The sequence below is a fragment of the Rhizobium sp. 42MFCr.1 genome (genome assembly GCF_000377185.1).
Classification (GTDB): Bacteria; Pseudomonadota; Alphaproteobacteria; order Rhizobiales; family Rhizobiaceae; genus Rhizobium; species Rhizobium altiplani.
The window spans coordinates 1-115343 of the sequence record NZ_KB897823.1 but is presented as its reverse complement, the minus strand read 5'-3'; the positions used below and the strand labels follow the sequence as shown (position 1 = coordinate 115343).

The following is a 115343-nucleotide window of genomic DNA, read 5'->3' as shown; positions in this document are numbered from 1 at the left end:
CCAACCACGAGCCCAAGACGCTGCGCCAACATATGCGCATCGGCAGGCGCTCGAACTTCAACGTTGTTGTCGAAATAGAGGTAAACATCCCGCCCCTTTTGGGACGGGGAAAGCGGCGCGGTAACCCATTCCGCGTAAATGGGCTCTTCGCCGCGGGCCCATGCAGTAACCCGCTCCGCCCAGGTTTTCAAAGCGTCATCGTCATTGCCGCTGACATAGAGTTCTTGGGACCCATAAAGGCGGCAATAGACAAAGTCGGCCGTACGTCCAGCCAGACAGCCAATGCGAACAGCCCCAAGTTTCGTCATCGTAAGAAACGACAAGAGGAAGCTCTTGTTCCTGCACGCCCATCCACTTTCCGGGCCTGCGAAAAATGCGCATCACGAATAACCGAGAACCACGACTGATGACCCTAATGTCCAATAATGCGACCTAGCATTCGATCCTGGACATTTTCTGGTCCGACTATTAACGCGGCGATTGAAGTTGCGCGTTCCCGCTCGGCGTAGTTATTGATGTATCCCTCTAGCAGGATGACAGGACCCAGCATCTTAATCGTGATGGCAGAGCTATCCAGATCGGGGTCGGCGGACATTGCCGCTTCAACGGATGCAATAGTCGCAGCCGAACTATGACCGCTCGTGCAATGCTGTTCATGGCTAAAACTGTCTGATCCGAACTTCATCGACTTTTCTCCTTCTGTTCCCTTAAGAAACAGTCGAAGGATCATTAAGTTCGGGCGTTGGACTTAGGTCTGAATGAGAGGCGACGACCCATCGCTCACCCAAGCTGGACGCTGGATCACGGGCATCTTGTCGTGTTCGAGGAACGGAGTGCGGGCACCGTTGAACGTCACCGCATCGTTCGAAATGGCATAAGGCCAGTTACTTGATCAATTGCTTCTCACACGGATAGAGCCGTCTACTGGTCATTGAGAAATGATTGAGCCGCGGGACGAGCACAGTCTATTAGCTGGCCTTTTTCATCTCGCTCTGATCATCGGGCACGATATGCAGACCGGCTTCGTGAGCCGCCTCCACGAAGGCACAGCGCGCCGTCTCAGCATCGACATAGCATTCGATGGCTTCCACCGACCGCCAGAGCGCGCTGTGGAATGCTTTTCCATTTGCAGGCCACTTCCCGCCCACAAGCATTTGAGCCAATTCTTGGACCGTCTCGGCATGACGATAGTTGCCTGTGCCGCCGATTTCCACTGTCAGGGGCCTGATGAAAACGGGAAGAACAGCGTCCATTGATGAACTCCTTGCCAGGTGCAGCGTCAGCAAATGGTGGAGTGGTTCGCATTCGTCTAGGTAAGTCGAGAAATTTATTCCTGCGGTAATGAAAGGATGACCTGAGTTAAAGACCTGCAAGAGTCATATTATTGATTATTTCAATGCCTTATCTCGAATACTTCCACTGACTACGCAAGCAGGCTTCCACGTCGGCTCAGTGGCGTCGATAAACTGAAGGCTAGATGGCCGGCCGAACCCTCAATGGGGAAGACTAGCCTTCGCTCAGCCGACATTGATCGCGGAGATCGAGTTTCGCCGATTGTCTGGAGATGCCAATCTCCGCCATGCATTGGAGCCGTGAGATCCAGGACAATGTTGCTGTCCATGGCCGAGAAAATACAGGCTAAAACAGGCAGGGCGCTCGACCCTTGCGGGGAGCGCCCTGCCAAACCCGGACGACCGCAGCCGGCAGAAATCTGCTCGGCAAGGATCATCGAAACGGGTAGTGAGGCGTTATTTGGTGTGCGCCGGTTCTTTTTCAAGCTCTTCCGTCCGTTCGAGTTCAAAGAAGTAGATTCGGGATTCGCCTCTTCTCGTCATGGACTATTGCCGCACTCTCGGCGCCGGCAAACCGCATGATCCTCAGGCAAGCCACCCGACCGCTCGCCTGAAGACCGCGCCGCAGATAGGAGAACAGGATCCGCGCGGCGCCCGAGCGCCCGAGCTTGTGGAAACGAAGTGCCAGGCGAAGCGGTATCCGTGCTGGATCGATGGCAATCAGGCGCCGCTTGCGCGTCCCAAACAGTAATGCGTCCGCACGCGCTTTGCGCCAATGCCGACATTGCGCATATCGGGTAAATCATCGTGGTTGCCGGCCCGCGAATTTCGACGATCGCAAAAGCTTGCTTCATTCTTAAAGGGCACAGCCCTCGGCCCCGCCTTTATCGCCTTGATCTGTGGAGACGACCGTCCGTGCGTGCCATCAGTAGTAAGGCGAGAAACACGCCTGTCGTGGGCCATAATAGGGCTGGAACGTGTTGTCATAACTCCTGTAGGATCGATAACGCGCATAACACCAGCGCATATGCGCATTGCCACCGTAATACGCTCTGCGATAATATCGAGGCGTATAATAAGACGGGCCGTAGTAACCCGGATCGTAGTAGTCAGGCGCGTAATAGTTCGGCTGCGCCAGCAATCCGCCGACTATTGCGCCTGCCGCGAGACCGCCGAGCGCCCAGCCCCACCCCCCGTTGCCATGATGGTGATAGTATCCGCCGTTGTAGTAACCGCCGTGGCCGCCATGATAGTCCACCGGCTGCGCCCGCGGGGAATCGATCTTCGGGGCGACGATGGTGGGGAATGCCATGGCCGGCGGGACGCTCGCCAACGCCGTCGCAAGCGACACGGCAACGAATGCTAGCCTTTTCATCGGCTTCCCTTCCGTCAACTTTGCAGTCCACCATTATACCGCGGAAAGGACGATGTCGCACTTGATTTCCAGTGGGCGGTCAACGGTCCAGAAGGGCTGTCTTTTACCTCACTGCTCCTATGATCGCTCAAGGCCAGCTTGGCCAGAACCCTGTAATCCAAAGCGGCCCGCGATCGCGAGAGAAGCGCAGGCGTTGCCTTCGAAGAGCTAAGCTTGTCCCTCTCTGGCATAGGAGATTTCGTCCTGTACAGGATGCTGGGTGTCCAGTTGCGCCCTGTTAGAGCCGCACCTCTCAAAGATACCACGTCGCGACTGTCATCAGGTTAGCTGCGTCATCACCTTCCAGCCGGGACAGCCCAGAGTAACAAACCCATCGATCTGCAGTATGCCGGCATCGGCATCGACGATATATCCTTGTCACCATACGCCAGGCGGGCCAATGACAGGCGATCCGTCACCGCAGTTCAATATTGACAGCCTTCGGGCCTTTTCCTCTGTTATCCGGTTCCGTGTCGAATGAGACTTTCTGCCCCTCGCGGATGGTCTGGATCCCAGACGCCTGAAGAGCCGAGATGTGCAGGAACACATCGCTGCCGCCCCCCTCGGGACTGATAAAACCGAACCCCTTGTCTTCGTTGAAGAATTTCACCGTGCCCGTTGCCATTATAACCTCCAGACTAAGAATACGATCAACATGGAGCCGACGTGCAGCCTACGCAAGCGGAAATATGGGCCTCATCCGCTGGTCCAGAGGCTGCTCTCTGCCAGGATATTTCGCCCGACCTATGACTGCCGAAGGCCCCCTCGCCGCTTCATTGTTGTCGACCGATCGGAAGAGGTTTACGTTTGCGACGATATCGGGACGTGACTTACTGTGTTTTGCGTTGTGGACCAGGCGCGGTCTCTCGGCAATCCCGCGCATCGTTGGCCCACGACGCAGCTTCAGATTGACCGGCGTCTCGTTTCCAGTTGGAGGCAACTCATGGGTCAGATGATGAAGGCTGCTGTCGTTCGACAGTTCCGCACACCCCTGGTGATCGAAGATGTGCCAGTGCCATCTCCGCATCCGGGGCAGATACTCGTCAAATACGAGGCGACTGGCGTGTGCCATACCGACCTCCATGCAGCCAATGGGGATTGGCCGGTGAAGCCGAGTCCACCATTCATACCGGGGCACGAGGGCGTTGGCTATGTTTCGGCAGTCGGCGCCGGTGTCACGAGAGTGAAGGAGGGCGACCGTGTTGGCGTGCCCTGGCTACACAGCGCGTGCGGCTACTGCCCGCAGTGCCGAACCGGTTGGGAAACACTCTGCGCCTCGCAGTCGAACACCGGATACTCCGTTAATGGCACCTTCGCCGAGTATGGGCTCGCTGATCCTGAGTTCGTCGGCACACTGCCTGACCATTTGGAGTTCGGCCCCGCTGCCCCGGTTCTTTGCGCGGGCGTCACTGTCTACAAGGGATTGAAAGAGACAGAGGTGCGCCCAGGCGAATGGGTTGCCATTTCGGGCGTGGGAGGCTTGGGTCACATGGCCGTCCAGTATGCCAAGGCGATGGGCATGCATGTCGTCGCCGCCGACATCTTCGAAGAGAAACTGGCTTTGGCAAAACAGCTCGGGGCGGACGTCACGATCAACTGCAAGGCTGGCGACGCCGTCGAGCAGGTTAGGAAGGCGACCAATGGCGGTGTACATGGGGCTCTCGTTACGGCGGTCTCCCCCGCCGCCATGGAGCAGGCCTTTGGCTTCCTGCGATCGCGTGGGACGATGGCACTCGTCGGCCTGCCACCGGGGATGATATCGCTGCCTGTGTTCGAAACAGTCCTGAAACGCATAACAGTTCGGGGATCGATCGTCGGTACGCGCCAGGATCTGGAGGAATCGCTGCAATTCGCGGCCGAAGGAAAAGTCATACCTCATTTCTCCTGGGAGGGTCTCGAGAGCATCAATGACATTTTCCACCGTATGGAAGCGGGAAAGATCGACGGTCGCATCGTCATGAGATTGTAACGCTTGTACCAGCCAACCGGCGGTTCCGATTTTGGACAACAGGGTTCGCAAGGCGGCATTGCGATCGGAAATCTTGCGGGGGGATCCGCTCAGTTGCGAAACGACCTTAGGTAGCTCAGAACCGTGCCGCTGCGGGAGGTTTTCACTCCGACAGCCGGTTCGAGGCATAGCAGAGCCAATGACCTTTGACCCACGGAAAGGTATCGCCATGAACAAGGGCTTGTTGTCTGATGCGCGTGACGGACTATCCAGAAGAGATCTTCTGCTGGTGGCGGGAACCGCCGCCGCGACGATCGCCAGTTACAGCAATGGCGCCAAGTCCGCGTCCCAGCCGGATGCATTCTCAATCAAAGACGTGAAACAAGGCGAGGATATTTTTACCTACATCTCCAGAATGAAGGGCAGTTTTGAACCGACCATATACCAGCAGATTATCGGTGCTGCCAATGAGTTCAAGGAGGGAGATCAAGCCATCGGCGTTGGCGCCGACAACGATGCGACGCGACGATATGCACGCATTCTGTTGACGAATACCAAGCTCGCAGACCTCTACGCGAGGCCATTATTTCAGGATGATCTGCAACAACTCATCTGGCAGACCACCGACCAGGCCCAGTACGAAAAGGTCAAGGACTGGACCATGGGCGAATTGAAGGAATTTCTTCTCGCCGAGCCAGAGGACGAGATTAGGGGTGTCATGAATGGCCTGACCAGCGACACCATCGGCTGCGTGCCGAAATTGATGAACAATGAAGAGCTCGTTTCCGTCAGCCGAAAGATCTTTAACGCAATGCCTGGCACCAAGCTTGGCGCGAAGGGATACATGGGCGCACGCATCCAGCCCAATTCACCGACGGACCATCCCGACGACATAATCTGGCAGGTCTTCGACGCATTTTCGTATGCCACGGGCGACATCGTCATCGGCACCAATCCTGTTGACAGTACGGTCAACAGCGTCGCCACGGTCGAACGTGCGCTCAAGGACATTGTCGACACCTTCAAGCTGCAGGATGTGATCCCGTGGTGCGTCCTCTCGCACATCGATGTCCAGGCCGAGGTAGGCGACAGCTTCCCCAAAACCGTCGCGACGATGTTCCAGAGCCTTGCGGGAACTGACGATTGCAACAAGATCTTCGACATCACGATCGACAAGATCCTGAAATATGCGCGGGCGAAGAAGGGGCAGCGATATGGCCTCTACTTTGAAACCGGACAGGGCTCGGAATTTACCAACGGGGCGGCGAACGGCGTCGACATGATGGTTCTTGAGTCACGAAAATACGGCTTCAGCAGGGCTGTAGGATTGGAGCTTGCCAAGGTGCAGCCCAAGGGCGCCTGGCTTCACGTCAATGATGTCGCCGGTTTCATCGGGCCGGAGGTTTTCAAAAGCCGAGACCAACTCGTGAGATGCTGTCTCGAAGACTTGGTCATGGGCAAGCTCCATGGCCTTACCATCGGTCTGGACATTTGTACGACATTGCACATGACAGTGAGCCTTGATGACCTGGATTGGTGCCAGGATCAGATTATGCCGGCCAATCCCGCTTATCTGATCGCGCTGCCAACGAAGAACGACCCGATGTTGAGCTACCTCACCACATCGTTTCAGGATCACGTGCGCTTGCGCGAAAAGTTCGGCTTTAAGGTCAACGATGCGATTTGGGACTTCTACAAGCGGCTCGGCGTGGTGGGTAAGGACAACCGCTACACGGCGAATTATGGAAATCCCCTTTGGGTGTACTTCCAATATCGCCTGGCCAAGGGCGACAAAAGATCGCGTGAGCAGGTCTATGCGGAAGGCCGGCAGAAGATGCGGGAGATTGAGAAGCGAGGGGTCGACATTGCCACAGGGCATGGAAGGAACAGATGGGATCTCAATCATACGCTTTCGACCAAGGTCAAAGGCTTGTACGAGGATGCGAAGCAGTCCCTCTGGACCGAATTCACGCCCGAGTTTATCGCCGGCATTCCCGATGCCGTTTCAGTGCACACACAGTCCAGGGATCGCAATGACTACATAGCCCATCCCATGAGCGGCGAGATGTTGAACGCGGAAGGATTGCGGGACGTCGAAAGACTGAGAGATGCCTGGGGAGAGGATATCCCTCAAGGTCAGATCGTCATTTCCGACGGACTAAATGCAAAGGCTATCATGGATGATGGACATCTTGCACCGTATCTCGAGGAGATGCGCCGGCTGCTGGCCACAGCTGGCGTCGCAATGAGCAACAAGAACATTGTTGTTACCAGCGGAAGGGTGAGAGCCGGATACAGGATCGGGGAGGTACTTTTCGCAAGGGCAAATCCCAACAGCTTCCGAGGCATTCTTCACATCATCGGCGAGCGACCAGGGACGATGCATCACGCCTATTCCGTCTACATTACTGTCGCCAAGGGCAAGCGATGGTCCGAAAAGGATATCGATCACGACATCACCAAGCTTGTCAGCAATGTCGCGGACACGGCCCTGCCGCCCAACGAAGCCGCCAGAGAAACACTGACCATCATCAGGGAAATCGTCGGACGGAATGTAAACGGCAGCCGTCGCTACGGGGAATAGAAAGGCCGCGTACGGGTGCTCCTCTCCCCGTTATCAGGACCGCAGGTCCAGACCCGATCAGTCGATCCTCCGGCCCACGCGCACCAGGTGTTCGTCCGGATCGGACACGGCAAATTCGAACATGCCCCATGGCTGCTTGACTGGTGGATAAAGAAGCCTGCCTTTTAGCCGGGCCGCCAGTTCTTCGACATCGTCAGCGTAGAAGTAGATGCCGAACGGGCTCTTGCCGGGAACGAGCCAGTCCTCGGCAGCTTTCGTCAGGTGGATTTCGGCGCCTCCGTCGTCAGTCAATATCACGTAATCCACGTAGTCCTCAGAATCCGGATCGCGACGGAAGCCCAGCAGGCCGTAAAAGTCTTCGCTCGCAGCGAGATTGTTGCAAGGTATAACGGCGACGACCCTTCGCTTCTCGGACATATGTAGGCTCCAGCTTGTTGTGACGGATATCCGAATAGCACCGGAGGCCCTTTTGGGAAAAGATCGAAGCTAGCTCCAATGGGCGGTAATGGACATAAGCGCGCCGACTGCCATTTTATGGATCGCTTCACCAATTTTCCTCCGGTGAACCAAATAAGAACGTGCGCGAAACAAAGGACGGTCACAGGATACCATCCCACGCGGCGCCTTAGACCACCGGGAGCTCCGCCTCTCCACCGCCTCTCTGGCACGCAGAGTGTAACCAGCTTTTACTTCACCAGGTTGCGCGCAATCTGCACAAGCGCACCATCACTGGCATCCGACGTCCCTGTTTGACTTCCAGCCTCAAGCCAACAGACGTTCATAATTGCCAGAATATCGTCATCCGATTGATCCACACCAGCCGCGTCGAAGTCTCTCCGGATGATGGCAAGGATATCGTTGCGGTTGACGTCCGCTGCCCCTCTGGCAAGCTCATCCGAGTATGCTTTCGCGTTTTCGTCGGCGAGCGCCAGTTTTTCCGCCGCCCAGATACCAACAAGCTTGTTGCGCCTCACCATTCTCATCACATCTATCCGAAGGCTAGCCATCGAAAACCCTCCGTTGCGTGTCTGCCTGCATCATATCCTTGTCTGCGATCCCGACAAAGACGATGAATGGAACTGGCCCTTGAATAATACGCTGCGTGCTCGGCGAACTTTCTCTGGACGCAGCGCCAGCTGAGGGCTGGAATGGCGTGGCATTTTCTCGATTTTAGTCGGAACAAGGGGCAGCGTTGCTTGTTTGATGGCGGCTTCTTTCGTTGCCGTTTCCTTAATGTCCAAACGCTCTCTTCGCCCCGTTTGTGCTCAGGCGGGGCCTTTTTGCCTGACCAGCATGATCCGATGCCAGAGGTTTTGATTACACTCGCGGTCACCGTCGCCGCTTATCGTTATACCGATGGCCCGAAGTTACAACAGTCGCTCCTTGGGTCGGCGGTACGGATGACTATCTAAACCTGATCCATCAGCGTTTCTGCCTGAACAGGAGTGCGTAATCCGCACACTGTGAACCCGTGGCAGCCTAACGCAAACAATTGTCTTCGGGCAGCAAGATTTCGACCGGCCGAAAACGGTACTGGTTTTGCGCGGAGACGAAGTAATTGAGTGTCAATGCACGGCAATGCGACCGGAGGGCTGGGATCTGGTTGCATTGCCGGTTGTACTGCGGCCGGATGGGTCCTTCCGTTCAATCAAAGCGCAACTTGCAAAAGTGCCCCCGTGCAGAACGGCTGACGGTCGAAGATGCGACCAATCTGCTACGCGCACCGAGGAGACCGGGAAGTCTCGCCATCGCGCCCGCCCGCAAAAACGCCTCTGGAGGAGGAACTGATGTCAGCGAGAACGCTGCGGGAAGAATTCGAGCACCTGTCACGCTTCGTGTGGGTGTCGTGGAACAACAGCGGTCGCGAGCAGGCTCTGCTCGTGGCCCGCAGCTTCGCCGCCGACTTCCCCTTGGTCGGCACGGCCGAAGACTTCATGCGCCGCGCCGAAGCAATGCGACAGGAGCCCGGCAGGCTGACCCAAAGCTCGACGCAACCGCCCTCCACTCTTTCCGCCATCTGCGCGAAAGCAACGGAATAGCTGGGCCATTGCGCAAGCAGATCAGATGGCGACGTCGGCGCCATGCGACGAACGGCACGTCACAAGGGCCGACTGGCAAGTCGCGCGTATGTCACCGGGATAAATGAGCCTGACAGGAACGTGAGGTTCGGTCCGAGTTTGCGTATAAAAAGAAGAGCATCATGGTGTTGCTTCGACTGTCGGGATTTGGACAGGAGCGCGCCGAAATTCAAGCGGGCTCTTGCCTGTCCAACGGCGGCAAGCGTGACTGAAGGAGCTCGGATGGTGAAACCCCAACAACCAGGCAATCTGGGACGCCTGAAGATCGTCTTCGAGGTAACGCATCGCAAGCTCACGGCGCATTTGATCCAGGACCTCACTAAAGCTTAGGCCCTCGGCCGCCAGTTTACGAGCAAATGTCCTCTCACTCAAACCAAGTCGTTTTGCCACGGTTCCTATGGACGCCTCGGCATGCGGCAACAGTGGCGCAATATTGTTTTCCACGATCGTTCGGAACCGGCTGGTATTGGCCATGCGGGTTGTCATCGCCTCGTCGCACATCTTCAGTATCAGTTCGTTGAGAAATGGGTCGTCTCCAACGACCGGGAGCTCTAGCGTTCCGGCGTTGAAAATGATTTCATCCGTTTCTGCTCCGAATTCGACCTCACATCCAAATACTCGCCGGATATAGGTCAGGTCGCCAGTTCTATGGTGAACAAATCTCACCTTGTGCGGCGAAAGATCCCGTCCGACGAGTTTGCGGCAGAGGCGCACAAGGGCAAATAACAGCAACTCCATGTTGTGCTGGTCGCGATGCCTCTGCACCCCCGTGTAGGAGACTTCGACAGAACATGCGGGCTTCTCCTTAAGCCGCACGACGAGTGCCTCGTTTCCAAGGCGGACATATCTTCCAAGGCGCGTGAAAGCGTCATTCAGATCGTGTGACGAGGCCATCACGTAGTAAAGCATCCCCATTTCACGCAAGTCGCATTCCTTGGCCAAGGCAAGACCCATCCAAGCATTCTTCGAAACATGAGCGACCAACTGCAGGAAATGCATTTGCGCGGTGACATGAATTCGCCGGCGCTCTGCGATCGCTGCGCTTGAAAGGCCAGACCGCGACAGCAAAGGCGCAACCTCAATTCCAGCACGTTCCAGATGCTGAACTGCCAGGCGCGTGGCCAGTCCCCATGAAGTTGGTCCATTGATCAGGTTTTGAATGTCAGGTTCGCGTTGCCCGGCCATGAGCGGTGTCCCCCCCGAAGCTGCAATACTGCCATTGTTTGTACTTGTTCGCAAACTTCAACCGGTGGCATTTCCTTTCTCTCGCACCTGAGAGATGTGGCAGCTGCCGCAAATTAATGTCAGCACATCACAAGCCGAGCGATTCTCAACGCAATATAACCGCCGACAACGGGTAAATGTCGATCGCACGATTGAAACGCCGCCTCACAGTCGAGGGGTACCGGTTTCGTGCGCTTCTCGTGGGTTGGATTGATACGATGCATCTAGCAGTCCATCAGTTTTCCCGGCGGACCAAGTGGGGGGTATGGTCACCGCCGGGATGTCGCCGCCGCTCGTGTCGTCATCGCAACGTCCACGGTGAGGCGTTCTGGGAGGAACGCGCAGACCGAGTGGCGGCGGCTCCGGCGCAGCCCCCCAAATCGACCGCGAAGCGCCTGACAGCATCCATTTTCTTCCGCAAACAAACGGCAAAGTGCGATTACGCGACCGCCTGCGCGACAGTAATTTTAACGAGCGACCCGCACATGTCATCAGGATGAGTACCGGCAGATGCTAGGGGCGATCCGTGAGCGCAACGTCGAACTTGCCGATGAACTTGCGCATGCGCATACCCCTCAATTCCAGCAGAATTTCATCAACTTCATGCGCGAGAACTACACGACCGACGTGACACTGGGGCCGCTCAAAGCTGCTGAGTGATCACGACGATCTCAAGCATAGCGACTATGGGACCGGGTCATAATATGACGCATCCGCCGGCATCATGTGCTTGGAGCCCACAAGCCCCAAGAGCTTGTCAGCACCGCCCTACGTCATGGCGTGACCTGTTTGCCATAGAGCCTGCTTGCCCGCAGCAGACGCTGCGAATAGGGATGCTCGACCGCACCTTGGCGCAAGCGCTCGATCTCGACTTGTTCAACGATTTCGCCAGCTTCCATGATTGCGACCGTGCTGCACATGTGGGAGACGACGGCCAGGTCATGGCTGACGAGCAGATAGGTCAGGCCGCGATCTTTCCGCAGATCGTCCAGAAGATTGAGAATTTCCGCCTGGACTGAGACATCAAGCGCCGAGGTCGGCTCGTCGAGAAGCAGAACGGCCGGGTCAAGAACCAAGGCGCGGGCGATCGCAACACGCTGGCGTTGCCCACCAGAGAGCTGATGTGGGAACCTGTAGCTGAGTGACGGGTCGAGCCCAACCGAGCGGAGAACTGCATCGACATCAATTGAATTGGTAGCAAGCCCCTGATTGCGGAGCGGCTCCTTGATCTGTGAGCGGATCGTCTTGCGGGGATGGAGTGATCCGTAGGGATCCTGAAACACCATCTGGACGCGCCGGAAAAATGGCCGGTCGCGCCGGCGGTCCAGCGTTTCGCCGTCCAGTCTGATCCGTCCCTCGTATTGTGGATTGAGGCCGGACAAGGCACGCAGCACCGTTGATTTTCCACAGCCAGATTCGCCAACGAGCCCAAACGCGGCGCCCTTTCCAACAGCAAGGCTGAGATTTTTGACGACCGGCCTTAGGCTGGCGCCGAAGCGGACTGTGAGGTTGCTGATTTCAATCACCGCGGCAACTCCAGCACGTTGTCATTTAACCAGGCCGGGTCACGCTTCAGGATCGGCAAGCGGGTGGGCGGGTTTTCGATCGAGGGCAGCGACGCAAGCAGACCCTGTGTATAGGGATGTTTTGCGGATTCCAGTTCGCGGGCCTTGAGGACCTCAACGACCCTGCCGGCATACATGATTAGGACACGGTCGCAGAAGTTTCGAACGAGGTTCAAATCGTGGCTGATGAAAATCAGACCGAGGTTACGGCGCGCAACGAGCTCATCCAGCAATGCCAGGATTTCAAGCCGCACCGTGACATCAAGCGCCGAGGTTGGCTCATCTGCGATTAAGACTTCGGGCTCGGCGATCAGCATCATGGCGATCATCACGCGCTGGCCCATGCCGCCCGATATTTCGTGCGGATAGAGGCGAGCCACCTTCTCAACATCTCGGATCTTGACCGCATCCAGCATCGCGAGCATCTGCTCGAAGGCCTGTTTCGCCGTGGCTTTGGGATAGTGAAAGCGATAGGTTTCGGCGATCTGCTCGCCCACCCGCATGACGGGGTTCAACGAAAATTTCGGGTCTTGCAAGATCAACCCGATCCGCCGTCCTCTGATCGTCATCATCGCGCGCTCGTCGGCCTTGAGCAGATCCACGCCTTGAAAAGTCATCTGCTGAGCGCTGACGATTGCGGTCGGTGGCAACAGTTTCATTATCGCGCGACCAACCGTGGACTTTCCCGATCCAGACTCACCAACGATGCCGAGTTTTTCCTGTCCGAGTGAAAAGGTGACGCCGCGCACGGCCCTCACGGTTCCGTGGCCGAAGGCGATCTCGAGATTGCGAATATCGATAAGTGACGTACTCATTGCGAACCCCTCGGATCAAGAACGTCGCGAAGCGCGTCGCCGACGAGGTTGAACGCAAGGCTGACGAGGGCGATTGCAATGCCGGGTGCTGCAATGACCCATGGGCTGTCGAGCATGAATTCGCGGCCGGTCGCCGCCATCGCCCCCCACTCGGGCCAGGGGGGCTGCGCGCCAAGGCCAAGAAAGCCGAGGCCGGCTGCCGTAATGATGATGCCCGCCATATTCAGTGTCACGCGCACAATGACGGAGGGAATGCACATCGGCAGGATGTGACGGGTGATGATCGTTGCAGGCGTTGCTCCCTGGAGCCGCACGGCGGCGATGAAGTCGGCCTTTCGCAGGCTGAGCGTTTCTGCGCGCGCAAGGCGTGCAATCGGTGGCCAGGCCGTGAGCGAGATCGCGATGATGGCATTGGTAATGCCCGGACCAAGTGCTGCTGCAAACCCGAGCGCCAGCACCAACCCCGGAAATGACAGGAAGATGTCGGTGATGCGCATCAGCACTTCATCGACAATTCCGCCGAAATAGCCCGAGCAGGTACCGATTAAAAGTCCCATTGGAGCGACGATGACGGAGACGAGAATAATGATATAGAGCGTCGTGCGGGCGCCGTAGACAATACGGGCGAAGACATCCCGGCCGAAATTGTCGGTCCCGAGCCAGTGCTCCGCGGATGGTGGCGAAAGGCGTCCGGCCATGTCCTGGACGATCGGATCGTAAGCCGTCAGGAGTGGCGCGGCGAGCGCAACAAGGATCAAAAGGACAATGATTGCCAACCCTGCCAGGCCGAGCGGGTGAAGGCGAAACTTCAGCCAGCCCTGATGGAATTGCTGCGCGCTCGATTGAAACCAGCCCTGGGGTTCGGGCGCGCACAGCCATTTGCGAAAGCGGCCGCCGTCGATGCGGTCGGCTTGTTCTGTGGACATCGTCATCGGCGTCACCGTGTTCTCGGATCAAGGATGCGGTAAAGCACATCCGAAATGATGTTGATCGTCAGGAAGACGGCGCCGATCGTCAGCACTGCTCCCATCACGACATTCATGTCATTCATCTGAAGCCCGCGCGTCAGATACTGGCCAAGTCCCGGCCATCCGAAAACGGTCTCTATGAGCACTGCGCCTTCCAGAAGGCCCCCGAACGTCAACGCCATGATCGTCAATAGCTGCACGCGAATGTTCCTGAAGGCGTGGCGCCAGACAACCTTGCGCCGCCCGAGCCCCTTTGCCCTGGCCGTCACAATGTATTCCTGACTGAGCTGCTCGAGCATGAAGCTGCGCGACATGCGGCTGATATAGGCCACGGAATAGTAGCCAAGGATGGCGCCGGGAAGGATGATGTGGCCAAGCGCACTCTGGAACACGTCCCACTGCCCCTCAACCGCAGAGTCGATCAACAGAAAGCCGGTTACAGGTGTGACGAGCCCCTCATAGAATACGTCGACGCGTCCCGATGCGCCGACAAGCTGAAGCTTTGCATAAAAGACAAAGAGCGCCATCAGGCCGGTCCAGAAGATCGGAATGGAATGACCGGCCAGCGCAACGATCCGTGCAACGTGATCAATGACGGTGCCGCGCCTGACGGCAGCGGTGATGCCGAGTGGTACACCGACGAGTGCTCCGACGATCATGGCGATGACTGCAAGCTCGATTGTCGCAGGGAAGATCGCCAATAGGTCGGTGAGGATCGGCTGTCCGGTCGTTGCCGATGTTCCAAGGTCGCCCGTCGCGACCCTTCCGACATAGCTCAGGAATTGCACGAGGATCGGCTGCCCCAGTCCCAGCTCGTTGTAGACACGGTCATAGACCTCCTTGCTGACCTCCGGCCCGGTGATGGCAAGCACCGGGTCGGCGGGAAGCAACCGCCCCATCGAAAAGGTAAGAAAGAGCAGGCCGAGCAGCGTGGTCACGATCGCCACCACGCGCCCTGCCAATCGTCTTAGAATGATTGCGAGTGGATGCGGCGCAGCATAGGCCACTTCTTCTTCGCTGAAAGTGGTGTCGGAATCTCGCTTGGATACTAGATCGGCATTCGCCACGACACCTTACTCCTTGGTTACGTCGTGCCAGCGCGTCGACCATGTCGTGTGGCCGTGGTAACCCTTGACTGCGGCACGCATGACATAAGGGTCCGTCCGCTGGAAGAAGATGACGAGCGGGGCATCCATTCCGGAATAAACGCTATCCATCTTCTTGAAGATTTCCGTGCGTTTGCCGCTATCACGTTCCTTCATCGACTGATCGACGAGCGTGTTAAGTTCGTCCACCTTCATTCCGGCCCGCCATAGATAGTAACTTCCAAGACGTGCCTCATCGCTGTTGTCCGGATTGTAGGCGTACTGGGTGGCAACAGCGAAGGGGTCGGGAAGACGGGCTCCCGAGTTTCCGAGCAGGACTTCGTATTTCCGCTCCCTGAACGCTGGCGTGAATTCGCCAGGCACGAGATCAAGGTCAAGTCCGGCGACGCGCGCACTCGCCTGCAGCGCCTCGGCAAACGGCAAGGTTGCCGCTCCGGACGGATTGAGGACCTTCTTCAATCCATTGGGATACCCTGCCTCTGCAAGCAGTTGCTTGGCTTTGGCAGGATCGTAGTCATAGCGGGAAGCCGCCTCGTCGGGAGCGCCCATCATCCCACGCGGGATCATCGACTGCCACGGGAAGCCCGTGTAGCGCATGATGTTTCCGGAAATCGCCTTCCAGTCGAACGCATGTTGGAAGGCCTCGCGAACCTTGGGCTTTTGAAGATCCGGATCCTTCTGATTGAGGGCAATGTAATAGAAGCCGAGGCCAGGAACGTTGTCGATCACCATCTCCTTGTTCGTGGACAAGGCATCGAGATCGCCGCTTGCCAGATATTGTCCGACATCGACGTCGCCTGCTTCAAGCTGCAGCCTGAGATTCCCGGATTCAGGAATGTGTCGGGCAACCACCCGCGCCATGGCCGGGGCACCACCCCAATAGGCCTTCTGCGCGTTGAAGATCGCAACATCGTTTGGACGCCATTGGGCAAGCGCAAACGGCCCGCTTCCCGCCGAGTTGGCCGACAGCCAAGCGCCCCCAAGGTCGCCGTTCGCCTCGTGCGACAGCACCGTCTTCTTGTCGACGATGCCGATCGACGATCCGGCAAGGGAATAGAGTACCAGATCGGTATTGACGGGTCGTGGAAGTTCAATCTCGAGCGTGCGCTCGTCCTTGGCTCGTACAAGCTTCTCGACGTTGTCAGGCGTAAAGCCCCATAGCGCGATATCGGTCGAACCGACCTGACCCATCTTGATGACGCGTTGGATCGACCAGGCAGCATCTTCTGCCGTGACAGGATTGCCGCTTTGGAAGACAGCATCCTCGCGCAATGTCAGGCTGATGACCTTGCCGTCGTCCGACACGCTCCATTTCGTCGCGAGCATCGGCTTTAACGTCTTCAGATCGTCCGGCGACAACTGCACGAGGTTATCGTAGAGGTTGGAGATCAGTTCGGAGACTGTCCGCGCATTGTTCTGCGCCGGATCAAGCGTTCTGATGCCGGTCAGATTGGTACCGATCACCAGCATGTTCGGCGGGGATGCCGCAAGTGAAGGTTGCGCGACAATCAATGCGCTGGCCATTGCAGCCATTGCCAACAGGTTCCTCAGCATTTCAAGACCTCCCAATCTTGGGGCGTCAAATCGCCCTGGCTTAACAGATGAATGTCGAACTCAGCCCGCCGCCCTCGTGTCGACCGGCGCTTCCCCATACCGCTGGATGTCACCGGCAGCCTCCCAGGCACGAAGCAGGCGAAACAGTTCTTCTCGATCGCTCTCGTCCAGCATCGGCAATCCCGGCACGCGAACCGGACCGACGTTCAGGCCGGAATGGGTGACCGCCTCCTTGACGACCGTCACATTCGCACCGTTGCGGTATTTCGTGCGCATGCGTTCGAACGGCTCAAGCTTGTTGAGAATGGCGCGAGCCCCGTCGTAATCGCCGCTGGCAAGCGCTTCGTGCACCGCAAGCGAGAGCTTTGGCGCAACGTTGACAAGTCCGGAGGTAAAGCCCCGTGCGCCGGCGGCGGTAAACGACAGAGCCCAGCTTTCAGCGAGGCCGCAGACAAAGAGTGCGCCTGCAGGATCGGAGGCTGAAATCGCCCGCGAAAGCAGCATTAGATCCGGTGTTGCGAACTTGATGCCGGCGATGTTTTCATGGCGGGCAAGGCGGACCATGTCTTCGACATTAAAACCGTCGGCTCGCACATAGGCAATCATTGGCAGGGGCGAAGCATCCGCCAGCTTGCAGAAATAGTCGATTTGCGCCGATGGTGCCGCAAAGGGATCGACGGGCTGATGCGCCATGACGGCAGATGCGCCGATCGCAGCTGCGTCCCTTGCCATTCGGACTGCCTCGCGCAGTGATCTGCCGATCGCGGCCGTCACCGGCGCCTTGCCATCGACACCTGTGACCGCAGCCTCGTGTACGCTGCGGATCTCCTCCACGGTCAAGGCATAGAACTCGCCGGTGTTTCCAGCCGCGACGATGTTGTGGATGCCAGCCATCGCCACCCGGCGATAAATATTTGCAGTCGAACGGGGTTCGACCTCACCGTTTTTGTCATAGGCCGTCACGGGAACGCCGGACACGCCCGTCAGGGCCTGGCGCATGGTTGCGATACTCATCTTCTCTCCCCTACCTGTCGATCAACTCGCGAAGCGGATAGGCGCCAGGCGCTCGCCATCAACATCAAGAGCAATGGCGGTACCGGCCTCGTAACAGCCACTGCGGTCGGTCGGCTCATCAATTGACGCCCTGGAACATTCGAGCGCGCGCGTTCAGGATGTGGCGCTTCATCGCGTCGTGGGCCTCGGCTTCGTTCCGCGCAAGGATCGCCGCCACGATCACCGCGTGCTCATCCTGGACGCTGCGTATCTGCGCAGGCGTGCGCTTGAGACTAAGACTTCGCGTCACGGAATGACCGACAGCAAAATGTGGCCTGAACCACTCGCGGACCGTGATGTGGAACTGGTTTCCGGTGGCAATGGCGATCGCGTCATGCAGCGCCTCATCCTCATCGGCCCCAAGCTCGCCGTTGCGCAAGCATTCCTCGATTGCCTGCAGTGCGGCCATGATCCGCTCCTTATCCTCCGGCTGCCAGTTGCGGGCGGCAAGCTCGGCTGCCTCCGCTTCGAGACCTGCGCGAAATTCGAAGAAGCGCTGAACGTCGGCGAGCGATCCGACCGGCACCATCTTCAGCATCGATGAGTCCGGCCGCTGTCGGACATAGGAGCCGGAACCCTTGCGTGAGACGACAAGACCATCGGTCCTCAATCGTTCAAGTGCTTCGCGCACGACCGGCCTCGAAGCACCGAACATGGCGGCAAGCTTCGATTCCGGCGGCAACCGTTCGTTCACCGGAAAGTTTCCGTCTGCGATCATCCCGACGATCTTCTCGTAGATGATGTCGCTGAAGCGGGTTGCACCCTTGCTAGGCTCCATGGCGGCGGAAAGTTTCGTCATCGTCCCTTTTCTTTCCTCCAGACCGCAAATTCCGCAGCGGTGCCCTCGTTGGGCGGATAGAGACCAAATATCCCCTGCCCGGCGCGCACCCGTTCCTCGACAAAATCCTCGAAAACGGTTTGCTCGAAAGCCTCGTTGGCGACCTCTTCTGCCATCGCTGCAGGGATGACGACCACGCCTTCATTGTCGCCAACCATGAGATCGCCGGGATAGACGGGAACATCACCGCAGCCAATCGGCTGATTGATATCGAGGGCATGGTGGCGCACCAGGTTCGTCGGCGCCGAGGGTGCTGCGTGATAGGCTGCAAACGGCAGGGAGGCGATGTCCGGCGTGTCGCGGAAACCCCCATCGGTAACAACGCCTGCCGCACCGCGCTTGAAGAGACGCGTAATCAGGATTCCACCGGCGGAAGCGGCCGAATGATCCTTGCGGCTATCGATAACAAGCACGGCGCCTTGCGGGCATTCTTCGATGGCGCGGCGCTGCGGGTGATTCAAATCGCTAAAGACGCCGAGATGATCGATGTCTTCCCGCGCAGGAATGTAGCGCAGCGTGAAGGCAGGCCCGACCAGGCGAGGCGCTTGCGGATTGATCTTGTGAATGCCGCGGATGAAGACATTCCTCAAGCCGCGCTTCATCAACACCGTCGTCAGCGTTGCCGTCGAGACTGCTCCCAATTTTGTTCGCACAGCATCTGACAGATTCATGTCCCCATGCCTTCCTGGACGGTCGTTTAGAGGTGAAAACAGGCGTTTCCTCACCACCATCGCTACATAATCTGTAATTATCTGTCAACTCTTGTAATTATTTGAAACCTTGCCTATCGTCAGCAGCAGCGCCAGGGAGAGCGCTTTGAGGCAGGACGGGAGCTCGTCCTGCCGTCCGCCTTTTGGGCAATGTGGGAGGAAGTGATGCGGAATCAGTCTGCGCGACATCGTCGGGCGCGCGATCCCTGGAGAGCATGCCGGAGTTTGCCACCTTGACGGACATGCCGAGGGATCAGACGGGAAAGCGCTGCATGCTTGTCGAGGTCACGAAGGAGACAAGGACTGCAGCGCCGCTGTTCGGCGTCGGACAATCCTCAGAGCGCGCCTCGATCAGCGACAGCGGGATCGCTCGCTGCATCTTCGCTGCATCTAACAGACATCTGAGGCACTGGAGTTTCTTACAATGAAGATTACCGGGATCAGAACCTTTCTCATGCATGCCGGCCAGCCCGATCCGTCCAAATGGGCTTCTGATGAACGGTCAGGCGATGGCGCCTCCAGGCTGCCAGGCACAAGAAACTGGCTGTTTTTGAAAATCGACACGGACGAAGGCATAACAGGTATCGGCGAATGCTCCGGATGGCCGCGTGTCATCGAGACCGCGATCCACGATCTTGCGCCGCTCCTCATCGGCGAGGACCCGGCCCATATCGAGCGGCTATGGCAGAAGATGCATGTCGCCATGATGGGTCACGGCATGTTGGGAACGGTTGGCGCCGGCGCCATGACCGGCATAGACATGGCACTGTGGGACATCAAGGGAAAGTCGCTCGGTGTGCCAGTCTGGATGCTGCTTGGCGGCAAGGTTCGTGACCGGATTCCGATCTACTCCCATGCAAACACGCCCGAGCGGGCACTTGCCGTCAAGGAACGCGGGATAAAGGCGATCAAATGCGGCGGGGTTGCGGACCCGGTGCGCAAGGTTGCCGCATTGCGCGAAGCAGTCGGCAACGAGATCGACATTGCAATCGATCTTCATGGCCCGCCCTGGCTAACACCGGCCGATGCCTGCCGGCTGGTCAGGGCGCTTGAGCCTTACGAACTCTTCTGGGTCGAGGATCCGATCGCACCGGAAAACATCGATGGCTACCGACGCATTCGCGATGCCGCCCACGTTCCCTTGGCAGCCGGCGAACGTTCGGCGACGATTTTTGGAGAGCGCGAACTGATCGAAAACGAACTGGTCGACATCATCCAGCCCGATACCGGGCGGGCCGGTGGCATTACGCAGATGAAGAAGATCGCGGCCATGGCCGAGGCCCATCACATCCAGATGGCCCCGCATTCAGGCTCGCTCGGTCCTGTCGCCGAATACGCTGCGTTGCACGTGCTGGCGGCTATTCCGAACGCCCTCATCCTCGAACGCATCGATGACGATTGGGACGGTCGAAAGCTGACGATTTTGCCCCATCCACAACAGGTCGGCGGATCGATTGCCGTCCCGGACGCGCCGGGTCTTGGTTGTGATATCGATGAAGCATTCGTGGCGCGCTTTCCAAGCGGCGGGAATGTCTCCGTGCCGGTGCCCGAGAGTGCCGGCTCCTACAATCCCGGAACTTATAACGAGCATCTTTACGTCCAGACGCGCCTGTCGCGTCACCGCTATTTCAATCGCTAGAAGGAAAGAGAAATGAAGATCGACCGCATGCGGGTGTTCATGACCCGCGACAAGGACCGTCCCCGCGTCATCGTCGCACTCGACACCGACGACGGTCTGACGGGCTGGGGCGAATGCTACAACCACGGTCCCGACAAGGCGCTACCTCCCCTCCTCGACTACCTCTATGGCTTTCTGTCCGGTCAGGATCCAACGCGTGTCGACTATCTGGTCAATCTGTTGATCCAGCAAAGCCGGTTCCCACCGGGCGCCCTTGGGTTGGCTGCGATCTCGGCGCTTGATCACTGCCTTTGGGACCTCGCCGCAAAGGCCGCCAACCTTCCCGTCTACAAGCTGCTTGGCGGTGAAGTTCGCGATCGTGTCAAGGTCTATGCCGGCGTCTACACCGCACCCGATGCACCAGCTGCGCGCGATGAGTTCGATCGGCTGAATGAAGAATGGGGCTTTACCGCATTCAAGCTCAGCCCTTGGCGCATCGACATGCACGCACATCGCTGGGGCAATGTGGTCAAGGCGTCGGCGGATTATTTCCGCTCTCTGCGGGAGACCGTGCGGGACGAGTACGAGATCGCATTTGACGCACATGCAAAGATCTTCGAGCCTGTCGCCGCACGCCAGCTCGGCAATGCGCTTGCTCCCTACGATCCGCTGTTTTACGAGGAGCCCCTTCGCCCCGAAAACATCGAGGCCTGGGGCGATCTCAAGCAGGGGCTGAACTGCGTGCTCGCAACAGGTGAATCGTTGTACAATCGAAACGAGTTCCTGCGCCTTCTGCAGGTCAAGGGCGCCGACCTGATCCAACCCGACATCTGCGTGGTCGGCGGCATCAGCGAGATGCGGCGCATTGCAACACTTGCCGAAGCGCATTTCGTCGGCGTGGCGCCCCACAATCCCATGGGACCACTCGCCACGGCCGTGAATGTTCACTTCTCCGCCGCCGCACAGAATTTTCGTATTCTGGAGTATCGGCTGCCTAAGGGGCAGGCGTATGTCTACGGCGGCCTTGATATTGAGAGCCGACAGGGCGAAACGCGTTACGTCATCGATCCCTATTTGCCCAAGGACGGCTATCTCGAGCTGAGGCCGGACAGGCCAGGCTGGGGCGTTGAGATGGACGAAGAAGCAATGGTTCATGAAGGCTATGTGCACTGGCAACGCCGCGTTCCCAAACGGCCGGATGGCTCTTACGCTTTTGCGTAGGTGCTCATCGAGCGCCGACCAGCCTTGAAGGGCAGACTGTCAACAGCATCGGCGGCATTTGACGCCGCCGATGAAAGCGGTCAGCCTACCGATAGTGGATTGGTTGTGTAAAGTTTGAGTTGGCCGTCGTCGATTGCAGCGACTGAATGATGCTGATTAACGCCCCCGTTCGGGAACATGTCTACATGGATGCGGTTATCCGCGAAGCAATGCCAGACTTGAAAGGAAAGAAAAGCAACGCACCCCACGTGTCAGGAGAACCGATGCTCCTTTCCGTTGACGGGGGACGCGAAGAGGGTCTCGCCGACCGAAATTTGTCGGTCGCCGTCCGTGCGTACGACGAGCACCTGCAATTCCGGTACATCAAGATGGATGACCGTATCTGCGCCGAGCCGCTCGATATGACGCACTTTGCCTTGCCATTTTCCTTCCGTGGATGAGAGCGCGATATGTTCGGGCCGAATACCATAAATCCGGCAGCCTTCCCGCGCGGCAATCTCCGCCTCAAACAGGTTCATCTTCGGCGAGCCGATAAAGCCCGCGACAAATGGAGTGGCCGGATTGTTGTAGAGCGCCATCGGTGTCCCGACCTGCTCGATGGCCCCGCCGTTCAAAACGACGATCTTGTCGGCCATTGTCATCGCCTCCACCTGATCGTGCGTGACGTAGATCATAGTGGCGCCGAGCTTGGCATGAAGCTCGGTCAGTTCGATGCGCATCTGCGAGCGGAGCGACGCGTCGAGATTTGACAGGGGTTCGTCGAACAGGAAGACTTTCGGGTTGCGGACGATGGCACGGCCGATCGCGACGCGTTGGCGCTGGCCGCCGGAGAGCGCCTTTGGCTTGCGGTCGAGCAGATGCGAGAGCTGCAAGATATCGGCAGTCTGCTTCACCCGTTGGGCGATTTCCGCCTTGGGCCGCCTGGCAAGCGAGAGGCCGAAGCCGATGTTTTCTGCGACCGTCAGATGCGGATAAAGCGCGTAGGATTGAAACACCATAGCAATGCCGCGCTTGGAGGGTTCGGCATCTGTGACATCCTTGCTGTCGATGAAGACCTTGCCCGATGTCTGGGTCTCCAGTCCGGAAATGATGCGCAGCAACGTCGACTTCCCGCAACCGGACGGACCGACAAAGACGCAGAATTCGCCGGCATCGACAGTGAGATCAACTCCCTTCATCACCTCCAGGCTGCCAAAGCTCTTGCGGACTTTTTCGAGAACAACGCTTGTCATGGCTTATCCCTTGACTGCACCGGCGGTCATGCCTGCAACGATCTGCCGGTTGAAGAAAATGAAGACGATCAGGGGTGGAATGGTCACGAGAAGGATGTTCATGAACAGCAGATTGAACTGCGTCTGGAACTGTCCCTGAAAGTTATAGAGCGTCAGCTGCACCGTGACGTTTTCGCGGCCCGGCAGATAATAGAGCGGGTTGGTGAAATCGTTGAAGATGGCGATTGACTGGACGACGATGACCGTAACGGTGACCGGCTTCAGCAGCGGCAGGATGACGCGAAAGAAGATCTGTAACGGTTTTGCACCGTCAATGATTGCGGCCTCGTCGAGATCCCGAGGAATGGTTGCGATGAAACTGCGAAACAGCAAAACCGTGAAGCCAAGGCCATAGGCAAGCTGGATCAGAACCATGCCAGATAGTGTCTTGAAGAGACCAAGCATCTGCAACACCCAGATGGTCGGGACAACGGCCGGGGGAATCATCAGGCCGGCTAGCACGCAGCCGTAGATGACCGCGTTCCAGCGTGACGGGCGGCGCTGCAGCACATAGCCGACCATGGCGCCGAAGAGCACCAGCAATGTGACGGCGGCCACAGTGATGACGGTCGAATTGAAATAGGCAAGCAGCAGCATGTAGTTGCGGGTCTGGACGACCTCCATGAAGTTCTGCCAGAGCTGCCACTCGGCCGGCCAGCTGAATTTCAGCGTTGCCGCATCCTGCTTCGTCTTGGCGGCCGTGATGAAGATAAACATGAATGGCAGCACGAAGATCACGCCGCAAGCAGCCAAGGCCGCAATCCCGGTATAGATCTGGCGGCGGCTCATAGATCCACCTCCTTGCGATTGAACCAGGCCGTCAGCGGCAGGACGATCAGCCCGATGAGGAGGAAGAGGATCACGTTACCGGCAGTCGAGAGACCGTAGAAACCCGCCTGATATTGCTTGTAGATGACGCTTGCCAGCACATCCGACGAAAAGCCCGGACCGCCGCGCGTCATCGCCCAAACAAGATCGAAGCTTCTTAGCCCGCCGATGAGGGAGAGTGTCACGACGGTGACGGTGGCGGGTCTGACCAGCGGCACGGTGACACGAAAGAACATCTGGCGGCCAGTCGCCCCATCAATGCGGGCGGCCTCATAATAGTCCGGGCTGATTGAGGCCAGACCTGCGATATAGATGACCGTTGCAAGCCCGATCCCTTTCCAGAGGTCGACGAAGATGATGGAGTAAAGCGCAAGCGCGGGGTCGGTCAGCCAGCCGGGACCATGGATGCCGATCGCAGCAAGTGCCACATTGATCAGCCCGCGTGTCGGATGCATGAGCACCGAGAAGGTGATGCCGACGCCAATCGTCGAGACGAGAACCGGAAAGAAAATCACGGTACGCAGCAGACCTTGTCCCCAAAGCCCGGAGGTCAGCAATACGGCGAGCAGCAGACCGAGAACGGTTTTCGTGCCCGAGGTCAGGACAGCATAAATGATCGTGTTGACGAGGCCCTGTATCAAAAAGGGCTCGCGAAAAAACTGCCGGTAATTTTCCAGCCCGATGAACTGTGTCGTGAACAGGTCCCAGCGCGTGAGGCTGAACCAGAAGGACGCTATCGTCGGGGCCAGAAACAGAACAGTGAAGACCACTGCCGCTGGCAGCACAAACCAGTAGGGATAGGCGGACTTTCGTGTTGTCATACGGACACCTTGAAGCGTCCCCCATCCAGGTTGACCTGGATGGGGCATCGGCTGGGAGGTTACCAGTTCGGCAGGCCAAGCTGCTTGGCCTGCTTCTCGACATCCTGGTCGTAGAGCGCAGCCGCGTCCTTGGCGGAGCGGATGCCGGTTCCGACTTCAACCGTAATCTGCTCTAGTGCCGGTCCCTTGACGGGTGAGAGGAACTCGAGTGCCGGGCCGTTGCGGCCCTCAGTGTCAAAATATGGGAGCATGTCGGAAACAGCCGGCGGAATATCTTTCGGGAGCTCGCACCCCTTTACGAGATACGGACCCGACGGGACGGCCTTTGCCATCAGGTCGCAGGATTCCTTGGAGCCAACGAAATCGAGGAATTTCTTGGCTTCCTCGACATTTTCAGATTTGGCAGAAACATAGAGCGCTGAAGGCATCCAGACCGTCAGGCCATTCTTTCCAGCATCCATGCCCGGTTGAGCGAAGAAGCCGAGATCTTTCAGATTGTCCGGAAAATTCTGCTGGACATTGCCGATACCGAAAGTGAGGTTCGGATAGTGCGCGGCCTCACCCGTCGCGACCATGCGCATGCCGTCGTCAAATGTCGCAGCACCGAAGTCGGCATTGAGGTACCCTCCCTTGGCCACTTCCTCCAGGTGTTCGAAGCCATGCAGTGCCGCAGGCGTATTGGCATACTTGACCTTGTTGGCAGTGTAGTCGTCGGCGAAATTCGGGAACTCGGCCTGAACATTATAGAAATCGGCAAGCACGAAGAGCTGCGACGTCCAGGTCGTGCCGTAGGTCTGGGCGACCGCCACCTTTCCGGCCGCCTTGATCTTCTCATTGTTGCTCATGAACTCCGCCCAGGTCTTCGGCGGGGTGAGGCCGAGATCGGCGTAGATCTTCTTGTTATAGAATATGCCGCCACCCATGGCCGGACCGAAGGGAATGCCGCGGACATGGCCGTCCGGGCCGCTAACAACCTTCTTGAACGTGTCAAGAATACCAGCTTCCGAGGGAAGGTCGGCAAGGTCGGCTATCGTTTCCTGCGGCTTCAAAGCCTGGAAAAGCGAACCGCTATTATACTGGAAGATATCCGCCATCTCGCCGGTCGCGAGCCGGGTCTTGATGATGTTGTCGCCTTCGGAGCCGCCCGCGCGCTGCTCGACGTCGAAGCTGACGTCAGGATGCTTTTCCGTATAGGCCTTTGAAACCGCATCGAACGAGGCAATGGATTCCGGATTGGTATCGATCAGCACACTGAGGGTCACATCCGCATGTGCCACTCCAGCGGCAAGAGCCATGATGCTGGCTGCAAGGATGCTGCACTTCGTCATTCGCATAGTCATTTCCTCCTCTTGAAGACCGGAATGCGTAAGCTGATTGCCCGCAGATCGAAGACCTGCAGGCAAATTGCATCAGTTGGAAAACGTAATCTTATGCTCCCCCGCGCCGAGCCTGATTTCCTTGCCGTGCTCTACATTGGCGCCATTGGCCTGCAGCGACTTGCGCTCGCTTTTCCCCTCGAGACGCGCAGTGACACCTTCCGGCAGCACCAGGCGGCATGTGACGAAACCTTCCTCCAGGGTCCATCCAGCCTCGATTCGACCAAAGCGCGTATCATGCCATGCCGAAACCGGCGAGAGAGCAGGCAAGATTGCGGGATCGAAGAGAACTTCCTCGAAACCGGGCTTGTCTTCCAGCGGCTTGATCCCGGCAACGTCTTCGAAGAGCCATTGGCAGACCGCGCCATAGGCATAGTGGTTATAGCTGTTCATGTCAGGATCATAGATCGTACCATCTTCGGAAAGTGCATCCCATCGCTCCCAGATCGAAGTCGCGCCGCGGTCGACCTGATAGAGCCATCCGGGAACCTTCCGGTTCAGGAACATCTTCTCGGCAAGATCCACCATACCAAGTCGGGTCAGCGCCGGCAGCAGGGCGGGTGTGCCGATAAAGCCTGTACCGATGACCCCATCCGTTTCCTCCGCCACCCTACGGAAGTAGCCTTGCGCGGCTTCCTCGTATTCCGGGGGAACGAGGCCATAGAGGAAGGCCAGGGCCCACGAGGTCTGGTCATTATGGGCAATGCGGCCGGAGGGTGCGAAGAACTCGTGTCTGAATGCTGTCTTAATCTCCTGAGCGCGCTTCTCGAGCCGAGCAGCTTCGACGGTCTCACCGAGAACACGGGCGATCTTTGCCGTCAGTTGCGTTGAAATGAAGTGGTATAGGGTAGCTGCGCAATCATCTGCTATGGTCGGGCGGGGCTTTCTGTTATCCCCGACCGGCTGAAGCCAGTCGCCGAAGGTGAAGCCGTGCGCGCCCCAGACGGCGGGCGGCCGGATGATCGGCCCATCAGAGATGCCCCAGAGATAATCGAGCCAGCGCAACATTGCGGGGAAGCACTCTTCCAAGGCAGCGCTGTCACCGTAATGCAGGTAAAGCTGCCAGGGAATGATGACGATCGCATCGCCCCAGCCGGTCGATCCCGCCCAGTCACCGCGGCCATCGATTGGGTGGAGCCGCGTCGGATCAGGCGAAAAATGCGACACTGCCCCATTGGCCCGTTGATCGTGGATGACATCGCGCAGGTATTTCTTGAGGAAGGAGTGGCTGTCGGCAAGCCAGCAGGCCGTTCCGGCGAAAACCTGCGCATCACCGGTCCAGCCGAGACGCTCGTCGCGCTGCGGGCAATCGGTCGGCACTTCGATGAAATTCGAGCGCTGCGACCAGATCGTGTTTTCGACCAATCGGTTGACGCTCGCAACACCTGAGGTAAACCCGCCGGCAGTCAGGGGTACCGAGGTTATCGGCACCATCGTGATGGCGGTGAGTTCGGCCTCACCTGTCACAGTGATGCGCGCGTAACGGAAGCCGAAGAAGGTGAAGAGCGGCGCATAATCCTCCTCGCCTTGCCCGGAAAGCGTATACGAGACTTCAGCACGCGCACTGCGATAATTGCGATTGTCGAAGAAGCGATCGGGGCCGAGCACTTCGGAATGCTCGACGCGCACCTTTGCTCCGGCGACACCCCTAAGGCGCAGCCGGACATAGGCGCCGGCATTCTGTCCGAAATCAAAGACAGTGCGGCCATCGGCCTCCGTCCAGCTGTCGGTCGGTGAAAGAGCGTCCAATTCCTTGACCGCACCAGTCTCATGCGGGACGAGCAAGGCCCTGTCGAAGGAGAGCACATCGACGCCATGGCTATCCTTTGGACGAATGCGGGCGTCATAATCCTCGCCATAGTAGATGCCGTTGCGAACAACGGGTGTGAAGCCGCTCTTCCAGCTATCGTCGGTTTTCACGAGTAGCTCGCCGCCGGCGCGCAGTTCTGCGATCGCCCCCGTCCGGTCGCCCCAGCAATTGAGTATCGGGTTGGATGCCCACATCAGCTGGCTGCGATACCAGCCGTCGCCAAGCCAGATTTCGATGCGATTGTTGCCGGGTTGCAGGAGCTTAGCGACATCGTAGGCCTGATAGGCAATCCGGTCGTCGTAGCAGGTCCAGCCGGGGGTCAAGAGATCGGTGCCCACGCGTTTTCCATTGAGGAAGGCGCGGTAGAGACCGAGGGCCGAGAGGCTAAGAACTGCTTCGGCCGGAACCACATCGAGCGAGAATTCACGCGCGACGAATGTGCCCTGTGTTGCCTGGCCACCGTCGCAGGCGGGTCCGATCATCGACGCTGTAAAATGGAAAACAGAACCGGCAAGGCCGTCTTCCCCGGCAAGGCCGTGGGCCGAAACAGTCTTCATCTAGAACCTCCCCCAATCGCCAATTCCTCCGGCGATTGCTTTGTGTGTATCGTTCTATGTATATCATTCTACACTATCGATTGCCGCGCAAGAGCTTTTGTGTCTATAATTTTCGGAACACCGGGGAATGAGGCGATTTGGAATGAAAAATCAGGCCGTTAACGCGACAAGAGACAGGGTCACTATCCGTGACGTGGCCCACGATGCCGGTGTCTCCGTCGCTGCGGTCTCGAAAGTTCTGCGTAATGCTTACGGCGTCAGCGAGGTCTTGCGAACCAAGGTCGAGATCTCGATCGAAAAATTGAACTACCGACCTTCTGTCGCAGCGCGAGCCATGCGTGGCCGCACGCAGACGGTTGGCGTCCTGGTGATCGAGTTGTCGAACCCGTTCCTTGCGGGTGTCATCGAGGAGGCCAATGCCACGCTGGCGAAAAGCAGCTTCAAGGCACTGATCGGCATCGGCCGTTCCACGAGCCCGATCGAAGCTTCCATGATCGAATCGATGATCGACAACCGCATGGATGGCGTTCTGATCATCGCTCCCAGGATATCGAGCAAGGTGCTGGAGCGCTATGCGCGCCAGATCCCGATCGTCGTCATCGCGCACCATGAGCCGCATGCGCAGACCTATGACACGGTCAATTCCGACGATCGACGGGGCGCCTGCCTCGCCGTGGAGGCAGCGTTGCGGTCCGGCTACACCGACATCGCGATGCTCGGCTATGACCTTGCCGATTCACCGCCCACCATCGTCGCCCTCCAGCGCGAGAAGGGCTATCTTGACGGCATGAAGGCTGCGGGCCTGGAGGCCCGCATCATCCGTCTGCCGCTTGTCGGATCCGACCGCCGGGCCGCTATCAATGATTTTCTGGCCCTGAATGACCGTCCCCGCGCGGTTTTCGTCTGGTCCGATCTCGATGCTGTACCACTCATCAATGCCGCGCGCATGAGTGGCATACGTGTCCCAGAAGATCTTGCAATTGTCGGCTACGACAATTCGCCGATGGCGGCCATACCGCTCATCGGCCTGACAAGTGTCGACCAGAACGCCGCTGAACTCGGCAGGACCGCGAGCGAAGCGCTGCTTAGCCGAATAGAAGGACGCAAGGACGCTCGCCACGTCCTGATCGAACCCCGTATCGAATGGCGCGGCAGCACGTGAATGGCTCCCAGGAATAGTTTGGGATCTCGTTCAATTGGTGCCCAGGCTCCGCTAGCGGCTGCAGCAACCACTGCGATTTTCGTTGGCGCTGAGACGGATCTCAGGACGGACTGGGAATCGGCGGCAAATCTGGCGCCTCCAATCCGGAAAACGGATCGCGCCATGCATCGATCTCATCGAGACGGTCGGCCCATCGCTTTATTGCGGGATACCGATCAATCGGGAGGCGCGCGGCGTCGTTGAACGGCAAGAATGTCGCCATCCGAAAATCTGCAAAGGAAATCGTCTCGCCGACCAACCACGATCGATCAGCAAGCTGGCTTTCGAGAATGCCGGCGGCCTTGTGGAATTGTCCAAGACCCTCTTCAATCATCCTCTCGTCACAGGTTCCGATGCCGTAACGCAACTTCGTGCCTCGCTCCCAATGCACAACGTCACAGGCCTTGACGAAATTCTCCTTCGCCCAGCTGATCCAGCGTATCATTTCCGGCTCATGATCGTCGGTTCTCCAGAAATTCGAGCCGACACGACGGGAAAAACAGCACGCGATCGCATCGGTCTCCCAAAGTGTGCGACCGCTATGCTCCAAGATAGGCAACAGAAGGTTTGGGTTGAGTGAAGAAAATCGCTCCGACTGCCCCGGGGCCATTGGTGCGGCAAACTCGAATTCCACGTCCATCTTTAAGAACCGCGCCACGGCGACAGCGAGTCGCGGATTGGGGTTTCTGCTGAAATAAATCTTCATTAGGTCTTTGCCTCCACCGTCTTCATAGCAAAAGACGAACGACGACCGAGCCTTTCGACATGGCGATGAAAATTCTGCTGGGCCCGCGACATAGCTATCCCACAGAAGGGTAGTGACGGCGCGAAGCACGTTTTCTCCTCCGCCCGCCCTGGGGAGCCAATGGCACAAGGGTTTTGTCCTCGTCCGGCGAGGCGCGGCCAGATTAGATTTAGCGCGTTAGGCCTATCGCGCGCGCTGTAGGCACTTTAAGAAAAGAACCATATTATACCTTGCAGAGTATATTTAAGGGCATTATATGAAGACTAAGCAAGAGCGATTCACGCTCTTCGTTGAGCGGCTGGCCGGCGCGGAGGCAGCAGGAACACATGATGAGGCGTTTGAACTTATCCGCGAGACCCTCGACGGCGTTGAAGACCAGTTTTCCGGCATTGCCTCCAACCCGTCAGCTTTTCAGACGGATGGACGAATGTACCCTCCACAAGCTGACAACGCCCGGAAAGTACCGGGCCATCCAGGCACCATCCGGTATCGATCCAGAGCACACAACACGATCATCGGAGCAAATGGCGCTATTCGGATTGAAACAATAGGGTTTCAAAAAACTGTAGTCCTCGAAAAGCTGGGCGCGAATGGAGAAGGATTGGGAATATGACAGCAACTAGCCTTTTGACTGATACAGTCGCTCACCTCCAAGAGCTTGGGTTCGCCGTTGAAACTGACGCTCCTGATGAATCGAATGGCGAGACATTTCTGGACATCACAAGGAACGATTTCTCCACGCAAATCTCCTTCCGCCCGCATGCTGGACTAGGGCTATTCATTTCCGACGATGCGTACGGACAGAGACCTGATGAGGTGTACCGAAACGCGGAAAAGGCTGCCAATCGGGTCGATCAGTTATTCAGACAATTCGAAAAGTCGGGATCTATTGGATACCTCACTCTCGTGGACATGCGGAAGCTCAACAACCTGTCGCAGGTAGAGCTCGCTGAGGCTCTTTCGATCAAGCAACCGTCGGTCAACAGAATCGAGAAGCGGGAAAACATCAAGTTCGAAACCCTGGCGAAGCATGTGGCCGCGATGGGTGGCCGCCTTGAGATGCGCGTTGTTTTCGACGAAATGGAAGCCCGGCTAGAGATTCCATCTTCCCAGGTAGGATGATGCCAATGCAGGCTCCAACTTTAAATCTAGTCGTCCTCAGGGCAAGCGACCCTGGTTCTCTGGCTTCGTTTTACCAAACTCTTGGTTTTCAGTTCCGAAAGGAGAAGCACGGTTCAGGCCCCGAACATCTCGCGTCGAAGACAGGTGGCTCGGTCTTTGAAATCTATCCCAAAGGCACCGAGAGCTTAGAGCAGCGGATTGGCTAATTTGTACATTTGCGGTTATAGAGCCCCCTGTTTGTGAAGACCAACATCTGAGAGCATAGCATGACAAGCCAACATGCGGGCCGCGCAGGCGCTACATACGCCGCGCCGGACGGCCAGCCCGGAAGCGATCCGGTCGCCGCGGCACATTCGGTACCGATGGTAGCCTTCCAGGGCGCCGGGAAGCGTTACGGGCCCGCGGGCGAAGGTGGTTTCACCGCCGTCGAAAGCGTCGATCTGACAGTTGAACGCGGCGCCATCACCGGGATAATCGGTCGCTCTGGCGCCGGCAAATCGACGCTCATCCGCATGGTCAACGGGCTCGAGAGCGTGACGTCGGGCAAGGTGCTCGTCGATGGTGTCGACGTCGGCGCGCTTGGTGAGGACGGTCTCCGCGGCCTGCGCCGCCAGATCGGCATGATTTTCCAGCATTTCAATCTACTGTCGTCGCGCACCGCCTTCGACAATGTGGCGCTGCCGCTGGAAATTGCGGGCGTCGACAAGAAGGCGATCCGTGCCAAGGTCGGGCCGCTGCTCGACCTCGTCGGCCTCGGCGACAAGGCCGGCAGCTATCCTTCCGAACTTTCGGGCGGCCAGAAGCAGCGCGTCGGCATTGCCCGCGCGCTGGCGACGGACCCCAAGCTGCTGCTCTCCGATGAGGCCACCTCGGCGCTCGACCCGGAGACAACGCAGTCGATCCTCGAGCTCCTGAAGCGGATCAATGCCGATCTCGGTCTCACCGTTCTCCTGATCACCCACGAGATGGAGGTGGTGAAAACCATCGCCAGCCACGTGGCTGTCATCGACGCCGGCCGCATCGTCGAATCCGGCCGTACCTTCGACGTCTATACCAACCCGCAGCACGAGACGACGCGCACGCTGCTCGCCTCGGCCTTGAAACTGCCGAACTGGCTGCGCTCCGCCGTCAAGCCGCAGCCATCGGCCGGCGACCGTGCGCTCGTCCGGCTGGTGTTCTTCGGCGACACGGCCTTTCAACCTCTGACCGGCCGGCTTGTCGCCGAGCTCGGCTCCGACGTCAATATTCTCGCTGGCGCGATCGAGGAGATATCGGGCGAGCCCTTTGGCTCACTTGTCGTTTCCTATTCGGCGGAGCCGGATGTCGTCGCGCGGGCTAACCGCTTCTATGCCGAAACGGGCCTTACCACGGAGGTGCTCGGCTATGTCGCCTGATATGATTTTCGGCCTCCTCTCCAAGGCGCTGATGCAGACCCTGCAAATGGTCCTCGTTGCCGGCATCGTCGGCTCGATCATCGGCCTGCCGATCGGTGTCTTTCTCGCCACATCTGGCAAAGGTGAGCTGTTTCCGGCACCGAAAACCAATCGCGTGCTTGGGCTCGTCGTCAACGCCGCTCGCTCGACGCCGTTTATCATCCTGGTCGTTGCCATCGTGCCGCTGACGCGCCTTTTGACGGGTACCTCTATCGGCACTTGGGCAGCGATCGTGCCGCTGACCATCGCCACCATTCCGTTTTTCGCGCGCCTCGTTGAATCTGCCATCCGCGAGGTCGACAAGGGCCTGATCGAGGCCGCCCGCGCCATGGGAGCGACGCCATCCCAGATCGTCTACAAAGTGCTGCTTCCAGAGGCGCGACCCAGCATCCTGATGGCGCTGACGATGACCATCGTCAGTCTGATCGGCTACTCGGCCATGGTCGGGGCCGTCGGCGGCGGAGGCCTGGGCGACCTCGGCATCCGCTTTGGCTACCAGCGCTTCAATCCCGAGATGATGGTCCTCGTCGTCGCGGTGCTGATCGTGCTGGTGCAGGTCGTGCAAAGCGCCGGCGACGGGCTCGCCCGCCGCTTCGACAAGCGTAACCGGAAGACCTGATCATTTACTCGCATACCCAATAACATACCAAGGAGTCTCCCATGAAAAAGTTCATCATCGCCGCCGCGATTGCGGCCTTTGCAGCCGGCTCGGCCTTCGCCGAGGATATCAAGGTTGGCGTCACGCCAGGCGAGCACGCCCAGATCATGGAAAAGGTCGCCGAAGTCGCCAAGACCAAGGGTCTGAATATCGAGATCGTCGAGTTCTCCGACTATGTCGTGCCGAACCAGGCGCTGGCCGACGGCGACATCCAGGCCAACTCGTTCCAGCACCAGCCCTATCTCGACAACCAGATTGCCGACCGTAAGTTCGATCTCGTCAGCATCGGCACGACCATCACCACGCCGATGGGTGTCTACTCCAAGAAGGTGAAGAGCCTCGACGAACTGAAGGACGGCGCTACCGTTGCCATCCCGAACGACCCGACCAACGGCGGTCGTGCGCTTCTGGTTCTGGCCAGCAAGGGCCTGATCAAGTTCAAGGACAACCCGGGCATCAAGGTGACGGTTGCCGATATCGTCGAGAACCCGAAGAACATCGAGTTCGCCGAAATCGATGCCGCCCAGCTGCCGCGTTCGCTTGAAGACGTTGATGCCGCCGTCATCAACACCAACTACGCCATGGAAGCCGGCCTGCATCCCAAGACCGACGCCATCGCCATCGAAGGCGAAAAGTCACCCTATGCCAACGTCATCGTCGTTCGCGCCGCCGACAAGGACGCGCCCTGGGCCAAGACACTGGTCGAGTCCTACCATGATGAAAGCATCCGCAAGTTCATCAACGAGCAGTTCAAGGGCGCCCTGATCGCGTCCTGGTAAAATCCCACTTTATCGGGCCAATACAGTGAAACGGTTCGGCTCCGCCGGGCCGTTTTTTCGTTGATCAGGGGCATTTTGTCTTCGCCAAATCGGACGGCGTTCACCGAAGGCTGCGTTACCGTGACGAAGATCGATGTTGGGCGGTAAAGCCCGATCAGATTGAAGAAAGCCGCCATCGCCGACATTACAGGCTGTCTTGAAGATGATGCCTACCGCCCGATAATCGGGCTCACTCTACCGCTGGACCAAACGGCGCAAGCTCATATCGCTCTGGAGCGGGGAACTGTCGTTGGGACGATCATCATCAAACTGGTCGAGGGCGATACGTCTGACCGGCAACCGAGCCGCAGGCCTGGCTGAGTCGTTGAATGGGTTTGTCCGCGATAACGGGCATTGCGAGCGGAAGAATACCGCTGGCCCCACTCCTGCCGGTTCCTTCTCATCGGACCTTCGAAACCTTGGAGCGGTCCCATAGTTGCCGATTTGCTAGCCGGGGGGATCGCCTCCCACCCCGACTGGTTATCGGGTCGATCTACGCTAAAGCTCAGGTATCGTGAGGCAGATCGCAGGTCACGCCCAGAATGTCCGGAAAACCACCTACTTAACAATGTCGTCTTTCACAGTTTATTAAGACACTTGTACTGAAGCTTCGGCGGGATTGGCAGCGGATTCTTGTGCAATGGTGAATGGAGCAGTTTTCTTCCTTGTGGTGAATTTCATCATCGCAATCTGCTTTGCGCTGGTGTTCGCCGTCGTGGCGGTGCGAAGCCAGTCGCGCCAGGCTGCGCTATGGTTCTCGGCAGGTTTTGCTGTCGCCTCTCTTTCTGCCATCAGTGAACTCTTCGTTGCGTATACAGATTTGTCGAAGCTCTTCGCAGTTTTGGCATTTGCAACTGTGCTTGGTGGCATGATCCTGCTGCGCTTTGGTATTGGCGAGCTTTACGGCGTGCGGATCGCGCCATTCTGGGCGATATCTTTTTTCACCCTTTGCATCTTACTTGATCTGTTTATCTATGGCCTGCCGCGTAGCACGCTCAGGCACGCCTTATCTTATCAAACACCTTTTGCGCTGGTCATTCTTACCAGCGCTGCTGCGGTCTTCGCGTCACGGCGCCGCGCAAGGATCGATCGGGTCCTCGGCTATCTGCTTACCGCAACCGGTCTACATTTCTTTGCAAAGGCTGGTCTGGCAGTGACCGCCGGTGCCGGGGTGGCGGCAACTGACTATATTCGTACAAACTACGCATTGATTTCACAGGGATCGACTGCCGTATTGATCGTGGCAGTTGGTCTGACACTGCTTTCGGTCCTCGTCCTCGATATCATGGCCGACGAACGCAGCAATTCCGAAAGGGACGTACTTTCGGATCTTGCCAACCGCCGCGGTTTCGAGAACGGTGTCGCCGCTGCCCGCCTTGTCGCCCCCGCCGTCCGGCATTCCGTCATAACCTGCGATATCGATCGCTTCAAAAGCATCAACGACACGTTCGGTCACCATGCCGGAGACAAGGTGATCCGCGCCTTTGCTGACCTCCTGAAATCCGGCGCCGCGCCGAATTTCATCGTCGGGCGCATTGGCGGCGAGGAGTTTGCGGTGTTCATGCCGAACACAACGGTGGAAACGGCCATGCTGTTTGCCAGCTCTGTACGACGCGGAGCGACGGGGATCACTGTGGAGGGGTTGCCTCCAACACTGACGGTTAGCGCGAGCTTCGGTGTTGCCGAAATTCCCGTCGGAGAAAGCCTTGACGACGCGATGCGCCGGGCCGACATGGCACTTTACGAAGCAAAGCGAGCCGGGAGAAATTGCGTTAGGCAGGCCCGACAAACCCGCTCCGGGTCGCCGGATATCAGGCTGGTGACATGAGAACAGGCCTTCGGGATGGACTCGTTCTCCGTCTTACCTGAAATGCCTGCTTTTCTGGCCTGCCTGAGATCATACCGCAAAGCCTCCAATCTGTTTTCACGCTGCCATAGCGTTATAATCCATACTGTCTAGATCGGCGATAAGGCCGGGACCCATCGGCTTCCATCCAAGTACTTGTTGCGTCGTTTTGCTGGAAGCAGGAAAGTCCAGTCCAGCAAATATCGCCATCCAGCCGAAATGATCGGCGGCTTCCGTCGGTGCGACCGATACGACAGGAAGTTTCAGGCCACGGCCGAGCGCCTTCGCGATCTCGCGGGTCTCGATCCCTTCTTCTCCGACCGCGTGATACCGAGCTCCGGCTTCGGCTCTCTCGACAACCAGGCGATAAAGCAATGCCACATCGCGCAGATGACCCGCCGGGAACCGATTGAGACCCTCGCCCACATAAGCACAGACGCCTTTCGCCCTGGCAATTTCGATAAGTGGCGAGATAAGGCCCTGCTTGATCGTATTGTGTACCTGCGGAAGTCGCACGACCGACACATTGACGCCCGCATCAAGCAGGGCATTCCCGGCGAGTTCGGATGCAACACGCGGGTTGGGATGAGCCGTGTTGCAGATATTCTCGCTTGCAGGTTTGCCGAGCTCGGCATTGCCCAGTCCCGTGCCGGAGGTGATTACAAGAGGGCGTTTCGACCCCTTGAGCGCCTCGCCGAGCGCACGAATTGCGCGGCCGTCTTTCTGGCAATTGTCGACAAAGCGCGAAAAATCATGGTCGAAAGCTGTATGTATGACACCATCCGCTTTTTCCGCACCTGCCCGAAGTGTATCGGGTTCCTCGAGCGTGCCGCGATGAACTTCAACGCCCGCGGCTTCGAGTGCCTTTGCGCCGGCATCTGAACGTGTCATGCCGATAACATGATGCCCTGCGTTTTGGAGTTCAGGTAAGATGGCCGAGCCGATGAAGCCGGTCGCCCCGGTAAGGAAAATTCGCATGGGATGTCTCCGTATTGCTGGAGACGCTACTATCCGGCTATTATTTATGCTGTTAAAGTAGTGATCTTATCCTATTATAATGGCTAACAGGAACCATGAGCACTGAAAAGAATCCGCTTGGCGTGTTCCTCAGGGACCGCCGTTCGCGACTTGACCCGGCGACATTCGGCTTTTCGGGGCGGAGGCGCACGCCGGGTTTGCGTCGGGAAGAGGTCGCGCAACGGGCCAACATCAGCCCGACATGGTATACCTGGTTGGAGCAAGGCCGTGGTGGCGCCCCATCGGCAGATGTTCTTAACCGCATCGCGAGCGGCTTGATGCTCACTGAACCGGAGCGGGAACATCTCTTCATGCTTGGTCTCGGCCGCCCGCCCGAGGTTTGCTACCGTGTCGCTGGGGGCGTCAGTCCCCGCCTCCAGCGGCTGATCGATACGCTCGACGCAAGCCCCGCCCTCGTGCGGACCGCCGCGTGGGACATCGTTGCCTGGAACCGGGCTGCCACTATCGTGTTGACCGACTACGACAGGCTCGCTCCGGACGAGCGAAACATACTGCGTCTATTGTTCTGCAATCCGACGATCAGGACCTTTCAGCACGACTGGGAGGCGATGGCACGATTTGTGGTCGGTGCGTTCCGAGCGGACGCTGCGCGCGCCGGGGCCACGTCGGAGATTGCGGATTTGGTCGACGAGCTTTGCCGGGCGAGTCCGGATTTCGACAGGCTCTGGCGTGAAAACGAAGTCATCTCTCATGGAGAAGGAACCAAGCGACTGAAGCATCCGGACCTGGGTGACATCGAGTTGGAGTATTCGGGGTTTGCGGTCGATGGGAGACCGGATCTGAACCTGGTCGTTTACAATCCTATTGATCCAGCCGTAGCCGAACAGATTCGGCGACAGGTTAGAGAAAAGCAACGCACCCGCGCGGCCAACGGGTAAGCTCTCCTGAAGTTGCTGGGCGCGTCTGAAAGAGCAAGACGAACGGCAAGCACCACGGCGGATCACTCGAAGAGACCTGATCACAATCTCTAAAGACGCCTCTTCGCAAGGGCGGCCGAAAGAAGCCAATCGGCAAGGCCGAGACAGCGAAGCACGGGTTAGCGCTTGCCAGCAGTAGGGGATTCTTTCCTGTTGGGCGAGCCAGATGTCAGGCCGCCATTCGCCGCTTGTCGAAGCTGCCTTGACGCGCGCCGCACCGAGACCCAAAAGCACGACGTCTTGGTTCACGCGCACGCGATCGCCTCCGGTGCAGCCAAGGTGCTCAAAGTCACCCGTCGGCTAGTACGCTCGCGCTGAAGGCGAAGGCTGTGTGGCGCTGCTTGTGTTAACGGTTGCCGCCGTCCGCATGTCGGGGATTGAGCATTCACGGGAAAGCCCTGCCCGGTCTTTTACGCGGCTTCCATTTGAAGCTTTGCCCGCCTCGCGCTTCACGCCCGCGCCGCGGTTGCTTCGCCCAGCTCCTGAGTGCGAGCGGCCGCCCTCAGAGTCGGCATGCCACTGCCTCAAGTTTTAGCTATTTCCAAAGATATCCCTTCACTCTTTGCGCAACTTCCACTTGAGGCCGCACCTGGAATTCGCTTCTCCTAAAGCATGCCGACACACCGCTCATTTCCGCCACCGCGATATCAGACGAAGAAGCAGGCTCCACCACTGTTCACCATGCAGGCATTCTACATGGCGATTATCGTGGCTGGACTGGCTGGCTACGTCGGCACAGACCTACTGGCGTCCTCGACGCGGTATGCGGCTTTCTCGAGTGCTTGCAACATTAAAGGGAACATTAGCATAGACACTGGTGAGCGGATCTATCACGTCCCCGGTCAGGAGTACTACGGCGAGACCAGGATATCCTGGCGCTACGGCGAGCGATGGTTCTGTAGCGAAGCAGAGGCGCAAGCTGCTGGATGGCGAAGGGCAATGCGCTAAGCACTGGCAATGCGGCTACCTCTTAGCACCAGCCGATAGCATCCGTTGTGTTGCATCGTCGAGCGCATGGCTTGTTTGGACGCCATCCTGTTTCAAGCCGTACGCGGTATTGGCGCATCCGGACAGGGCGAGTAAGGCAATGCAGATTGCAATGGTCGACTTCATACCGTTTGCTCCACGTTGAACCTCTGGCGTAGATGAGGCAGCAATTGGCGATTTCAATTGCGAACGCAGCGGTGCCAGTGGCGCCAGCTCTTGGACCAATCATCGATTTCGTGGCAGCAGGCCACGTATAAAGGCTTCCCCTATTGACCGCGGCGCCTTGAATTGGTGGCTCCCAAGCCGCCTTCTGGCTACTCCACCGGGTGCACCGTCATGACTCACGGCCAGTCCTTCTTGTAGGTTGCTCCGAAGATGGCAAGCGCTACCACGAAGGTGCGAAAGAGCTTCGCGTCGGCTTCTCGATGCTAACAAGCTCGGTATCTTGCCTGCTACTAGCAGCCCGCGATCGACACAGATAACGGCATCTGACCAACGGCTAATTCGCGATGATTCCCACGATAACGGTTCCCCAGGTCGTGAGCAGGATATGGCCGATGGGTACAGCCGGTGTGTATCCGAGAACCGCAACGGTACTTCCCGATCGATCCTGGACGGCCGCCATGCCGGCAGTCATCGTCTGCGCGCCGGCCAGCCCCCCGAGTAGCAGGATGGGGTTCATGCGAAGCACGTAGCGGCCGAAATAGAGCCCTACAATCATCGGGGCAATGGTGACGATCATGCCGCCAAACAGAAGCCCCACACCCGCTTCGGCGATTGCAGCAACAAACAGCGGTCCAGCATGCAGCCCCGTCATTGCGACGAACGCGGCAAGGCCGAGCGCAGTCATCAGCGATACAGCAGCATCTGGAATCCGCCCGAAGAGGGGGAAGCGCGTGCGCAGATGCCCAACCAGCAGGCCCGCCAGCAGCGTGCCCACACTCGTGCTCAACGAAATCCGCATGTCGCCGATCGGAAAGGTGACGAGGATGCCGACAAGTCCACCAAAGAATATCGCAAGACCGAGAACGAAGAAATCCGTCGTCGTTATCGGTGCGATGACGACACCGATCTGTTTTTCCGCATGCGACACCGTCGCCTCGGGCCCGACCAGGCGCAAAATGTCGCCTCGCTCAAGGCGGATCCCCGGCCCTACGGGGATCGCCGCGCCGCCACGGCTGATGGCACGCAGATATAGACCACGTGTCCACCCCTCCTTGGCAATGTCATCGAGCTTTCGGCCCGCCAGCTCACGGTTGGTCAACAGCACGTCTGCGGCTAGTATCGGGACATCAAGAAGTTCACGATCCTCGACCTCTTCGGCGCGTGGGCCAAGCACGGCCACGAGTGCCTCCCTCGGCCCCGAGACGGCCACGACATCGCCGGCAGCAATCACCATCTGCGTCTCCGCCTCGATGATCGTGCTCCCCCGTCGCAGGCGCAGGACAAAGAGCCTGTGCTCGGGAAATTTCGCCTCTGCGGCCGTCAATGTTAGACCAGCGATCGGTGCCGCGTCCGCGATCCGATACGCGCGGATTTCGAAGCGATGCCAGGCAGATGCCACGCCGGGCGTCTTGCGGGATATGCCGAGTTCCTGCTCGAGCTTAAGTGCCTCTGCACGCAAATCGATGCGCATCAGCCTCGGGCCGACGACGCTGCAGAACAGGATCACTCCAACGGCGCCGAATACATAGCACACCGCATCCGCGACAGCGATATGTGCCACCAACCTCGCGCGATCGGCTTCCGTCAGTGCCAGCCCATTGATCGCCTCGGTTGCCGTGCCCATGGCAGGGCTTTCGGTCAGCGCGCCCGAAACGAGACCCGCCGCGAAGCCCGGATCAAGACCAAGACCCTTGGCAACAGCCACCGCCGTCAGCAACCCGGTCACACATACAACGACGGCAAGCAACACCGGCTTGAGACCGTCTCGTTTCAAGGCTTGCATGAACTGAGGTCCGACGGAATAGCCAATACCGAAGAGAAACAGAAGGAACAGGAAAGATTTTGCCATGGCGGCAATCGGGACATCGGCGAATTGACCTATCAGGATGCCCGCAAAAAGGGAGCCTGTGACGGGTCCAAGTGTAAAACCTCCGAATTTGATGCCCCCGACCAAATATCCGATGCTGATCGCAAGAAACACTGCGAGTTCCGGATACTTGACAAGGAATTGCGCGACCCAAGACATGACCAGACTGCCCCCTCTCCCCTTCTCCAGGCCAGATATGATCGCCAACTGTCCGCACGCCAGAAGTCAGCGGTGCCTCGCTACGGCATGCCGTAGCGAGGCGGCATTATGGAGCGCGAAGCCAGCGCTCGTGAAGCAATGACTCAGCGCTTTGCGCCTGCAGCCTTCGGTTTGAGCAATTTTAGCCCCCTGGCTCTCTCGTAACCGTGAATCTCTTTCACATCCAATTTGCGCATGAAATCGATGGTCTCCTGCGTCAGCACTTGACCCGGCACCATGATCGGAAACCCGGGCGGATAGGGTATGACGAAATTGGCCGAAATCATTTCCGGTCCCTCCCGCAGTCTGCGATCGCACTCAGCACCGAGCAGCGGGACATACTCGCAACGCGCCGCGTCGTAGGCATTAAAGAAAGCAGTCCGCATGTCGCCTTCGGGTGTTGCTTTACCCGCATCACCGCGGAAGGTTTCGTGGAAATGGCTGAAATTGGGCAGGTCCGGCACGTCAGTCATCAGGGATTTGACCCGCGCATCAAAGGCGGCTCTTTCTGCCTGTCCACCGTCGGCGAGGCGCTTCTCAATGCCAAGGCAAATCTCGACGAGAACGCGGATCAGGTGGGCCACGTCGCTACGCGTGTTGTTGATGTTCGACTGGAGTAGCACGCTATTGCGCGACGTCTTGTTGAGCTGGATGCCGTACTCGCTCGCCAGCAATCCCTTGAATTGCGTTCCGTCGAAACCAGCGGTTCCGCAGACAAGCGTCATGCGCGTCGGATCAAGATAGAACTCGTCCTCTTGCATCGCTTTGACCGCGGTGGCCCAGTTCGAACCTGGCGCGAGATAGTCCTGGAAGCCCGACTGGCGGTACGCGGCTGGTATCATCTCATCGGCACCGAGCACACGGAAGTATTTCGAGATCAGCTGATGCTCATTGATTGCCCGACGGATCTTCAACGCAATTTCGATTGCGTTCATCACCAGGCCATAGCCTTCAAGTTCCATCTGTCGACGTGCGACGTCGAGGCTCGCGATCAGTTGCTGGTTGGGGCTGGTTGATGCATGCGTGAAGACTGCCTCGTGGAACTGAGCTTCAACCGTATGAAAGTCCACATCCTTGACGAGGAGCATGGAGCCCTGCCGGATCGCCGACATCGACTTATGCGTCGAGTTCGTCTGATAGACGCGAAGGCGTACAAGCCGCGGATCGGGGATGAGCCGGGTGGCAAGAAGTGTCTCGTCGGAAGGGTTATCTCCGAGATTGGCGCTTTGCTTCTCATAGGCACTGATGGAGGCGGGATCGCGCAACCATTCCTCGATGTCGGAGGCGGCTCCCATGGCGGTTCGAGGTCGCAGGAAGGGAGAGAACCGGGCAAATCCCGACCACGCCTCGTCCCAGAGGAAGATCAGATCCGGCTTTATGGCAAGGCATTCCTCCATCACCCGCCTGACATTGTACATGTGCCCATCGAAGGTGCAGTTGGTCAGGTCAAGCAGCTTTAGGCGATTGAGCCGCCCCTCCGCTTTCAACGCCAGCAATGCACGTTTGATGGTGGCGAGTGGCACTGCCCCGTACATCGAGTATTCCGTCATCGGGAAAGCCTCGACGTAGTATGGCTGCGCACCCGTTAGAACCATGCCGTAGTGATGCGATTTGTGGCAGTTGCGGTCGACCACCGCGATGTCGCCCGGGGCCAGCAGCGCCTGGACGGCCATCTTGTTGGAGGTGGACGTGCCGTTGGTAACGAAAAAGACGTGGTCGGCACCGAATGCGCGGGCAGCCATTTCCTGCGATCGCTTGATGTTGCCGGTAGGCTCCAAAAGGCTGTCGAGGCCACCCGTTGTCGCGCTGCTTTCCGCCAGGAACAGGTTGAGGCCATAAAATTCGCCCATGTCGCGGATCCAGTCCGACTTGAAGACAGACTTGCCGCGAGCAATGGGCAGGGCATGGAACGTACCGATGGGCCGCCGTGCATATTTTTTCAGGTTGTCGAAGAAGGGCGTCTCGTACCGTGCCTGCACGCCTTCGATGATCGCGAGATGCAGTTCCAGCGGTTCCTCGACGGCATAGAAGATGCGCCGTATCGAATCCGCCGCCGGATCACCGGCAATTTTCTCGACCTGCCGGTCGGAAAGCAAATAGATGTCGAGTTCCGGCCGGATCCGCTTCAATATCCGTGACAAGTGAAGCGCCGAGACCTCGGGGCTTTCCGCCTCTCCAAGCAGCGGATTTAGCACGGAGCGCAATACTGGCGCGTCATGGCGCGAGCGGTAAGGAAACCCCTCCGCAAGGACGACGGAGATGATAGATGGGTTCAATGCCGCAGCGCAAACCGCATCCTCGAAGGAGCCGACGAAAATGGGCTCATAAATGAAAGAATCTTCGTGACGGCGCATCCTGCGGAGCTCGGAGGCCAAGGCGGGCCATCGTGCGGCAGGTTGGCTGTTGACAAACAGGACCTCGAAATAGGGGCGATGAGCACGAGTCTCACCCGTGGCTGGCGGCATAATATCGACCACCTCGTTTGGCGACAGGTGGTCATTGACATCCCACTCCTCGGGACGGCTGCGATAGGCATCCGTCAGAAGGCCGTTGGAGATGCGCCGAGCCAGTCGGGCCGCCCCGCTGGGGTCGTTTGAAGCAATGCGCTCGGCCAGGGCTTGGCGCAATCGCGCACCGGGATAAGCGTGGTATTCCTCTACGGCTTCCATGGCGGCGAGCGCTGCCTCCAGCGCCTCCCGCCCTCCCCGCTGTGCGGCCCACGCGTCGGCCAGAGACGTGACCTCGCGCCAGTTGTCGGCACGCCCCGAATGCATCAGCAGAGACTGATTGTCTGCGGTTTTTTTTGGCATCTGATGCTCCCAACACCCTTTTATTGAAGATTCGCTACAGTTGACGAATTGTCACTGCACAGACGATTGGAGTGGCCTGCTGCAGGTCGCCAGCTTCTAAAGGCACTGCAAGGCGAGCGGAGCCGTATACCGACCCCCATCCATTTCAGGCCAACGTCAGCACCAGTCCCAGGTCGCGAATGGACTATTGTCGGCAGTGTAGCCTAGACTCAGTATCGGCATTCCGTCCCGTCAGCCCCGAAGCGGAGCCGTAGCTAGCCGGCGTCGTGCGCGACGGGACAGCATCACAGCCCTAGCGGGCCGAACTCAGGATCACTCAACGGCTGCAACATGCGAAGTAAAATACGGTAGTATACCGCAGACCGTCTGTAACCTACTCACCGCCTCGACCGATGGTTTTCGCGCTGCAGCCTCCCCCCGGCCTCTGTCTTTCCCGACATCCTATTCTACCGGTCCGGTGGCCAAACGACGCGCGCAAGGTCCCTGACGATATCAGCTTCCAATTCAGCGACCATCGTCTCGTACTCCTCGATATAAAAGCCCGCACCATCACGCCGGAAGTTGTCTAAGGCGACGCAACCCTCATCGTAGGCTTCAAGAAGATTGCAAAAGAACGGCCATAAACTGGACGCGGGCAGTTTCTGGAGCAGTTGGCGTTGCGCAGGCAGCTTGAGCATCAACCGACGCAATCCAGATTGCGCGGTCCCACGGCAGCCGTCCTCCTCTATCCAATCCTTCCCCATTGGCGATCCTCTACCCGATAACAGTGTAACAACCGCGCGCCCACGCGGAAGTAAATTACGGTATGTTCTGTTTGCGTGCCCGTTCTGGCCGCCGTGAAATTGCGCGGCCTTTTTTTTGGCGTGATTAAGGAAGCCAATTGCCATGTCACTACATGTCGATAATCTAACATCGACATGCCTCTAGTTGTCCACTTGTCGGAAGGACCCAGATGAGAAGTCAACCCGACGGCGTACACTCGCACCCCTCTCCCGCCGAGGTCCGAGAACAGTTGGATCGCATACTGTCGAGCCCAGAGTTCATTCTCCCCGATCGCGGGCACAGATTTTTGCAGTTCATCGTGAACGAGACCCTCGAAGGACGCGCCGCTTATCTGAAGGCATTCACCATTGCAACCAGCGTTTTCGGTCGTGATGCGTCATTTGATGCAATGAATGATCCTTGCGTGCGAATGGCAGCACGCCAGCTTCGTAGCGCTCTTGAGCGGTACTATCTGACGAGCGGCTCAGCGGATGAAGTACTGATCACCGTTCCGGCTGGCGGTTACGTTCCAACTTTCGCAAAACGGGCGATTGAGGGTGGCACCAGGACTGAAGATGAAGCGCAAACGGTCTCTGCCGCAAGCGCGTCATTGCCCGATAAGCCGCCAACCGAGCCGCCAAAGCGCGAAAGCAGATTGCCTCGTTGGATCATGATCACCGCTGGAATGATCGTACTTGCCGCCGTGGGGATGGCGTCGTTCACCGAAAGAAATAACACTACATCGAAGCAGCCAGTCATGGGCGGCGGCAGGCCGACGATTTTAGTCAAGCCCTTTGCGACCAACGAAGAAACGAGGGTCTCGAATGAAGTCCTGAGTGGGCTGAAAAATGAAATCGTCGTCAATCTCGTGAAGTCCAAAGAACTGGTCGTGATCACGGAGGGCGCAAAAACCAACGCCAATGAGGCCGACGCGACATACACTCTGCAAGGTAGCATACGCATGGAGGCTGATGATATGCGAGCAATCGCACGCCTGGTCCGAGCGGCAGACGGTGCAGTCGTGTGGTCGAGCGACTACGACGTCAATATAAAGGGTCGAAGCATTCTCGACGCCCAGATGGCCATCGCGCGATCAATCGCGGCGGCTGTGACAGCCCCATTCGGAGCGGGGGCGATGTCGCGGCCCCAAGGATAGGCTACGCCCTGTGCTGGAGATATCAGCTCTCGGAAACGAGTTCCAGGTTAACCGTCTCCAGCCGGCTTCTGCTTCCTATGCATTGGTCAATGCATGTGCGCTCCTTAACCGCTCGAAAACCGGTGCCGGCGAAATGGCTTCCCGCTTGGTCCAGGGCGCGGGTCTCGTATTAGGACGAAGCTTGCAGACGGGAGAAACCCTTCATTACGTCGTCGAAATCGTCCGGATCAATATCGCCTACTGTCAACGTGGCGTCGAGGTTGTCGGCGATCTTATTGGTATGCGGCAGTGATAAAAGGGTGAGAGCACATCGGTGATGCATGCCTTAAAGGGCGTAGGATACCGTATACTACCCCACTTGAAGGTGTAACATTCTTTGCCGTTGCAATCTCATCGGATACCATTCCAACTAGCAGAACTCGAAGTCCGCATTTCGATGTGTCCAATGCCCGGCAGGCATACCACAGTGGGAGGAATGATAATGACGGCAGCGGGAATCTACGCAAAATTTGTCGATCTCAGCCCTTTTGAGATCAAGGACGAACTCATCAGGCTGGCTCAGGCTGACAAATCGGGGCGTGCATATCTCAACGCCGGGCGAGGCAACCCCAATTGGATCGCAACCAAGGCGCGCGAAGCTTTCTTCCTTCTTGGTCAGTTCGCGCTGACCGAGGCCAAGCGTGTTTCCTTCGATGAAGAAGCGGGTCTCGCGGGAATGCCGCCCGTCGACGGATGCTACAAGCGGCTGAAGGCATGGGTGGAAAAACGCAAGGGCGATCCGGACACGCCCGGCGCTGAGACGCTCGACGCTGTGGTGGATTTCGCCATCACGAAATTCTCCTTCGAGCCTGATAAGTTCGTCAACGAACTCACGGACTCGATCATAGGCGACCACTATCCGGTTCCCGACCGCGCGTTGGTGCACAACGAAGCGATTACTCATGAATATCTGATGTGGGCCATGTGCGCTGGCCACCGCCCGACCGCAAAATTCGACCTCTACCCGGTCGAAGGCGGCACCGCGGCCATGTGCTACATCTTCAAGGCGCTCAAGAATGCGCGCCTTCTGAACTCCGGTGATACGATTGCGCTCGTCACGCCGATCTTCACGCCCTATCTCGAGATGCCGCATCTCGAGGACTATTCGCTGAAGCAGATCCATGTTTCGGCGGAGGCGGAAGACCGTTTCCAGTTGACCGAGGAAGACTTGAAACCGCTCGAGGACAAGTCAGTCAAGGCGCTGTTCATCGTCAATCCCGGCAATCCCTCCGCGGTCGCGATCGATCCGGAAAGCATGGACCGGCTGGTCAAATTCGTCAAAACAAAGCGCCCAGACCTGATGATCCTGACGGATGACGTCTACGGCACCTTCGTGCCGAATTTCGAATCCGTCATGGGCCATCTGCCTCACAACACGATCGGCGTCTATTCCTATTCGAAGTATTTCGGATGCACCGGCTGGCGCCTCGGCGTCGTCGCCGTCGCCCAGGACAATATCTTCGACAAGATGCTCCGAAAGATGCCCGAGGCCACGCAAAAACTTCTCGACGCGCGCTACAAGGCTCTGACGCCGCATCCCCGCGATCTCAAGTTCATCGATCGCATCGTCGCCGATAGCCGCGATGTGGCGCTGAACCACACGGCCGGCCTGTCGCTCCCGCAACAGGTGATGATGTCGCTGTTCAGCCTCGTGGAAATGATGGACGAGGAAAAGATCTATCAGAAGGCGTGCATGGCCATCTGCCAACGCCGTTTCGACAAGCTGATGAACGGAATGGGGATCGAGTTCAAGGCTCGCCCCTATTTCGACCGCTACTACGGCATCATCGACTATGAATATTGGGCACGTAAGTACGTCGGCGACGAGGTGACGGACTGGGTGAAGGAGAACGTTCATCCGCTCGATATCGCCTTCAAGCTAGCCGAGGACCATGGCATCGTGGTGTTGAACGGATCGGGCTTCGAGGCGCCGAACTGGTCGGTGCGCGTGTCCTTCGCCAACCTGCCGGACGAGGCCTACGATTCGATCGGCAGGGCCATCCGTGCGGTGGCGCGAGGTTATCTGCAGGCCTACCGCGCCGCCAAGGGCGAGACGGCTCAGCCGTAGGGCGGGTCGCTATTCGATTTGTAGAAGACGCAGCCGAAGAGATCCTACGCCGGAGATCGCCACCATGCTTCAATGGTTTGCCGCAACGCTTCAGAAATATCCCGAAATCGCCATCTTCCTGTCGCTTGCGATCGGCTATTTCGTTGGCAAGTTCACCTATAAGGGTCTCGGTCTCGGTGCCGTCACCTCGACCCTGCTCGCCGCCGTGGTAATCGGGCAGCTCGGTATCGTCATATCGCCGAACGTCAAATCGGTCTTCTTCCTGATGTTCCTGTTTGCGGTCGGCTACGGCGTTGGACCGCAGTTCGTGCGCGGTATCGCTTCCGACGGTCTGCCGCAGGCGATCTTTTCCGTGGTCGTCTGCATCTACTGCCTGATAGTTCCGGTGGTCGTTGCAATGATCGCCGGCTACGATGTCGGCTCGGCCGCCGGCCTCTATGCCGGCTCGCAGACCATCTCTGCCTCCATGGGCCTTGCCACCGACGCGATAAACCGGCTCGGACTGACGGCGGAACAAACCCAGGCGACGCTCAACGCGATGCCCATCGCATACGCGGTGACCTACATCTTCGGTACCGCCGGATCGGCGGTCATTCTGGCGCTTGTTGGTCCGCGGCTCCTCGGGATCGACCTCGTCGCCGCCTGCAAGGATTACGAGGCGCGCCACAGCGCCGCGGCGGAGTTCGGCGGAGCGGGATCGGCCTGGCACCGCTTCGAACTCAGGGCCTACCGCATCAAGCCAGACGGCCGCGCCGTGGGCATGACCGCGAAGCAAGCCGAGGCGATGGTGCCGGACGCGCGCGTTTTCGTCGAGCGCATCCGCCGTGACGGGCGGATAGAGGAGGCGACCGCCGATACGGTACTCAAGGCCGGCGACGTCGTCGCCGTGGCCGGTCCACGTGACGTGCTGGTCGAGGTGCTCGGCCAGGCCGCCGAGGAAGTAAACGATCCCGAGCTTCAGAATGTCCGCGCCGAGGGCGTCGACATCTACGTCACGTCCAAGGCGGTGGACGGCAAAACGCTGTCCGAACTCGCCAAGTCGCCTACGGTGCGCGGCGTCTTCCTGCGCAAGATCGTTCGCGGTGCGACCGCGACGGTGATCCCGATCCTGCCCGATACCAAGATCCACCGCGGCGACATTCTCACGCTCGTCGGCCGCCCGCAGGACATCACCGCGGCGACGAAAGGCATCGGTTACCCCGATCGCGCCACCGACGTCGCCGACGTCGCCTTCATCGGCGCCGCGATCGTCCTCGGCGCGTTAATCGGGGCGTTCGTCCTCAACGTCGGCGGTGTGCCCCTGACGCTGTCCACCGCCGGCGGCGCGCTGATTTCCGGCCTTATCTTCGGTTGGCTTCGCTCGGTGCATCCGACCTTCGGACGGATCCCGTCCTCGACCGTCTGGTTCATGAACTCGGTCGGCCTCAACGTCTTCATCGCGGTGGTCGGCATCAGCGCCGGCCCCGGCTTCGTTGCTGGGCTGAAGGAGCTTGGAGTAAGCCTGTTCCTCTGGGGCGTGGTTGCGACGTCCGTTCCGCTGATCCTGGCGATGTACACCGGCAAATACCTGTTCAAGTTCGATCCGGCCATCCTGTTCGGTGCCTGCGCCGGAGCGCGTACCACCACGGCGGCGCTCGGCATGATCACGGACGCGGCGAAGAGCCAGGTTCCCGCGCTCGGCTACACCGTGACCTACGCCATCGGCAACACACTACTGACGATCTGGGGGATGGTCGTGGTCCTGTTGCTTGGCTAGTTTGCCGTAGGTAAGGTAGCGTGTATTGCCGAGGCAACTGCTTGGGCCCAAGTGGTCACCATCGTCATCTCTGGGTCTGATATCAGTCGTGTGCACCTGGAAGCAGCATTATTGACTAGGACGTCGAGCTACACCGCCGCCAACGGTCGAGCAGTGCTTCGGCCGCACTCGAAGCATGACAGCATCCAGACCCGGCACCTCGATCCCCGTCCGACCGTCGACGCGTTCTTCATCCTTGCAGATATCTGTGACTTCCCATTCGTCTGGTACGGAGAACTCAATCGATCGAACTTCGCGGCTATGATTGATCAGGACGACAAACCGAAGTTCGTGTGAAAACTCGTGCTCGGTCACAGCAATGGCTGGATCGACAACACCTATGAGGCGCGATTTCTTGTTCGCCTTCGAGAACTGCGCATACAGGCGCCAATAGGGATTGTCCTCACTAAACAAGGTTCCGGCAAATTCGACCTCAACTGGAAAAGCCAAAGCGTAAACATTACCCTTGCCGAGGCGATTGCTCCAGAAGACGGGATCGCCAGTATCGTCCCTCGTTGCAATGGCTTCGCCTGAGGTCAATTTCACCCGTGTCTCGCCAGCTCCGAGTATTTCGATCTTATGGCCACCATCCAGGATCGTTGCGGACGCCGCCATGGGTGATTTTGACCGCGATACTATCTCGGCACCAAACGTTTCCACGAAATGGGGCACGATGCCGTCCTTGAAGGACACGTAAAGCGTCGCCCCTTCCCTGGCCCGCCGCAGCAGTTCGAGCCATACGCGCTTCGGTATGCAGTTGGGACCAGTCAACGAAGGCAGGATGTAGATGCCAGCTTCGGGGAGCTCTTGATGAACGTGACAATAGGCGAGCTGCAGCTTTGCCTGCTTGGCAAGGATGAATGCCCCATAGGCGGCGGCCCAATCGTCCTGATTGTCCGACAGGATGCAGACAGCATCGATCGCTGCAGCAGGTAGCGTGCCATTTGGAACATGCTCCATCACCTTCTGGAATTTTGCGAACTCTTCCAAGACAGGTTTCGCCGTGTGGTCGGTCTTCACCAATCCGAGCTCGGTTTCGACGGCGAACCAATCATAGGGCGCATGACCGAGACCGGTTTGATCGTAGGCACACCACCATCCAAAGGCTCGGCAATCGTTCGCCCACAAGGACCACATGTTGACCCGAGCGAACTTCGCCGAAACTTCATCGCTGGCAATCATCGGACCCATTGTCCCGACTTCTTCGACGATACAGGGCTTGCCGCTGATATCGCGATAGAAGCTGGTTTCTGCGGTCGCGTGGAATGTCGTTCGGAAGTCATCGACGTGGCCGAGTTCGGCGTGGCGAACCCAGTACGGGTACGGATGCGTCGTCAGGATATCGGTCAACTCACCCTGATCTTCGATCAGCCACGGGTTCTTATGGCCTTTCAACCGCGAAGAAAGGGTATGCATGCCGGAGACGACCGACCGCGAAGGATCGGCGCGCTTGATGGCACTCGAAATGGCCGCGGTCCATGTATAGGCGACGTCCGGATTATCTGCGACGCCCATGCAATTGCATTCGTTTCCGAGATCCCATACCGCGATCGAACCCTCGTCCTTCAGGGCACTCACGAATTCTCGGACAAATCGTATCTGCCAAGCAATGCTCCTCGCGTCACTGATAGGATCCATACCCTCCAGCGCCGGCGGAACAAACAGGCGGCCGCTCATCCATCCGGTAATCACACCGACAACGAGTTTGAGATCGTGCTTTTCAGCGAGAGCGCACATTTCCCGAAACCGGCCGATCATTGTCGAGGACAGTCCGGCCCGGCCAAGGGCATCGGTTCCAAGAGGCTCTTCGCGTAGCCGATATTCATAGGGGGCGGCGGAATGTGTTCGAAGCAGCTTGATCGGCTGAAAGTCGGGCCACAATGGGAAGACCCGCAACCAACGGACCCCATGCTTAACCAGGGCAGCCATGTCGGCATCAACGACGGACGGCTGCCAATCCTGCCACATGTTCGTCCCCGCATGGGATGCCCAGTAGTTGCATCCGAGTGCCAAACCCCCCTGAGGAAAGAGCTTGATTGAATCATTCGCCAAACCGACCAAAACCCATCTCCGAAATCGATTACGGAAAGCGAATACACAAAATATCCAGACCCCACAAGTGCTGTAAAATCAGATATGTTTGACACTGTTCATCGAGAGACTTAAGGGTAATTTCTATATCGTTTTCGGAGAACTCAATGAGCGGCAATCGTGGTCGCATTGACCGCCAGCCCAAACCAACGCTCAAAACGATCGCGCAGCTCACTGGGCTGGCCCCTGCGACCGTCTCCCGTGCGCTCAACGATGCCGACGATATTAGCTCATCGACGAAAGAGCGCGTGAGGCTCGCGGCACGCCAGATAGGCTATCGCCCGGACCGCGCAGGGTTCAGACTTCGTACGGGCAAGTCACGCGTTATTGCCCTGGTGCTGAACATGGAAGATGAAATCCTTGGCATAGCCGGGCCGCTTGTAAACGGCGTCGCCGAGGTGCTCTCCCGTTCAGGCTATGGCATGGTGGTGGTGCCAGATAGCCCGCATGAGGACCCGTTGAAGGCGGTCGGAGAGGTTCTCGACAGCGGCATGGCCGATGGACTGATCATCACCCGTACCCAACCGATGGATCAGCGCGTTATCTTTTTGACGAACGAAGAGTTTCCGTTCGTCACCTTCGGTCGAACGCAGCTACGGAGTGTTCACGCCTCCGTCGATTTCGACAATGAGACCTTCGCTTATGAGAGCGTTCGGCGGCTTGCGGACAACGGGCGGCGAAATATCGCGCTCCTGGCGCCACCGTCGCATCTGATGTTCTGCAAGCACATGTCGGACGGATTCCGCCGAGGCATCCGTGACTTTGGATGCGTGGAAGTACCGTTTGGCAACGTCGATCTCGACAGCCCCCTGGAGGATATTTTCAAGGAGGGGACACGCTGGCCATTCGAGAGAGGTGCAGTTGATGGTTTTGTCGCCGGCAGCGCAAGCACTGGCGTCGCTCTCCTTGCCGGTCTCGAAAGTGTCGGCGCCCGCATAAAAGTTGATTTTGACATGGTTGCGAAAGAACCGACTCGTTTCACCGAGTGGATCCGGCCCGAGATTATCGCCATAAACGAGGATATCCGTGCGGCCGGAAACGAACTGGCTCGCACTATCATCTCTGTAGCCAGTGGCACGGAACTGACGAGCCTGCAGTTACTCATTGCACCGAAATTTCGTGACGCGTCGGTTTGATCCGACACCTTCGCTCCGGCCAATCCCTCTAGCCGGAGCCTATCTATGTGGGCTATTGCGCGCTCGGCGCCACCATCGGCGTTGACCGATGAATTGTCATGCCCTAGTTGCCAAGCAGGCCGCGCGTGGCAAGGTTGCGCATGAGCGCGGCGGTCCCGAAGGTCCAGGGCGGGCATTCGGTCGACAAGGCCACCGTGTTGATCAGGCTGCCCAACTCAGCGTTCGAAATTGCTACCCTGTCGCCGATCTTGTGCGTAAAGCCCTGGCCGGGTGTATCGCGATCCTCGACCGGCGCAAAAAGGGTTCCCATGAACAGCATGAGCCCATCAGGATATTGATGGTGGCGACCAATCGTCTGGACGACGAGATCGAGCGGATCGCGGCTGATCTCCTTCATCGAACTGCTGCCATCAAGGACGAAACCGTCCCTGCCCTCGATCCGTAGTTCCAGTTCGGCGTTGCGCACGTCCGCGATCGAGTAAGTCTCGTCAAACAGGCGGATAAACGGCCCGATGGAGCAAGAGGCGTTGTTGTCCTTTGCCTTGCCGAGAAGAAGCGCCGAACGACCCTCGACATCGCGCAGGTTGACATCGTTGCCGAGTGTCGCCCCCTTCACGCGCCCCCGGCTGTCCACGGCCAGCACGATCTCGGGCTCGGGGTTATTCCAGTTCGACACCGGATGAAGTCCGACCGACGCGCCCCAGCCGACGGAGGACAGGACCTGCGCCTTGGTAAAGACCTCCGCGTCTGGTCCGATGCCCACTTCCAGATACTGCGACCAGAGGCCGACCTCGATCAATGCCTCCTTGACCTTTGCTGCTTCCTCCGATCCGGCGCGCAGGTCGCGCAAGCTATCCCCGACAACCGCTGTCACGCGTTCGCGTATCGAGCGCGCCATGTCTGGGTTTCCGGCAGCTCTTTCTTCAATGACCCGCTCGAGCATCGATCGCGCGAAGGTGACACCGCACGCCTTCACCGCCTGCAGGTCACAGGGTGCAAGCATCGAATATGGGGCATGGTTGGGCAGATCCGGGTCCATTATCGCTCCCAGCGACGCGACAATTTCGCCGGGCTGCGCGCGAACGAACGAGACCGGATCGTCTTTCTCCAGCAGGTCGCGCATCGTCGGCGCCTCGGCACAGGTGATATCGAACACCATTCCGTCGCGCACGACGACCACCGACGGACCGCCAAACTCGGAGCGGAATATCCGGCCTACAAACATGCCGCGTTCGAACGAATTCAGTGCCATGAGGAACTCCAGTCCAAAGTCATCGAACTTGTGAGGGTTTTGCCGGGCTGAAGAACCGCCAGCCCCGGCATACCGGGAAGATTGTGCGCATCCACCGGATGAGAAACAGGCTCGAAACAGAAGAAATCCGCGTCCGGCCCGGGCGAATAGACGACAGCAACGTCGAGATTGTCAGATGCGCTCAAGCGGAAAGAAACGGCATCAGGGCCTTGCGTGACGTCGCAGAAGCCCGGCCATCCGGTGAACGCATTGTTGGTCCAGCCGCTCGGCAAAAAGGTCGGAGCCGAAAAATTCCAGCGACCTTCCGCATCGATATCGACCAATGCCAGCGGCAGATGTTTTTCATTCTCCAGCCAGACCTTATCCGCTGAAAAGCGAATTCTTGTCTGTGGGCTTCGCGGAAACCAGGGATGAAACCCGATGCCAAAAGGCAAGGCCGTCGATGATGCCGATGTCACCTCCAGATGGAGAACAAGCCGGGTCTGCGACAAGAGCAGTGTCTGCTTTGCATCGTAGCGGAACGGGCCGATACTACCGTGAGGACAATGCAGCGTCGTCGTCGATGCATCCCGCCCAGCGATCAGCCACTCCCGCATGAACGCATCTCCGTGAATCGGAAGCTCTTGACCGTCCAGATTGGGATCGATGCGGTAATGGTGCTCGCCGAATACAAAGCCTCCCTGCGATATCCGGTTGGAGAAGGGAACCAGAACATTACAGCCCAGAGCGAAGGGACCATCAGTGATCCGCCCGCTCCACGGCCGCAGGAGAGGCCGATACCTCCCCTCGGCGTCGCGAACATCAAGCCGCGCCAGACCGCCACCCAAGCTGGGAACAACGGCGACGCGGGCTTTGTCGTTCTCCAGAACGATCTCCTGCGGATGCAATTACCAGCCTCCGTCGATCGCAAAATTCTGGCCCGAGATCATATCGGACGCCGGCGACACCAGAAAGAGAACGAGGCTCGCGACATGGTCGGGCTCGATGCGCTTCTTCAGGCACTGACGGTCCAGAACCCAGTCGCTATATTGCTGCAGCCGATCCCCGAACACGCGCTCTTCGGCTTCCGAAACCACCGCGCCCGGCGAGACGGCATTGACGTTGATGCCATACGGACCGAGTTCACGGGCGAGTCCCTTGGTCAGACCGAGCATCGCGCCTTTCGACGCCACATAAGGCACATAGCCGTCCCACTGCCCGTTCATGGTGATTGACGTGAAATTGAGGATCTTTCCGCTTCGCTTCGGTTTCATGAACGGCGCGACTGCCCGCACTACCGCAAAAGCGGCGGACGAGTTGACCCGGATTTGATTCTCATATTCCTCCAGGCTAAACGCCTCGAACGGCCTGTTGATGATCAAGGCGGCGTTGTTGATAAGGATGTCGATGCCACCTAAGGTTTTGGCTTCCTCGCTGACAATTTCCTCCGTGACCTGCAGCTGGTTGAGATCGCAACCGAGGAACCGAACGCCGGCTCCAAGTTCTGCCGCTTTCTGCGCGCCGTCTTCGATGTCTGGCCGATCAAGAACGATCACGGACGCGCCTTCGGCATGAAGCCGTAGCACCTGAGCCCTTCCCAGAGTTCCGAGGCCTCCTGTTATCAGGGCCGTTTTTCCTTCTAGCATTCCCATTGGCGTTTCCTCAGAGCACCGACTGAACTTCTTCGATCGTCGTGTCGCCGATCCGCTTGTCGAGCACGACTTGGCCACGGGCCATGGCGACAACTCGATCACAGCATTCGAAGACATGGTGCATGTTGTGACTGATGAAGATGCCGGTTACGTTCTGCTCTTTCAGGGAACGAACGAAACCGATGACCTTGTTGGTTTCCTTGACCGAAAGGTGATTGGTCGGCTCATCAAGGATCATCACCTTCGATTTGAAGTGCATGGCACGCGCAATGGCGACGCCCTGCCTCTGCCCGCCAGACAGCTCGCCGACTAGGGCATCCGGCGATCTCAGATGCAAATCCACATTGCTGATGGCCTTGACGCTCTCCTCACGCATCCTGCCCATGTCCATGACACCGACGCCTGCAATCGAAAACCGCATGGGCTCCCGACCGATGAAGAGGTTGCGCGCGATCGACATGGTCGGGACCATGGAGTTGTATTGATAGATGGTCTCGATGCCGAGCCGCATCGAGTCGCGAGGGCCAGAAATGGCGACCTTTTGGCCCTCCACGAAGATCTCGCCCTCGTCCTGTCGCTGGACGCCTGACAAGATGTTGATCAGGGTGGACTTTCCAGCACCGTTGTCGCCAATCAGCCCGACAGCTTCGTCCCGCGCGAAATCGATCGAAACACCTTTGACGGCATGAACACCCGAATACCATTTGTGCAGGTTTTTAACCGAAACGATGGGTTCGTTCATGGCTCACACCTCCACCTTGATTGCCTTGGCGCGTTTGCGCAGCCAAGAGTTTGCAATAACCGCGAAAATCGTCAGCGATCCGATAGCGAACTTGAACCAGTTGGCGTCGACCTGGCTAAGGATGAGGCCATTGTCGATGACGCGGATTAGCGCCACACCGATAATCCCTCCGAGAACCGCGCCGATGCCGCCTGTCAGTGCAGTTCCGCCAATGACCGCAGCCGCGACAGCCTGCAATTCCATGCCTTCCCCGATGGATGGCAAGGGAGAGCCGAGGCGCAAGACCTGGATCAACCCAGCAAATCCACTCAGAACCGAGCATAGGATGAAGCAGGCAATTTTGACGCGCGCCGTGGGGATGCCCATCGCATTTGCTGCGGGAAGAAAGCCGCCAGTCGCACGCACCCAATTGCCGAAATTCGTGCGGCTCAGCAGCAAGGACACGAGGAGTGCGACAGCGACGAACCAGATAAAGGACATACGGAAGAGCTCACCCGGTCCGACGAAACTGACAAATAACCAGGTCGGCAGATCCGCCGACAGCAACGGCGGAAACCCACCGGAGACCACTACCGTTAGCGAGCGCGCCACAAACATCATTCCGAGCGTCGTGATAAAGCTCGGGATGGCGAACTGGATCGTGAGAAAGCCGTTGAGGAAGCCGATTGCGACGCACACCAGCAATCCCGCCGCCAGCGCAACGGAAAAGGGGACATCATGGGTCATTAGGACCGCAACCGTCATCGGCATCAACGCGAACACCGCGCCAACCGAGAGGTCGAACTCGCCACATATCATCAAGACGGTCACGCCGATGGCGACCAAGGCCATCTCGGGCAAGATTCCGAACACGCCTCGCAGGTTGCCAGCAGTAAGGAATAGTCCTCCTGACCGGCTCTGAAACAGGAACATCAAAACGACCAGCAGAAGGAGAGCGGCAAGCTCTGGCTTCTCCATATAAATCTTCAGAAGTCTTTTCATTAGGCAATCTCCAGAGTGGAAGGGGCTCTTGAGTGATCCCCTTCCTGCCTTGACTTAGCGCAGGCCCTTAGCGGACAGATCCATGATCATGTCTGCATCCGCCGGGCGCACGATGCCTTGGCCCGTATCGATGTTCGACGGCGCAAGACCCAGCTTCTTGGCGAGGTAAACTTCCATCACCGGCATGAAACCTTGCATGTATGGCTGCTGATCGACCTCGGCCTGCACATAGCCGGCCTGCATCTGCTGGACCACTTCAGGAACGAGGTCGAAACCGCCGAGCAGAACCTTGCCGGGCGCAATGCCGCGATCCTTCAGAACTCGTGCGACCGATGCATGCCAGAAACCCGTGTCGAGATAGGCGGTGGTTTCGGGATGCGCGTTGAGGTAGGCGCCAACACGGTCTGCGGTCACAGCAAGGTCAGTTCCGCTGTCGATGCGGTCCCAAGAAATATCCCGCGCGGGGTTGGCAGCCTTATATTCTTCAAGAAAATCAATGACACCCCGCCCGCGCGCCTCCGACCAGTTCTGCCCAGGCGCGGAGACGCCAACCAGAACCTTGACCGGCCCATCCTTCGGAAAACTCTCGGAGATCGCCTTGCCGAGCGAATGACCGGCCGGCCGGAAGCCCTGGCCGACGAACGCCGCGCGTTTGTTACCGTCGGCCCCCTTGCTGTCATCAACGTTGACGCCAATCACAACAACGCCGTCTTTGACCGCGCGATCAATCACGTCGTCGAGCGCCTTGTCGTCAACGATCGAGGTCAAGAGCGCGTCAGGCTTGCGAGCAAGTGCTGCTTCAATGTTCGACAGCTGCTGCTCGACCGATCCTTCGGTTTGCGTGAAGACCATCTGGCAGTTCGCGCCGATCTTCTCGCAGGCGTCGTCGAAGCCCTTCTTGACCGCCTGCCAGAAGGTATTTGATGCCGACGAATGGTGCGCAAAAACGATGTTCAGCGGTTCGGCCTGTGCGATGCTCGTAGTGGCTAAAAGGGCAAGCCCCCATGCACCGCAGATAATGCTCTTTCTCATGCCTTTTCCTCCCAGGTTTGAGTGTTGCTTCAGTTACAAAGTCAGATGCTTACGGAGTTCGATATGCGGCGAGACACCGTGAATGCCTTATCGAGATCGGGATGCAGTTCCATGCCCAATCCGGCACCAGGCGGCACGGTGATCATTCCGTTTTTCACCTCGGGCAATGCCGTGACGAGATCGCGATACCAGGTTTTGTAAAAGGCCCGCACACTCTCCTGGACAAGCGCATTGGGCGCGTTGAGCGAAAGATGCGTCGAGGCGCAAAGCACGACGGGCCCGGTACAATCATGAGGCGCGACCGGCAGATGCCAGGCTTCCGCCATCGCAGCTATCTTCCTTGCTTCCGACAGCCCCCCGCACCAGCTGATGTCGAGCATCACAACGCCAGCCGCCCCGGTCTCCAACAGATCGCGGAAGGCCCAGCGAGAACCCAGCGTTTCCGATGCCGAAATCGGTGCGGGCGACACGGCCGCGTAGCGTCCGAGACTGGAGAGACTGTCCATCTTGATCGGATCTTCATGCCAGAATGTCTGGTAGGGCGTCAGCGCCTTTGCGATCTGCATGGCAGGCAGCAGTTGCCACATCGAATGGAACTCGACCATGATGTCCATCCTGTCGCCCACGGCCGAACGAATTTTCTCGAACGGCTCCAGCGCCCGCCTGAGATCCGGTGAGGAAATGTACTGGCCGCGGGTCTTCTCCGCCGCAATATCGAAGGGCCATATCTTCATGGCCGTTATCCCTTCTTCAAGCAGGGAGTGGGCGAGTTCGTCGGCGTGAAGAAGGAAGCCATTCAGATCGTCGTAAGCGTTGGTCGCAGATGTCGCCAGATCGTAGTTAGCCGTCGTTTGGCCGGTTGCCTTCTTGATGTATTCCGTACCGGCGCAGGTATTGTAAGTGCGGATTTCGCGACGGCTGAATCCGCCCAACAGCTGTGCAATCGGCTGTCCGGTTGCCTTGCCAAAGATGTCCCACAGTGCAATGTCAAATGCCGAGTTGCCCCGCACCTCAGCCCCTGACGACCGAAATCCGAGATAACCGACGAGATCTGCGGCCAGGAGATCGATCTGCAGCGGGTCGCGTCCAATAACGCGTGGCGCTACGTATTCGTGAATGTAGGCTTCCACGGTCTCTGCACCGAAGAAAGTCTCCCCGAGACCGGTAATTCCTTCATCCGTATGGACCAGTACCCAGAGCAGGTTCTGGCGTTCCGCGACACGCACGGTCTCTAGTTTCGTGATTTTCATAAGATGCTTCCCTATGCGACGCCGGCTGCCAGCAACGCCTTCACGCTCTCTTCAAAATGCTGGGCCATCAGTTGGCTTGCAGCCTGGGGGTCACCCGCAACAATCGCCTCGGCGATCGCGACATGCAGGTCGTTCATGGCATGCCGCTCATTGTCAGATGATCGACTGCGCCATCCGATCGGCCATGTCTGTCTCGAGACACCCTGAAACGCACCGACAATCATCGCGAAGATCGGGTTCTTCGAGGCGCGAGCAATCTCAAGATGAAATGCCAGGTCGCTCTCCATGACCCGTTCCGCCGCGTCGAAATTTGTACGCATCGCCTCGGCATGCTCAAGAATCGCACGGGCTTCATCATTGGAGCGGCGCAGCGCCGCGAGTGTTGCCGTCCGCACTTCAATGGTCCGGCGGACGTCATAGATTTGCTGGACATTGATTTGTGCGGTGTCAATGCCATGCTCGATCATCAGCGACATCGCACCATGATCCAGTTGCGCGACCACCGCTCGCTTGCCGACACGCAGGTCGATGAGCCTCATTGCTGCAAGCGACCGGAATGCCTCGCGCACCACTGTGCGCGATACGCTGAGCTCTTTAGACAACGCTCCTTCGCTTGGCAGGCGATCGCCCGGGCCCAGTTCGTTCATGCGGATATGAGCGGTGATCGCTCCAATCGCATTGCTGACCAGCCCCGCGTTTCCGACTACCTCCGAAACAGTCGCCATGATAACTCCGTTCAAAAGTTCAAAACCTGTATGACAGCTTTCATTGATTTATGCGTATTTTATGATTACCCTGTCTGTCAACAGTCAATATTAGGACCGGGGGTTTCTGTGGGAATAAATGTTGAGGTGGCTCTGACGGCGGCCAACATCGTGGGGGAGAGCGCAGTATGGGATGACCACAGGCAGCGCCTGCTGTGGGTCGATATTGTTGGACGAGCCATCCATGCCCTGGCGCCGGCAACGGGTGAGTACCAAAGCTGGCCGACGCCTGACATGCCAACCTCGATCGGACTGAGGCAAGACGGCGGAGCGATTGTCGGCCTCGCCACCACGATTGCGCTTTGGGATTACGGAGACGTGTTCCGGACGGTTGCGACAGTAGAGCCCGGGACGACCGGCAATCGATTGAATGAAGGCGTCGTCGGTCCGGATGGCGCCTTTTGGGTCGGCACGATGCAGAACAACATCGCCGCTGACGGCACGCCATTGGCAATGAACGGCGAGAAGGGTCGGCTCTACCGTTACACCCCCGATGGCAGGGTGCTACCCTTGACGAACGATCTATTCGGCATCACCAACACCTTGGTCTGGCCGGGTGACGGTACCGTGCTGACGGCGGACACGCTTCAAAACACGATCTACTCTTATGAGATCGCCGGCTCTATGCTCCGCAACCGCGTTCCAGTATTTGCCGGCTTCGAGCGAGGCCTTCCAGATGGCTCGTGCCTAGACGACGAGGGGTTCATCTGGAATTGCCGCGTCGCCCGTGGTGGCTGCATCGTCCGCTTAGATCCAAAGGGACGCGTGGACCGGGTCGTTGACCTGCCGGTTTCCCAGCCAACAAGCTGCACTTTTGGCGGCCATGACCTTTCCACTCTTTTCGTCACTTCCGCCCGGTTTTCGATGACGGACGAAGAGGTAAGGGGAAATCCGCTCGAAGGCGCCCTGCTCGCCATTAACATGGGAAAGCGCGGCCGAAGGGCAAATCGCTTCGGGTAGATCCCATCGCCAGCGGTAAGATAGGTGTAGGCTGCACGCACAATCGGGAATGAGGTATTACCCGCGCATCAGAACTTGATTGCCGGCGTACTTTAGTTCCGCCTCTGCAACCGATCGAACATTGGCAAGTTCTCCGGATGCCGCCTATTGTCCGGCAGCCTATGGTTACGCCACCTGTGGAGAAGCGGTAGGAGCCCATGCGGCTCGTCTTTCACCTGCAGCCGTAACCTGCCAGCTCCCGGCCCCTCGGACATCGGCGTGCGGAACCACTTCCGGCGCTTTGTCGGCCTCTCTGAAATGAGGCAATCTCATTCGCTTTGAGAGCGATGGGTTCTTCTCCAGGTGTCGTTCTTCGAACGCGGTGCACCCCTCCGCCATTTGCGCATTGTCGCCCAGCTTGCAGCCAATGAGAAAGTCGCATGTGCTGGTCATGTCTACTTTCCAGGTCATGAATCGCAGCCGACTTCGAGCACCGCCGCATTGTCCTGGTGCTCTCGCAGCCCCTTGTAGGAGGCGTGCCGAAGCTTTCCATCATGCGTCCATGCTCGATACTCAACTTCGGCGATGAGGGTCGGCTGCACCCAGACAATGTCCTTCCGGCGGCCGTCGTACACGACTGGCGGCCGCCTTCTGACGATGCGGTCCAGCAGTTTCCGAAGCGCGGCCGCGCTATTTTCATTGAAACCCGTGCCAACGTTGCCAACATAAATCCACGCGTCCCCCTTTCGAGCAGCCAGCAGCAGACTGCCGATCCCTCCCCGCGCCACAGGCGATGGCTCGTATCCGACCACGATAAAGCTGTCGCGCTGGACGCATTTGATCTTGACCCAATCGCCAAGGCGACCAGATCGATAACTGCTGTCCTTGTTCTTGGCGATTATCCCTTCGAGCCCATGCCGGCATGCAGCAGCAAAAATCTCACGGCCATCACCATCAATGGTATCGGACAGGCGGATAGCGCCATCCTCGTTTCGCAAGAGTGACTCCAGAAAGTAACGTCGCGCCGTCAGTTCCAAGCTGCGAATATCGTGACCATCGAAATAAAGCAGATCAAAAGCCATCATCATCGCCTGGCCGGACGGAAGCTTGCCACCTCGTCCCCCGAGCGAGTTCTGCAACATTCCGAAGTGAGGGCGACCTTCGGGATCGAGGACTACCGCCTCCCCGTCGATGATGGCGCTCCCCACATCCAGTGCCTTAGCCGCCTGGTCAATGTGTGGGAAGCGATGCGTCCAGTCGTGTCCGCCACGCGTCAGGATGCGAACGTTACCCTTGTTGAGGTGGACCGCGATCCGATACCCATCCCACTTTACTTCATAGAACCATTCGTCGCCGACCGGCGGGCGCGGCTTCAAAAGCGCCAGGCACGGCTCGATCCGGTCGGGCATTGGGTCGAATGGCAGCTGAGGCTGCCTGGGGTCGCGCGGCTCTCGTGGACGGGAACGGATTGGCTGGTCGTCGGCCAGCAACGGCCGTTCACGAGGAGCCTTCACCATTAGCCAGCCTTTTTCATCTCGGCGATGTCGTCGGGAAGTACGAGCATGCCTGCCTCGTGGGCAGCATCGACGAACGCGGCCCTGGCTGTATCGGCATCGGTATAAAATTCCAAGGCCTCCACCGATCGCATCAGCGCACTGTGAAATTTCTCGCCGCCGCGATGATGCCATTTGCCGCTGAGCAGCATGGCCGCCAGTTGGTCGACGGTCTCCGCTTTTCGATATCGTCCCATGCCATCGATTTCGACCTGCAGGGGCTTAATAAACACGGGAAGATCGACGGCCATGGCGAAACTCCTTGACATATCTCCGCCCACTAAAATGCCAAGTGATTCGTTTGTCTAGGGGAGTGAAAATATATAAGTCCACCGGAACAAAAGCGTCGCATGGGAGTTACCCTTTCCCCTGAAGGACAGCAGTTTCCATTTGGAAAACACTTCTCTGGGCCCACTCTGATGTGGCTTTTTGCGGGATTGCTCAACTCTTTATATCAGTCATCACTAAATCAAAGAGCGTTGTGTCGTTGCCCAGCGAGCAATGGTGCCTCAATCTGCGCTGGATTCCCGTACCTCCCGGGCGCACCAACTGGCAGGTCCTCAAGCATGGCTCTGCCACTTTTTTGCGCTCAGTTCCCACAGTTGATCATCGCTCAGATCTTGGCTTCCAACCCCGCGTTAGACCGCTGCTCATGCATTTCTGAGCGGTATCGAGCTGGTCTCGAAGGAAGCGGCAGTCGTCGATCAGTGTGGCAATCGTGGCACGCAGATCGCCATCGTGCCACTCTATAGCTTGATCGACTGGACTAATTTCCTCGCGCACTTGCTTCATCCCAGACATGACATTTCCTTTGTCGTCTTCGGTTTCATCGGACAGGATTTGTTGAGCACCCGGCGTCACTGCTCGGCGAACATGCGCGTCATGCGGCGTGTACCAGCAAGGTGGATTAGATGAGTGATCCTGGCAAACTCAACTGGCATGGGCGGATCGATTTCTTCCGGTACTCCAAGTTCCAGCCGACGCTGGGATCGCAATGCGACCGGACAAATCACAAGCTTCGACTTCGAACTCGGCACACTCGCCAGCTTTCACTCTCATCAACTCCAGCATCCAGCGAGCCCTCCCCACACCAGGAACAGGAAGCTCTTCCGATGGCATAACGCTTACCCTCCATCGCGTGGCCGAGGCCGTTGGCTGACCGAAGTCCGTTGCCTCGCTCTGTCGGCGCCACCGCCGAATAATCAATCCCAGTGTGCCGGACTTTTCCGCCGCCAGTTGCAGCCGTCGGGACGCCGTCATCGGCAGTCGAACCAATTCAGCAACGACGGCTCCTAGTGCACCGTAGGAAAGGGCTTCCTCCATCGACGCGAGAACATCCTCCTCTCGATCCGCTTCGACGAATATTACCCGGTTCGGGTGAAGGCCGACCTGCGCCAGCGCAGGAAAGAAGAGATCCGGTCGGGTAAGGCACCAAATCACTTTCCCTTTCGTGCGAGCGGCGACCCCGGCTGCAAAAAGGGCTGCGGCTGCCCCATCCACGGCCCCCGCACCACCGCCCGCAAACTCGTGGATCGCTCCCAATGCCAGCCCCCCACCAGGCAGATGGCTATCAATTTCCGGCACACCAAATGGCAGGGCGCATTTCCGTCGCGATAGGGCGCCATCAAGATGAGAAATACGCTCGCGAAGCTCGGAAATAACGGGGTTTGCGCTCGCATGCGCCATCTGTAGCCTTCGTCAATTCATGGGTTCCATCTCGCTTTGGAAGCGATTATGTTCTACATTTGTTCATGTATGGCAGCCTAGTCAATAGGGCTAATCGCGGTCACCATGGGGGCAGCTCGGCTTTCTAGGGGTGGCATGAAAATGATCCGCGAACGAATCCAATGCCGTAGCGGGTCGAAATTCAAGTGCGTACGAGATCTTGCGATGAGAAAAAATTCCTCGACGAGAGAACCTTGCGGAAGTATCGCGGCTCAATCATTACCTTGGTGTGCGGCGCCTGCGACCGGAGTATCGAACTCGACCGGAAGGCCGTAGTCAGGCAGTGCGTAATATCGGATCCGGGAGGGATGGCTACACAGCCGTCTCTCGGTGATCTCTCCTTTCGGGCCCGAAGGAGACATTCGCTGAGACGTTCAGACCTGGTCACAGGCGTCTTCAGCTAACCTCGCGATCCGTATGCTTTGCAGGCCAAGCCCGCAATGCCACATCTACCAGACCGGTATGAACGCGTCCTGGATCACAATCCCGGAAGCGCGCGCCCAGGCGGAAGCTCTGTCGGTGTTCTCGCGCATCGGGCAGCCCAATGACGTTGCCGACATCATAGCCTTTCTGGCCTCTGATGAAGCGCGCTGGACAACGGGACAAGTGATCGACGCAACCGGTGGCGCTCGGCTCTAGAATGGGCAGGCTGACATGACGCGCCTGTGAGAGCGAGCGCGTCACTCGCTTGACGGCTTCAAAAGCATGGCATGATGTTGGCGCAAAGCCGTCACTGGGCGATGTCCGCTCGCAGCCCCAGCGGTCAAAGTATCGCTCACCGAATTACTGAGATATCCAGACTTGAAGGGGGCCAAGTTTTGTCAGCCCCATAACCTCACTGGCGATATCGTCTATAGACCAGCATACGATAGGTAGCCCTTGAGATACCGTGCGGCGAAACGGCCAAATTCGCCCAGGCCCCCGAAGACCTGGTTTCGTTCGATCCATTTGCAGAACAGACCCGGGACTGCACCAAGCGATGTTGCCTTTCACTGCGATGTGAAGCAGTCGGGAAGTATCCGTCATAAGAAGCGCTCTCACGTTGGATCGACTACGAGCACGATCTTGCCTCTAGGTCGAGGGAGTTGCCCTTCAAGCATAAGATGGGCATCCCGCGCTTGCTCGAATGGAATTTTAGCGCCGACGTTTACCTCGAGGGCGTTTTCGTCAAGGAGGGTCGAGATGCGCCGGAGGCTTTCGGTGGAAACATCGACCAGAAAGAACCTCGCCGTCACACCGTGTCGTTCCGCGAGAGCCTGATCCGGCTTGGACACTGCCGAAATCAACGTTCCGCCGCGTTTCAGCACGTTGAATGACCGCGTTTGGGATTCTCCGCCTACAAAATCCATCACGGCATCTACATCATGGACCTCGTCCTCGAAGCGTGTTGCCTTGTAGTCGATTACGCGCCCTGCTCCCAATGAACGAACCCGTTCGATATCCTCCGAAGAAGCTGTGCATATCGAGTTCAGTCCAGCGTGTTTGGCGAACTGGACAGCAAAGGCTCCGACGTTTCCCGCAGCCCCGTGGATTAATACCGTCTGACCTTGCACCAGACCGGCTTGGTCGAACAACGCTTGCCACGCCGTAACAGCGATAACTGGCAGCGACGCTGCAGCCACGTGGCCGATCGATGGCGGCTTCTTGTCAAGCATGGAGGCTTTGGCGACGGCATATTGCGCATACCCGCCGCAGAACCGCTTGTTCGTCACGCCGTAGACCTGATCGCCGATTTGCAAGTGATCGACGCCGCGTCCGACGGCGACGATCACCCCGGAAATATCGGAGCCAAGAATGAGAGGAAGGGGCTGGGGCAGCGCACTGTTGCCAGAACGAATCCACCCATCCCACGGCCCAACGCCCGCAGCATGTACCCTCACGATCACCTCGTCCGTTTCGGGCGTGGACACCTCAATTTCTTCCAGCCTCATCACATCGGGCGGGCCGAATTCGTGAATGCGCCATACTTCTCCCGAGAAGCGCTGCGGGCCATCTGACATCTGGGCTGTCCTCTCGTTGCGGTGCTTGATGCGTGAGGCGTAGACTTCCGACTGCGATCCGAGCCTCACTTCTCAGCGGACGTCAGCGGCTCGTCGCCTGTCTCAACAATGAAAACGGCGAGAAGCGAGGCAGGCTCGGTCGAGCTCGCGTTCTCACTTACCTTGTGCTTCGATCCAGGTAGCTCGAAGAACTGCTCACCCACCTTGTAGACCTTCTCGTCCTCGTCGTTGACCTTGCTGCGGATAGAGCCAGACAGGACGCGCGCATAGACGAACGCCGACTTGGCATGAGTATGTGCGTCGGATTTGCCGCCCGGTCCGTAATTGACGACCAGAGCGACGAGCTTTTTGCCAGGGCTATTGGGTAATTCGTGGTCGAAAACGGTGAAGACCTCCTCAAGTTCGCCACCCGACGCAGCAAACGGATGCGCCAGTTGTGCGGCGACGCATAATGCAACGATTGTGGAAATCCTGCGTAACGACATTTTTCCACTCCTCCTTCGCTCTTTGCGTTGTCGTTCTGACAAGGCAATGTGCAATGGGCTGATGCATCACGAAGGACGCCGATATTTGTTTCCGGCGGTTCCGAACTGGAGGGCAAAGCTCGACGGCGCGCCGGAAATATAACCCCATTTCCCGGCCTTAGCCATCAATGTCACGCCGGATTGGAGTATTTCATCTGCTGGCAGCACGTATCAGGCCACTGATCTTGCGCTAGCTTTCCACTTCCGACCCAACTTTAAGATCAACCCCTTCAGCTCTGGCTCTTGCACCAAGACGGCTGCTTCTCGCGGATTTCGCCAAATCAAATCTCGCTGGTCGCGCTCTGGAAACTTTAAGCGCTCCCGCCTGACTTCGAGTAGATAAACGCCGACGATCGAAGTTACGTGCTCGTTGTCCTTCAAGTACTTCGTATACGTGTAATGACCGAAGGTCTTCTTCCTGATCTTTCCCCGGACGCCGGCCTCTTCCCACGCTTCCCGCTCTGCGGCCTGGTACGCTTTCAAATCGGCGTACGGCCATCCCTTGGGAATGGTCCACCGCTTTGTTTGGCGGGTCGTGATCAGAAGTATGTCGATACCGCGGCGAGATTTCCGATAGCAAAGCGCCCCGACCTGCTCCGCCAGGTCGCCTGCAAAAACCCTGTGCGTGTAAGGCGTCAGCTTCGAGAAATGTCGATCCGGCTGGTCCATCGCGCGAACATGGAGCGAAGGCCGATACGCGGCAAGGCTTTCGAGTAAGTGGCCTCGCCCCTACGGCCATGGCTAGGTAGGCAACGGCTCTCCCGTTTGTTCCTTTACCATGTATTCCGCATACCAGATTGGCCAACCTTCATCGTGTTGCCCGGTCAGTTTCTCGTGTTCACCATGGGCCTCTGACGCGCGCCGCAGCGCGGCCTCGAGTTCGGCGGAAGAAACGAAGGCTGCCCCGCCCGTGTCTATGCGACCCGGCAAGCGGCCGGTGACCTCCTGCAACAACCAGCCGTTCCCATCAGGATCACTGAACGAGGCGTAGGTCCTATAGGTGCGGCGCTCAGGGTCGCGGCCGCTCACTCTCCGGCTCCCGAAAAGGTACGGCTCGTCGGTACCAATGTTGTCTTCGCCTGCATGAAACACTTCGCTGATCCGTACACCGCGCGCCAGAAGTTCCTCGCGCGCCGCGCCGATGTCGGAGACGATCAGATATAGGCCCCGCGCAGAACCGGGCGCAGCCGAAGTGACGTTCTTTCCGAAGATGACCGAGCATCCCGAACCGGGCGGCGTGAACTGGATTACGCGCCACTCGCTACCAGCGGTGAAGTCGCCGTCTAGCCGCCAGCCAAGGCTCGCGTAGAAGCTCTTGGCCCGATCGACGTCGGCTACGGGGATTACGACCACTTCCAGCTTCATGTCGACGCCTCGATCGCGCGTGGGCCGGGGTGAATTTTCGCTGCGAACCTCGGTATTACCCATCTCGAGTCTCCTAGATTGTTTAGCTGCGAGATAAACGGCAGGTGGGGAGCGCTCACGGATGACGCGAGTTATCAAACTCTACAAACCTGCACTACGGCCGACATCAACGCGATTGCTCCTATGGTGCCCCCAGACCCGAAGTCGGATTTTAGTCGGCACGCCTCATCGAGACAACAATCCGGCAGTTGCGGGGATTTGCCGCCCATTTTCGCTGGCGTCTAAACGGAGGTTATGGCTCCGATTTCCTTGCAAGCACCAACGCTGCTTCGATGCCCGCCTCTAGTATGTCCTCAGCCAGAGACATATCCGAAACAGCGCGTGCGGTTTGCAGGGTGCCAACCATAACCCCGAAAACGCCAATGGCGCGTCTTATCGAGGATGGCGTGCCAGGCTGCGGCAGCTGCGAAGCAAGGTTCTTGATGTAGGGAAGAAGACCGTTTTCGTAAGCTTCCCGCGTCGATTGAGGTTGCCGCCCGATTTCAGGCAACAGGGCGGCGGAGGGGCAGCCCTCTTCGCTCCGTTCAAGGTGGTCCTTGTTCAGGTATCCACGGATTGCCCCCTCAATGCCACGGCCCTCAGCGCAATCCTGCTTCGATCGGGCTGCTTGGTCAGCCAAGGTATTTACAAGTGTCTCGCGGAGGAGCGTTTCTTTAGAGCCGAAATGTGCGTAGAAAGCCCCGTTGGTCAGGCCCGCATCGGCCATAATTCCGGCCAAGCCCGTCGCGGATGCACCGTCTTTTCGAAACCGCCGAGAGGCGACGTCAATTATCCGGTTGCGGGTACTTTCTTTATGGCCTTTCTCATAACGCATTGCGTGGATCCATCTATCGTTAGGTTTCGCTAATCGAGGCAAATGCCTGAGTTACTTGGCGTTCAAACTGGCGTCGCCAACATCCCAACAAATTTTTCGACACGGCGCGCCAGTTGAAGAAGGCTTCTGTCTCGACCGTGCTCCCCGTCGATCTCGAGCCCAAACGGAAGCCCATTGCTGGACACGCCCGTTGGAATGCTGATGCCTGGCATGCCTGCCAAACTCGTCGGGATAGTGTGCTGTGCAAGGTCAGGTCACTAACCTCCCGCCCGGCAATCAAGAATTTCGTTTGATGCTCGATTTGCGGAGCCGTGCCGGGAGTTGTCGGAAAGAGAAGTGCTGTGGTTCCGCTGCGAGCTAGGGCGTCGCGATATCGCCGCTGAATTTCCGGACGATCGACGGAAATTGATGCTTGATATTCGTTCGGACTGAACCCCGGCCCGCTCGGCAATACGACGTGTCCCCAAACGTCCTTCAGGCCGGACTTTAGTCCGGCGTAGATTTCTTCAAACGAGGTTGGAACGGCATTGCGCTGAAGGAATTCCGAGACAGCTTCCATCGTCTCGTGGAAGAATATTCGCCATGTCGCCCGTTGGGTGATCGACAGGAAATCTTCACCGAGGTCAACCTCGACCACTTCCGCTCCAGCGTCCCGTAGACGCCGTACCGTCTCGGTGAAATGTATCTCAATTTCCGGATCAACCAGCGAGAGGTATTGCCGAGGTGCAAAAGCCAGCCTGACATCCTTCAGGTCAGCATAATTGGCGGGCGCTACCGCCTCGGCCCCTGTGACAACCTGATCAATAAGCATGCAGTCGTCGACACTCCGCGCAAGTACTCCGGTTGTGTCGAGGGTATGAGAGATGGGGGCAACACCGTCACGTGGCCATCGCCCCGTGGTCGGCTTAAAGCCCACGACACCACAGAGCGCCGCCGGCACCCGAATCGAACCCACCGTATCACCGCCCAAGGCCGCGGGAACGATCCGAGCAGCGACGGACGAACCAGCCCCGCTGGAGGAGCCGCCAGACACGTGATCGCGACCATGCGGGTTCTTCACCTGGCCATAGACTTCGTTGTTTCCGGTCAAGCCGTACGACATCTCAACGAGGTTATTCTTGCCGAAGACGATGCCGCCAGCCCCCTTGATCGCGCTAACAACCTCGGCGTCTTTGCTTGGCACATAGCTTTCTAGGTTCCGCACCCCCAACGTTGTCCGGAGCCCTAGAGTCAGATAGCTATCCTTGATCGCCAGCGGAACCCCAAGAAGGGGCGAAGTAGAACCGCCGGTCCGGGCCTTATCCGCATTTCGCGCTGCATTTAGCACGGCTTCTTCATCTATCGTAATGAAGGCATTTAAATCCGCCTGCACCCGCGCCCGCTGCAGAAGCGCGCTCGCGTAAGCCTCCGAGGAGGTCTCCCCGTCGCGAATGGCGGCGGCCGCTTCGGCAACCCCAAGTCCCGCTAGCCAATCAGATACGCCATTTGAGGCTGACTCAATGTCCGCGATGTCTTGTTGCATTTTATCCTCACGAAACGCTGCTTAGATGGATGTCTGCCAGATGGTCTTGAGCGGCGCACGGGGGCCAGTTGCGTATGCTTTGTCCTGGACAACCGTGCAGACCTCCCCGCACATTCCAACAGGTGCGGAGCTTTATATTACGATCATAATATCAAGATGCGCTAATCTTGCAATGGGAAATTTACCGAGTGGGAGCGGCGAGAAATGCCCACGACCCTGCAAGCCTTGTGACGACAAAGAGGCGGCATCGAACGCATCCCCGGGCAAGCAGCTGCAGTCTCGGGGATGCTCCTGACGAGAAAAGCGTTTGCACCCTCGTCGACCTACGTCCACGTGATACCGCCGACGTAACTTGGCGGTCAGCTTGCTGAGAGCGTGGTGTCTGCTAGGGCGCGTGACGGCGTCATCGTCATCGTCATCGGCGCGACGAACTATCCGCACTTGATCGACGCCGTATTACTGCGCTCTGGCTCGTCTCGAGCGCCATTTCGAAATCGGGCTTCCGGACGAGAAACCACGCGCGGATATCTTCCGGTTCAACCTTCGTGGACGCCTTTCCGACGAGGAGGTCCGGACTGTGGCGTCGGATTCCGAAGGCGGGTCTGGCACGGCACTACAACACGAAATGCAACATGCGACATGCCCCGGCAATACTATGGTCCGGCAAACAGTTACGACCCTCCAATCTATCCTAGGATGCGGGCTGCGCCACGGCCTCGGCAATCGGAGCGGGTCGTCGTTCCAATTCGGGTGGAATCCGGAACCACAGGACATAAAGCGCCGGCAGGAAGATCAACGTCAGCGCCGCGGCAACGACCAGACCGCCCACCACGGTAAAGGCAAGCGGCGACCAGAACGGGTCGCGGATGATCGGCAGCATGCCGAGGATCGTCGAACCGGCGGTCAGGAAAACCGGCCGCAAGCGCTGCGCCGTCACATCCACGACGCCCTGCCAACTCCTGCCTTCCTCCTCCATCCGTCTATCGATCTGGTCGATGAGCACCACTGAGTTTCGGGTGATCATGCCGATGAGCGCGATCATGCCGAGGACCGCGATGAACCCGACCGGCACTCGTGTGATCAACATGATCAGCACGACGCCAATCAGCCCGAGCGGAACAACGCTGACGACCAGGATAAGGCGCTGCACGCTCTGCAGCTGAAACATCAGGACGATGAGGATGATGACGGCCATGACCGGCAGCATGGCGACGACTGCTGCGAGCCCATCTTCCGCACCCTCCACGGAGCCACCGACCTCGATGAGGTAGTTGGGATTGTCGCGAATGAGTGCAGCGATCTGCGGCGTGGCGGCGTCGACGATGTCAGTCGCCAGCACGCCTTTTTCCGCGTCGGCCTGCACGGTGATCGTAGTCGAGCGGTCATGCCGCCAGATCAACGGCTGCGTTGTCTGGTATTCCACTGTCGCGATGCTTGAAAGCGGCACGGTGTGATTGGGACCGACCGGTATCTGCAGCGAACGCAGCGTATTGATGTCGACGCGTTGATCCTCCGTCGCGCGTGCGACAACGTTGACCAGATAGATGGAATCACGCACTTGCGTGATCGGCAGGCCCGAGGAGGTCGCAAATAGCGTCTGCGCGATAACGGACGAGTTCAACCCGACCAGCCTGGCGCGGTCTTGGTCGACGTTGATGACGACCTTCCGGATAGGTTCGTTCCAGTCGAGGTGCGGTTGAACGGCGCCTGGGACGGTATGGAGAACGTCAGCAACCTTCCAGGCGAGATCGCGCACACCGACGATATCAGGGCCGCTGACGCGATATTGAACGGGCCAGCCGACTGGTGGCCCCATTTCCAACGGAGAGACACGAGCGATGATATCTGGGAACTGCTCGTCGAGGAGTTTTTGCAGCCTCTGCTGCAGGGCATCCCGCTGGGAAACGCTCTTGCTGATGACGACTGCCTGCGCGCGGAAGGGGGCCGGCGGATTGAGGTCCATCGAGAGATAGAACCGGATCGGGTCGGAGCCGACGTAGAAGCTCCAGTTGGCAACCCCTTCGTCGGCGGCGAGGATTTCCTCCACCCGCTTCACCTGGGCGGCAGTCGCCTCTTGCGAGGCATCTTGTGGCAGGACGAGCGACAGAAGTAGTTCCGGACGATCTGACGATGGGAAAAATTGCCGGCGCATATACTGTGAGCCGAAAAGTGACGCGGCAAACAGGGCGACGGTCGCCAGAATGACGAGAACGCGCATTCGGACGCAGGCGCTGAGCAGCCTCTTGAAACCACGGATAAGCTTGCTCTCGGTCTTTTCGCCGGCTTTTTCGCTCGGCTTCAGGACGGCGAGACCAACGATCGGTGTCAGAAGCACCGCCACCAGCCAGGACACGATCAGGGAAAAGCCGATCACGAAGAACAGCGAGCGCGCGTATTCGCCCGAGGAACTCTGGGCGAAGCCAACCGGAATGAAGCCTGCAATGGTGACAAGCGTTCCCGCAAGCATCGGAAAGGCGGTGGATGTATAGGCGTACGCTGCCGCCTTCACGCGGTCCATTCCTTCTTCGAGCTTCGCCATGGTGATCTCGACCGTCACCATCGTGTCGTCGATCATCAGCGTCAGCGCGATGATCAGCGCACCGAGCGAGACACGCTGCAATGCAATGCCGGTGATGTCCATGAAGAGGAAGGTCAGCGCCATCACCAGCGGGATCGAGACTGCGACGGCAAGGCCCGCTCGCACGCCGAGTGCCAGGAAACTGACACCAAGGACGATGACGACGGCCTGCGCCAGCGAAGTCGTGAAGCCGCGAATGGCGGTTTGCACTACCGTCGGCTGGCTCGCGACGCGCGTCAGATCAATGCCGATCGGCAGGTCGTGCTCGAAATGGCTCATGACGGTATCGATGTTTCGGCCAAGCTGCAGAATGTCGCCGCCGGAGGCCATCGAGACGGCAAGCCCGATCGCCGGCTTGCCGTCGACGCGAAAGCGCGGTTGCGGCGGATCGACGGTGCCGCGCACGATATCGGCGATGTCGCCGAGGCGAACGAAGCCGGAGGCGGTCGGAATATTGAGCTCACGCAGATCCTTTTCGCTGGCGAGACTGCCGGAAACCTCCAAGACCGTGCGATCGCGCTCGGTCGTCAGCTGGCCGGTGGGAAGAACGGCGTTCTGCGCCTGAATTGTCGAGATCACGCTCGGCATGCTGAGGCCGAGGCTGGCGAGCCGATTGGTCGAGAACTCGATGAAGATCGTCTCGTCCTGCGTGCCAATAAGCTGAACCTTGCCTATATCGTCGAGCTTGAGCAGGCGGTTGCGCGCCTCGTAGACCCAGTCACGCACCTCGCGGTCACCGAAGCCATCGGCAGTGAAACCGTAAATGATGCCAAAGGTATCGCCGAAATCGTCATTGAAGAACGGCCCGCGGACGCCAGCCGGAAGCGTCGAGACGATATCCCCGACCCTGGTTCGGGCCTGATACCAGGATTCACCGACCTGGTCGGGCGGCGTTGCGTCGTCGAGCACCACGTAGATCACTGACTGGCCGGCGCTGGTCAGGCTCCTCAGGTGATCGAGATGCGGCACCTCCTCGAGTGTCCGCTCCAGCCGGTCCGTAATCTGGTCCGTGGTCTGCTCGATTGTGCCACCCGGCCACGCGGCAGACACGATCATCGTCTTGAAGGTGAATTCCGGGTCCTCGTCGCGGCCGAGATTGAAATAGGCGAGGATGCCGCCGACGGCGCTCAGAAATGCGAGGAAGACGATCAGGCTTTTGCGCTGAATGGCCCATTCGGAGAGATTGAATCCTCCGTTCATTGGACGCTTCCTTCAAGCAAGCGAACCGCCATACCGGGACGCAGCTGCTGGACGCCGGCGACGACGACCTGATCGCCGCTCGACAGCCCCTTGCTCACGAGGAAATCCTGCGTATCGAATCGATGGACCTCTACCGGCACGAGCTTGGTGGTGTTGCTTGCCGGGTCAACGACCCAGACGGCCGGCTGGTTGTTCTGGTTGAACAGCGCCGTCATCGGCAGCCGCGCGACGGGCGCGCCTGCGATCTGGATCGTACCACGCACCGAACTGCCGAAACGGAACTCTTCAGGCGCGTTGTCCAGGCCGACGCGGACGGTGAAATTCCGCGTAACCGGATTGGCGGTCGGCGATATTTCCCTGACGGACCCACTCGCCTTCACATTTGGATTGCTTAACAGCCGAACGTCGACGTGGGCATTGCTGTTGGCGGTCTGGATCGTCGCCTCCGGCACCTGGAACACTGCATCCCGCGGACCAACCTGCGCCACGCGGACGACCATCTGGCCCCCGCCGACCACCTGGCCCACTTCGCCGCCGATACCAGTGACGACGCCGGCACCATTGGCTTTCAGCGTGCGGTTGTCTAGGTTGGTCTGGGCAATCCGCAACGCCGCCTCAGCGGCGTCGACCCCGGCCTGTGCGACATTGGCCTGCGCTATGGCCGCGTCTAACTGCTGACGGGTCGAGGTCCTCGGAAAGAGCTGCTGCTGGCGATTGCGCTCGATCTCCGCGTTCTGGGAAGTCGACTGCGCGGAAAACAGATTGGCTTCCGCCTTGCGAAGCGCATCCTGAGCATCTTCGGAATCGAGCCGGGCGATCACCATTCCGACCTCGACCCGATCACCGACCTCGACATCGCGCTCCCGGATTTCCCCGCCCTGGCGGAAGCCGAAGCTGGTCTCGACCCGTGGCTGGATTTCGCCAACGAGGGAACCGAACGTATCCTCGGGATTGAACGAGACAGCCTGCGTCTTGACTGGCCGCGTCGGCAGCTCGTCCTTTTCCTCGCTTCTCTGGCAGCCGGAAAGGACAAGGGCGGCGAGCCCCGCGTATACGAAAATCGCTTTGTGTCTCGACATCAAGGAACGCAACGGCATGGCGGCCTCTCACTTCTCGAACACACCCACAAGTTGGCGCGGCTTACACCGCGTCAGCGATCGGTAACCCGGGCGACCGGAGCACGCGTAAAAGGTCAGTAATCGACCGCGTCGCGGATGATCGGGCAGGTCATGCAATGCCCGCCGCCGCGCCCGCGTCCAAGTTCAGCACCGGTAATGGTGATGACTTCGATACCTTCCTTGCGAAGCAGCGTGTTCGTGTAGGTATTGCGGTCATAGGCATAGACGACGCCCGGGGAAGCGCAGACAAGGTTGGCGCCGCTATCCCACTGGGTGCGCTCGCGCATGTAGTCATTGCCCCCGGTCTGGACGACGCGCATCTTCTTTAAGCCGAGGGAGTCGCGGACCGTCTCGACGAAGCTGCCCTTGTCCTTGTGCAGCTCGACGCCGCCTTTGCCGTCCGGGCGGTAGGAGAAGGCATCGATCTTGTCGACGATGTCGGGATAGATCAGGACGCAATCACGGTCGGCGAACGTGAAGACCGTGTCGAGATGCATGGCCGCGCGCAGCTTCGGCATGGCCGCGACAATAACGCGTTCGGCTGCACCCTTTTCGAACAGCGCCTGGGCAACCTGGCTGATCGCCTGGCGCGAGGTCCGCTCGCTCATGCCGATTAGCACGTTGCCTTTGCCGATTGGCATGACGTCGCCGCCCTCGAGCGTGGCAAGCCCCCAATCCTTGGTCGGATCGCCCCACCAGACGTTCACCTTTCCGGCGAAATCCGGATGGAACTTGTAAATGGAGCTGGTGAGGATTGTCTCCTCGTGGCGGGCCGGCCAGTAAAGTGCGTTGAGCGTTACCCCGCCGTAGATCCAGCAGGTGGTGTCGCGAGTGTAGAGCGTGTTCGGTAACGGCGGCAGCAGGTATTCGTTGACACCCGCCGCGTCGCGTATCAGCGCGAGCTGCTCACCACCGATCGATTCTGGAAATTCAAAGGTCGAGAGGCCGCCGATCAGCGTTTCGGCGAGCTCGCGGTTGGAAAGCCCCTCCAGATAGGAGCGAACCTCGTCAAGCAATCCGAGCCCGATCTGGTTCGGCGCGACCTGGTTATCGAGGATCCACTTCTTCGCTTCCGGGATGGCAACTGTTTCGGCGAGCAGATTGTGCATCTCAACGACTTCGACGCCGCGATCGCGCATCTTCGTCATGAAGTCGAAATGGTCGCGTTTGGCATTGTCGACCCAAAGCACGTCGTCAAAGAGAAGATCGTCGCAATTGCTCGGTGTCAGGCGCTGGTGAGCCCGGCCGGGCGCGCAGACCATCACCTTGCGAAGCTGGCCCACTTCCGAATGCACGCCGAAAGGGATGTCTGATGTCATGACGCTCCTGCCTTTCTGTTCAAGGTGTGATGATGCCCGTCAACAGGCCGTAGGCCCCGATCAGGCCGGCAATCAATGTAACGGCGAAGATGATGAGCTCGGTGGAGGTAAACAGCTGCAATTTCTGCTCACGCCGCGCCCAGACATAAAGAATGGTGCCGGGCACCAGGAGGACGGCGACGAGAAGCACATATTTGAGACCGGCGGCAATGAACATGAAGATCGTGTAGATGACGGCGATCCAGGCGAAGATCTGGTCGCGACCGCGCTCATTGGGCGTCGTTTCATAGCCCACGCCGCTGCGGGCAAGCAAAACGCCGTAGCCGGCGACGAGGAGATAGGGCAGTAGCGAGGTGACGCTCGTCATGTCGAGCATGAAATTGAAGGCGTCGCGTGACCAGTAGGTGGAGATGATGAACAGCGACACGACCAGGTTCGTCAACCACAACGCGTTGGCTGGTACGCGATTGGCATTCTGCGCGGCAAAGAGCCTCGGCATGTCGTCGGACTTGGCCGCGGCGAAGAGCACTTCGGCGCAGATCAGCGACCAGGCGAGATAAGCGCCCAACACCGAGACCAGAACGCCAATCGAGATGAATACGGCGCCCCAGTGCCCGACAACGGCTTCGAGAACCGCGGCCATTGAAGGTTGCTGGACGGCGGCAATCGCCGATTGCGGCATCACCGCATAGGGAAGCATGGTCACCGCCACCATCAGACCGGTGACGCCGACAAAGCCCAGTATGGTTGCGGCGCCGACATCGGAGCGTTTTTCGGCAAAGCGTGAATAGACGCTTGCGCCTTCGATGCCGATGAACACGAACACAGTGATCAACATGGTATCGCGGACCTGTGCGACCAGCGGCTTTGCCGGCATGTCCGCACCGCCAAAGAAGTTCTCGGAGAACTGCGTGTAGTTGAAAAAGAAGATCAGCAGCAGGATGAAGACGAGGATCGGCACGATCTTGGCGACGGTGACGACGGTGTTGATGAACGCTGCCTGCTCCACTCCCTTCAGGATCATGAAATGGAAGGCCCAGACGCCCAGCAGCGACACGATGATCGCAATTGCGCTGCTTCCGTCGCCGAAGATGCCCGGGAAAAAGCGCCCTAGGGTCGACCCGATGAGCACCCAGTAGAAGACGTTGCCGAGGCAACTTCCGAGCCAGTAACCGAAGGCCGAAAGGAAGCCCATGTAGTTGCCGAAACCAGCCTTGGCATAGGCGAACACGCCCGCGTCGATGTCCGGCCGTTTCTCGGCGAGAGCCTGAAACACACGCGCGAGCATGTACATGCCGGTACCCGCGATTGCCCAGGCAATGATGGCTCCGAAAGGCCCCGTGGCGGCGCCGAAGCGACCGGGCAGGTTGAAAATGCCGGCCCCGACCATGGATCCGACAACCATGCCAGTGAGTGCCAACCGGGAAAATTTCTGCGTGGATTGAGATGCCATGTCGCCCTCTCATGCCAACTGATGTTGCTTTTTAAGGCTTATGCACGTCGTGTAATTATTTGCTCTGGAACGATAATTCGTTTCCCCGCGACTGTGATCCGTATGAAGTACCACGAATATGCGATGCTTGCAATTTTTTGCGACCACTGGCTGTAAATGCGCGACCACTCATCGCGTTGCGCGATCGACTAAATGCTAATACGTCCTGTCGCGATGCCGAGAATCGCGACAACTGCGCCGACGGCCGCAACCATAAATATGGCGGTCTCCGCCGGAGTAAAGGCTGGCGCACTCTGCTCGCGTCTGGCCATGAAGTAGAGGATGGTTCCAGGTCCATAGATGGCGGCCGACAATAGCAGGTGCTTGGCGCCCGCGGCATAGATCAGCCCGGCGGTATAGAGAAGCGCGATACCGGCCCGCACGAAGTCGCCACGATGACTGGACGAATCCCGCTCGTATGTCTCGCCGCTCCAGGCGAGCTTGAAGCCGTAAGCCGCAACCAAGAGGTACGGGATCAGAATCATCGAGCTCGTCAGCTCCAGCGCCAGGGTGAAGGCGTATTGCGCAAAGAGAGTGAGGATCAGGAACACCTGGACCACAATGTTGGTGAGCCAGAGCGCGTTCGAAGGAACACCGCTTTCGTTCTCTTTGGAAAGAAAGCGCGGCATCGTGTCGAACTTCGATGCCGAATAGAGAATTTCGGCGGCGAGCAGCACCCAAGAAAGGTAGGCGCCGGCGACCGAGATTATCAGAGCGGCGCTGACGAACAGCCGACCCCACGGTCCGACCACCGCTTCGAGCACACCGGCCATTGAAGGATTTCTGAGCGTTGCGAGATCCGTGCGCGGCATTATCCCGTAGGACAGGAGCGTAATCAGAACCATCAGCGAAAGCACGCCGAGAAAGCCGGTCAGCGTCGCGATACCGACATCGGCCCGGTTGCGAGCGTAACGCGAATAAACGCTCGCGCCCTCGATCCCGACAAAGACGAAGACCGTGACCAGCATCGTGGCGCGCACCTGGCTGGCGATGTCGGCGAAGGTCGGGTCACCGCCGCCCCAGAAATTGGCGGCGAACAGGTCGTATCTGAAACCCGCAATCACGAAGACGATGAAGAGCAAGATGGGAACAATCTTCGCAAATGTAACGATCGTGTTGATTACCGCGGCTTCGCGAATGCCGCGCAGGATGACGAAATGCATGCACCAGAGGAGGATCGAAGACGTTGCGACCGCGAGTATCGTGTTGCCATCGCCGAAGATCGGGAAGAACAGCCCCAGTGTCGATTTGATGAGCACAAAGTAAGAAACATTGCCCAGCAGCGCCGCCGACCAGTAGCCAAGAGCCGAGAGGAAGCCGAGATAGTTGCCGAAGCCGGCCTTGGCATAGGCATAGATGCCTGCGTCGAGATCGGGGCGGCGCCGCGACAGTGATTGGAAGACGAAGGCGAGCATCAGCATGCCGACGCCGGCGATCGTCCAGGCGATGATGGCACCGAACGGTCCGGTTGCGCGGCCGAAGGCCTGTGGCAAGGAAAATATCCCTGCGCCGACCATCGAGCCCACACACATCGCCATCAAGGTCCAAATCGAAAACTTTCCTTCAGAGGGGGAGGTCATGACACAAACCGAGTTGTTGGATGGGTGAAGTTTAGCGCGTCCTTTGACGCAAAGTGCTCAGCAAGAAATCCAGAAACTACGCCTCCAGTCCCATTTGCAGGATTACGCACGGGCCGCACCTGTATTGGATGCCGATCATCAACCACGTGCATAGGTCCCGAAAAGGTAAAGGACGATGATGTAACAGAGTATCTGCAGTGAGTAGGTCTGGCCATTGCCGGTATAGGCCTGGCGAACCCACTGCGCCGCTCCAATGACCGTCGCGCTAGTTCCGTTCCAGACGGCCCTGGCCAAGGGTTCGGTGACCGCTGCCAACGCCGGTTTATAAAAGCGATAGAAGGCGTCGATGCCCGTTTTCGAAAAGCGGCCGAGATTGCCCCGGTAAATAAGCCAGGCGACGAGAAAGATCGCAGCCGACAGCATAAGTGCGACCGTCATCGCTGGCAGTGGATTCCAGTGCGCATAAACCTCTTCGAGCGACATTCCCTGCCAGACGAGCCTTGAGGAAAATTGCGGGTCGATTGCTGCCGAAATCGGACCCATCACGAGTTTCGGGAAAAATGAGAGTGCCAGAATGGCGACCGCAAGCAGCGCTTGCGGCGCAAGCAGGCTGATCGGGGCTTCACGCAGATATAGCCGGTCTCCTTTCGGTGGGCTTAGGAAGATCGCGTAGGCGAAGCGGAACATGTAAAGCAGACCGAGCAAGGTCGCAGCCACCCCAAGCGCGGCCAGCCCGTACCACCCACGATCGATCATGGCACTGAGGAGCAGCCATTTGGCGCCGAAGCCGACGAGTGGCGGCAGTCCCGACATTGACAGCAGCGCGACGACGGCAAGCACGAAAGTGAGCGGCATTGCCTTCATAAGTCCGCTGATTTCGTCGAAGCGGCGCGTGCCGGTTCGCAAAATGACGGCAGCTGCCACGAGAAAAAGAATGCCCTTGACCATCAGATGGTTGGCGATGAGATACATCGCCGTCACCCAGCCAAGATGGCTCATCATGGCGATGGCCGTCATGATATAGCCGATCTGGCTCATGCTCGAATAAGCGAGCATGAGCTTTACGTCATCCTGCTTGAGCGCCATCGCTGCACCGCCAAGCGTGGTCAGAAGGCCGATCCAGGCCATCACATGTGCAAGCTCCAACCCCATGTTTGCCCTGATCGCCAGATAGGTGACAAGAAACAGGCCGACGATCGCGACCTTGCTGACCACGGCCGACAGCATCGCCGACATGTCGTCATCGGCTTCCGCATAGGCGCCGGGAAGCCAGACATGCAGGCCGATCGCGCCGGCCTTGATGAGAAAGCCAATCCCCAAGAGGGTGAATGCCATCGACGCCATGCTGGACGAAACGAGCGCGTCTAGGGAGATGGTGCCGCTCGCTGCAGCCGCAAGCCCGAAACCGGAAAGAATGCAGAAGGCCGAAATCAGGGAAAACATCAGGAAGGGCAAGGCATGCGGGTGCGCACTTCGCCCTTGCATGATGAGGAAATAGGTCGACAGGGTGATCAGCTCCCAGTTGAAGAAGAACTCGAGGCTGGTGGGCGCCCAAAGCAGTCCGACGATCGCAAGCAGCAGGACCGTCATGAATGGATAGTACCCGGGACGCTGATCGGTGCGATAAAGCCCCGCCATGGCAACGACGAGCCCGCCCCCAAGCAGAAGGGCGGCGAACAGCTGATTGAGCCCGGACATCAAAGAGACTTGTGCCATGCCGAGAAAGAACACGAGCGCGAGCATCAGCACGCATTTGATCCGGCCGGGAAGCCCGTCCACGCAGAAGACGCCAAGACCAGCCAGGAGCGGCAGGAAAAGCTGGAGCGAGGCAACCCCGGCAAGGCGTGATGCGATCCAACCTCCCGCAGTCAGTAACATCACGCAGACAAGCGACGGCGCGAGTGCAGCGACCCTGGGCCAGGCTTCGGCAATCTCGGCCGACGCCCGTGTCGACTGCTTGAACCAGCGAAACATATAGGCAGCTTCGAGAAGCGACCCAGCCAGAATGAGGATCACCCAACCGTAGCGCTCGCCCGCGGCAAGCCGCACCACGAGTTCCCACTTTGCCCAGAAGCCCGGGAAAGGTGGCAGACCGGAGATTGCAACCAGCAACATGGCAAAGACGAGGAGTGTCAGCCGTCGGTTGGCGATGGCAGGCCATGCCGCGGTGCGTGGGAGCCCAACCGCACCGGCCAGCCAGAACAGGCCGGCCTTCGCGAAAAGATGGTTGAAGAACAGTCCGCCGACCACAAGCGGCATCGCTGCATCGGCGTCGAGTTCTTTCAGCAAGGCAAGCGACAGCATTAGCAGGCCCATCTGGGCAATCGACGAATAGCCGAGCAGGCGCTGCACCTTCGTCTGCGGCAGACCGGCGAGATTGGAGAAGAGAAAGGTCAGACCGCCCGCCCAGGCAATGAGGTCGTAATGGGTCGCAAACAGCGGCAACAGCTTGAACAGCGCAAAGAAGACGCCTGCCGACACGCCTCCGGAGATGAGGGCTGCAATCCCGGGGGGCGCGGTTTCGTAAACGTCGAGACCCCAGCCATTGGCGGGAAAGGGTTTCAGTTCGAGGATCAGCGCCGATAGGACAAAGAGAAGCGCCGTCGTGCCGATCGGGCCTGATATCAGCGCTCTGTGTTCGATCATGTCGTCGATGTTGAGGGTTCCGGTGACATGGTAGAGCAGCACCGCGCCCAACAGGAAGCATGACGAGGCGAGCACCGTCGCCATGATATACTTGAAGCTTGCCGAAAGTGCCGCAGGGCTGCCCGCCGTCCCTAGCAGGCCGTAGGTGGCGATCGACATGATCTCCAGAAAGACGAACTGGTTGAAGAGATCGCGGGTCATCACCATGCCGTTGATGCCCATGACCAGTATGAGATAGAGCAGCAGTGCCGCATAGGAGTTACGCAGCCGGCCCCACAGCTGCCAGACGCCGAGCATTGCGGCGAGATTGACGCTAACAGCGAAAAACCCCTCCCAAAGCCCGAAGCGCAGATTAATGGAAAAGGGTGGAGTGGTTCCCGCGGTATAGATCTCGATTGTCGACCCGCCATGGAGCAGCCACCACAACTGGACTACTGAGACAAGCGTCATGCCGGCAAGGGCGGTGAAGAAGACGATGGCCGGGAGCGGCTTGACAATGCGATAGACAAGCGGGATCAGAAAGCCGCCGCCAAGGCCGAGCAGGAAGATCGTCAGCGGTTGCAGCACGCCGCCTACCATTTCGATTCCGTCAGCGCGTCGATGGAAAGGGTTTTCCTGGCATCATGGATACGGATCGCAAAGGCAAGCATCACGGCGGTCACGGAAAAGCCGATGACGATCGCCGTGACTACCAGCGCGGCGGGGATGGGATCAACCGAACGCACCGTTGCCTCGGAGATTGAAAGCGCCTTGTCGATGATCGGGGCCGTTCCCCCGGTTACATAGCCTGTCGCGACCATCACCAGATGCAGCCCGGTATTGATCAACGAAAAACCGATGATGATGCGCAGTATGTTGCGATGACTAAGCATCCCCCAGAAACCGATAAGGACCAGCGCGAAGCCCGTGACCATGAGAATGTGCGACACCGGCAGCCCCATGTTTCCTCCTTCAGCTTCTGAAGCGATCGATGACGACGCTCAGCTCCGCCCCTACCTTGATGCCCAACAGCGCCGAAATCACCGGGATCGCCCCGGCGCTGGCGAGTGAGCCAAACTCTCCCTTGGGCAGGATGTCGCTGTCGAGAAACCCGCCTGCGAACCAGAGCCCGCAAATCCCGAGCACGACGTAAATGACGCCGGCCAGCGATTCCGTTACGTTTAGAAAGCCTTGATGGAGGCCCGTGCCGGGGCGGGCGAGCACTAGCAGCATCACGCCCGACGCCACCACAGCCCCTCCCTGGAAGCCGCCGCCGGCCGAAAGGTGACCGTTCATGATCACATAGGCGCCGAACAGGAAGATCAGCGGCAGGATGATCTTCGCGCCGTTTTCCACGAGCTCGCTTGGCCGCGGGGCTTCGTTCGTGCGGTCTTGCGCCGGCGATCCGCCAAGCAGGATGCCGACGCTCGCAGCCACCATGAAAAGGACTGCCACTTCGCCGAGTGTATCGAAACCGCGAAAGGTGATCAGGATGCCGGTGACGACGTTCGCTCCGCCGAGATCCTGTGGCACCGTGGTGAGATAGTGCCGGGCAAGCGGCGAGAGCGTCTGGCGTTCGCTATATCCGCCTGCGACGCCGGCGAAGATGAACGCGAAGAAGAGGATGGCAAGAAGGCTGAAGACGCGTTTTGTCATGCCTTGCCCTCCTTGGTCGCCTCACCTGCATCGCGAAGCGCATCCACAACCGTCGTCTCCGCCATCGGCGTGCGTACTGCATGGGCCGCGCGCGACAGCGCGTGCGACGACAGGGGGTTGGTTATCAGAACGAAAACGGCGACAATCAAGAGCTTGAGCGACCAGTCGGGATGGTAGATGCCAAGCCCGGCGACGACAAGGATGTTGCCGAGCGTCGAGGCCTTGGTCCCCGCCTGGATGCGGGTAAAGACATCGGGCATGCGCAAAAGCCCGAGGCCGGCGGAAAAGAGAAAGAACGCGCCGACGAGGATGACGATACTGCCGACTAGCTCCTGCACGTCTCACTCCTTCTCTCTACCGGCGTCTCCGCCGCCGGTTCTGCGAATGGCATAGAGAAAGATCAGCGTCGCGAGCCCGGAACCGATTGCTGCTTCCGCCATGGCGACATCGGGCGCGGCAAGCAGCACGTAGGAGACGGCCGCAAGCAGGCTCGCGAGCCCGGAACTCACCATCGCCGTCATGAGATTGGGAAGGCGCACAGCAAGAACCCCGCTGATCAGGATGCAGCCGCACACCAGCACAACGAGAAGCTCTAGCATCGTGTCACGGCCCCTTTTCCAGGAAACGAGCGATAGCAAGCACGGCAAGGAAGCTGAGCAGCCCGTAGACGAGCGCCACATCGATATACACGAACCGGCCGGAAAGATGCGCATAAAGCGTCACCAGCGCGATCGAGACCACGGTCAGCATGTCGATTGCAACGACGCGGTCCATGAGGGTTTTGCCGATGATCAGACGCAGCGCCCCGAAAACGATGCTGAAGAAGATGAGAACGGCGGCAATGCGAACGATGAAATCAGCCAAACGCCGCCCCCAGGTGCTTTTCGAAGGGGCCGGCGATCATCGCGGCGGCTTGCTCCGGGTCTGTCGTCTTCACATCGAGCCAATGAACGAAAAGGGCGTCGTCCCTGATGTCCATGACCAGCGATCCTGGGGTCAGCGCGATCGCATTGGCAAGGGCAAGGCGACCGATTGGCGATTTCAGCCGCATCGGGATCCTCACGATGCCGGGATGAATGTCGATGCGCGGCGAATAAACGTAGCGCAGCATGTTGACGTTCGCCTTCACCAGTTCGATGAAGAATACCGATGCAAAGGCAAGGCAATGGTATGCGGCGCCCGGTGTCAGCGCGGTCTGCTGCCATAGTCCATCGCGACGCGAAAAGATCAAGGCTATGGCAAGGGAGATGACGGCGCCTGTCATCACGACCGGCAGTGCGAGAGAGGCGTTCACGATCAGCCAGAGCGCGAACAGCAAAACCCAAAGGCCGATCAACCCCTTGAGGGCTTCAGGCAAGCCGCGTTCGGTAGTTTCGCTCTCCGCCGGCATAGCATCGACCTTCGTCGCCACTGCTAGTAGCAATCAAGCAGGGTTACCCCTCGAAATCAAGAGGGGCCGCCCTCCCGAAGGCCGACAACGATCGAACGAAGCCTGACATCGCCCACGAAGATTGTGGCATTGCTCGCTCAAAATCTCGAAACCCGCGAAGCCGCAAGATGATCAGAGCCTCAACCAAATGTCATCGAAATCAAGCTTGAAATTTGCAGCAGAGCCGTTCGGACTTTCAAAGCTTTTCAAAGAAATCGTTCAAAGGCCCGATTGCGTAGAAGACAATTCGAAGACATTCGATCCTCGAAATCATCTTAATGCTCCGCTAAGATTTCATAAGTTTAATCAGAGTTAGAAGCCGGGAAGTAACTTAGCGGCAAGACGCTCTCTGGCGAATTGCTGCCTGTCCTACCGTTAGCAGCCACTTTTCTCCCCGACAGCTTCATTGAAGCAATCAATGATCGACGAGTGGTGATCAAGATGTTTGCCAGGCTATTGGTACTAAGCCGTTATATCATGATCCTGCCAGTGGTCGTGACGTTGATTGGAGCCATATCGCTGATAGTTTACGAGACTGCGGTCATGGCTCTAAGTATCCGCGATACAGTGGAGAACATTGCTATCTCGACGCAAGCAGTCAAAATGTTTGCGATCGGAGTGGTCGAGGGCATTGATGTCTTCCTAATCGCCGTAGCCGCCTACATTATCAGTCTCGGCCTTTATACGCTTTTCATTGACGAGAATTTGGAGCGCCCCCGATGGCTCATGCTGAAAGATCTCGAAGACCTGAAAGCAAATTTGGTCAGCGTGGTGATTGCCGTGCTTGCGGTACTGTTTCTTCGAGAGGCTGTTGCGTGGGATGGGTCGCAGAGAATTGTCTATCTGGGCGTGGCGACAGCCCTTATCATCTTTGCGCTAGCCTTCTACCTTTCCAAGCACAAAGGCTCCCCACCATGATGCGTGGTCGTTCGTCGGCAGGCCGCTTCTACGTCAAGCCGGCCGGCGGCTGGGGACGGAAAATTCTGGCCTGCGCACCATTGCCGGCCTGGCAAATTGCCTGGAGAGCACGAATAGCATCTATTGCGCCGGAGCCGTTTCCTCTATCCGCTCGCTTCCGCCGAGCGCCCATCGGGTGACTGGACGAGCGAGAAGGACGAGAACGATCCCGAAGCCGGCGCTGATCAGGAAGATGCGGGTGAACGCGTCCGGAAGTCCGGCGGCATGCTCGGTGTCCATTCCTGCGGCTAACAATCCCGCCATCAGGTTGCCGAGCGACGCGGCGACGAACCAGAACCCCATGATCTGGCTGGTAAAGCGCTCTGGCGCAAGGCGGGAGAAGGTTGAAAGCCCGACCGGACTGAGCATCAGTTCGCCCACTGTGTGCAGCAGGTAGGTACAGACGAGGAAGAGCCCGGTAACCTTTACGCCCGTTGCCGCTGTGTGCGCCGCCGGTACTAGGATCAGGTAGCCCAGGCCCATCGCGACGAGCGCCAATCCAAATTTCACGAAAACGGGAATGGTCCAGCGTTTCTCGGCGTAGATCCAGAACGCCGCAAAAGCCGGGGTCAGCAGGATGATGAAGAGGGAGTTCAAGTTCTGGAACCATGAGGCAGGCACGGTGAAACTGCCAAGCTGGCGCTGTGTGAGGTCGTTTGCGAAGAGGTTGAGCGAGGAGCCGGCCTGTTCAAAACCGGACCAGAAGAGCGCGGCAGCCACGAAAAGGAGGGCTAGGACGATCATGCGCCGTTTCTCAGTGCCACTAAGGTCCCCTGCCAAATAGATGTTGAGGAAGAAGCCGATGGCCACGGTCACGATGATCAGGCCCATGGCCTGTGCCAGCCCTTGCGCGCTGGTCAGATTGATCTGACCGGTTAGCGCTGCTGCGGCGACCAGGACGACGACGAGGCCACCGATGGCACCGGTGAAGAGGTGGTCACGACGGCCGGTCGCCGCGTCGGGGTGATGGTGCACGGCGGGCGCCCCACCCTTGTCGGCAAGGGAGGTGCGGCTCGCCCGCAGGAAGTTGATCAACCCCAAGAACATGGCACCGGCGGCCGCGCCGAAACCCCAATGCCAGCCCCAGTTCTCGCCGAGGTAGCCCGCAATAAGTCCCCCGAGGATCGCGCCGATGTTGATGCCCATGTAGAAAAACGAGAACCCTGCGTCGCGGCCGCCGATATCGTTCTTGTCGTAGAGTTGGCCGACCATGGTCGAGATGTTTGGCTTGAGAAGCCCGGTGCCGATCGCGATGCAGAGGAGGCCGAGGAAGAACACCATTGCAGCGGAGCCGGAGACCGCGAGCAGGACATGCCCGATCATGATAACGACACCGCCAACGACGATCGCACGCTTGCAACCCCAAAAGCGGTCGGCGATCCAACCACCTGGTAGCGCCAATATGTAGGCCGATGCGGTATACAGGCCATAGATCGCTGCGGCGTCGGCCGTGGTGAGACCCAGGCCGCTATTCTCGACCCGATCCACGAGGTAAAGGATGAGGATCGCCCGCATGCCGTAGTAGCTGAAGCGTTCCCACATCTCGACGAGAAAAAGCGCAACCAGTCCTGGTGGATACTTGACAGAGGTCGTCATCGGCTCCCCCCAAGTTATACATCTGCGCGAGTATAGCGCCAATCACCGCGGAAAGCGCGCGCTACTGACCGTAACCTTGGCGTCAGCAGCATATTGGATGAGATTGATTGCAGCTTTGAGCGATCGCAAAGGATATCAGGTTAGGTCTATGAGGACAAAGCGTGGCTAAACCGGACTTACGACGGCGCACTGGCGGACTTCGAGTGTGCAACTTTGCTTAGGCGATGGGGCTGGATTGCAAGGGCGGTACATAGAGCCGGCCGGGTGCTTTCTGCGAGGAGGTTTTTTCGTATCAATGCTGCTTGACGCGAATACGGCCCACCTCTGGAAACGAATTTGCTAGATACGCGATTGATACTCGTGGTTGGCGCACCATTATCCTCCGTAGGAAATCTTTCTCGAGCAAACATAGTTGGTGGAAGACACGATCATGTTACGCTCTTTGCTCCTAGTCATCTGCTTGACCATTGCAGGAGCCTCGCTTTTAGCGTGTGCTCCTCTTACCGAGCCCATCGATGTTAACAGCAATGCCGCGCTCAGCACGAAGTCAGCAAATAGGAACCCAGGCCCTAGGCGCGTCAAAAGCAAGACTGACTGCAAGGCAAAGCCCAATTACGCAGGGATGCTCCGCACACTCTGCTATTGACCACTTAGAGCCCCTTTCAACGGAGTTGGGTGGCTAAGCCGCGGGAACACTGGCATAGTCGTCAACGGGTGCGTTTCTGTTTGAAGCTTCTTCACTCGCAAAAACAAGCTATCCTATTGAGGTTGCGTGGGTATTCGAAACAAATGACGTCAATCCTGATCCCGTCGCCATAGGGAACGCTGCCGCCGATGACGACGTCGCAGAGATTGATCCAGATGCGTAACATGATACCTCTGTTCCCCCCGGGCAGGGCAGCGTTTGCGTCCGCCATTTCCCGCGGCGACTCGCTTGCTCCCGATGGGGCATTGACCGCGCTTGCGAACTCTAGGAGGACCCGTCTCCCATCATTTTGACAACGTGGCCGCGGTGCGCTCGCACGATAGGCTCGACAATGGTTGTTCGGCACACCTTCAACAATGTCAGCGTCGTGGCCTCAATCCCGCTCCAACCGAGAGTAACCAACGACGTCCGCGTCGAGGATTGCTGCAAGGGGGACTTATGCCAGCCCACAAGACTAAGGCCCAATAGGATGTTCGCTGAGAGCGAAGCGCTCCGCCTTGAAATGCCGGCGAAGTTCACGATGGATGACTTCGGTATTGGCGGATAATCCGGTCTTCCATCTAACGTCGAACACGAGAAGTTGCTGCTCGTCGTGACGCGTGCGGCTTGAGACGAAGCGGACCTCGCAATCAAGGGTATCGAGCACGCGTCGCAGTTCCTCGGCTTCAAGCGATGACCAATCCGCGAAGATTTCGACGCGAGTACGTTGCCGCCTTGAATCGATTCGTCAAAGGCCCGCATTGGTGACAGAAAGAAAAAGGCAACTGCAGTACCGACAAGGCCACTACCCAACTGTCCGCCGCCGCAAAAATCAAGCAAGGGAAATCTGTCGATCCGCCATATCGATTGTTGATTGCCGGTGCGCGACGATGACTCGAGTAATCCTCAAGGCCCCGACTGCGTTGTTTATCGTCGCTTCATTCTTGGAATCTAGATGACTGGTTGCTTCATCGAGAAAGAGGATCGAAGGCCGCCGGTACAAAGCCCGCGCCAGAAACAATCGTTGTATTTGGCCGCGCGACAAAGCACTCCCCATATCCCCCACGAGTGTCTCGAAGCCCATGGGCATCTTAAGGATGTCTTCGTCAATGGCTGCGATTCTGGCACACTCCTCAACCCATTTGTCATCGAACTGCGGATCAAACACAGCAATGTTCTCTGCAATTGACCCCGCAAATAACCGGTCCTCCTGCAACACGCAGGCTATCTGACTCCGGTAGTAACTTAGACCCATCTGCCGGATATCTTGCCCGCCGAGGCTGACGGTTCCGCTCGTCGGCGTAATCAACCCAGCCATGATTCTCAGGACCGTTGTCTTTCCGGAACCGGACGCACCGGTTATCGCCAAACTCTCTCCTGGTGAAACAGAGAGGCTCAACCCGTTTAAGACGAAGGGTTCGCTGTCGCCGTAGCGGAAACATATGTCTGTCGCGCACAATGCTCCAAGCCTCACTGGATTCACGAGAGTGGCAAAGTCACGGCGGGTCATTTCTTCTGGTTCAGCCAGGGCAATGTCGGCTACACGCTCCGTGTGGAGGTTCAACATTCGCAGTTTGATCACAAACCCAATTAAGCTTTGAGATCGCACGATGAACATCCCTTTGTATGAAATGAACGCGATTAGCATGCCGGTCGTCATATTGCCGCCGATCACCGCTCTGGCACCCATCCAGAGCGTCACGATGCCTTCCACACCTGCCACAAAGGTCGCAACTGTTCCAAAAAGTAGATCCAACTTCTTGATCCGGAGTCCAGCATTGATGGTGTCAACAAGCAGGTTGAGCCAGGCGTTTTGGCGGCGCTCGCAAATACCCAACGCCTTGATGCTTGCAATGCCGCGTATCGTCTCCATGAAGTGTGTGTCTTCTTTGGCGTTATGGACGATTGCCGCCTCATTCGCCTCCCTGTAGGGGACGTATGCGAGAAGTCGAAGGATCAGATCGAGACCGAGGCTAACGAGCGCGACAGCTGCAAGCTGACCGCCGAAGAGTACCATCATCGCCGCTGAAGCGAAGATGACGATGACGTCAAGCATGGTGACAACGAGTTCGGCGGTTAGTGTCGTTTGAATTGGGGTGAGCGACCCAAACCGCGAAACGATATCCCCTATGTGCCGCTTTTCGAAGAAATCCAACGGCAGTCGCAACAAATGATCGAAAAGGCCAATTTGCCAATGAACACTCAGCGATGTACCTAGCATCAAGCTGGCCCATGACTGGGCAACGCTGACCATCGTTTGGAGGAAGAGGAACAATCCGAGCCCAATGGCAATAAGGCTGAGGAGGTCGAGGTCGCCCGCTACGATCGCCTGATCCACAATGATCTGCGTCCCTATTGGTATTATCAGCCCTAAGATTTCCAGAGCGAGGGACAGGATCACAATTTGAACAAGTGCTCGCTTCAGTCCGACTATACGACCAAACAGACAAATAAGAGGGAGTCGCTGACGCTTGCTTTGCCTTTCAAAATTGCTCCCGGGCCAGGCTTCTAGGGCAACTCCAGTGAAGCTGCTTGAAAATTCGCTTAGCGGCACACGTCTGCGGCCGCGGGCAGGATCGACGATCGTAGCGTGGTTTGTTGCAACACGCTCGAGCACCACGAAATGCCGGAGATTCCAATGCAATACGCAAGGCAGTCGCAGATTGCGCAATTCATGTAGGTCAAGCCGAAGAACGCCGGCGCTCGGCGTCACAATGCCCACAACACGGACTCTGCGCGTGTATTCGCCAAAGATTATGAAAAGCGCCACCAGGCAGATAGCTATCGTTGCCATGCCCGCCACCATCAAGATCGGAAGGGGCTGCAATAATTTCGGCCTACCCAACCAGTTGACGCGCTGTGCGGCGATGACTTCGGGGCGAAGAAAAGAGGACGCAGTTATTTGCGATAAAAGATGACCCGAGTTTTCTGGCGGCGAGTTGACCATCGTCGACGTCATTTTAGAATAGCGACGCGCAACCTGTCGCACATGAACTCAACAGAATAGCCCGTTGGCGAAGCACTCCAAAAGGGCAATGACAATGCAATGACCGCTCTCGTCGTACCTCGCACTAGGAGCGTAGTTTGAATTTACGGACGCACGAGTACGCCTTCTAGGTATTTCGACATCTCATCGACGGAAAAGGCACCGGAATAGCGCTTTGCGTTGATAAAGAACGTGGGCGTCCCATGCACGTCAAAAAGTTGCTCAGCTTTCTTTCGCCCGTCAATGATTTGATCCAACAAGGTCTGGTTTGATAGGCATTTGAGAAACGCAACTTCAGACAATCCTGCAAGTCTTGAAATGCGCAAAAGAGCTGCCTTAGCATTTGCGCCCCGAGCCCATTCATTCTGCTGCTCGAAAAGCACATCAAGCAACGGCTGCCTAGCTTTCGCCGGAACGCATCGCCCCAACATGGCGGCGCCAGCTGATGCCGTATCGAGCGGAAAGTCCCGCATAACGAAATTTGCCTTACCGGTGTCGATAAATCTCTCCCGCAGCGCTGGAAAAACCTGGGTGGCGAACGCTGCACAGTGTGGACAACCCATCGACGCATACTCAACTATGGACACGGGCGCATTCGCGTTGCCGATGATTACATCGTCAATGGGCTCGTTGCTTACTAGAACCGCCTGTCGCGTGAATTCGCTGGATTGTGGCGCTCGTGAAAGCAACCAAAGCCAAGCGCCACCTGCCAAGAGTATAACGAATGACAAGAGAATTAGGCGCCGAACGCTCATGATTGATTGTTTATACAACTAACACCTCGTTTTCGGCACCTAAGTCTCGTGCGGCAATGCGGTCCGCTACGAGGTCGGCGCACCCCCTGGCGCGCAACGATCCTTTCCGTTAGAGCCTGTGGAAGGACGCCCATTCAGGCCCTTGCCATCAGATCCAAATACTCCGCCGGTTGGGGACCTGCTGGAACCCTTCGAAGTCGACTTCCCAGGGTTGCCATTTCCACCACCCCTGCCCCCGCTGATGAGACTTAGTTCGTGACTGTTCAGTTCGCGCATTCGATCTACCTCCTAGCGTTAAGCATTTCAGACAGGCAACACTACTTATAAGGGCCTATCTTGAGGACGCTATCCGTAGATGTACCTAGGAAATATCATCGGCTTTGCCTTTTACTTATCGATTTCAAACGGACAAATGTCATATGCCCATTAGGGTTAGCCACCAGATTCCGGACGCCCCACCCGCTCGACGTCTCCCAGATCGACAATGCCTCCACGGACATTCATTTCCTGGAGGTGGTCGACGGAGCGGTTGTGGTCGTCGGCCGTTCGTATTTGGCCGTCGTCACCCGATATGGCGACACTGGCCATCGACTTCTGCCTCACCTGGAAAAGCCATCGGTCTTGTCGGTCGCGCTTTGTCTTACCCAGGCCATCCGCGAAAAATGGCTTGCGGCGCGAAATCTCAGTCACGCCTGGCCAATGTTCGGCCGGCCGCGTCTGTTCGCGGATCTGGAGCGCTGCGTGCCGTTGGCCATTGTCAATCACAACCTTCAGGAAAACCCCAAGATGCTGAAGGTGCCGTTCATCGAATGGCAATACAACACTGCGGCTCCGACTACTTGCGGCGACGAACCCAGCGGGTGCTGTTGTCGTTTCTGCCGGGTACGGCAATTGTCGCCATAAGGGATCAGCATGTTTGCCTTGCACTAGTCGTTTCACAGCCCTACCGGCTTCGCAAAGCTGGAGGTCAGATACAATCCCCGCGAGACTAGTCGTAGGTGGATTTAACAGATCGCCCAAAATGCCAAGCCACGGGCGTCCCGGGATGCGGCGATTTCTCGCCGCACCCAACGCATCTGGCTTTAAGCTTTGATGAAGGCCAGCAGATCGGCGTTCAGGACATCGGCGTTAACCGTCAGCATCCCGTGCGAAAAGCCTGGATAGGTTTTGAGCGAACCGTTTTTCAAAAGCTTGGTCGACTTGAGTGCCGAATCCGCGATCGGCACAATCTGATCGTCCTCACCGTGTAGGACAAGCGTCGGCACGGTGATTTCCTTCAGGTCTTCCGTTTGATCGGTTTCGGAGAACGCTTTGATGCCATCATAGTGGGCCTTGGCGCCGCCCATCATGCCCTGACGCCACCAATTCTGTATCACGCCTTCCTGGATCTTCGCACCGTCGCGGTTGAAGCCATAGAATGGGCCGGCCGGAACATCGCGGAAGAACTGCGCGCGGTTTGCGGCAAGTGCCGAACGGAAGCCGTCAAAAACTTCGATCGGCAGGCCCTCGGGGTTCGAGGCCGTCTTGACCATGAGCGGTGGAACGGCGGAGACGAGAACCGCCTTGGCGACCCTGCCGGCCTTTTGACCATGCTTGGCGACATAGCGAGCGACTTCACCGCCGCCTGTCGAGTGACCGATATGCACGACATTCTTTAGGTTCAGGTGCTCGACGACGGCAAACGCATCGGAGGCGTAATGGTCCATGTCGTGACCTTCGGAGACCTGGGCCGAACGGCCGTGACCGCGGCGGTCATGGGCGACGACGCGATATCCATTGGCGAGGAAGTACAACATCTGTGCGTCCCAATCGTCGGACGACAGCGGCCAGCCGTGGTGGAACATGATCGGCTGTGCGTCCTTCGGACCCCAGTCCTTGTAGAAGATCTCAACGCCGTCCTTGGTGGTTACAGTGCTCATGCTTTTGCTTCCTTCAGTGGAGTGCTTCGTGGATGCAGCGTTGGCTGCAACGCTGAAAGAGGTTGGAATTGCAAGGGACGCGGCGGCGGCAGCTCCAGTGATGAGGGCAGCGCGGCGTGTAAGCGGGAAGAGGTTATCGGTCATTTCGGCTCCGGGTTTCCGTCGGGTGTGGTGCGCGCGACGGGTGTCTGATGGACGGATATTGTCGAAGAACAGAGCCATCAACAATTGCATCAATAATTCAGATTTAATTGCGCATATTGAAATTATCGGCGGGCAACTACTCCCGCCACCCATGAGGAGAATCAGGCAGCCCCCGGACGGTTGATCGTCAGGAAATGTCGGACGACTGGTCTTTCCGAGCCTGAATGATACGTCAGAACCTTGCTCTGCAGGTCAGCATCCGCTTGCGACACACGCTTGTGCTGGCGCAGATGCTCGGCCCAGGACTCCACCATGAACCATTCGACAATCTTTTGAGGATTGGCGGAATCCTCGGTGATGCCCCAGCCGTAGGCTCCATCGCGGCGACGTTCCTCGGAGAGTTCGTCGATTGCGCGAAGGAAGGCAGTGCGGTGATGTTTTTCCACCTGGTACTCGATGAGGATCAGGACTGGGCCACGGTCATGGGCGACCGGTTCTGCGACCAGCGGTTCTGGCCAATGGTTTGAGGCCATGAGATCAGCATCGCCGGCCGGCAGTTTGATGCGATGCATGATGATACCAGCGACCAACAGGCCTGCAGCGCCGATCAGCAGTGTACCGGGTACGCCGGCAACTTCACCGACTGTGCCCCAGCCGATGCTGCCGGCCGTCATTGCGCCGTTGAAGACGGTCAGATAGACGGCAAGGCCACGGCCTCGCACCCAGTTGGGCAGGATTGCCTGGGCCGCGCCGTTAAGAGTCGTCAGCGCGGTGATCCATGCGCCCCCGAGGAAAAGCAGGACGATGATGGCGACCCATTGCGGCGGGGCGAGCGAGAGCGCTGCCATAACGAGAGCCGTAATGACTGCGGCGCCGAGAAGCAGTCGATCGGAGTCGAAGCGTTCACGCAACTTCGGCATGACGAGCGCACCGCCGATGGCACCAGCACCGACCGCACCAAGCAGAATTCCGTAGAAGCCGGCATCTCCGCCAAGCAATTGCCTGGCGACGAGCGGCAGTAGTGCCCAGACGGCGCTGGCGAAGGCGAAGAAGATTGCCGCGCGCAGAAGCACGACATGCAGCGGACGGCTGGCTCTGGTATAACGAAGACCGGCACGGAATGCGCCAAGGAAGCCCTCGGCGAGCGCGTCATCGGCATTCTTTGCTCGTGGCCACCAGACCAGGGCAGCGATGACAACGAAATAGCTTGCGACATCGGCGCCATAAGTAATGCCGGCCCCAAAAGCTGCCAGAAGCAGGCCACCGGCAGCAGGTCCTATCGAGCGGGCAATGTTAATGCCGAGCGAATTGAGGGCGACGGCGCTCTTTACATCCTCCCGCTTTACCAGTTCCGGCACGATCGCCTGCCAGGTGGGGCCCATCAGCGCAGCACCAATGCCGCCGAGGAAGGTAAGTCCGATCAGAGCACTGACAGAAAGCATTCCGGTGTGTGCCAGAACCATCAGCGTGATGCTGACTGAGGCGAGCAGGAATTGCACGGCGATCAGGAACTTGCGGCGGTCGAGGATGTCGGTCAGCACGCCGGCCGGAATGGCGAGAAGGAAGATCGGCAATGTGCCGGCCGCCTGAACCAGCGCCACGGCAGCAGGCGAGGCCGAGAGGTCCGTCATCAGCCAGGAACTTGCGACATCGCGCATGAAACTGCCTGTGTTGCCGAGCACCGTGGCTGTCCAAAGAACTGCGAAGACAGGTTGAGCGAGTGGGGCGAAACTGCCCCCTGAGGATCTTGCGGGGCTCATTTGCCCGCTCCTTTGGTGAGATCAACGGCGGCGACGAGAACGAAGGCGCCGGTCAGGCCCAGATGTTCGAAAAAGGCATTCGTTGCCATCATCCGCTCCATGCCAGGGGCGAGTTCCCAGAAACGCAGCGCCACGAGGGTTGCGAGAAGCGTAAACCCGGACAATGCCAACGCCCCTGCCCAACGCAGCAGGCCCGAGACCACCATTGCGGAAGCGGTGAGCTCAAAGAGGATCACAGCCACGGCAAAGAAAGGAGCCGGATGCAGGCCGAAATGGTCCATCTCGGCGATCGCGCCATTGAAATCTGCGATCTTGAAAAGCGGTCCCTGGATATAGGCCGCGCAAAGCGCCAGAAGCGCAACCGTGCGCGTGGTGGGAGCGGTGACGACTGCTGCGAGCGCGCTCCCCTCTTTTTTGAATGATGCTTGGTCAGTCATGTCTGCTCCTTTGAATGTGGCCGGTCGTAAAAAACGGCGCTCTTTATGGCTGTTGGAGCGATATTGGCTGGAATTATTGCCGCCAACAATTGCATCAATAATTTCGTATTAATTGCGAAATTTGCAATTAAGTCGGAGATGGAAACGGGGCAGCGGTGATACGCTGCCCGCGCTAGACGTCTATGGTCGTGATGGGTCTCAGACGGCCCAGCAGGAGCAACCAAGCGCGCCAAAGAAGCCCTTCAGGTCGGCGATCGGCAGTTTCGAAGTCCAAGCGCCGGCATGGTCATGGCCGTGGACACCGCAGTCGTTGGCGCAGCCGCAGGAAGCGATCGCGGTACGGCGCAGCGAGTGGCGACCAGCGCCTTCCGGTTCGCCCCAGGCGGCATAACCACCAAACTTTCTGACCGGCGACCAGTCGGGCATGGCCGGAGGCACGTCGCTTTCGTCGAGCGCCTTGAAATCGCCGGCGCCATAGACGACCTTGCCGCCGACCATGGTGAGATCCGATGTCAGGTAGGAGATCTCGTCTTCGGCGCAGGAGAAGAAGTCCTTGTCCGGCACCACGAGATCGGCGAACTGACCCTTCTCGATACGGCCCTTCTTGCCTTCCTCATTCGAGAACCAGGTCACCTTTTCCGTCCACATCCTGAGGGCCGTTTCGCGGTCGAGGCAGTTCGCACGTGGATAAAGCTGCATGCCGCCCACAGTCTTGCCGGTCACCATCCAGGCAAGCGAAACCCAGGGGTTGTAGGAGGCGACGCGCGTGGCGTCAGTGCCGGCCGAGACGTTGACGCCTTTGTCGAGCATGCGGCGGATCGGCGGGGTGGCTTCAGCGACGCCGTGGCCATAGCGCTCCACGAAATATTCACCCTGAAAGGCCATGCGATGCTGGGTGGCGATGCCGCCGCCAAGTGCCGCGATGCGGTCGATGGAGCGCTCCGAGATCGTTTCGGCATGGTCGAAGAACCAGTTCAGGCCCTCGAGCGGAATATCCTTGTCGACCTTCTCGAAGACGTCGAGCGCGCGCGAGATGGTTTCGTCATAAGTGGCGTGCAGACGCCAAGGCCAGCGGTTCTGAGCCAGCACCCGAACGACCTCTTCGAGCTCGCCTTCCATTTCCGGTGCCATCTCTGGTCGCGGCTGGCGAAAATCCTCAAAATCGGCTGCCGAGAAGACCAGCATCTCGCCGGCGCCGTTGTGGCGGAAATAATCATTGCCCTGCTTGTATTTGACCGAGGACGTCCAGTTGAGGAAGTCCTCCTTTTCCTGCTTGGGCTTCTGGGTGAAGAGGTTGTAGGCGAGGCGGACGGTGAGCTGGTTTTCGTCCGACAGTTTCTGGATGACTTCGTAGTCATCCGGATAGTTCTGGAAACCGCCGCCAGCATCGATGACGCCGGTAATGCCAAGCCGGTTCAGTTCACGCATGAAGTGGCGGGTGGAATTGACCTGGTAGTCGAAGGGCAGTTTCGGGCCTTTGGCCAGCGTCGAATAGAGGATGCCGGCATTCGGCTTGGCCAGAAGCATGCCGGTCGGGTTGCCATTGGCGTCGCGGGTGATCTCGCCGCCAGGCGGGTTCGGTGTGTCTTTTGTGTAGCCTACGGCACGAAGGGCTGCACCATTCAGCAGTGCCCGGTCATAGAGATGCAGCAAGAAGACAGGCGTGTCGGGCGCAACCGCATTGATCTCCTCGATCGTGGGCAGGCGCTTTTCGACGAACTGGTGTTCGGTAAAGCCGCCGACAACGCGCACCCATTGCGGGGCGGGTGTCACGGCCACCTGGCGCTTCAGCATGTCCATGGCATCGGCAAGCGAGCGAACGCCATCCCAGCGCAGTTCCATGTTGAAGTTCAGGCCGCCACGCACGACGTGGGTGTGGTTATCGATCAGGCCCGGCAGGACACGCTTGCCCTTGAGGTCGACGATCCTGGTGTCGGGGCCGGCGAAAGCCATGATTTCGGCATCGGTGCCAACCTCCAGAAAGGTACCGTCCTTGATCGCGACGGCAGTGGCATTCGGTTTCGAACGGTCGAGCGTGGTGATCAAACCGTGGTGGAGGATGAGGTCGGCGAACATGAGATATGCTCCTGGCTTCACTATTAAGATTGATTTCAACGCTTTGCGCCGGGGCAACTGGGCATCGGCGGCCCCATCGCAAGCGAATCTCCTCTTGCGGCCTCAGCTATCAGACTTCGTCTGAGCTTGGCGAGACACGACGATGTCATTGCGGACGTCGCCTTTCGGCATATGGCCGAACATGTGCGGCTTGATCTGGTTGATCCACGACACTGCCGCGGGCTCCTTGGCGATCAGCGTTCTTGCGAAGGGAATGAGCTGTTCGCCAACCAGAATGCCAAGCAGGCCGACCAGCGCAACCACCGGCGGAGCCGGAGAGCGGACATTGAGCAGGCTGTAGACAATGCCGACCAGAAGACCGGCGCCCAGGGAAAAGAGATAGAGTTTCATTGGAGCGTCCTCGACGATGGAGGCGCCGCTTCGGCAAGACATGCTTTCATGCTGCCGAAGCGGGCCGAATGTGTTGGATGGCGGACTTACTTGGCCGGGTTCGGGCCGATGCGCTTGCCGTGGGTGACGCGTTCGTCTACGTCGTGGACCATCGTGTAGGCATAGTCGATGCCCATGCCGTAGGCGCCGGAATGCTCCTTGGCCAGCGAGGTGACCGCGTCATAGGTCTCGCGGTGAGCCCAGTCGCGCTGCCATTCGAGCAAAACCTGCTGCCAGGTCACCGGAACCACCCCGGCCTGGACCATTCGGTCCATCGCGTATTTGTGGGCCTCGGAAGACGTGCCGCCGGAAGCGTCGGCGACCATGTAGATCTCGTAGTCGGGCATGTCGTGCATCGCAGACAGCGCGAAGGTGGTGTTGCAGACTTCTGTCCAAAGGCCGGAAACGACGATCTTCTTGCGTCCTTCGGCGGCGTTCTTGGCCAACGCATCGCGAACGTTCTGGTCATCCCAGGAGTTCATGGAGGTACGTTCGAGGATGTCGTTTTCCGGGAAGACGGCGAGGAGTTCAGGGAAGGTGTGGCCGGAAAAGGATAGCGTCTCGACAGTGGTGATGGTCGTCGGGATGTTGAAGATCTTGGCAGCCTTGGCGAGGCCGACAACATTGTTCTTCAGTACCTGGCGATCCATCGACTGGACGCCGAACGCCATCTGCGGCTGCTGGTCGATGAAGATGAGCTGGCTGTTCTTCGGGGTCAGGACTTCGAGCTTCTTGGACATTTCAGGTTCCTCTTCCGTCTGCTTGAACCGCTGATGCGGCGGGTTGAACTGTGAAGCACTTTTCTGGTCGGGCGCGGGGTGGCCTTCAGAGTGCTCGTGGGTGGCCGGAGCCGCTTAATCGGTGTTAGCCGCCAATCTCTTTTAGTTCGTCTCGGCTGCTGAAATGAAACCTAGATCGGTTTGGTGGGTGGCGGAATGGCAATATTAATTCCGATTGAATTGCTCCAAATGCAATAATCTACGCGATGAAAGCCCTTTCCAGATTGCGGGCGCTCACCGGAAAAACTCTAGTTTTAATGGGGTGACAAATCGCTCAATTGTCGAGGCGGGTCTTGTCCAAAAGTCAGGTCGATTGGACGAAATGCGCTTGCGCTCGATCAAAACCTGGAAATCGCCGCGGCCCCAGGCGTGGTCCTCAGCAACTGCGCCGCCAGCTTCCAGGCGTCGTGCCGACAAGATTGGTGAAAACACGCGTGAAATGGCTCTGGTCGGCAAAGCCGCATGATATTGCGACTTCCGAAAGCGGGATATCGGGCGTGCGCAAGAGTTCTCGGGCACGCGAAACCCGTTCGTTGAGAAGCCACTGGTAAGGCGTCATGCCCGTCGTCTCGCGGAAGGCTTGAATGAAGTAGCCGCGCGAAAGGTTGCATGCCCTGGCGACGTCGAGGACAGATATCTCCCCATCGAGGTTGTCGAGGAGAAGGCTCTTGGCCCGCGTCTCCTGAACGCGCGACAGCCTTCTGGAGCGGAGCGCCAAGGGGGTCGATCCCTTGCCATAGCGCTGCACGAGGTAGCTGCCGATCGCGGTCGCCATCTGGTCGACAAATAATTGCGGCGCTTCTTCGGGGCTTTCCAGCGCGGGTATCAGCACGCGGGCAAGGTTGGAAAGCACGACGTCCTTCGACGCCGTTTCCGCAGTGAGCGAATTCACTCCGCCTAGCTCGGCCTCCTCTGCTATCCGTTCGAGCGAAGTCGGTGAAATTTGAAGGAGCAGAAAGTCGAAAGCGCCGCCAAGGTCAGCCTTGTAATGATCGGACAGGTCTCGGATGTAGATTGCGTCCCGATCGAAGGAATGATCGGTCGCGTGGTGCTCATGGAAGATACGCCGGGTATGCCTTCCGGTGGTGGATACGCCCACGACAAAACCGCGATTGCTGGCCGCGGCCTCGACCTGCTGCAGATGGCCCTCGCGACTGCCCTTGCGGAAGAAGACGATATCGGCCCCCACAATCGACTGGTCCTTGTAGAGCTTGTCGAACGGGCAGCCAAAACTGTCCGTTGGCTTTAACTGGGCGGGTTTGATGTGATCGATAGAGATGAGTCCCAAGTCAGCAACCTTCCGTTCGAAGCATTCGGCACGGCATCTCGATGCCGCGACTCACGACGGGATCGCCTGTTGAGCCGAAAGTTCGTTTACGGGCGGCCCCTGGCCTCTTCAAGACAGGTTTGCGGCAATCCGCAGAACACAAAATCGTGAAGCGCCGCAGGAGGTTAGTCCTGCGGCGCTTGGAATTTTCAGTGTCTGCCAAGGGCTCCGTCAGGCAGCAGCGGCTGGAGATTGGCTTCAATCCTATCGCGGAACGGCTCGTAGCGGGTCGGCAATTTCAGCACTTCGCCGAGATGCGCGGTGTCCTCATCACGATTAAAGCCAGGTTCATTGGTGGCAATCTCGAACAAGACCCCACCCGGCGTACGAAAATAGATGGCCCAGAAGTAGTCGCGGTCGATGACAGGGGTTACCTGATAGCCCGTATCCATAAGCGCCTTGCGCACCTCGATCTGCTTTTGGCGATTTTCGACGGCAAACGCTATATGATGGACCGATCCGGCGCCCTGGCGGGCAAAGGGCGTTTCTGGCAAGGCGGCGAGATCGATTGTGTCGGCACCATTGCCGTCCGGCATGATAAAGCGGGTAACATCCCCTTCCTTGCCCGTGCGCTCGTAGCCCATGAAGCTCAGCAGTTCTTCCGTCGCAGCCGTGTCACGCAAGTTGAGGCGAGCCCCGGAAAAACCTCGGATCGCAGCCTCGTGCGAGACATCGCCGCCAGTCCAGGCCGGTCTGGCATCATCGGCAGTCTCGATGAGCGCAAATCCGTCGCCGTCCGGGCCGTTGAAGCGCAGACGCCTGGCGCCGAAGACCGTGTCTTCCTGCAGGCCGCCAACATTCTGTGCGGCAAGGCGCTCACGCCAGAAGGCAAGCGAGCCCTTCGGTACGGAGAACTGGGTTTCGCCAACTTCGCCGACACCGGCCCTGCCGCGCATCATGTGCTCGAAGGGGAAGTAAGTCATGACTGTTCCGGCCGAACCGTTCTCATCGCCATAATAGAGGTGGTAAACACTCGGGTCGTCGAAATTCACGGTCTGCTTGACGCGGCGAAGGCCGAGCGTGTCGGTGAAGAATTGGTTGTTCTGGCGGGCATCCGACGCCATCGATGTGACGTGATGCAGTCCAGTGATATCCTTGATCATGTTCCTGGCCTTTCTCTCGGGCGTTGTCTGTTTGATGCCCAAGATGTATGTCAGTTGATCAATCCACGGAATTGCAATATTCCTTTCGATTGAATTGCTATTTTTGAAATAATCGAGATGAACGACTATAAAGCCCTGAAAACATTCCTCTTGGCGGCCGAGAAGCGAAACTTCGCCCAGGTCGCACGCGAACTCGACATGACCCCCGCCGCGGTGACGCGAGCGATTGCCGCACTGGAGGCCGATCTCGGCCTCCAACTTTTCGTGCGCACCACGCGGCAGGTGTCGCTGACGACTGACGGTGCTGTGTTTGCCGCCCAGATACAGCCGGCGATGGCGATGCTGGAAGATGCGCGCAAGGAGGTGATGAATGCTCACAAGGCCGATGAAGGGCGGTTGCGGATCAGCGCGCCGACCTGGTTCGGCAAAGCTGTGCTGCCGCCGATACTGTCGGGCTTCAGGGAGCGTTATCCAAGGATAAGCTTCGAGATTTCGCTGTCGGACGGGCTCGTGAATATCGTCGATGACGACTATGACCTGGCAATCCGCATATCCTCCCAACCGTCCGACAAGTTCACCATCTGGCGAAAGATTCGCGTCGTTCCTCGTATTCTGGTGGCAGCGCCGGGAAGCCGGTACGTGACCATGCAGCACCCGGGCGAGCTGACGCCAGACGATTGCCTTGCCTATAGCGGCGAGAGCCGAAGAGAGACCTGGGTGCTTTCGGACGGCGGATCGAGCATGACGATTTCGGCGGGGCGCTCCTTCTGTGCCAATAATGGTGAAGTGCTGGCCGACATGGCTGCCGATGGGACCGGTGTCGCGATGCTGCCCGGATTTAATATTGCCGAGCATCTGCGAAGCGGCCGCCTTGTGCACGTGTTCCAGGGCTGGGCGCCGCCCGACCTGTGGCTAACGCTCTACTACCCGCCCTATCAGGCGCTGCCACCGCGCATTGCTACTTTTTCCAAATTCTTCGAGGAGCAAGTGGCCTCGCAAATGACGCTGCTCGGCTAGTATCGAATTTGGAGTTTCAAGATATGATTGACGACGGGGGAGGCTCTTAGGAGCGCTGACATGGAGTCATTGAACGTGACTCGGCTTCTTACACTGCTCTTGAGGAGAGGCGCTCTGATGGATCCGGCGCGAGCTCTCGGTTGTGCTTCTCCAATAGACGCAAAAAGCTCTTGCGCTTTTTCTTTCCCTGAAGAAGGTCGATGTCGCTGACCAGCTTCGCACCGCCATCGCGCCGTTCCAAGGTTATCTTGCGGCTATGGAAGGCCTCCAGTTCGGCGCGGTGCGCAACGCTGACGATGGTGGCGTTCGGCAACTCGTCGATCAGCATCTCCATCATCTTGTCCTGGCTCTTCGCGTCGAGTGCCGAGGTCGCTTCATCCAGAACGATGATGTCGGGATCGTGCAGCAGAAGTCGCGCGAACGCGAGCCGTTGCTTTTCCCCGCCCGACAGCGTCTGGTCCCATGGTGCCTCCTCCCCGATCTTGTCGTTCAGATAGTCGAGTCCTGATTTTTCCAGCGCACCCTTGATTTCGTCGAGCGTCCAGTCCTCGGCGCCACGCGGATAGGCGACCGCCCTGCGGAGCGTCCCGGATGGGATGTATGGCCGTTGCGGCAGCATGAAAAGCTGTCGGTCGGCATGGAGATTGACACTGCCGTGCCCCCACGGCCAGAGCCCGGCTATCGCCCTCACCAGCGTGCTCTTTCCCGATCCCGACTCTCCAGCAACGAGCACCCGTTCGCCTGGCTCGATGGTCACCTGTGTCTCCTTGACGACGGCAGTGCCGTCGTCGAGCGATACGGCCAGATCATTCAGGCTGAGCACCACCTCACCTTCGGTTTCTCCGCGCTTGATGCGCCCCAAGGCTTCGCTCTGTTCGGCACGTTCAAGCCCGTCAAGAGACATCATCAGCGATGCGATTCGCCGTGCACAGGCGTTCCAATCCGCAAGGCGCGGGTAGTTGTCGACCAGCCATCCAAACGCGCTCTGCACGATGGCGAAGGCGGACGCCGCCTGCATGACTTCGCCAAGCGTCATGCTGCCATCCAGAAATTTCGGAGCGCAAAGCAGAACCGGTACGACCGGCGCAAACAGGCTCGATCCCTGCGACACGAGGGTCGTGCGCATATGCTGGCGTGCAAGAAGCGCCCATTGGCCGAGCACCTTGATGAACGTCCTGTCGAGGTCGTTTCGCTCCTCCTCCTCGCCTCCGAGCAGTGCAATACTCTCCCCATTCTCCCTTACGTGCGTCAGAGTATAGCGAAACTCGGCCTCCGCCTGGTTCTTTGCCTCGGAGACCTGAACAAAGTTGCGGCCGATGAGGGCCATCGAACTGGAGGTTAACCCGGCGTAGATCACCGCAGTAACGACGAGGAAACCGGGAATGGTGATAGTCGAACCTGCAACAGTGAGGGTCAGCGCCCCACCGATCGTCCAGAGCACCATGATGAAGGTCGAGGCTGACAGAAATGCAGCGATGACGCCCGCGACGAAATCGACGGGAGCTTCAGTAGCGATCCGTAGATCCTCCGCAATACGCGCCTCCGGATTGCTGTGGTCGCCGCCGATGAGGTTCAATTGATAGTAGCGGCCATTTGCGAGCCACCGCCCGATCACCGATGTCGTAAGCCACGAGCGCCAACGGCGTTGGATCATCATACGGACGGCGACCTGCGCCGTGACGAGGCCAACACTTCCAATCACGAGCGGCAGGAAGACTCCGCTTAGAAAATAGACGGCGCTTGCGTTGCGCTGTTCTATCGCGTCGAAGATGGAGCGGTTCCAGATGTTTATGCCGTACTGGAAGCCGACGTTACCACCAATGAGGATCAACAGCCCGATCGAGCACGGCCAGGCCAGCTTGTCGCCGCGGCGTCCCCAATAACACCTCGCGCTGATCCAGAAGCGCTTGAGCAGATATTTCTTCCGCGCCCTTTCGACCTCCTCGGGCGTCCACTTGGGGTCTGGCTCAACAATCTCCGGCGGCGGCTCAACCTCGGTGTTGGTTGGCTCGTCTGCGCGGATGTCGCCATTGGAGGGATTGGTCCGATCGACCGATTTCGAATTCACATTTCTGTCCACCCTCACGCGATAACGGACTGAGAACAGAAAGGTTTCTTTGGCCTTCAATCCATGTGGCTGGATAAAGCCGCTTTCATTTATGATCGCGGCGCTTGGATTTAGCCGCGATCCTGCAGGGTCCGCGTATATTTGAAATCAGGAACAGGAACCGTGCAGGAAACCCAATTGGGCCGCGTGGCCACACTGCTTGAATGCTGGACGCTCGAGACCTAGATTGGCTAAATGCTTGACCATTCGTCTCAACCGTTGTCGCCATCAAACATTCCCATGGATGCGCTAAGCGAAGTCCTGCAAGACTTTCGCTTGAGCGGGGTCAACTATGGCCGCTGCGAACTCAGACATCCGTGGAGCATCGCCTTTCCACAAAAACAACTGCTTCGTTTTCATTTTGTCAGCCAGGGTCCGTGCTGGATCCACACGGAAACCCAAGGATGGCAGGAGTTGAACGATGGCGATCTGGTCCTTCTGCCGCAAGGCATCGAACATCGATTGGCCAGCGCACCAGATGTTGAGGGCGACTCGCTTAAAGGCTGTCAGATAACGAAGGTTGGAAGCAACGTTTGCGAAGTGGTCCGCGAAGGAACGGGTGCGACGAGCACCCTCTTCTGCGGCTCCATGGCTTTGGGTGCGCATGCGCTTAACCCCTTGATCGCTCTGATGCCACCGATCATCAAGGGCTGCGATGTGGCCGGCAATGACGCTGTCGTTGGCCCCCTGCTGGCAGCTATGTCGGCGGAGGCGACGCAGCCCCAAATGGGGAGTGCGACCGTCTTGTCGCGAATGGCGGACTTGCTCGCAGCGAGGCTTATTCGCTGCTGGGTCAATTGCAGCGGAGCATCGACGACGGGCTGGCTCGCCGCCATCCGCGATCCTCACATCGGTCGTGTGTTGGCAGCCATGCATCGAGACCCCGGCCATAACTGGACCCTTGAAAGCCTCGCCGGCGTGGCAGGCCAGTCGCGCTCGATCTTTGCCGAGCGCTTCAGCGCTATTTTGGGAGAGGGCGCAGCACACTATCTCGCCCGTCTGCGCATGCAGCTTGCGCGCGAGTTGTTGGGGCAAAGCGGTTTGTCCGTTGCCGAGGTTGCTTCCCGCTTAGGCTATGAGTCTGAGGCATCTTTCGCTCGCGCCTTCAAGCGTATCACGAGGGTCTCACCGGGCGTTGTGCGCCGCACCAATTCCGGACGAATTGACATGGATTTCGGATTTTAAGGTACATATCATCCCGAACAGTTCGTTTATGACATCTCCAACCTAAGGAGATGCACGGGATGACGGACACAACATCGCAACTTGACGTAGCAGCAATTGGCCTGGATACCGCCGAGCCATCCACGTGGAGCGCGGCAACCTGGTTTGCCGTACTTTCGATGGCGGCCACCAGCTTTGCGCTGGTATCGGCTGAGTTCCTGCCGGCGGGTCTGTTGACGCCATTGGCGCACGATCTCGGAATCACCGAAGGAACAGCTGGCCAAGTCGTCACCGCCACCGCTTCGGTCGGTGCGGTCACCGCTCTTTTGAGCAATGTGCTCATCGGCAGATTGAACCGCAAGACGGTGCTGGTCAGTCTCAGTGCATTGGCGATCGGCTCCAATATACTTGCAGCGTTAGCGACCGATTTTTGGCTGTTGTTGTTGGGCCGGGCTGGATTGGGCATCGCACTTAGCGGTTTCTGGGCCCTCTCAGTTGCCGTCGTGGCGAGGCTGGTCGGCGCCAATGCGACGGGCCGGGGCATGGCTATCGTCACCCTCGGCGTGTCGCTCGCGACAATAGCTGCACCATCGTTGGGTGCCTTGATCAGCGACTGGCTGGGATGGCGCACCGCCATGGCCATGACAGCGGGGCTTGCCGCGCTTGCAATGCTTCTTCAGGCACTTAGCTTGCCAACACTGCCTGCAAGTACGAGCAACAGTCTCGCTGATGTTTTCAGGCTGACACGGCGGCGTGGAATTCAACTGGGCATGCTTGCTATCCTTTTGCTCATGACGGGCCATTTTGCTGGTTCGGTTTACGTGCGTCCCTTCCTTGAACAGGTGACGCTCCTTGAAACCAGGTCGATCGCCCTGGCGCTGCTTGGGTTTGGCATTGCCTCCGTCATTGGTAATGTCGCTGGTGGCAGAATGGCCGACGCCAGTATCCGCCTGGCGCTCGCTGTCACGGCAGCGTTAATGGCGTTTGCTGCACTTTCTTTGGTACTCTGGGGCGCTCATAGCGGTATTGCGTTCGCCCTCGTCACGCTTTGGGGCTTCGCCTTCGGCATGGCGCCGGTGGTGCTGCCCACCAATCTTTCCCGCGGGGCACCCGACGCTCTGGAGGCGGCAGGCAGCCTGATGGTCGTCTCGTTTCAGATCGCCATCAGTATCGGCGCGGTTTTCGGCGGCTATATCGTCGACCACTATGGCGCTGTTGGACCCTTGACCCTTACCGCGGTCCTCGCTGCGTCGACGGTCGCCTTGGTGTCGACGCAGCCCCGCAGTTGATCCTTACTTCCGCGTTGAGAAGCAAGGAAATCGGACCGAAGTTGCTGTGAGAGAGTGGCGCTCTTGCCTCGCTCTGGATATGAGGCCGCCCGGCGATCGTCGGAGGCCTTTGTGGTTGCAGCGCCGAACGAGCGAATTCATACAAGGAATGCAGAGGGGGCAGCAGGATAGCATCGTCAACTTGGGGCTTGTCGGGTGCCCTACCCTCAGTTTTGACGAATGTGCTGCCGCATGAGATCCTTCAGCCGTTCGGTCTCACCGGCAGCGATCGCATCAACCATCAAGTGGTGCTCCCGGCCCGACTGTTCGACGCGGGCACGTGTGCGCCATTGGGAGACCGGCGCGGACGAGGTTCTCTGGCGGATCTCGGTGATGAGATCGACGAGTTCGAGATTGCCGCCGAGCACCAGCAGCTGGCGGTGAAAGGCAAGATTTGCCTCATAGAGCTCCAGCATCGTGCCGTTCAGCGCCATTTGATCGAAGTGCTCGGCAAGCTTCCTGAGAGTGCTGACATCCTCTGTCGAGCCGTTCTGGATGATTGTTCCAGCCATGGCCGTTTCGAGAATGACGCGAATTTCGCTGACCTCCCGCGCCCGGCGGCCGTCCGGCTCATAGACGTGATAGCCGCGGTTCTGCACGTGCTCGACTAGCCGTTTCTGCGCCAGGCGATCGAGCGCACGGCGCACTTCGGGGCGGGTACAATTGTAGCGACGTTCGAGGTCAATCTGCTTCAACCACGTCCCAGCAGGCAGAATGCCAGCCAGGATGTCCTGCAGGATGAAGTCTGTCACGTCGCGCGTGCCGGGCGCTTCCGCCTTTTCTTCCATCACGACATCTGCCATGCGATCTCCCCGTTTTTCATCACCGATAGCACGCCAATCGCGGATTCTGTAGGCGTAAGAACCGCTTGAGGTTGTCCAAAATTTATTCATGCACACGGATTGCACAAATAAAATTTGTACCATAAATTGGCGCCAATTTTGGATACTATGCGAAATGAAGCCGGTTTGAAAGCCATGAAAAACACCGAAGCCGTGTGGGACATCGTCGAAGCAAAGCGTGAGGCCTTTTTTGCGCTCAGCGACCGCGTCTGGGATATGCCGGAAACGAACTATGAGGAATATCGCTCTGCCGAAGAGCATGCGCGGCAGCTCGAAACCGAAGGATTTCGCGTCGAGCGCGGCATCGCCGGTTTGCCGACAGCCGTCATGGGCGAAGCTGGCGAAGATGGACCCGTGATTGCCATCCTCGGCGAGTTCGACGCGCTTCCCGGCCTCAGCCAGGTCGCTGGACTGGCTGAAAAGCGCGAGGCGCTCGCGAACGGCAATGGCCATGGCTGCGGCCACAATATGCTCGGCGCCGGTTCCATGCTTGCGGCTGCCGCCGTCAAGGACTTCCTCGAAACAAATGGCGTCAAGGGCCGTATTCGCTACTATGGTTGCCCTGCCGAAGAGGGCGGCTCCTCCAAGGGCTTCATGGTCCGCGCCGGCGTCTTCGATGATGTCGACATCGCCATTTGCTGGCACCCGGCTGCCTTTGCTGGAGTGAACAATCCGGTATCGCTCGCCTGCAACGAGATCAATTTCCACTTTAGCGGCCGCGCCTCGCACGCTTCGGCCACGCCGCATCTCGGCCGCAGTGCCCTTGATGCCGTGGAACTGATGAATGTCGGCGTCAACTATATGCGCGAGCACATGCCGTCGACGGCACGCATCCACTATGCCGTGACCGACACAGGCGGCTCGGCACCGAACGTGGTACAGGCCAAGGCGACGGTGCGTTACCTTATTCGTGCCCGCAACCTGCCCGAGCTCCTGTCGCTTGTCGCCCGCGTCAAGAAGGTGGCCGAGGGTGCAGCCTTGATGACCGAGACCTCGGTGCGTAGCGAAGTGATCAGCGGTGACGCCAACCTCGTCGGCAATGTGCCGCTCGAGGAATTGATGTTTGCAAATCTCCAGCGTCTCGGACCGCCGGTCTTCGACGATGCCGATCGCGACACCGCGCGCAAGTTCCAGGCGACGATGAGTGCCGAGGACATCGCCTCCTCCTATGCCCGTTTCGGCCTGAAGCCGAAAAAGGACCAGCCGCTCTGCGAGGAGATCTTCCCTCTCTATGCCGGCGACAGCACGATCGTCGGTTCCACCGATGTCGGCAGCGTCAGCTGGGTCGTCCCGACGGTGCAGATGCGCGGCGCCACCTATGCGATCGGCACGCCCGGCCACTCCTGGCAGCTCGTCGCGCAAGGCAAGCTTCCAGCTGCTCACAAGGGAACGGAGCATGCCGCGAAGGTCATGGCGAGCACCGCCATCGCGCTGATTTCAAATCCGGCGCTGATTAAGGCGGCCAAGGCGGACCTTCAGGCTCGCCTCGATGGGTCGCCGTTTGTCAATCCGATCCCCGAGGACGTCGAGCCACCGCTTCCCGAAAGGCAGGCATCATGAACCAGCCCGGGATCCTCGAGCTCGTAAGCTTCGGCGGTGACGGTTGGGGCAAGGCGCTGCTTGCCGGCGCGTGGATGACTGTTCTGATTGCCCTTGCCGGCTACTCGATCGGCGCAGTCATCGGTTCGTTTGGCGCCTGGGCGAAAATATCAGGCGGACGGGGCATTCGCATCGCCGCCGATACCTACACGACCGTCCTGCGTGGCATTCCGGATCTTCTCGTCATCTATCTCTTCTATTTCGGTGGCAGCGCGGCCGTCACCGCCATCGGCCGACTGTTCGGAGCGGAGGGCTTCCTCGGCTTCCCCGGTTTCCTCGCTGGTTCGCTTGCGGTCGGCGTCACTTCGGGCGCGCAGTTCACCGAAGTTTTCCGCGGTGCCTTCAGGGCCGTGCATCACGGCGAGATCGAGGCGGCGATTGCCTGCGGCATGGGCAGGACCCTGCGCTTCCGGCGGATCATCGCACCGCTCACCCTTCGCCATGCGCTTCCGGGGCTTGGTAATGTGTGGCAGGTTGTGCTGAAGGAGTCAGCCCTGGTATCGATCACAGGCGTCGCCGAGCTCCTGCGCCAGACGCAGGTGGCCGCCGGATCGACTGGCCTGCCCTTCGATTTCTACGTCATCGCGGGCGCGATCTACCTGATCATCTCGACAGGCTCAGGTCTCTTCCTACGCGGTGCCGAAAGGCACTTCTCGCGCGGCGTGAGGAGGGGCTAATGGACTGGTCGTTTCTCTTCGAGACATTCGTCAGCCTGGTCTCGGCAATCCCGCTGACGCTCGAGCTTGCCGCAACCTCGATCGTGCTTGGGGCGATGCTGGCGCTTGCGATCGCGCTTTGCCGTCTCTCCGGCATTGCGCCGCTTGAATGGTTCGCGCGCAGTTATGTCTTCGTCTTCCGTGGCACGCCGCTGCTCGTACAGATCTTCCTGATCTACTACGGCCTCGGCCAGTTTCCGGCCGTGCGCCACAGCATTTTCTGGCCGTTTCTACGCGACGCCTACTGGTGTGCGGTATTGGCGCTGACGATGAACACTGCGGCCTATGCAAGCGAAATTATCCGTGGTGGTCTGCTCTCGGTTCCGTTCGGCCAGATTGAGGCAGCGCGAGCCTGCGGCATGCCGCGGCTCATGCAGTTCCGTCGCATCGTGCTGCCGCTGGCGATCCGCCAGGCCTTGCCGGGCTACAGCAACGAGATGATCGCAATGGTCAAGGCAACCTCGCTTGCCTCGATCATCACACTGATGGAAGTGACCGGTGTTGCGGCGCGCATCATCTCGGAGTCCTATCGGGCGATCGAGGTCTTCATCGTCGCCGGCGCGATCTATCTTGCGATCAACTTCCTGCTGACGCGCCTTGTCCATCTCGTCGAATACTGGCTGAGCCCGCACCTGCGCCAGCCCGTTCCCCACCACCCGGCAGTCCCGGCTGCTCCCGCACTTGAAGGAGACGCCCGATGACAGTGGCGAACGCCTCCCCTTCCCCAATCGCGCTCAGCGTCAAGAACTTGCACAAGAGCTTCGGTCCCGTCGAGGTGCTGAAAGGCATTTCGCTCGATGCACACGAAGGTGATGTGGTCTCTATCCTCGGCTCGTCCGGCTCCGGAAAGTCTACCTTCCTGCGGTGCATCAACCTGCTTGAGACGCCAAACTCCGGCGAAGTGACCGTTGCCGGCGAGACGATCCGAATGGTGCCCGATGCCAGGAACGGCAGCCGTCCGGCCGACCGCAGCCAGGTCGATCGCATCCGCTCTCAGCTCGGCATGGTGTTCCAAAGCTTCAATCTCTGGACCCATAAGACCGTACTCGAGAATGTCATCGAGGCGCCGGTTCATGTGCTCGGTCGGTCTCGGGCGGAATGCGTCGAGGAAGCCGAAGCGCTGCTTGCCAAGGTCGGCATTGCTGAGAAGCGCAATTTTTATCCGGCCCACCTTTCTGGCGGCCAGCAGCAGCGGGCCGCAATCGCACGGGCGCTCGCCATGCGGCCGAAAGTCATGCTCTTCGACGAGCCGACTTCCGCGCTCGATCCCGAGCTCGTCGGCGAGGTTCTGCGCGTCATGCGTGCGCTCGCCGAGGAAGGCCGCACGATGCTGGTCGTCACCCACGAGATGGGCTTTGCCCGCGACGTCTCAAGCCGTGTCGTCTTCCTGCATCAGGGCCGCGTCGAGGAAGACGGCAAGCCGCAGGAGGTGTTCGCCAGTTCGCGCTCGGACCGTTTCCGTCAGTTCATCAGCAAGTAAATCTCTCAACCCAAACCAACAAAAGGGGAGCAAAACATGACAATTCTTTCGAGGGCACTTTTGACAGCAGCCGCAACGGCACTTGTTGCCACCGCCGGTGTTGCACACGCCGAAGAGAAGAAGTGGACGACCGTGACGATCGCCACCGAAGGCGCCTTCAAGCCCTATAATTTCACCAAGCCCGACGGCTCGCTCGACGGCTACGAAATCGAGCTGACAAAGTATCTCTGCGACCACATGAAGGTCGAGTGCAAGATCGTCGTGCAGAACTTCGACGGCATGATCCCGGCGCTCAATGCCGGCAAGTTCGACGCCATTATTTCCGGCATGTCGGCAACCACCAAGCGCGAGGAAGTCATCGCCTTCAGCAATTCGTACGGTTCCACCGGCCAGGCGTTCGCGACCGCCAAGGAAGGCGAGCTCGCAAACCTGCCAGAAAAGGGCGAGGTCTTCTCGCTTGCCAGCGACGAGGCCGGGGCTGCCGCCGAAATCGAAAAGATCAAGCCTGCCCTGCAGGGCAAGATCATCGGCGTTCAGACCGCGTCGACCGCGGCGACCTTCGTCGACAAGTATTTGAAGGGCGTCGTCGAGGTTCGCGAATACAAGACGACGGAAGAACATGATCTCGACCTCAAGGCCGGCCGCGTCGATCTGGTGATGGCGTCCATGGCCTATTTGACGACGGCCTCGGCAAAGCCGGGCAACGAGGAAATGACGACTACCGGACCGCGCTTCCAAGGCGGCTTCCTCGGTCGCGGCAGCTCTGTTGGCCTGCGCAAGTCCGACACCGAGCTGAAGGCTATGTTCAACGACGCCATCGAGGCCGCCAAGGCCGACGGCACGATCAAGACGCTTTCAGAAAAGTGGTTCGGCTTCGACGTTACGCCGAAGTGAGTGGAAGCGTTCACAACGATGGGCCCGGCGGGACTCCCTGCCGGGTCGCGACAGCGGAGCTTAAAACTCAGCGTCACGGCAGGGGTTGAAACGCGGACCGACTGCCCCACGACCGCATATTCTGTTTCTAGCCGAACTCGCAATCAGTCATTGTCCTTGCAACCGATCGGCGGCCTGCCCTCGCCTTGCCAGCGACCGTGCAATGTCGACGATGTCGTCGCGGCCAGCGGTCGGGTCTTCTCTGTTCCAGGCAATGCCAAGCCCGATCCTAAAGTCGATCCCGCTTACCTTCTTCAGCTCAAAGCCGCGATTGGGAAGATCAAGCGTCCATTCCGGCGCAAAGCCGATGCCTAGCCCGGCAGAGACCAGCGACACCAGCGCATAGGTGTCATCGCAGCTGAAGGCAATGTTGGCGGTGAGGTCGTATTCGGCGAACTTCTCATTGAAGTATCGTTCCGAAAACGACAGGTTCTGCCGGTTGAAGGCGATGATCTTCTGAGTGCGCAGATCATCGATGCTGATCTCGTCCCTGGCTACCAGTGGATTGGCATGGCCAACCGCCAGGTAGTAGCGCTCATGCGCAAGCGAG

103 protein-coding genes and 3 pseudogenes (1 of these 106 running past the window's edge) are annotated in these 115343 nt (G+C 58.6%); 31 read left to right on the top strand and 75 right to left on the bottom strand.

Translation table 11 applies throughout. The features are described 5' to 3' along the window. The 6 genes and pseudogenes from C934_RS0108830 to C934_RS0108800 all read right to left on the bottom strand — a co-directional run. Positions 1 to 308, bottom strand: the 5' portion of a protein-coding gene (locus C934_RS0108830; RefSeq protein ID WP_018856353.1) for a DUF72 domain-containing protein. The gene continues 97 nt to the left of window position 1, outside the view; 308 of the gene's 405 nt are visible here — the first part of the coding sequence; its start codon is at positions 306 to 308; the stop codon falls past the left edge of the window. Positions 309 to 412: 104 nt separating this feature from the next. Further along, the gene (locus C934_RS0108825; RefSeq protein ID WP_018856352.1) at positions 413 to 685 is read right to left on the bottom strand and encodes a BON domain-containing protein; all 273 of its coding nucleotides are present in this window, start codon (positions 683 to 685) and stop codon (positions 413 to 415) included. Positions 686 to 968: 283 nt separating this feature from the next. Beyond that, positions 969 to 1373: a DUF982 domain-containing protein gene (locus C934_RS0108820; RefSeq protein ID WP_335326784.1), complete on the bottom strand. Its 405-nt coding sequence runs from the start codon at positions 1371 to 1373 to the stop codon at positions 969 to 971. A 465-nt stretch (positions 1374 to 1838) separates the two neighbouring features. Beyond that, positions 1839 to 2055 (bottom strand): annotated as a pseudogene (locus C934_RS35595) (hypothetical protein); the annotation flags it as partial. Between the two features lie 162 nt (positions 2056 to 2217). Beyond that, a complete protein-coding gene (locus C934_RS0108805) occupies positions 2218 to 2667 on the bottom strand; it encodes a BA14K family protein (RefSeq protein WP_018856349.1) in 450 nt (149 codons plus the stop codon). A 454-nt stretch (positions 2668 to 3121) separates the two neighbouring features. Continuing rightward, positions 3122 to 3331, bottom strand: a complete 210-nt coding sequence (locus C934_RS0108800) for a cold-shock protein (RefSeq protein WP_018856348.1) — start codon at positions 3329 to 3331, stop codon at positions 3122 to 3124. A 318-nt stretch (positions 3332 to 3649) separates the two neighbouring features. Between C934_RS0108800 and adhP the strand changes: the two genes are divergently transcribed. Together adhP and eutB are read left to right on the top strand one after the other, a co-directional pair. Next, positions 3650 to 4675: an alcohol dehydrogenase AdhP gene (gene adhP, locus C934_RS0108795; protein ID WP_018856347.1), complete on the top strand. Its 1026-nt coding sequence runs from the start codon at positions 3650 to 3652 to the stop codon at positions 4673 to 4675. 208 nt (positions 4676 to 4883) lie between these two features. After that, positions 4884 to 7238, top strand: coding sequence for an ethanolamine ammonia-lyase subunit EutB (gene eutB, locus C934_RS0108790; protein ID WP_018856346.1), 2355 nt, complete (start codon positions 4884 to 4886; stop codon positions 7236 to 7238). Positions 7239 to 7295: 57 nt separating this feature from the next. Here the strand turns inward: eutB and C934_RS0108785 are convergent, their stop codons facing one another. Then, a complete protein-coding gene (locus C934_RS0108785) occupies positions 7296 to 7655 on the bottom strand; it encodes a VOC family protein (RefSeq protein ID WP_018856345.1) in 360 nt (119 codons plus the stop codon). Positions 7656 to 7924: 269 nt separating this feature from the next. Next, the gene (locus C934_RS0108780; RefSeq protein ID WP_245267926.1) at positions 7925 to 8221 is read right to left on the bottom strand and encodes an ATPase inhibitor subunit zeta; all 297 of its coding nucleotides are present in this window, start codon (positions 8219 to 8221) and stop codon (positions 7925 to 7927) included. A gap of 804 nt (positions 8222 to 9025) precedes the next feature. Here C934_RS0108780 and C934_RS0108770 point away from each other — a divergent pair. Further along, the gene (locus C934_RS0108770) at positions 9026 to 9277 is read left to right on the top strand and encodes a hypothetical protein (RefSeq protein WP_018856342.1); all 252 of its coding nucleotides are present in this window, start codon (positions 9026 to 9028) and stop codon (positions 9275 to 9277) included. 159 nt (positions 9278 to 9436) lie between these two features. On the opposite strand, the gene C934_RS0108765 is transcribed toward C934_RS0108770, so the two are convergent. Further along, positions 9437 to 10501, bottom strand: a complete 1065-nt coding sequence (locus C934_RS0108765) for an AraC family transcriptional regulator (RefSeq protein ID WP_018856341.1) — start codon at positions 10499 to 10501, stop codon at positions 9437 to 9439. A 534-nt stretch (positions 10502 to 11035) separates the two neighbouring features. On the opposite strand from C934_RS0108765, the pseudogene C934_RS0108760 reads away from it, so the two are divergent. Next, positions 11036 to 11200 (top strand): annotated as a pseudogene (locus tag C934_RS0108760) (GntR family transcriptional regulator); the annotation flags it as partial. 113 nt (positions 11201 to 11313) lie between these two features. Here C934_RS0108760 and C934_RS0108755 read toward each other — a convergent pair. The 9 genes from C934_RS0108755 to C934_RS36155 form a co-directional block, all read right to left on the bottom strand. Further along, the gene (locus tag C934_RS0108755; RefSeq protein WP_018856339.1) at positions 11314 to 12066 is read right to left on the bottom strand and encodes an ABC transporter ATP-binding protein; all 753 of its coding nucleotides are present in this window, start codon (positions 12064 to 12066) and stop codon (positions 11314 to 11316) included. Then, positions 12063 to 12920, bottom strand: a complete 858-nt coding sequence (locus C934_RS0108750) for an ABC transporter ATP-binding protein (protein ID WP_018856338.1) — start codon at positions 12918 to 12920, stop codon at positions 12063 to 12065. The genes C934_RS0108755 and C934_RS0108750 overlap by 4 nt, the downstream gene beginning before the upstream one ends. Continuing rightward, positions 12917 to 13852, bottom strand: coding sequence for an ABC transporter permease (locus C934_RS0108745; protein ID WP_026371677.1), 936 nt, complete (start codon positions 13850 to 13852; stop codon positions 12917 to 12919). Before C934_RS0108745 ends, C934_RS0108750 begins: the two co-directional genes overlap by 4 nt. Before the next feature lie 5 nt (positions 13853 to 13857). Further along, a complete protein-coding gene (locus C934_RS0108740; protein ID WP_018856336.1) occupies positions 13858 to 14955 on the bottom strand; it encodes an ABC transporter permease subunit in 1098 nt (365 codons plus the stop codon). Between the two features lie 6 nt (positions 14956 to 14961). Next, the gene (locus tag C934_RS0108735) at positions 14962 to 16548 is read right to left on the bottom strand and encodes an ABC transporter substrate-binding protein (RefSeq protein WP_018856335.1); all 1587 of its coding nucleotides are present in this window, start codon (positions 16546 to 16548) and stop codon (positions 14962 to 14964) included. A gap of 60 nt (positions 16549 to 16608) precedes the next feature. Then, positions 16609 to 17562, bottom strand: a complete 954-nt coding sequence (locus C934_RS0108730) for a dihydrodipicolinate synthase family protein (RefSeq protein ID WP_018856334.1) — start codon at positions 17560 to 17562, stop codon at positions 16609 to 16611. A 118-nt stretch (positions 17563 to 17680) separates the two neighbouring features. After that, on the bottom strand, positions 17681 to 18400 hold the full coding sequence (locus tag C934_RS0108725) for a FadR/GntR family transcriptional regulator (RefSeq protein WP_018856333.1): 720 nt from the start codon (positions 18398 to 18400) through the stop codon (positions 17681 to 17683). Continuing rightward, positions 18397 to 19110, bottom strand: coding sequence for a ribonuclease activity regulator RraA (locus C934_RS0108720; protein ID WP_018856332.1), 714 nt, complete (start codon positions 19108 to 19110; stop codon positions 18397 to 18399). Before C934_RS0108720 ends, C934_RS0108725 begins: the two co-directional genes overlap by 4 nt. Positions 19111 to 19402: 292 nt before the next feature. Further along, a complete protein-coding gene (locus tag C934_RS36155; protein ID WP_272481246.1) occupies positions 19403 to 19528 on the bottom strand; it encodes a hypothetical protein in 126 nt (41 codons plus the stop codon). A 45-nt stretch (positions 19529 to 19573) separates the two neighbouring features. Between C934_RS36155 and C934_RS0108710 the strand changes: the two genes are divergently transcribed. Together C934_RS0108710 and C934_RS0108705 are read left to right on the top strand one after the other, a co-directional pair. After that, a complete protein-coding gene (locus C934_RS0108710; RefSeq protein WP_018856330.1) occupies positions 19574 to 20788 on the top strand; it encodes a mandelate racemase/muconate lactonizing enzyme family protein in 1215 nt (404 codons plus the stop codon). A gap of 12 nt (positions 20789 to 20800) precedes the next feature. Further along, positions 20801 to 21988: a galactarate dehydratase gene (locus tag C934_RS0108705; protein WP_018856329.1), complete on the top strand. Its 1188-nt coding sequence runs from the start codon at positions 20801 to 20803 to the stop codon at positions 21986 to 21988. A 251-nt stretch (positions 21989 to 22239) separates the two neighbouring features. On the opposite strand, the gene C934_RS0108700 is transcribed toward C934_RS0108705, so the two are convergent. The 5 genes from C934_RS0108700 to C934_RS0108680 all read right to left on the bottom strand — a co-directional run bounded on the left by C934_RS0108700 (position 22240) and on the right by C934_RS0108680 (position 28651). Further along, positions 22240 to 23220: an ABC transporter ATP-binding protein gene (locus C934_RS0108700; RefSeq protein WP_018856328.1), complete on the bottom strand. Its 981-nt coding sequence runs from the start codon at positions 23218 to 23220 to the stop codon at positions 22240 to 22242. A gap of 3 nt (positions 23221 to 23223) precedes the next feature. Further along, a complete protein-coding gene (locus C934_RS0108695; RefSeq protein WP_018856327.1) occupies positions 23224 to 24048 on the bottom strand; it encodes a carbohydrate ABC transporter permease in 825 nt (274 codons plus the stop codon). Further along, positions 24045 to 24908 (bottom strand): carbohydrate ABC transporter permease, encoded by an 864-nt coding sequence (locus tag C934_RS0108690; protein ID WP_018856326.1) that lies wholly within the window; start codon positions 24906 to 24908, stop codon positions 24045 to 24047. The genes C934_RS0108695 and C934_RS0108690 overlap by 4 nt, the downstream gene beginning before the upstream one ends. Positions 24909 to 24967: 59 nt before the next feature. Next, positions 24968 to 26248, bottom strand: coding sequence for an extracellular solute-binding protein (locus C934_RS0108685; protein WP_026371676.1), 1281 nt, complete (start codon positions 26246 to 26248; stop codon positions 24968 to 24970). Positions 26249 to 26317: 69 nt separating this feature from the next. Further along, a complete protein-coding gene (locus C934_RS0108680; RefSeq protein WP_018856324.1) occupies positions 26318 to 28651 on the bottom strand; it encodes a family 78 glycoside hydrolase catalytic domain in 2334 nt (777 codons plus the stop codon). A gap of 142 nt (positions 28652 to 28793) precedes the next feature. On the opposite strand from C934_RS0108680, the gene C934_RS0108675 reads away from it, so the two are divergent. Next, positions 28794 to 29813: a LacI family DNA-binding transcriptional regulator gene (locus C934_RS0108675; protein WP_018856323.1), complete on the top strand. Its 1020-nt coding sequence runs from the start codon at positions 28794 to 28796 to the stop codon at positions 29811 to 29813. A 100-nt stretch (positions 29814 to 29913) separates the two neighbouring features. On the opposite strand, the gene C934_RS0108670 is transcribed toward C934_RS0108675, so the two are convergent. Beyond that, entirely contained in the window at positions 29914 to 30558 is a 645-nt protein-coding gene (locus C934_RS0108670) for a glutathione S-transferase family protein (RefSeq protein ID WP_018856322.1), read from the bottom strand. Between the two features lie 295 nt (positions 30559 to 30853). On the opposite strand from C934_RS0108670, the gene C934_RS0108665 reads away from it, so the two are divergent. The 6 genes from C934_RS0108665 to C934_RS31760 all read left to right on the top strand — a co-directional run bounded on the left by C934_RS0108665 (position 30854) and on the right by C934_RS31760 (position 36456). Further along, positions 30854 to 31210 (top strand): hypothetical protein, encoded by a 357-nt coding sequence (locus tag C934_RS0108665; protein WP_018856321.1) that lies wholly within the window; start codon positions 30854 to 30856, stop codon positions 31208 to 31210. Then, positions 31207 to 31719, top strand: a complete 513-nt coding sequence (locus tag C934_RS33230; protein WP_018856320.1) for a helix-turn-helix domain-containing protein — start codon at positions 31207 to 31209, stop codon at positions 31717 to 31719. Before C934_RS0108665 ends, C934_RS33230 begins: the two co-directional genes overlap by 4 nt. A 362-nt stretch (positions 31720 to 32081) precedes the next feature. Continuing rightward, positions 32082 to 33113, top strand: coding sequence for a methionine ABC transporter ATP-binding protein (locus C934_RS0108650; protein WP_026371675.1), 1032 nt, complete (start codon positions 32082 to 32084; stop codon positions 33111 to 33113). Next, positions 33103 to 33771, top strand: coding sequence for a methionine ABC transporter permease (locus C934_RS0108645; RefSeq protein ID WP_018856317.1), 669 nt, complete (start codon positions 33103 to 33105; stop codon positions 33769 to 33771). The genes C934_RS0108650 and C934_RS0108645 overlap by 11 nt, the downstream gene beginning before the upstream one ends. 41 nt (positions 33772 to 33812) lie before the next feature. Next, a complete protein-coding gene (locus C934_RS0108640) occupies positions 33813 to 34589 on the top strand; it encodes a MetQ/NlpA family ABC transporter substrate-binding protein (protein ID WP_018856316.1) in 777 nt (258 codons plus the stop codon). Positions 34590 to 35268: 679 nt separating this feature from the next. Next, complete coding sequence (locus C934_RS31760) at positions 35269 to 36456, top strand: GGDEF domain-containing protein (protein WP_018856314.1); 1188 nt, start codon at positions 35269 to 35271, stop codon at positions 36454 to 36456. Positions 36457 to 36552: 96 nt separating this feature from the next. Here C934_RS31760 and C934_RS0108625 read toward each other — a convergent pair whose 3' ends face one another. Next, positions 36553 to 37452, bottom strand: coding sequence for an SDR family oxidoreductase (locus C934_RS0108625; RefSeq protein WP_018856313.1), 900 nt, complete (start codon positions 37450 to 37452; stop codon positions 36553 to 36555). A 95-nt stretch (positions 37453 to 37547) separates the two neighbouring features. Here C934_RS0108625 and C934_RS0108620 point away from each other — a divergent pair, with 95 nt between their 5' ends. Beyond that, positions 37548 to 38390, top strand: coding sequence for a helix-turn-helix transcriptional regulator (locus C934_RS0108620; RefSeq protein ID WP_018856312.1), 843 nt, complete (start codon positions 37548 to 37550; stop codon positions 38388 to 38390). Between the two features lie 651 nt (positions 38391 to 39041). Beyond that, positions 39042 to 39377, top strand: coding sequence for a sunset domain-containing protein (locus tag C934_RS35590; RefSeq protein ID WP_026371674.1), 336 nt, complete (start codon positions 39042 to 39044; stop codon positions 39375 to 39377). Positions 39378 to 39392: 15 nt separating this feature from the next. On the opposite strand, the gene C934_RS35585 is transcribed toward C934_RS35590, so the two are convergent. The 4 genes from C934_RS35585 to C934_RS0108595 all read right to left on the bottom strand — a co-directional run bounded on the left by C934_RS35585 (position 39393) and on the right by C934_RS0108595 (position 45199). Then, positions 39393 to 39542, bottom strand: coding sequence for a hypothetical protein (locus tag C934_RS35585; RefSeq protein WP_018856310.1), 150 nt, complete (start codon positions 39540 to 39542; stop codon positions 39393 to 39395). A gap of 373 nt (positions 39543 to 39915) precedes the next feature. After that, positions 39916 to 41607 (bottom strand): aspartate-alanine antiporter, encoded by a 1692-nt coding sequence (gene aspT / locus C934_RS0108605; protein ID WP_018856309.1) that lies wholly within the window; start codon positions 41605 to 41607, stop codon positions 39916 to 39918. A 143-nt stretch (positions 41608 to 41750) separates the two neighbouring features. Then, on the bottom strand, positions 41751 to 44456 hold the full coding sequence (locus C934_RS0108600) for a decarboxylase (RefSeq protein ID WP_018856308.1): 2706 nt from the start codon (positions 44454 to 44456) through the stop codon (positions 41751 to 41753). A gap of 446 nt (positions 44457 to 44902) precedes the next feature. Further along, on the bottom strand, positions 44903 to 45199 hold the full coding sequence (locus C934_RS0108595; protein ID WP_018856307.1) for a hypothetical protein: 297 nt from the start codon (positions 45197 to 45199) through the stop codon (positions 44903 to 44905). A 209-nt stretch (positions 45200 to 45408) separates the two neighbouring features. Between C934_RS0108595 and C934_RS0108590 the strand changes: the two genes are divergently transcribed. From C934_RS0108590 to aspT (C934_RS0108575), 3 genes are all read left to right on the top strand, one after another. Next, positions 45409 to 46374: a hypothetical protein gene (locus C934_RS0108590; RefSeq protein ID WP_018856306.1), complete on the top strand. Its 966-nt coding sequence runs from the start codon at positions 45409 to 45411 to the stop codon at positions 46372 to 46374. Between the two features lie 481 nt (positions 46375 to 46855). Continuing rightward, complete coding sequence (locus C934_RS0108580) at positions 46856 to 48481, top strand: bifunctional aspartate transaminase/aspartate 4-decarboxylase (RefSeq protein ID WP_018856304.1); 1626 nt, start codon at positions 46856 to 46858, stop codon at positions 48479 to 48481. 64 nt (positions 48482 to 48545) lie between these two features. Beyond that, entirely contained in the window at positions 48546 to 50237 is a 1692-nt protein-coding gene (gene aspT / locus C934_RS0108575; RefSeq protein WP_018856303.1) for an aspartate-alanine antiporter, read from the top strand. 108 nt (positions 50238 to 50345) lie between these two features. Here the strand turns inward: aspT (C934_RS0108575) and C934_RS31750 are convergent, their stop codons facing one another. After that, positions 50346 to 52244: a glycoside hydrolase 5 family protein gene (locus C934_RS31750; protein WP_156828734.1), complete on the bottom strand. Its 1899-nt coding sequence runs from the start codon at positions 52242 to 52244 to the stop codon at positions 50346 to 50348. A 230-nt stretch (positions 52245 to 52474) separates the two neighbouring features. Between C934_RS31750 and C934_RS0108565 the strand changes: the two genes are divergently transcribed. Further along, the gene (locus tag C934_RS0108565; RefSeq protein WP_018856301.1) at positions 52475 to 53503 is read left to right on the top strand and encodes a LacI family transcriptional regulator; all 1029 of its coding nucleotides are present in this window, start codon (positions 52475 to 52477) and stop codon (positions 53501 to 53503) included. 103 nt (positions 53504 to 53606) lie between these two features. Here C934_RS0108565 and C934_RS0108560 read toward each other — a convergent pair whose 3' ends face one another. Genes C934_RS0108560 through C934_RS0108525 form a run of 8 tightly spaced genes read right to left on the bottom strand, consistent with a single transcriptional unit; the run spans position 53607 to position 61116 of the window. Next, positions 53607 to 54755 (bottom strand): fumarylacetoacetate hydrolase family protein, encoded by a 1149-nt coding sequence (locus C934_RS0108560; RefSeq protein WP_018856300.1) that lies wholly within the window; start codon positions 54753 to 54755, stop codon positions 53607 to 53609. After that, positions 54746 to 55642 carry an aldose 1-epimerase gene (locus C934_RS0108555; RefSeq protein ID WP_018856299.1) on the bottom strand — a complete coding sequence of 299 codons (897 nt, stop codon included), beginning with the start codon at positions 55640 to 55642 and terminating at the stop codon, positions 54746 to 54748. The genes C934_RS0108560 and C934_RS0108555 overlap by 10 nt, the downstream gene beginning before the upstream one ends. Then, complete coding sequence (locus tag C934_RS0108550) at positions 55643 to 56386, bottom strand: SDR family oxidoreductase (RefSeq protein WP_018856298.1); 744 nt, start codon at positions 56384 to 56386, stop codon at positions 55643 to 55645. It lies immediately after the preceding gene. 10 nt (positions 56387 to 56396) lie between these two features. Further along, complete coding sequence (locus C934_RS0108545; protein WP_018856297.1) at positions 56397 to 57128, bottom strand: ATP-binding cassette domain-containing protein; 732 nt, start codon at positions 57126 to 57128, stop codon at positions 56397 to 56399. Between the two features lie 3 nt (positions 57129 to 57131). Next, a complete protein-coding gene (locus tag C934_RS0108540; RefSeq protein ID WP_018856296.1) occupies positions 57132 to 58109 on the bottom strand; it encodes an ABC transporter permease in 978 nt (325 codons plus the stop codon). Between the two features lie 54 nt (positions 58110 to 58163). Next, entirely contained in the window at positions 58164 to 59141 is a 978-nt protein-coding gene (locus C934_RS0108535) for a sugar ABC transporter substrate-binding protein (RefSeq protein WP_018856295.1), read from the bottom strand. Positions 59142 to 59182: 41 nt separating this feature from the next. Next, entirely contained in the window at positions 59183 to 60391 is a 1209-nt protein-coding gene (locus tag C934_RS0108530; protein WP_018856294.1) for a mandelate racemase/muconate lactonizing enzyme family protein, read from the bottom strand. Between the two features lie 11 nt (positions 60392 to 60402). Further along, positions 60403 to 61116 carry a FadR/GntR family transcriptional regulator gene (locus tag C934_RS0108525; RefSeq protein ID WP_018856293.1) on the bottom strand — a complete coding sequence of 238 codons (714 nt, stop codon included), beginning with the start codon at positions 61114 to 61116 and terminating at the stop codon, positions 60403 to 60405. Between the two features lie 108 nt (positions 61117 to 61224). Here C934_RS0108525 and C934_RS0108520 point away from each other — a divergent pair, with 108 nt between their 5' ends. Then, positions 61225 to 62115 carry an SMP-30/gluconolactonase/LRE family protein gene (locus C934_RS0108520; RefSeq protein WP_245267925.1) on the top strand — a complete coding sequence of 297 codons (891 nt, stop codon included), beginning with the start codon at positions 61225 to 61227 and terminating at the stop codon, positions 62113 to 62115. 446 nt (positions 62116 to 62561) lie between these two features. On the opposite strand, the gene ligD is transcribed toward C934_RS0108520, so the two are convergent. The 3 genes from ligD to C934_RS0108495 form a co-directional block, all read right to left on the bottom strand. Further along, positions 62562 to 63611: a non-homologous end-joining DNA ligase gene (gene ligD, locus C934_RS0108510; protein WP_018856290.1), complete on the bottom strand. Its 1050-nt coding sequence runs from the start codon at positions 63609 to 63611 to the stop codon at positions 62562 to 62564. After that, positions 63611 to 63898 (bottom strand): DUF982 domain-containing protein, encoded by a 288-nt coding sequence (locus tag C934_RS0108505; RefSeq protein ID WP_018856289.1) that lies wholly within the window; start codon positions 63896 to 63898, stop codon positions 63611 to 63613. The genes ligD and C934_RS0108505 overlap by 1 nt, the downstream gene beginning before the upstream one ends. A gap of 679 nt (positions 63899 to 64577) precedes the next feature. Next, positions 64578 to 65333 carry an ImuA family protein gene (locus tag C934_RS0108495; protein WP_018856287.1) on the bottom strand — a complete coding sequence of 252 codons (756 nt, stop codon included), beginning with the start codon at positions 65331 to 65333 and terminating at the stop codon, positions 64578 to 64580. 486 nt (positions 65334 to 65819) lie between these two features. Here C934_RS0108495 and C934_RS0108490 point away from each other — a divergent pair. Next, positions 65820 to 66011: pseudogene (locus C934_RS0108490) on the top strand (SDR family oxidoreductase); the annotation flags it as partial. 398 nt (positions 66012 to 66409) lie between these two features. Here the strand turns inward: C934_RS0108490 and C934_RS0108485 are convergent. The 18 genes from C934_RS0108485 to C934_RS0108400 form a co-directional block, all read right to left on the bottom strand. Beyond that, the gene (locus tag C934_RS0108485) at positions 66410 to 67372 is read right to left on the bottom strand and encodes an NADP-dependent oxidoreductase (protein ID WP_051085580.1); all 963 of its coding nucleotides are present in this window, start codon (positions 67370 to 67372) and stop codon (positions 66410 to 66412) included. A 65-nt stretch (positions 67373 to 67437) separates the two neighbouring features. After that, complete coding sequence (locus C934_RS0108480) at positions 67438 to 67857, bottom strand: cupin domain-containing protein (RefSeq protein ID WP_018856284.1); 420 nt, start codon at positions 67855 to 67857, stop codon at positions 67438 to 67440. A gap of 210 nt (positions 67858 to 68067) precedes the next feature. Further along, positions 68068 to 68565, bottom strand: a complete 498-nt coding sequence (locus C934_RS0108475; protein WP_018856283.1) for an NUDIX hydrolase — start codon at positions 68563 to 68565, stop codon at positions 68068 to 68070. A 72-nt stretch (positions 68566 to 68637) separates the two neighbouring features. Then, positions 68638 to 69324 (bottom strand): VOC family protein, encoded by a 687-nt coding sequence (locus C934_RS0108470; RefSeq protein ID WP_018856282.1) that lies wholly within the window; start codon positions 69322 to 69324, stop codon positions 68638 to 68640. 229 nt (positions 69325 to 69553) lie between these two features. Further along, the gene (locus tag C934_RS0108465; protein ID WP_018856281.1) at positions 69554 to 70135 is read right to left on the bottom strand and encodes a TetR/AcrR family transcriptional regulator; all 582 of its coding nucleotides are present in this window, start codon (positions 70133 to 70135) and stop codon (positions 69554 to 69556) included. Positions 70136 to 70154: 19 nt separating this feature from the next. Further along, positions 70155 to 71657 carry an amidase family protein gene (locus C934_RS31745; RefSeq protein ID WP_442965921.1) on the bottom strand — a complete coding sequence of 501 codons (1503 nt, stop codon included), beginning with the start codon at positions 71655 to 71657 and terminating at the stop codon, positions 70155 to 70157. A 691-nt stretch (positions 71658 to 72348) separates the two neighbouring features. After that, positions 72349 to 75435, bottom strand: coding sequence for an efflux RND transporter permease subunit (locus tag C934_RS0108455; protein ID WP_018856280.1), 3087 nt, complete (start codon positions 75433 to 75435; stop codon positions 72349 to 72351). Then, positions 75432 to 76532 (bottom strand): efflux RND transporter periplasmic adaptor subunit, encoded by a 1101-nt coding sequence (locus C934_RS0108450; RefSeq protein WP_018856279.1) that lies wholly within the window; start codon positions 76530 to 76532, stop codon positions 75432 to 75434. The genes C934_RS0108455 and C934_RS0108450 overlap by 4 nt, the downstream gene beginning before the upstream one ends. A gap of 95 nt (positions 76533 to 76627) precedes the next feature. Further along, the gene (arcA, locus tag C934_RS0108445) at positions 76628 to 77872 is read right to left on the bottom strand and encodes an arginine deiminase (RefSeq protein WP_018856278.1); all 1245 of its coding nucleotides are present in this window, start codon (positions 77870 to 77872) and stop codon (positions 76628 to 76630) included. Positions 77873 to 77891: 19 nt separating this feature from the next. Next, complete coding sequence (locus C934_RS0108440; protein ID WP_018856277.1) at positions 77892 to 79325, bottom strand: basic amino acid/polyamine antiporter; 1434 nt, start codon at positions 79323 to 79325, stop codon at positions 77892 to 77894. 188 nt (positions 79326 to 79513) lie between these two features. Further along, on the bottom strand, positions 79514 to 80944 hold the full coding sequence (locus tag C934_RS0108435; RefSeq protein WP_026371670.1) for a basic amino acid/polyamine antiporter: 1431 nt from the start codon (positions 80942 to 80944) through the stop codon (positions 79514 to 79516). Between the two features lie 138 nt (positions 80945 to 81082). After that, the gene (locus C934_RS0108430; protein ID WP_018856275.1) at positions 81083 to 84169 is read right to left on the bottom strand and encodes a complex I subunit 5 family protein; all 3087 of its coding nucleotides are present in this window, start codon (positions 84167 to 84169) and stop codon (positions 81083 to 81085) included. Beyond that, positions 84163 to 84531: a sodium:proton antiporter gene (locus C934_RS0108425; protein WP_018856274.1), complete on the bottom strand. Its 369-nt coding sequence runs from the start codon at positions 84529 to 84531 to the stop codon at positions 84163 to 84165. The genes C934_RS0108430 and C934_RS0108425 overlap by 7 nt, the downstream gene beginning before the upstream one ends. Positions 84532 to 84541: 10 nt before the next feature. After that, complete coding sequence (gene mbhE / locus C934_RS0108420) at positions 84542 to 85225, bottom strand: hydrogen gas-evolving membrane-bound hydrogenase subunit E (protein WP_018856273.1); 684 nt, start codon at positions 85223 to 85225, stop codon at positions 84542 to 84544. Beyond that, positions 85222 to 85563, bottom strand: a complete 342-nt coding sequence (gene mnhG, locus C934_RS0108415) for a monovalent cation/H(+) antiporter subunit G (protein WP_018856272.1) — start codon at positions 85561 to 85563, stop codon at positions 85222 to 85224. Before mnhG ends, mbhE begins: the two co-directional genes overlap by 4 nt. 3 nt (positions 85564 to 85566) lie before the next feature. Next, positions 85567 to 85824 carry a hydrogenase subunit MbhD domain-containing protein gene (locus tag C934_RS0108410; protein WP_018856271.1) on the bottom strand — a complete coding sequence of 86 codons (258 nt, stop codon included), beginning with the start codon at positions 85822 to 85824 and terminating at the stop codon, positions 85567 to 85569. A gap of 4 nt (positions 85825 to 85828) precedes the next feature. Further along, positions 85829 to 86089, bottom strand: a complete 261-nt coding sequence (locus tag C934_RS0108405; protein ID WP_018856270.1) for a monovalent cation/H+ antiporter complex subunit F — start codon at positions 86087 to 86089, stop codon at positions 85829 to 85831. Beyond that, positions 86082 to 86648, bottom strand: coding sequence for a Na+/H+ antiporter subunit E (locus C934_RS0108400; protein WP_245267924.1), 567 nt, complete (start codon positions 86646 to 86648; stop codon positions 86082 to 86084). The genes C934_RS0108405 and C934_RS0108400 overlap by 8 nt, the downstream gene beginning before the upstream one ends. 435 nt (positions 86649 to 87083) lie before the next feature. Between C934_RS0108400 and C934_RS0108395 the strand changes: the two genes are divergently transcribed. Next, the gene (locus C934_RS0108395) at positions 87084 to 87572 is read left to right on the top strand and encodes a YqhA family protein (protein WP_198011807.1); all 489 of its coding nucleotides are present in this window, start codon (positions 87084 to 87086) and stop codon (positions 87570 to 87572) included. Positions 87573 to 87692: 120 nt separating this feature from the next. Here the strand turns inward: C934_RS0108395 and C934_RS0108390 are convergent, their stop codons facing one another. The 5 genes from C934_RS0108390 to C934_RS34610 form a co-directional block, all read right to left on the bottom strand. Further along, positions 87693 to 89207: a peptide MFS transporter gene (locus tag C934_RS0108390; RefSeq protein WP_018856267.1), complete on the bottom strand. Its 1515-nt coding sequence runs from the start codon at positions 89205 to 89207 to the stop codon at positions 87693 to 87695. Between the two features lie 1160 nt (positions 89208 to 90367). Further along, positions 90368 to 90559 (bottom strand): hypothetical protein, encoded by a 192-nt coding sequence (locus C934_RS34615; RefSeq protein WP_156828733.1) that lies wholly within the window; start codon positions 90557 to 90559, stop codon positions 90368 to 90370. 165 nt (positions 90560 to 90724) lie between these two features. Beyond that, complete coding sequence (locus C934_RS0108375; RefSeq protein ID WP_210162750.1) at positions 90725 to 92839, bottom strand: peptidase domain-containing ABC transporter; 2115 nt, start codon at positions 92837 to 92839, stop codon at positions 90725 to 90727. 143 nt (positions 92840 to 92982) lie between these two features. Beyond that, positions 92983 to 93651 carry a DsbA family protein gene (locus tag C934_RS0108370; protein WP_156828732.1) on the bottom strand — a complete coding sequence of 223 codons (669 nt, stop codon included), beginning with the start codon at positions 93649 to 93651 and terminating at the stop codon, positions 92983 to 92985. Positions 93652 to 94065: 414 nt separating this feature from the next. Further along, positions 94066 to 94221: a hypothetical protein gene (locus tag C934_RS34610; protein WP_156828731.1), complete on the bottom strand. Its 156-nt coding sequence runs from the start codon at positions 94219 to 94221 to the stop codon at positions 94066 to 94068. Positions 94222 to 94254: 33 nt separating this feature from the next. Between C934_RS34610 and C934_RS34605 the strand changes: the two genes are divergently transcribed. Further along, positions 94255 to 94536: a hypothetical protein gene (locus C934_RS34605; RefSeq protein WP_156828730.1), complete on the top strand. Its 282-nt coding sequence runs from the start codon at positions 94255 to 94257 to the stop codon at positions 94534 to 94536. Between the two features lie 179 nt (positions 94537 to 94715). On the opposite strand, the gene C934_RS0108360 is transcribed toward C934_RS34605, so the two are convergent. From C934_RS0108360 to C934_RS0108325, 8 genes are all read right to left on the bottom strand, one after another. Then, a complete protein-coding gene (locus C934_RS0108360) occupies positions 94716 to 95552 on the bottom strand; it encodes an alpha/beta fold hydrolase (protein ID WP_198011806.1) in 837 nt (278 codons plus the stop codon). A gap of 305 nt (positions 95553 to 95857) precedes the next feature. Next, positions 95858 to 97456: an MFS transporter gene (locus tag C934_RS0108355; protein WP_026371668.1), complete on the bottom strand. Its 1599-nt coding sequence runs from the start codon at positions 97454 to 97456 to the stop codon at positions 95858 to 95860. Beyond that, the gene (locus C934_RS0108350; RefSeq protein WP_018856259.1) at positions 97453 to 97893 is read right to left on the bottom strand and encodes a DoxX family protein; all 441 of its coding nucleotides are present in this window, start codon (positions 97891 to 97893) and stop codon (positions 97453 to 97455) included. Before C934_RS0108350 ends, C934_RS0108355 begins: the two co-directional genes overlap by 4 nt. 198 nt (positions 97894 to 98091) lie before the next feature. Beyond that, positions 98092 to 99969 carry an amidohydrolase gene (locus tag C934_RS0108345; RefSeq protein ID WP_018856258.1) on the bottom strand — a complete coding sequence of 626 codons (1878 nt, stop codon included), beginning with the start codon at positions 99967 to 99969 and terminating at the stop codon, positions 98092 to 98094. Between the two features lie 102 nt (positions 99970 to 100071). After that, positions 100072 to 100359: a XapX domain-containing protein gene (locus C934_RS0108340; RefSeq protein WP_037089501.1), complete on the bottom strand. Its 288-nt coding sequence runs from the start codon at positions 100357 to 100359 to the stop codon at positions 100072 to 100074. An 86-nt stretch (positions 100360 to 100445) separates the two neighbouring features. After that, positions 100446 to 101138 carry a hydrolase gene (locus tag C934_RS0108335; RefSeq protein WP_018856256.1) on the bottom strand — a complete coding sequence of 231 codons (693 nt, stop codon included), beginning with the start codon at positions 101136 to 101138 and terminating at the stop codon, positions 100446 to 100448. A 415-nt stretch (positions 101139 to 101553) separates the two neighbouring features. Beyond that, on the bottom strand, positions 101554 to 102465 hold the full coding sequence (locus C934_RS0108330) for a helix-turn-helix transcriptional regulator (protein ID WP_018856255.1): 912 nt from the start codon (positions 102463 to 102465) through the stop codon (positions 101554 to 101556). Positions 102466 to 102653: 188 nt separating this feature from the next. Continuing rightward, on the bottom strand, positions 102654 to 103607 hold the full coding sequence (locus C934_RS0108325) for a VOC family protein (RefSeq protein WP_018856254.1): 954 nt from the start codon (positions 103605 to 103607) through the stop codon (positions 102654 to 102656). Between the two features lie 117 nt (positions 103608 to 103724). On the opposite strand from C934_RS0108325, the gene C934_RS31740 reads away from it, so the two are divergent. Beyond that, a complete protein-coding gene (locus tag C934_RS31740; RefSeq protein ID WP_018856253.1) occupies positions 103725 to 104624 on the top strand; it encodes a LysR family transcriptional regulator in 900 nt (299 codons plus the stop codon). 88 nt (positions 104625 to 104712) lie between these two features. Here C934_RS31740 and C934_RS0108315 read toward each other — a convergent pair whose 3' ends face one another. After that, positions 104713 to 106692, bottom strand: a complete 1980-nt coding sequence (locus C934_RS0108315; RefSeq protein WP_442965920.1) for an ABC transporter ATP-binding protein/permease — start codon at positions 106690 to 106692, stop codon at positions 104713 to 104715. Between the two features lie 234 nt (positions 106693 to 106926). Here C934_RS0108315 and C934_RS0108310 point away from each other — a divergent pair, with 234 nt between their 5' ends. Both C934_RS0108310 and C934_RS0108305 read left to right on the top strand, forming a co-directional pair. Next, entirely contained in the window at positions 106927 to 107916 is a 990-nt protein-coding gene (locus C934_RS0108310; RefSeq protein WP_026371665.1) for an AraC family transcriptional regulator, read from the top strand. 59 nt (positions 107917 to 107975) lie between these two features. Then, positions 107976 to 109184 (top strand): MFS transporter, encoded by a 1209-nt coding sequence (locus C934_RS0108305; RefSeq protein WP_018856250.1) that lies wholly within the window; start codon positions 107976 to 107978, stop codon positions 109182 to 109184. Positions 109185 to 109390: 206 nt separating this feature from the next. Here the strand turns inward: C934_RS0108305 and C934_RS0108300 are convergent, their stop codons facing one another. Further along, positions 109391 to 110026, bottom strand: a complete 636-nt coding sequence (locus C934_RS0108300; RefSeq protein ID WP_018856249.1) for a GntR family transcriptional regulator — start codon at positions 110024 to 110026, stop codon at positions 109391 to 109393. Between the two features lie 174 nt (positions 110027 to 110200). Between C934_RS0108300 and C934_RS0108295 the strand changes: the two genes are divergently transcribed. Genes C934_RS0108295 through C934_RS0108275 form a run of 5 tightly spaced genes read left to right on the top strand, consistent with a single transcriptional unit; the run spans position 110201 to position 114754 of the window. Further along, positions 110201 to 111625, top strand: coding sequence for a M20 family metallopeptidase (locus tag C934_RS0108295; RefSeq protein ID WP_026371664.1), 1425 nt, complete (start codon positions 110201 to 110203; stop codon positions 111623 to 111625). After that, the gene (locus tag C934_RS0108290; RefSeq protein ID WP_018856247.1) at positions 111622 to 112341 is read left to right on the top strand and encodes an ABC transporter permease; all 720 of its coding nucleotides are present in this window, start codon (positions 111622 to 111624) and stop codon (positions 112339 to 112341) included. Before C934_RS0108295 ends, C934_RS0108290 begins: the two co-directional genes overlap by 4 nt. Continuing rightward, positions 112341 to 113081, top strand: a complete 741-nt coding sequence (locus C934_RS0108285) for an ABC transporter permease (protein ID WP_018856246.1) — start codon at positions 112341 to 112343, stop codon at positions 113079 to 113081. The genes C934_RS0108290 and C934_RS0108285 overlap by 1 nt, the downstream gene beginning before the upstream one ends. Continuing rightward, entirely contained in the window at positions 113078 to 113860 is a 783-nt protein-coding gene (locus tag C934_RS0108280; RefSeq protein ID WP_018856245.1) for an ABC transporter ATP-binding protein, read from the top strand. Before C934_RS0108285 ends, C934_RS0108280 begins: the two co-directional genes overlap by 4 nt. Positions 113861 to 113896: 36 nt before the next feature. Then, positions 113897 to 114754, top strand: coding sequence for a transporter substrate-binding domain-containing protein (locus C934_RS0108275; protein WP_018856244.1), 858 nt, complete (start codon positions 113897 to 113899; stop codon positions 114752 to 114754). Positions 114755 to 114901: 147 nt separating this feature from the next. Here the strand turns inward: C934_RS0108275 and C934_RS31735 are convergent. Continuing rightward, positions 114902 to 115343, bottom strand: a 442-nt coding sequence (locus tag C934_RS31735; protein WP_018856243.1) for a LysR substrate-binding domain-containing protein, incomplete at its 5' end; no start/stop codon positions are given.

Coding starts and splice junctions, on each gene's coding strand:
- C934_RS0108825 (WP_018856352.1), bottom strand. CDS start 685: ATGAAGTTCGGATCAGACAGTTTTAGCCATGAACAGCATTGCACGAGC.
- C934_RS0108805 (WP_018856349.1), bottom strand. CDS start 2,667: ATGAAAAGGCTAGCATTCGTTGCCGTGTCGCTTGCGACGGCGTTGGCG.
- C934_RS0108800 (WP_018856348.1), bottom strand. CDS start 3,331: ATGGCAACGGGCACGGTGAAATTCTTCAACGAAGACAAGGGGTTCGGT.
- adhP (WP_018856347.1), top strand. CDS start 3,650: ATGGGTCAGATGATGAAGGCTGCTGTCGTTCGACAGTTCCGCACACCC.
- eutB (WP_018856346.1), top strand. CDS start 4,884: ATGAACAAGGGCTTGTTGTCTGATGCGCGTGACGGACTATCCAGAAGA.
- C934_RS0108785 (WP_018856345.1), bottom strand. CDS start 7,655: ATGTCCGAGAAGCGAAGGGTCGTCGCCGTTATACCTTGCAACAATCTC.
- C934_RS0108780 (WP_245267926.1), bottom strand. CDS start 8,221: ATGAGAATGGTGAGGCGCAACAAGCTTGTTGGTATCTGGGCGGCGGAA.
- C934_RS0108770 (WP_018856342.1), top strand. CDS start 9,026: ATGTCAGCGAGAACGCTGCGGGAAGAATTCGAGCACCTGTCACGCTTC.
- C934_RS0108765 (WP_018856341.1), bottom strand. CDS start 10,501: ATGGCCGGGCAACGCGAACCTGACATTCAAAACCTGATCAATGGACCA.
- C934_RS0108750 (WP_018856338.1), bottom strand. CDS start 12,920: ATGAGTACGTCACTTATCGATATTCGCAATCTCGAGATCGCCTTCGGC.
- C934_RS0108745 (WP_026371677.1), bottom strand. CDS start 13,852: ATGACGATGTCCACAGAACAAGCCGACCGCATCGACGGCGGCCGCTTT.
- C934_RS0108735 (WP_018856335.1), bottom strand. CDS start 16,548: ATGCTGAGGAACCTGTTGGCAATGGCTGCAATGGCCAGCGCATTGATT.
- C934_RS0108730 (WP_018856334.1), bottom strand. CDS start 17,562: ATGAGTATCGCAACCATGCGCCAGGCCCTGACGGGCGTGTCCGGCGTT.
- C934_RS0108725 (WP_018856333.1), bottom strand. CDS start 18,400: ATGACGAAACTTTCCGCCGCCATGGAGCCTAGCAAGGGTGCAACCCGC.
- C934_RS0108720 (WP_018856332.1), bottom strand. CDS start 19,110: ATGAATCTGTCAGATGCTGTGCGAACAAAATTGGGAGCAGTCTCGACG.
- C934_RS36155 (WP_272481246.1), bottom strand. CDS start 19,528: ATGCAGCGAGCGATCCCGCTGTCGCTGATCGAGGCGCGCTCTGAGGAT.
- C934_RS0108710 (WP_018856330.1), top strand. CDS start 19,574: ATGAAGATTACCGGGATCAGAACCTTTCTCATGCATGCCGGCCAGCCC.
- C934_RS0108705 (WP_018856329.1), top strand. CDS start 20,801: ATGAAGATCGACCGCATGCGGGTGTTCATGACCCGCGACAAGGACCGT.
- C934_RS0108700 (WP_018856328.1), bottom strand. CDS start 23,220: ATGACAAGCGTTGTTCTCGAAAAAGTCCGCAAGAGCTTTGGCAGCCTG.
- C934_RS0108695 (WP_018856327.1), bottom strand. CDS start 24,048: ATGAGCCGCCGCCAGATCTATACCGGGATTGCGGCCTTGGCTGCTTGC.
- C934_RS0108690 (WP_018856326.1), bottom strand. CDS start 24,908: ATGACAACACGAAAGTCCGCCTATCCCTACTGGTTTGTGCTGCCAGCG.
- C934_RS0108685 (WP_026371676.1), bottom strand. CDS start 26,248: ATGACTATGCGAATGACGAAGTGCAGCATCCTTGCAGCCAGCATCATG.
- C934_RS0108680 (WP_018856324.1), bottom strand. CDS start 28,651: ATGAAGACTGTTTCGGCCCACGGCCTTGCCGGGGAAGACGGCCTTGCC.
- C934_RS0108675 (WP_018856323.1), top strand. CDS start 28,794: ATGAAAAATCAGGCCGTTAACGCGACAAGAGACAGGGTCACTATCCGT.
- C934_RS0108670 (WP_018856322.1), bottom strand. CDS start 30,558: ATGAAGATTTATTTCAGCAGAAACCCCAATCCGCGACTCGCTGTCGCC.
- C934_RS0108665 (WP_018856321.1), top strand. CDS start 30,854: ATGAAGACTAAGCAAGAGCGATTCACGCTCTTCGTTGAGCGGCTGGCC.
- C934_RS33230 (WP_018856320.1), top strand. CDS start 31,207: ATGACAGCAACTAGCCTTTTGACTGATACAGTCGCTCACCTCCAAGAG.
- C934_RS0108650 (WP_026371675.1), top strand. CDS start 32,082: ATGGTAGCCTTCCAGGGCGCCGGGAAGCGTTACGGGCCCGCGGGCGAA.
- C934_RS0108645 (WP_018856317.1), top strand. CDS start 33,103: ATGTCGCCTGATATGATTTTCGGCCTCCTCTCCAAGGCGCTGATGCAG.
- C934_RS0108640 (WP_018856316.1), top strand. CDS start 33,813: ATGAAAAAGTTCATCATCGCCGCCGCGATTGCGGCCTTTGCAGCCGGC.
- C934_RS31760 (WP_018856314.1), top strand. CDS start 35,269: ATGGTGAATGGAGCAGTTTTCTTCCTTGTGGTGAATTTCATCATCGCA.
- C934_RS0108625 (WP_018856313.1), bottom strand. CDS start 37,452: ATGCGAATTTTCCTTACCGGGGCGACCGGCTTCATCGGCTCGGCCATC.
- C934_RS0108620 (WP_018856312.1), top strand. CDS start 37,548: ATGAGCACTGAAAAGAATCCGCTTGGCGTGTTCCTCAGGGACCGCCGT.
- C934_RS35590 (WP_026371674.1), top strand. CDS start 39,042: ATGCCGACACACCGCTCATTTCCGCCACCGCGATATCAGACGAAGAAG.
- C934_RS35585 (WP_018856310.1), bottom strand. CDS start 39,542: ATGAAGTCGACCATTGCAATCTGCATTGCCTTACTCGCCCTGTCCGGA.
- aspT (WP_018856309.1), bottom strand. CDS start 41,607: ATGTCTTGGGTCGCGCAATTCCTTGTCAAGTATCCGGAACTCGCAGTG.
- C934_RS0108600 (WP_018856308.1), bottom strand. CDS start 44,456: ATGCCAAAAAAAACCGCAGACAATCAGTCTCTGCTGATGCATTCGGGG.
- C934_RS0108595 (WP_018856307.1), bottom strand. CDS start 45,199: ATGGGGAAGGATTGGATAGAGGAGGACGGCTGCCGTGGGACCGCGCAA.
- C934_RS0108590 (WP_018856306.1), top strand. CDS start 45,409: ATGAGAAGTCAACCCGACGGCGTACACTCGCACCCCTCTCCCGCCGAG.
- C934_RS0108580 (WP_018856304.1), top strand. CDS start 46,856: ATGACGGCAGCGGGAATCTACGCAAAATTTGTCGATCTCAGCCCTTTT.
- aspT (WP_018856303.1), top strand. CDS start 48,546: ATGCTTCAATGGTTTGCCGCAACGCTTCAGAAATATCCCGAAATCGCC.
- C934_RS31750 (WP_156828734.1), bottom strand. CDS start 52,244: ATGTGGCAGGATTGGCAGCCGTCCGTCGTTGATGCCGACATGGCTGCC.
- C934_RS0108565 (WP_018856301.1), top strand. CDS start 52,475: ATGAGCGGCAATCGTGGTCGCATTGACCGCCAGCCCAAACCAACGCTC.
- C934_RS0108560 (WP_018856300.1), bottom strand. CDS start 54,755: ATGGCACTGAATTCGTTCGAACGCGGCATGTTTGTAGGCCGGATATTC.
- C934_RS0108550 (WP_018856298.1), bottom strand. CDS start 56,386: ATGGGAATGCTAGAAGGAAAAACGGCCCTGATAACAGGAGGCCTCGGA.
- C934_RS0108545 (WP_018856297.1), bottom strand. CDS start 57,128: ATGAACGAACCCATCGTTTCGGTTAAAAACCTGCACAAATGGTATTCG.
- C934_RS0108540 (WP_018856296.1), bottom strand. CDS start 58,109: ATGAAAAGACTTCTGAAGATTTATATGGAGAAGCCAGAGCTTGCCGCT.
- C934_RS0108535 (WP_018856295.1), bottom strand. CDS start 59,141: ATGAGAAAGAGCATTATCTGCGGTGCATGGGGGCTTGCCCTTTTAGCC.
- C934_RS0108530 (WP_018856294.1), bottom strand. CDS start 60,391: ATGAAAATCACGAAACTAGAGACCGTGCGTGTCGCGGAACGCCAGAAC.
- C934_RS0108525 (WP_018856293.1), bottom strand. CDS start 61,116: ATGGCGACTGTTTCGGAGGTAGTCGGAAACGCGGGGCTGGTCAGCAAT.
- ligD (WP_018856290.1), bottom strand. CDS start 63,611: ATGGTGAAGGCTCCTCGTGAACGGCCGTTGCTGGCCGACGACCAGCCA.
- C934_RS0108505 (WP_018856289.1), bottom strand. CDS start 63,898: ATGGCCGTCGATCTTCCCGTGTTTATTAAGCCCCTGCAGGTCGAAATC.
- C934_RS0108495 (WP_018856287.1), bottom strand. CDS start 65,333: ATGGCGCATGCGAGCGCAAACCCCGTTATTTCCGAGCTTCGCGAGCGT.
- C934_RS0108485 (WP_051085580.1), bottom strand. CDS start 67,372: ATGTCAGATGGCCCGCAGCGCTTCTCGGGAGAAGTATGGCGCATTCAC.
- C934_RS0108480 (WP_018856284.1), bottom strand. CDS start 67,857: ATGTCGTTACGCAGGATTTCCACAATCGTTGCATTATGCGTCGCCGCA.
- C934_RS0108475 (WP_018856283.1), bottom strand. CDS start 68,565: ATGGACCAGCCGGATCGACATTTCTCGAAGCTGACGCCTTACACGCAC.
- C934_RS0108470 (WP_018856282.1), bottom strand. CDS start 69,324: ATGGGTAATACCGAGGTTCGCAGCGAAAATTCACCCCGGCCCACGCGC.
- C934_RS0108465 (WP_018856281.1), bottom strand. CDS start 70,135: ATGCGTTATGAGAAAGGCCATAAAGAAAGTACCCGCAACCGGATAATT.
- C934_RS31745 (WP_442965921.1), bottom strand. CDS start 71,657: ATGCAACAAGACATCGCGGACATTGAGTCAGCCTCAAATGGCGTATCT.
- C934_RS0108455 (WP_018856280.1), bottom strand. CDS start 75,435: ATGAACGGAGGATTCAATCTCTCCGAATGGGCCATTCAGCGCAAAAGC.
- C934_RS0108450 (WP_018856279.1), bottom strand. CDS start 76,532: ATGCCGTTGCGTTCCTTGATGTCGAGACACAAAGCGATTTTCGTATAC.
- arcA (WP_018856278.1), bottom strand. CDS start 77,872: ATGACATCAGACATCCCTTTCGGCGTGCATTCGGAAGTGGGCCAGCTT.
- C934_RS0108440 (WP_018856277.1), bottom strand. CDS start 79,325: ATGGCATCTCAATCCACGCAGAAATTTTCCCGGTTGGCACTCACTGGC.
- C934_RS0108435 (WP_026371670.1), bottom strand. CDS start 80,944: ATGACCTCCCCCTCTGAAGGAAAGTTTTCGATTTGGACCTTGATGGCG.
- C934_RS0108430 (WP_018856275.1), bottom strand. CDS start 84,169: ATGGTAGGCGGCGTGCTGCAACCGCTGACGATCTTCCTGCTCGGCCTT.
- C934_RS0108425 (WP_018856274.1), bottom strand. CDS start 84,531: ATGGGGCTGCCGGTGTCGCACATTCTCATGGTCACGGGCTTCGCGCTG.
- mbhE (WP_018856273.1), bottom strand. CDS start 85,225: ATGACAAAACGCGTCTTCAGCCTTCTTGCCATCCTCTTCTTCGCGTTC.
- C934_RS0108410 (WP_018856271.1), bottom strand. CDS start 85,824: ATGCTAGAGCTTCTCGTTGTGCTGGTGTGCGGCTGCATCCTGATCAGC.
- C934_RS0108390 (WP_018856267.1), bottom strand. CDS start 89,207: ATGACGACCTCTGTCAAGTATCCACCAGGACTGGTTGCGCTTTTTCTC.
- C934_RS0108375 (WP_210162750.1), bottom strand. CDS start 92,839: ATGGTCAACTCGCCGCCAGAAAACTCGGGTCATCTTTTATCGCAAATA.
- C934_RS34610 (WP_156828731.1), bottom strand. CDS start 94,221: ATGGCCAGTGTCGCCATATCGGGTGACGACGGCCAAATACGAACGGCC.
- C934_RS0108360 (WP_198011806.1), bottom strand. CDS start 95,552: ATGAGCACTGTAACCACCAAGGACGGCGTTGAGATCTTCTACAAGGAC.
- C934_RS0108355 (WP_026371668.1), bottom strand. CDS start 97,456: ATGAGCCCCGCAAGATCCTCAGGGGGCAGTTTCGCCCCACTCGCTCAA.
- C934_RS0108350 (WP_018856259.1), bottom strand. CDS start 97,893: ATGACTGACCAAGCATCATTCAAAAAAGAGGGGAGCGCGCTCGCAGCA.
- C934_RS0108345 (WP_018856258.1), bottom strand. CDS start 99,969: ATGTTCGCCGACCTCATCCTCCACCACGGTTTGATCACCACGCTCGAC.
- C934_RS0108340 (WP_037089501.1), bottom strand. CDS start 100,359: ATGAAACTCTATCTCTTTTCCCTGGGCGCCGGTCTTCTGGTCGGCATT.
- C934_RS0108335 (WP_018856256.1), bottom strand. CDS start 101,138: ATGTCCAAGAAGCTCGAAGTCCTGACCCCGAAGAACAGCCAGCTCATC.
- C934_RS0108325 (WP_018856254.1), bottom strand. CDS start 103,607: ATGATCAAGGATATCACTGGACTGCATCACGTCACATCGATGGCGTCG.
- C934_RS31740 (WP_018856253.1), top strand. CDS start 103,725: ATGAACGACTATAAAGCCCTGAAAACATTCCTCTTGGCGGCCGAGAAG.
- C934_RS0108310 (WP_026371665.1), top strand. CDS start 106,927: ATGCTTGACCATTCGTCTCAACCGTTGTCGCCATCAAACATTCCCATG.
- C934_RS0108305 (WP_018856250.1), top strand. CDS start 107,976: ATGACGGACACAACATCGCAACTTGACGTAGCAGCAATTGGCCTGGAT.
- C934_RS0108300 (WP_018856249.1), bottom strand. CDS start 110,026: ATGGCAGATGTCGTGATGGAAGAAAAGGCGGAAGCGCCCGGCACGCGC.
- C934_RS0108295 (WP_026371664.1), top strand. CDS start 110,201: ATGAAAAACACCGAAGCCGTGTGGGACATCGTCGAAGCAAAGCGTGAG.
- C934_RS0108290 (WP_018856247.1), top strand. CDS start 111,622: ATGAACCAGCCCGGGATCCTCGAGCTCGTAAGCTTCGGCGGTGACGGT.
- C934_RS0108285 (WP_018856246.1), top strand. CDS start 112,341: ATGGACTGGTCGTTTCTCTTCGAGACATTCGTCAGCCTGGTCTCGGCA.
- C934_RS0108280 (WP_018856245.1), top strand. CDS start 113,078: ATGACAGTGGCGAACGCCTCCCCTTCCCCAATCGCGCTCAGCGTCAAG.
- C934_RS0108275 (WP_018856244.1), top strand. CDS start 113,897: ATGACAATTCTTTCGAGGGCACTTTTGACAGCAGCCGCAACGGCACTT.